The 115343-nt window shown below is 32.5% G+C and carries 67 protein-coding genes (2 of these 67 only partly in view); 40 read left to right on the forward strand and 27 right to left on the reverse strand.

All coding sequences use genetic code 11. The annotated features are described in order from the left end of the window. The 7 genes from Q4Q40_RS04515 to Q4Q40_RS04545 form a co-directional block, all read right to left on the reverse strand. A protein-coding gene (locus tag Q4Q40_RS04515) for a glycoside hydrolase family 3 protein (protein WP_303300526.1) crosses the window boundary here: on the reverse strand, positions 1 to 683 show its 5' portion. It extends 1876 nt beyond the left edge of the window; 683 of the gene's 2559 nt are visible here — the first part of the coding sequence; its start codon is at positions 681 to 683; the stop codon falls past the left edge of the window. A gap of 4 nt (positions 684 to 687) precedes the next feature. Then, the gene (locus tag Q4Q40_RS04520) at positions 688 to 2100 is read right to left on the reverse strand and encodes an alpha-L-fucosidase (protein WP_303300527.1); all 1413 of its coding nucleotides are present in this window, start codon (positions 2098 to 2100) and stop codon (positions 688 to 690) included. Positions 2101 to 2144: 44 nt separating this feature from the next. After that, positions 2145 to 3452, reverse strand: coding sequence for an alpha-L-fucosidase (locus tag Q4Q40_RS04525; RefSeq protein WP_303300528.1), 1308 nt, complete (start codon positions 3450 to 3452; stop codon positions 2145 to 2147). A gap of 16 nt (positions 3453 to 3468) precedes the next feature. After that, positions 3469 to 5781 carry a GH92 family glycosyl hydrolase gene (locus Q4Q40_RS04530; RefSeq protein ID WP_303300529.1) on the reverse strand — a complete coding sequence of 771 codons (2313 nt, stop codon included), beginning with the start codon at positions 5779 to 5781 and terminating at the stop codon, positions 3469 to 3471. Further along, on the reverse strand, positions 5778 to 7844 hold the full coding sequence (locus tag Q4Q40_RS04535) for a glycosyl hydrolase 115 family protein (RefSeq protein ID WP_303300530.1): 2067 nt from the start codon (positions 7842 to 7844) through the stop codon (positions 5778 to 5780). The genes Q4Q40_RS04530 and Q4Q40_RS04535 overlap by 4 nt, the downstream gene beginning before the upstream one ends. Positions 7845 to 8065: 221 nt before the next feature. Further along, positions 8066 to 9697, reverse strand: a complete 1632-nt coding sequence (locus tag Q4Q40_RS04540) for a RagB/SusD family nutrient uptake outer membrane protein (protein WP_303300531.1) — start codon at positions 9695 to 9697, stop codon at positions 8066 to 8068. Between the two features lie 35 nt (positions 9698 to 9732). Then, complete coding sequence (locus Q4Q40_RS04545; protein ID WP_303300532.1) at positions 9733 to 12675, reverse strand: SusC/RagA family TonB-linked outer membrane protein; 2943 nt, start codon at positions 12673 to 12675, stop codon at positions 9733 to 9735. Positions 12676 to 12966: 291 nt separating this feature from the next. On the opposite strand from Q4Q40_RS04545, the gene Q4Q40_RS04550 reads away from it, so the two are divergent. From Q4Q40_RS04550 to Q4Q40_RS04565, 4 genes are all read left to right on the forward strand, one after another. Next, positions 12967 to 14346 carry a 3-keto-disaccharide hydrolase gene (locus Q4Q40_RS04550; protein WP_425555892.1) on the forward strand — a complete coding sequence of 460 codons (1380 nt, stop codon included), beginning with the start codon at positions 12967 to 12969 and terminating at the stop codon, positions 14344 to 14346. A gap of 5 nt (positions 14347 to 14351) precedes the next feature. Continuing rightward, entirely contained in the window at positions 14352 to 15701 is a 1350-nt protein-coding gene (locus tag Q4Q40_RS04555; protein WP_303300534.1) for a Gfo/Idh/MocA family oxidoreductase, read from the forward strand. Positions 15702 to 15741: 40 nt separating this feature from the next. Then, positions 15742 to 16923, forward strand: coding sequence for a Gfo/Idh/MocA family protein (locus tag Q4Q40_RS04560; protein ID WP_303300535.1), 1182 nt, complete (start codon positions 15742 to 15744; stop codon positions 16921 to 16923). A gap of 122 nt (positions 16924 to 17045) precedes the next feature. Continuing rightward, positions 17046 to 18884 carry a family 78 glycoside hydrolase catalytic domain gene (locus Q4Q40_RS04565; RefSeq protein WP_303300536.1) on the forward strand — a complete coding sequence of 613 codons (1839 nt, stop codon included), beginning with the start codon at positions 17046 to 17048 and terminating at the stop codon, positions 18882 to 18884. A gap of 17 nt (positions 18885 to 18901) precedes the next feature. Here Q4Q40_RS04565 and Q4Q40_RS04570 read toward each other — a convergent pair whose 3' ends face one another. Beyond that, entirely contained in the window at positions 18902 to 19954 is a 1053-nt protein-coding gene (locus tag Q4Q40_RS04570; RefSeq protein ID WP_303300537.1) for a substrate-binding domain-containing protein, read from the reverse strand. Between the two features lie 204 nt (positions 19955 to 20158). Between Q4Q40_RS04570 and Q4Q40_RS04575 the strand changes: the two genes are divergently transcribed. From Q4Q40_RS04575 to lacZ, 9 genes are all read left to right on the forward strand, one after another. Then, positions 20159 to 20974, forward strand: a complete 816-nt coding sequence (locus Q4Q40_RS04575) for an SDR family NAD(P)-dependent oxidoreductase (protein ID WP_303300539.1) — start codon at positions 20159 to 20161, stop codon at positions 20972 to 20974. Positions 20975 to 21036: 62 nt separating this feature from the next. After that, positions 21037 to 22212 carry a mannonate dehydratase gene (gene uxuA / locus Q4Q40_RS04580; protein WP_303300540.1) on the forward strand — a complete coding sequence of 392 codons (1176 nt, stop codon included), beginning with the start codon at positions 21037 to 21039 and terminating at the stop codon, positions 22210 to 22212. Positions 22213 to 22215: 3 nt separating this feature from the next. After that, positions 22216 to 23652: a glucuronate isomerase gene (gene uxaC / locus Q4Q40_RS04585; protein ID WP_303300541.1), complete on the forward strand. Its 1437-nt coding sequence runs from the start codon at positions 22216 to 22218 to the stop codon at positions 23650 to 23652. After that, positions 23634 to 24611 carry a TRAP transporter substrate-binding protein gene (locus Q4Q40_RS04590; protein WP_303300543.1) on the forward strand — a complete coding sequence of 326 codons (978 nt, stop codon included), beginning with the start codon at positions 23634 to 23636 and terminating at the stop codon, positions 24609 to 24611. The genes uxaC and Q4Q40_RS04590 overlap by 19 nt, the downstream gene beginning before the upstream one ends. Position 24612: 1 nt before the next feature. Continuing rightward, positions 24613 to 25104: a TRAP transporter small permease gene (locus tag Q4Q40_RS04595; RefSeq protein WP_303300544.1), complete on the forward strand. Its 492-nt coding sequence runs from the start codon at positions 24613 to 24615 to the stop codon at positions 25102 to 25104. 2 nt (positions 25105 to 25106) lie between these two features. Next, the gene (locus Q4Q40_RS04600; RefSeq protein WP_303300545.1) at positions 25107 to 26411 is read left to right on the forward strand and encodes a TRAP transporter large permease; all 1305 of its coding nucleotides are present in this window, start codon (positions 25107 to 25109) and stop codon (positions 26409 to 26411) included. A 187-nt stretch (positions 26412 to 26598) separates the two neighbouring features. After that, entirely contained in the window at positions 26599 to 27603 is a 1005-nt protein-coding gene (locus tag Q4Q40_RS04605) for a sugar kinase (protein WP_303300546.1), read from the forward strand. A 269-nt stretch (positions 27604 to 27872) separates the two neighbouring features. After that, positions 27873 to 28496, forward strand: a complete 624-nt coding sequence (locus Q4Q40_RS04610) for a hypothetical protein (RefSeq protein WP_303300547.1) — start codon at positions 27873 to 27875, stop codon at positions 28494 to 28496. Positions 28497 to 28996: 500 nt separating this feature from the next. Next, a complete protein-coding gene (lacZ, locus tag Q4Q40_RS04615) occupies positions 28997 to 32197 on the forward strand; it encodes a beta-galactosidase, LacZ type (RefSeq protein ID WP_303300548.1) in 3201 nt (1066 codons plus the stop codon). A gap of 469 nt (positions 32198 to 32666) precedes the next feature. On the opposite strand, the gene Q4Q40_RS04620 is transcribed toward lacZ, so the two are convergent. The 7 genes from Q4Q40_RS04620 to Q4Q40_RS04650 all read right to left on the reverse strand — a co-directional run bounded on the left by Q4Q40_RS04620 (position 32667) and on the right by Q4Q40_RS04650 (position 47987). Next, the gene (locus tag Q4Q40_RS04620; protein WP_303300549.1) at positions 32667 to 34808 is read right to left on the reverse strand and encodes a glycosyl hydrolase; all 2142 of its coding nucleotides are present in this window, start codon (positions 34806 to 34808) and stop codon (positions 32667 to 32669) included. A 13-nt stretch (positions 34809 to 34821) separates the two neighbouring features. Beyond that, positions 34822 to 36999 carry a glycosyl hydrolase gene (locus Q4Q40_RS04625; protein WP_303300551.1) on the reverse strand — a complete coding sequence of 726 codons (2178 nt, stop codon included), beginning with the start codon at positions 36997 to 36999 and terminating at the stop codon, positions 34822 to 34824. Between the two features lie 471 nt (positions 37000 to 37470). Next, positions 37471 to 39555, reverse strand: coding sequence for a ricin-type beta-trefoil lectin domain protein (locus Q4Q40_RS04630; RefSeq protein ID WP_303300553.1), 2085 nt, complete (start codon positions 39553 to 39555; stop codon positions 37471 to 37473). Positions 39556 to 40101: 546 nt separating this feature from the next. Beyond that, on the reverse strand, positions 40102 to 42747 hold the full coding sequence (locus Q4Q40_RS04635) for a glycosyl hydrolase (RefSeq protein WP_303300554.1): 2646 nt from the start codon (positions 42745 to 42747) through the stop codon (positions 40102 to 40104). 576 nt (positions 42748 to 43323) lie between these two features. Continuing rightward, the gene (locus Q4Q40_RS04640) at positions 43324 to 45468 is read right to left on the reverse strand and encodes an alpha/beta hydrolase fold domain-containing protein (RefSeq protein WP_303300555.1); all 2145 of its coding nucleotides are present in this window, start codon (positions 45466 to 45468) and stop codon (positions 43324 to 43326) included. A gap of 33 nt (positions 45469 to 45501) precedes the next feature. Beyond that, positions 45502 to 47031 (reverse strand): sulfatase family protein, encoded by a 1530-nt coding sequence (locus Q4Q40_RS04645; protein ID WP_303300556.1) that lies wholly within the window; start codon positions 47029 to 47031, stop codon positions 45502 to 45504. A gap of 74 nt (positions 47032 to 47105) precedes the next feature. Beyond that, complete coding sequence (locus tag Q4Q40_RS04650) at positions 47106 to 47987, reverse strand: hypothetical protein (RefSeq protein ID WP_303300557.1); 882 nt, start codon at positions 47985 to 47987, stop codon at positions 47106 to 47108. 734 nt (positions 47988 to 48721) lie between these two features. Between Q4Q40_RS04650 and Q4Q40_RS04655 the strand changes: the two genes are divergently transcribed. The 19 genes from Q4Q40_RS04655 (at position 48722) to Q4Q40_RS04745 (ending at position 86794) form a co-directional block, all read left to right on the forward strand. Continuing rightward, positions 48722 to 51793 carry a glycoside hydrolase family 2 TIM barrel-domain containing protein gene (locus tag Q4Q40_RS04655; RefSeq protein WP_303300558.1) on the forward strand — a complete coding sequence of 1024 codons (3072 nt, stop codon included), beginning with the start codon at positions 48722 to 48724 and terminating at the stop codon, positions 51791 to 51793. Positions 51794 to 52941: 1148 nt separating this feature from the next. Continuing rightward, positions 52942 to 56034, forward strand: a complete 3093-nt coding sequence (locus Q4Q40_RS04660) for a SusC/RagA family TonB-linked outer membrane protein (RefSeq protein ID WP_303300559.1) — start codon at positions 52942 to 52944, stop codon at positions 56032 to 56034. An 11-nt stretch (positions 56035 to 56045) separates the two neighbouring features. Next, positions 56046 to 57962: a RagB/SusD family nutrient uptake outer membrane protein gene (locus Q4Q40_RS04665; protein WP_303300560.1), complete on the forward strand. Its 1917-nt coding sequence runs from the start codon at positions 56046 to 56048 to the stop codon at positions 57960 to 57962. A gap of 52 nt (positions 57963 to 58014) precedes the next feature. Continuing rightward, positions 58015 to 60828: a SusC/RagA family TonB-linked outer membrane protein gene (locus Q4Q40_RS04670; protein WP_303300561.1), complete on the forward strand. Its 2814-nt coding sequence runs from the start codon at positions 58015 to 58017 to the stop codon at positions 60826 to 60828. Between the two features lie 26 nt (positions 60829 to 60854). Further along, the gene (locus Q4Q40_RS04675; RefSeq protein ID WP_303300562.1) at positions 60855 to 62588 is read left to right on the forward strand and encodes a RagB/SusD family nutrient uptake outer membrane protein; all 1734 of its coding nucleotides are present in this window, start codon (positions 60855 to 60857) and stop codon (positions 62586 to 62588) included. Between the two features lie 20 nt (positions 62589 to 62608). Beyond that, positions 62609 to 63511: a BT_3987 domain-containing protein gene (locus Q4Q40_RS04680; protein WP_303300563.1), complete on the forward strand. Its 903-nt coding sequence runs from the start codon at positions 62609 to 62611 to the stop codon at positions 63509 to 63511. Between the two features lie 621 nt (positions 63512 to 64132). Further along, positions 64133 to 65755, forward strand: coding sequence for a T9SS type A sorting domain-containing protein (locus Q4Q40_RS04685; protein ID WP_303300564.1), 1623 nt, complete (start codon positions 64133 to 64135; stop codon positions 65753 to 65755). Between the two features lie 165 nt (positions 65756 to 65920). Then, entirely contained in the window at positions 65921 to 66049 is a 129-nt protein-coding gene (locus tag Q4Q40_RS04690; protein ID WP_303300565.1) for a hypothetical protein, read from the forward strand. Positions 66050 to 66119: 70 nt separating this feature from the next. Then, positions 66120 to 68723: a fibronectin type III domain-containing protein gene (locus Q4Q40_RS04695; RefSeq protein ID WP_303300566.1), complete on the forward strand. Its 2604-nt coding sequence runs from the start codon at positions 66120 to 66122 to the stop codon at positions 68721 to 68723. 135 nt (positions 68724 to 68858) lie between these two features. Next, complete coding sequence (locus Q4Q40_RS04700; protein WP_303300568.1) at positions 68859 to 70370, forward strand: sulfatase family protein; 1512 nt, start codon at positions 68859 to 68861, stop codon at positions 70368 to 70370. A 386-nt stretch (positions 70371 to 70756) separates the two neighbouring features. Next, positions 70757 to 72685 (forward strand): glycoside hydrolase family 97 protein, encoded by a 1929-nt coding sequence (locus tag Q4Q40_RS04705; protein WP_303300570.1) that lies wholly within the window; start codon positions 70757 to 70759, stop codon positions 72683 to 72685. Between the two features lie 10 nt (positions 72686 to 72695). Then, positions 72696 to 74303, forward strand: a complete 1608-nt coding sequence (locus tag Q4Q40_RS04710; protein ID WP_303300571.1) for a sulfatase — start codon at positions 72696 to 72698, stop codon at positions 74301 to 74303. A gap of 23 nt (positions 74304 to 74326) precedes the next feature. Beyond that, positions 74327 to 75697, forward strand: coding sequence for an alpha-L-fucosidase (locus Q4Q40_RS04715; RefSeq protein WP_303300572.1), 1371 nt, complete (start codon positions 74327 to 74329; stop codon positions 75695 to 75697). Positions 75698 to 76216: 519 nt separating this feature from the next. Beyond that, positions 76217 to 77323 (forward strand): glycoside hydrolase family protein, encoded by a 1107-nt coding sequence (locus Q4Q40_RS04720; RefSeq protein WP_303300573.1) that lies wholly within the window; start codon positions 76217 to 76219, stop codon positions 77321 to 77323. A 107-nt stretch (positions 77324 to 77430) separates the two neighbouring features. After that, positions 77431 to 78888, forward strand: a complete 1458-nt coding sequence (locus tag Q4Q40_RS04725; RefSeq protein WP_303300574.1) for an alpha-L-arabinofuranosidase family protein — start codon at positions 77431 to 77433, stop codon at positions 78886 to 78888. 300 nt (positions 78889 to 79188) lie between these two features. Next, positions 79189 to 80655 (forward strand): GDSL-type esterase/lipase family protein, encoded by a 1467-nt coding sequence (locus Q4Q40_RS04730; RefSeq protein ID WP_303300575.1) that lies wholly within the window; start codon positions 79189 to 79191, stop codon positions 80653 to 80655. 64 nt (positions 80656 to 80719) lie between these two features. Next, positions 80720 to 83110, forward strand: coding sequence for a glycoside hydrolase family 95 protein (locus Q4Q40_RS04735; protein ID WP_303300576.1), 2391 nt, complete (start codon positions 80720 to 80722; stop codon positions 83108 to 83110). Positions 83111 to 83784: 674 nt separating this feature from the next. Beyond that, a complete protein-coding gene (locus Q4Q40_RS04740; RefSeq protein WP_303300577.1) occupies positions 83785 to 85431 on the forward strand; it encodes a hypothetical protein in 1647 nt (548 codons plus the stop codon). Positions 85432 to 85666: 235 nt separating this feature from the next. After that, positions 85667 to 86794 (forward strand): glycoside hydrolase family protein, encoded by a 1128-nt coding sequence (locus Q4Q40_RS04745; RefSeq protein ID WP_303300579.1) that lies wholly within the window; start codon positions 85667 to 85669, stop codon positions 86792 to 86794. 648 nt (positions 86795 to 87442) lie between these two features. Here Q4Q40_RS04745 and Q4Q40_RS04750 read toward each other — a convergent pair. From Q4Q40_RS04750 to Q4Q40_RS04760, 3 genes are all read right to left on the reverse strand, one after another. Then, complete coding sequence (locus Q4Q40_RS04750) at positions 87443 to 88627, reverse strand: leucine-rich repeat domain-containing protein (RefSeq protein ID WP_303300580.1); 1185 nt, start codon at positions 88625 to 88627, stop codon at positions 87443 to 87445. Between the two features lie 193 nt (positions 88628 to 88820). Beyond that, complete coding sequence (locus Q4Q40_RS04755; protein ID WP_303300581.1) at positions 88821 to 90263, reverse strand: sulfatase; 1443 nt, start codon at positions 90261 to 90263, stop codon at positions 88821 to 88823. 15 nt (positions 90264 to 90278) lie between these two features. After that, positions 90279 to 94388 carry a hybrid sensor histidine kinase/response regulator gene (locus Q4Q40_RS04760; protein WP_303300582.1) on the reverse strand — a complete coding sequence of 1370 codons (4110 nt, stop codon included), beginning with the start codon at positions 94386 to 94388 and terminating at the stop codon, positions 90279 to 90281. Between the two features lie 282 nt (positions 94389 to 94670). On the opposite strand from Q4Q40_RS04760, the gene Q4Q40_RS04765 reads away from it, so the two are divergent. Both Q4Q40_RS04765 and Q4Q40_RS04770 read left to right on the forward strand, forming a co-directional pair. Continuing rightward, complete coding sequence (locus tag Q4Q40_RS04765) at positions 94671 to 95012, forward strand: hypothetical protein (protein ID WP_303300583.1); 342 nt, start codon at positions 94671 to 94673, stop codon at positions 95010 to 95012. Positions 95013 to 95095: 83 nt separating this feature from the next. After that, positions 95096 to 96589 carry an arylsulfatase gene (locus tag Q4Q40_RS04770; RefSeq protein ID WP_303300584.1) on the forward strand — a complete coding sequence of 498 codons (1494 nt, stop codon included), beginning with the start codon at positions 95096 to 95098 and terminating at the stop codon, positions 96587 to 96589. A gap of 425 nt (positions 96590 to 97014) precedes the next feature. Here the strand turns inward: Q4Q40_RS04770 and Q4Q40_RS04775 are convergent, their stop codons facing one another. Beyond that, the gene (locus Q4Q40_RS04775; RefSeq protein ID WP_303300585.1) at positions 97015 to 98922 is read right to left on the reverse strand and encodes a histidine kinase; all 1908 of its coding nucleotides are present in this window, start codon (positions 98920 to 98922) and stop codon (positions 97015 to 97017) included. 41 nt (positions 98923 to 98963) lie between these two features. On the opposite strand from Q4Q40_RS04775, the gene Q4Q40_RS04780 reads away from it, so the two are divergent. The 6 genes from Q4Q40_RS04780 to Q4Q40_RS04805 all read left to right on the forward strand — a co-directional run bounded on the left by Q4Q40_RS04780 (position 98964) and on the right by Q4Q40_RS04805 (position 106226). Beyond that, positions 98964 to 99710, forward strand: coding sequence for a LytR/AlgR family response regulator transcription factor (locus Q4Q40_RS04780; protein WP_303300586.1), 747 nt, complete (start codon positions 98964 to 98966; stop codon positions 99708 to 99710). Between the two features lie 169 nt (positions 99711 to 99879). After that, positions 99880 to 101502: a vitamin K epoxide reductase family protein gene (locus Q4Q40_RS04785; RefSeq protein WP_303300587.1), complete on the forward strand. Its 1623-nt coding sequence runs from the start codon at positions 99880 to 99882 to the stop codon at positions 101500 to 101502. Between the two features lie 154 nt (positions 101503 to 101656). After that, positions 101657 to 101800, forward strand: a complete 144-nt coding sequence (locus Q4Q40_RS04790) for a hypothetical protein (RefSeq protein WP_303300588.1) — start codon at positions 101657 to 101659, stop codon at positions 101798 to 101800. 62 nt (positions 101801 to 101862) lie between these two features. Beyond that, positions 101863 to 104052 carry a peptidase domain-containing ABC transporter gene (locus Q4Q40_RS04795; protein WP_303300589.1) on the forward strand — a complete coding sequence of 730 codons (2190 nt, stop codon included), beginning with the start codon at positions 101863 to 101865 and terminating at the stop codon, positions 104050 to 104052. Next, positions 104053 to 105348, forward strand: a complete 1296-nt coding sequence (locus tag Q4Q40_RS04800) for an HlyD family secretion protein (protein WP_303300590.1) — start codon at positions 104053 to 104055, stop codon at positions 105346 to 105348. It begins immediately after the preceding gene. Between the two features lie 638 nt (positions 105349 to 105986). After that, positions 105987 to 106226 (forward strand): RNA-dependent RNA polymerase family protein, encoded by a 240-nt coding sequence (locus Q4Q40_RS04805; RefSeq protein ID WP_303300591.1) that lies wholly within the window; start codon positions 105987 to 105989, stop codon positions 106224 to 106226. A gap of 34 nt (positions 106227 to 106260) precedes the next feature. Here Q4Q40_RS04805 and Q4Q40_RS04810 read toward each other — a convergent pair whose 3' ends face one another. From Q4Q40_RS04810 to Q4Q40_RS04845, 8 genes are all read right to left on the reverse strand, one after another. Continuing rightward, positions 106261 to 107220, reverse strand: coding sequence for a hypothetical protein (locus Q4Q40_RS04810; RefSeq protein ID WP_303300592.1), 960 nt, complete (start codon positions 107218 to 107220; stop codon positions 106261 to 106263). A 136-nt stretch (positions 107221 to 107356) separates the two neighbouring features. After that, a complete protein-coding gene (locus Q4Q40_RS04815) occupies positions 107357 to 108370 on the reverse strand; it encodes a hypothetical protein (protein WP_303300593.1) in 1014 nt (337 codons plus the stop codon). A gap of 194 nt (positions 108371 to 108564) precedes the next feature. Then, positions 108565 to 109365 (reverse strand): DUF3050 domain-containing protein, encoded by an 801-nt coding sequence (locus Q4Q40_RS04820; protein WP_303300594.1) that lies wholly within the window; start codon positions 109363 to 109365, stop codon positions 108565 to 108567. A gap of 770 nt (positions 109366 to 110135) precedes the next feature. After that, on the reverse strand, positions 110136 to 111020 hold the full coding sequence (locus Q4Q40_RS04825; RefSeq protein ID WP_303300595.1) for a hypothetical protein: 885 nt from the start codon (positions 111018 to 111020) through the stop codon (positions 110136 to 110138). A gap of 323 nt (positions 111021 to 111343) precedes the next feature. After that, positions 111344 to 112570: an ankyrin repeat domain-containing protein gene (locus Q4Q40_RS04830; protein ID WP_303300596.1), complete on the reverse strand. Its 1227-nt coding sequence runs from the start codon at positions 112568 to 112570 to the stop codon at positions 111344 to 111346. 74 nt (positions 112571 to 112644) lie between these two features. Continuing rightward, the gene (locus Q4Q40_RS04835) at positions 112645 to 113682 is read right to left on the reverse strand and encodes an outer membrane protein assembly factor BamB family protein (RefSeq protein WP_303300597.1); all 1038 of its coding nucleotides are present in this window, start codon (positions 113680 to 113682) and stop codon (positions 112645 to 112647) included. A 71-nt stretch (positions 113683 to 113753) separates the two neighbouring features. Beyond that, entirely contained in the window at positions 113754 to 114101 is a 348-nt protein-coding gene (locus tag Q4Q40_RS04840; RefSeq protein WP_303300598.1) for a hypothetical protein, read from the reverse strand. Between the two features lie 95 nt (positions 114102 to 114196). Then, positions 114197 to 115343 carry the 3' portion of an ankyrin repeat domain-containing protein gene (locus tag Q4Q40_RS04845; RefSeq protein ID WP_303300599.1) on the reverse strand. It continues 311 nt past the right edge of the window, so only the last 1147 of its 1458 coding nucleotides appear in the window; its start codon lies beyond the right edge, outside the window — the gene reads right to left on this strand; it ends in the stop codon at positions 114197 to 114199.

Below are 115343 nucleotides of genomic sequence, written 5' to 3' on the forward strand. Positions count from 1 at the left end.
TTTGCTTCTTGAATAGCGGCTTTGTAGGCAGGAAAGTAATATTCACGAAGTGCTTTTTCAGAAATGGTTGCGTTATACCCAAATCTATTGTCCTCTTGATTATTAGCTACAAAATGTTTGGGTGTAGAAACTACTTTTAAATACTTTTTATCGTTTCCTTGTAAACCTTTTACGAAGGAAACACCAATTCTACTCGTTAAATATGGATCTTCACCGTAGGTTTCTGGAGTTCTTCCCCATCTGGGATCTCTGGCCATATTAATGGTTGGCGACCAAAATGTGAGCATATCGCTAAATCCATTTTTTTGGTCTTTACCTTGGTTGTAAAAATTCCATTTTGCCCGTGCTTCATCTGAAATGGCAGAAGCGACATCGTAAATTAAATCTGGATTCCAAGTTGCCGAAAGGGCAATGGCTTGAGGGAAAACGGTAAATCTGCCACCTTTTACAACACCATGCAAGGCTTCGTTACCATGGTAATATTTATCTACATCCAACCTGGGAATGGCTTCTGCGCTTGCTATTAGTAGCGATACTTTTTCTTCAATAGTTAATCTGTCTAGTAAATCGTTTACTCTGGTTTCTGTGGGTAGGTTTGAATTTTGAAAAGGAAAGTTGTTTTGTGCTGATACAAAAACAGTGTATAAACTGATTAAATATATAATAGCCCTTTTTATCATCATTTTTTTATTTTGTTATAATTTTAAAACCAGATATTGGTATGTCATTTTTACTATAAGTAGGCATCTCTATTTTTAGACCTTCGTTATTTTGTACCCATTTTACATTTTCATTACTACCTAATAATTTAACCTCTTTTACAATAGTGCTATTGTTTTTTGAAAACGATTTTATTACAACCTGTTTTTCTAAAAAGCTACTAACATAAGCATATATACTATCGGCCTTTGAAGTAAAGCGGACTTCTGGAAAAATAGTTTTTGAGGTACCGTCATATAAGTTATCTTTCATGGTGTTTTCTTCCACAGAAGCATGCTTTTTTTTCTTATTTTTTGGAACTTCAGCAAGACGTTCGTTTTGCACTATCCATGGTTTAGACCCATAGATGCCTTCTGAATTTTGTTTTATCCAGGCACCCATTTGTGCCAATCGTTCTTGCGCTAAATCTGTGATTTCACCTTTTGCCGTGGGACCATTATTTAATAATAAATTTCCACCTTTACTTACTATTTCAAGTAATTGACGCGTCATTAATTCTGAAGATTTATAAATGGTATCATACTCAATGTATCCCCAGTTTTTTCCCATGGTAATGCAAGCTTCCCAAGGTTTAACTTCTAAACCGTCTACAATTTTCTGCTCGGTTACTTTATAATCACCAAACCCATGTTTAATACGACTATTAATAATACAATGGGGTTGTATCTCTAATATAAGTTCTCGTAATTCTTTACTTTCTTCTGGACTTATTAATTCTGGGGTATCAAACCAAATAACATCAATTTTTCCGTATTGTGTGAGTAACTCTTTTATTTGCGGTTTTACTTTTCTTTTAAAATATCTACTGAATACTTTTATGTCTTCATCAGGGTAATCTACCAAATTACTTCGCCCTCCTTTATGTGGCCAATTGGTTGCTACATCTGGATCTTCCCAATCGCGTCCTAAAGAATAATAAAACCCAAATTTCATATCGTGCTTATGGCAAGCATCCACCAATTCTTTCATAGGGTCTTTGCCATAAGGCGTGCGCGTTTTTATGTTATAGTCGTTTGAAGGAGAATCGAACATGGCGAATCCATCATGGTGCTTTGAAGTAATAATAATGTACTTCATTCCTGCATTTTTTGCCGTAAGTACCCATTTTTCGGCATCGTAATTAACAGGGTTAAAATCATCTGCTATTGTTCCATATTCTTTTAAAGAGATTTTTTCATGAATCATAAAATGCTCATTCCCTTTTGCTATATGACCATTCCAATATCCTGCTGTTTTTGAGTATAATCCCCAATGCATGAACATACCAAATTTGGCATCTTTCCACCAGTCCATTTTATCGGGTGTTTGCGCCTTTATACTTCCAGAAAGCATCAAAAAAAATAGTGAACAAAAAACGATTATATTAAAATTATTTTTCATGCTAATGTTATGTTCTATTACGGGGTTTAAATAAATGTATCTATTTATTTCTTTATAAATTCTACATTAGTTAGTTTAACTACAATAGGATTAGGCCAGGCTTTATTGTTATAAAGACGTTGTGCCCGACTTATAGAGATTTCCAATAATGTCTCATGTTGAATAAATCTAGATGTTGGCGTGTTTTCGGGCCAATATTCTACAACTAAATCATTTTGACCTAACACTGAAATAGCTGTACTAGATGTTGCTTTTATATTCTTCAAAAGAAAATTTCTTCTGAATCCTTTAAACCAATTTTTTTGTTTTGTTATAAAGACATATGCGGTATTTTCATCTTTATTTTTAGTAAACCACATATCTCCATCTTTAATTATGGTAGGTAATGGTCTAACATCTTTTATGGCTTCATTATTTACAAACATCCATAATGCGATTTCTCGTAAACGTTCTTCTTGTTCTATTGGAATGTCACCGTTAGGTTTGGGGCCTACATTCATAAGAAAATTACCTCCTTTTGCTCTAATTTCTATTAATTTTTCAATTAAGTCTGTACCGTCTTTATAAATTTCGTTGGTTGGTTTATACTGCCATTGCGTTCCCATAGTCATACAGGTTTCCCATGGACCAGGCATGGCACTATCTGGAATTTTCTGCTCGGGAGTTTTCATCTCGCCTCTAGTTACCACAATATTCGAGTCTAACGAATGCACATATTGAACTAAAGGTCCCGTTTTAAAAGCATCAAAGAATAGCACATCTATAGACCCGTAATTTGTAATTAGCTCTTTAACCTGTGCTTTATCATACGCTAATAATTCAGCATTATCGGTAATTTGACTTTTCTCACGTTTACGAGAAATTAACGTTCCTTGTTTGTTTAAAAAATAAAAATCTTCGGGTGAAAAATAGACGCCAACTTTTAAGCCTTGTTTTCGTAACGCTTTAAAAAGCATGCCTGTAATATCCTTTCCATAAGGGGTGTTCATAATATTGAATGTGGTCGTTTTAGTATCCCACATACAAAATCCGTTATGGTGTTTGGTTGTAAAAACGACATATTCGGCACCTGAGATTTTAAATAACCGTGCCCATTCGTCGGCATCAAATTTATCTGGATAAAATGTTTTAGGAAGCGCATTGATATACTTCTCAACATAGGCCTCTGAGGCTCCAACTAACGAGTGACTTATAACGCTCCCTAATTGCGAATCTAAACTCCAATGTACAAATATGCCAAACCCCATATCCATGAAGTCTTCTTCTAAAACAGGTTTGTTTTTAAGTTGCGCAAAAGTAGAAAAACACATGAGCATTAAAATACTTACTTTATAGCTATGTGGTAAATTCATACTTTTATAAGGTAAACTAATTTCTATTAGACTTATTGGACATTTCTAAGACTAATTCTCCTCCTTTTACAATATCGCTTTGTGAAAGGTTATACGTTTCAACAGGTTGGTTATTTAACGTTATTTTATTTACATAAACGTTTTCTACATTATTATTTATTGCTTTAATAATAAAGTTGCTATCTGCATAATAATCTGGGTTTAACTTTATGGTTATTTTGTTAAATAGGGGGCTTCCTATTTGATATTCTGGGTTCTCTTCTGTACCGCCATTCATTTGAAATAAACCTATTTTCATGAGTACGTTTAAACTTCCCATAAGACCTTGGTCTTCATCACCACTATATCCTGTGTTTGGTGCTAAGCCACTAAATGTTTTGTTAATTACATTTCGTGACCAATACTGCGTCAGGTCTGGTCTTCCTAGTTTATTAAAAATAAAGGATGTCTGAATAGATGGTTGGTTTCCAAAATTAACTGGTATTCTACTATATTCTGGATGACCTTCAACGGCATGTGATGTGCCTGCTGTGAAATTTAATTTTTCGGCAGTTTTAAATTGCGCATTCAATTTTTTAATTGCTTTTTCATGTCCTCCAATTAACGTTGCCAACCCACTTAAATCGTGTGGTACAAACCAAGTAGATTGCGCACCATTAGATTCTATAAAACCGTGTTCTACTTGATAAGGGTCAAAATGGGTGTTCCATATACCGTCTACATTCTTAGGTCGCATCCAATTTACGCTTGTATCAAATACATTTTTATAGTTTTTAGACCTGTTTAAAAAATAGTTATAATCATCTTCAAGTTCCAATTTTTTGGCTAATTGTGCTAATGCCCAATCTTGGTAAGCATATTCCATCGTGAGGCTTGCTCCATCTTGATGTCCTCCAAAATTCCCTTCTGGAATGGGGTATGGTACAAAACCATTTTTTATATAATATTTTAAACCACCCCCTAAGTCTGTAGTATGTTCGTATCCTGCTTTTGCCATGATGCCATTTGGCATATGATTTTTCTTTAAAGCTTGATAAATGCCTTCTAAATCATCTTTTATAATGCCTTTTTGAATGGCACTCACAATAAATGGGGTAGAGGATGCACCTGTCATAACATAGGTGTAATTTCCTCCTGATGGTCCTCTAGGAATTATACCGCCATCTTTATAATATTGCATTAAGGAATGCACAAATTCTTCCATGATTTCTGGATAAACCAATCCCCAAAGTGTGTTGATAGTCCATTGTGCGCCCCAAAAAGAATCGGAGTTATAATGATTAAATTTTGGTTTACCATTTTCGTCAAGGGGCAATTTGCCTATTCTAAATTGTTCTCCTGTATTATCTGGGTAGGCACCATTCACATCACTTATAATTCGTCGTCCTTGTAATGCATGCCATAAATCTGTATAAAAACGTCTTTGGTTTACTTCTTTACTGCCTTCAACTTCAATTCTACCTAACAAATCATTCCATTCCGTTTTTGATTGAGTGACTATGTTATCAAAATGCCACTCGGGTAGTTCTTCGTTAATATTATTATTAGCATTTTCAATAGATGTATATGAAATCCCAACTTTCATCAGGACTTTTTCTTTTGGTTCGTTCAAGTGAACCAAATAATTTCTTGTTATGCTATCTTGTTCTATAGATTTAATAGCATTATTTAGTTTAATTTTAAAATATATTGTTAATGGTTTAGGGCGTCTGTGTGTTGGTTGCATAACGACTTTACCTGAAAGTTCGTTCTTATTATTTTTTTCTAATATCCCATCTGTATTTTCACAGGGACCTAATATGGTATTTAAATTGAAAAGGATAGATGCTTGCTCATTATTGGGAAAGGTATATTGATGGAAACCTACCCGTTTTGTACTAGTTAATGCAGATTTTATTTGATACCTATCTAATTCTAGATAATGGTAGCCTGGTGCTATTTTTTCGGTTTGATGACTGAATTTAGAGTGAAAATCTTTAAAAATAGTATGTTTATTAGATTCTGATATTGTAACTGGCATTACAGATACCCCCGACATTTGCCATGCGTGGATATGGCTAAACCCTTTTATGGTATCTGTTTTATAACGATAACCGCTTCCCCAGGCGCCTCCTATTTCTGTATCTGGACTTAGGTTTACCATACCAAAAGGACGACTCGCTGAAGAGAAGAAAAACCATCTTGAATTTTCTGTATCTAATAAGGGATACACCTTATCAACAAATTGTTCTTTTTCTTCTGGTATTATTTGTTGTGCATCTTTACATGATGCTAAAAAAATAATACTTGTTACAATAATTATCCTCCTAAAAACTAATTTTAATTTCATTTATTTTCTATATTATGTAATGCTAACAACTCGTTTAAATTAGCATCAATAGCTTCAATCATTTTCATTGTTGGAAAGCCATTATTCTGTCTTCTGTTTTTGATAGCATACCAGTTAGCCCATTTTTTGTTTAAATCACCATCAGCTCTATGCTTATATACAATGTCAAGTTTTTTTATAGTCTCGGGTAACAAGGTTATTGCATCTTCTAAAAATTTAGGGTTATTTGTGTTTTCAAAAAGTCTTTTTAGAATAGTTATGTGATGCAATGTTGTTTCAAAAGCGATTAAATCTGAATATAAAAGCGTTGGTAAATAAATATAAGCGTGATAAAAATTATTTTCAGAGTTTACTTTTTTTAAGCCTTTTTCGGCTTCTCCAAGTGCTTTTTTTAAATTAATTTCGACTAGTTTGGTGTTTTCTAAATCGTTTTCTACACGTTCGTAACTATAGGGTATTGGTGTTTTTCCAGGACGGTTAATAGGGGTATTAGACAAGTATGCTACAGCTTCCCTAATTTCCCATAAATGCTCTACATAACCCTTTCTGCCTTCTTGCGCTTTATGCAGGAATTCCATGGAGGCAACAGCATGCTTGGCGGACTCTTTATTAAAATAACGTTGGGTCCAAGTTTTATAAAAAGTATCTCCATTAAACGCTTCTGGATTATTACAAACGGCACTATATGCTTCCAGGTTTAATAAAAAGGGTCTGAAATTTTGCCCGTTTATTAAACAGTATTTATCTGCTCCATAATTTTGGAACATGCTTTTCATAACGGTCTCTACTTTATTTGGGTATGGATTATGTACTGTATGGTTTAACCAGTAACCTGCATGCATGTAAGTTCCAAATTGGTATCCTTTTGTGTCGTTAGGAAGGTGCTTAAAATCTCCAAAGCCATGGTCAGACCAAGCTATAATCCAATCTTTTGGAGGGTTAAAACCTTCATTAAACATTTCCATACCATCGGAGTAACAAACGGTTACTTTGGTAGCTTCTGGTTTATAATCGTCTACAAGCTTTCCAAATGCTTCGTATACTTCGTTAAAAACAGCTATTTTACTTTCTCCACAAGAACTTTTATATTCCCAATCCCAAACCTGATTTCTTGGTCTTAAAACAAAAATATCAGTCTTTTTTAGAGGTGTTTCTTCTAAGTAATATTTCCATGCGGCTATCCAGTCTTCTTTATAAGTAGACCAGCATTCTGCTTTATCTTCATCCATTGGGTGTATTTGATACCCCAGCTCAAAATCTATTTGAATTTTCATGCCTTTACTATGGGCATAATCAATCATTTTATCTAAATATGCAATGTCTATTTTGTAATCTGGTTTAAGTGTTTTATACTCAGGTCTAATAAAAAATTCTGGTCGCCCTAACATGTCAAAAAACTGAATGGCATTGTAACGCAATCTAACCAGAGAATTAATCATTTCGGTATAACTTTCCCAATCGTATTCTAGTAAGTTTCCTCTGTAATTAGCCAATTCATCTACATCATTTTCAAAATAAGCTAGAATTGGAACTTTAGGAGGTGCAATTGTTTTTGCTTCAAAATTGAAGAGGTCTTTTGAAGTCTTTTTATTTGGTAATTTGTTAGTCCAATATTCTAAGGGATCAATACCTAAAACCTGTTGGGCATAATCATAAACAGCATATTGAAACCCTTGTATATCAGAGCCTCCTATTACAATAGCATTTTGTCCGTTTGAAAGTGTAGTTTTAGACCAAATACCACCTCTAGACCCAGGTATTTCACTTGAAAGGTTTATTTTTTTCTGCTCGGCTAGTTCTTTAATCAATGGGTTTGTTTCTGTGGTTCCTGTCACAAAAAGTATGCCGTTTTCTGGAAATTTATCAGTTTCAGAAATAATATAAATAGGGGCATCAACGACTTTAGATAAATCGTTTTTTAAATCATTTATAGTGTTTAATTCAATGTTATTTGCATGACTTCCAGTAACCAAATAATATGCTTTAACGTTATTGTTAGCACATGTATTAAGTAGTAAAATACTAAAAAACAGGAAATATAAATAAGTGTATTTTTTTGTCATTTTATATTTTTTATTCTATGAGTATCACAATGAAAAGAGTATGCTTAAAAAGCCAATGACTTAATTTGTAATATAGTAGAATACTAAAGGTGAAAGGGAGTGTTTGTCTCTAACTAAGAGTTCTTTTAAATAAGCCACTAAAAGATATAGGCAGGCAAAAAATCTCACCTGCCTATAAATTAAACTAACTCACTCAAAATAATACTCTTATTTGCTATTAATCAATTATATCCAGGGTTTTGTTCTAAACCTGGTGTTTCTGCCACTGGCCCAGGAGGTATTGGGAATATTCTCATATTCGTGTCTGTATCCGTTTTATCTGTCCAAGTGTCTTCCCAAGTCCCAAATCGAATTTGGTCGGTTCTTCTATGGTACTCCCAATAGAATTCAAAACCTCGTTCATCGTACACATCTTCCAAAGTAGCACTTCCTATGGCAAAACCACTACCACCACGTGCAACTCTAACGGCATTTACATCGGCTAAGGCATCACCAGATCCTAATCTTAATTTAGCTTCTGCCCGCATTAAATATAAATCGGCTAACCTAAATATCACGATGTCAACACCAGTATCATCTCTATTTGCTCCTAAACCTTCTATACTCCATTTAGAAACTCGTACTCCTACAGATTGGTTTGCTGCAATCAAACTCACATCTCTAGTATGGTTTGCGAAACTAAGGTCTCTGCTAAAAAGCTGTACTGGAACAATATCAATAGTCGTCTGGTCATCATTGATAACTGCTGCTCCGTCTTCAGTCTTAATACCAAATAATTGCCCTTCAAGAAATCCTCTGTTAATTTCATATTGAGCCAATGGTATGGTGCCTGCTTCATTAGGGTAGTTTTCCTTATAATATCTAGGGTCATTGGCTGAATCAAATTTGTCTAAAAATTCAGGTAATGTACATCCAGCATCAGAACCTTCTTCCCATCCACCATCGACCTTATAAAGAAGCCCTCTAGATAGTCCATTGGTAGTATTTCTTGAAACGCTTCTACCACTAATTCGTACAGACGTTTTCTCGTTCTTTGCTGACCATATAATCTCAGGATGGTTTTCATTGTCTGGATCAAACATGCTAAAATAATCATCGGTTTCCAAATCATGTGTTCCACTACTAATTACATCTGTGGTAAGATCAATGACCTTCTGCATATCTTCGTTTGAGAAAGAAAAGTTCGAAGCATATCGATCTTCATAAACGGCTTTGTTCAAATATACCCTTGCCATAAGCGATTTTGCGGCATCTTGAGTAAAACGTACCGTGTTTTTTCCAGTAGGAAGGCTCGACATAACTGATTCCAAGTTGGCAATAATCGTGCTTACAGCCTCAGCCCCTTTAAGGATTTGAGGGTCATCACTAAAATTAATGTCGGTAATGCCTCGATATGGTACCTGACCATACGCATCCAAAGCCACCCACATAAAATGAGATAATAAACCTACAGCCTCTGCATGCTCTTGTGTACCTTCTTCTAAGGAACCAATTGCCTGTGTTGCGGTAGCCAATCCTGCTGTAATATGCCCAAATGTCTCTGTAGTATAACGATGAGTAGATCCCCAATCGTGTCTATGTAATTCCTGAAAAACACCTCCGTCGAACCAATCTGATCCTCTAGTGGGTAATATACCTTCATCTGCTGAAAAGGTCTGTAAGGCAAAAAACCATCGGTGTCCATAAACCCTTCTCATATTATTATATGCTGGAGCCAAAAGAGTTAAAGGTTCTGCGTTAGTCAACAAGTCTTCCCCGCTAGCCTCGTCAATAATTTTCTCATCTATATCACATGATTGAAATCCGAAGAAGACAGCCAATATGATGCTAAAAATAATAGATTGTTTTTTCATAATTTATATTGTATATTAATTACTGCTATTTTAAATTAAAAAGAAAGATCAAGACCTAAAATAATGGTTCTAGGACGAGGATACCCTCCAAAGTCAACGCCATAAACATTGCCGCCTCCTGTATTGATCTCAGGATCATATCCTGAATAGTCTGTTATCACAAAAAGGTTTTGACCTGTAAGATATATTCTTAAACTGTCAAGAAAAGTGTCGTTTTTAACATTCCAACCCAATGTGGCATTGTTCAATCTTAAGAATGAACCGTCTTCAATATACCTAGATGAAGAAATTTGTGCAGACGATGGGTTTTCATTAAGATCAAGGTATTCTCTAAAAATGTTATTCCCGTTTTGCGCCAAAGACGCAGCACTTGAATAAGCCCTTGCCGTATTATTAAAAATGTCCACGCCACTTACACCATTAAAACCTAATGCTAAATCAAAGTTTTTGTATGATGCGTTAATATTAAATCCATAAATTGTATTAGGTAATGCGTCTCCTACTATTTCAGCATCTGATAGTATTTCTTCGCCATTGCTATCGAATCCTTCAAATTTACGTAAAAAGAACGATCCTGCAGATTCTCCATTGGTAAAAATGCTACTTGTTTCCCCTGATGTACTAGGACCAAAAATTTCTCCAACAAACACATCTGTAGCAAGTCCTTTAATGTTATTATCCAAAAGTGATATGTTACCTGAAAAATCAAGAGAAAAATTATCCGTTCTAATAGCATTTACATTTAATGCAAATTCAAAACCTTGATTAATAATTTCAGCATCTGAGTTTGTGTAAGTCTCTTCAGTTAAAGCAGGAACTGATGCAGAAACTTCCAAGAAGAGATCGGTAGTGTTTTTATGGAAATAGTCAAATGTACCGCTAATTTTACCATTCAATATCCCCCAATCTATTCCTACATTATACTGTTCTGTAACTTCCCATTTTAAATCTGGGTTAGCTGTTCGTGTTGTATTCACACCATTAACAACCGTTGTCCCATTAAATGTAAAACTATTATCAAAGTCAGTATCTAAAGAGGGCTGCGCAGCTCCTACTGGGATGTTTTGGTTACCTGTTTGCCCCCAGCCTAGTCTTAATTTTAAATTGGAAAATACATCAGAATTTTCAAGAAATGCTTCTTCATTTATTTTCCACCCTAATCCAACTGCAGGGAAATAACCATATTTATTGTTATCACCAAATACTGAAGACCCATCTGCTCTAAGTGATGCCGTTATCAAGTATTTATCTAAGAAATTAGCATTAAACCTTCCAAAGAACGATTGTAATTTTCTTTCACTATTACCTGATTCGATAGTAGTAGCACCCTGAGCAACTCCTAAATTAAAAATAGGATCTATATCTCTGATTCCACCAAAATCAGCTCGTTCAATCCTTAAACTTTTATTATTGAAAGTCTGATATGAATGACCCGCAAGAACATCAAAATTCCATTTATCATAACTCTTTGTATATGTTAGGAAATTTTCTATTAACAGATTAGAATCTTCTCTTGAATCCTGAACAATCTGATCTTCGGTTTGGTCTCCTCCATCATCAGAATTATTGAACAGTCTGAAAAAACGATCTGTATCTGAATTCTCGTAACCAAAGTTAATCTTATAATCTAAGCCATCAATAATAGTATACGTCGTAGTAAAGTTAGCCAAAACTCTTTTGCTTTCGGCTCTGTCACGATATAAATCAAAAAATGACACAGGATTGTCTGTAGCACCCGTTCTTGTAGTTACCTCACCATCATCATCAAAAACTGCAGAGGTTGGGTTGGCTCTAAGCGCTCCAATAATGACACTTCCTAAAGCCTGGCTTTCGTCTGTAAGATTAGCTGCCGTAAGGTTAGCACGGAATTTTAATCGGTCATCCAATAGTGAAGTACCTACATTTAATCTTCCAGTAACACTTTCATGCCCTGTAGTTTTCACTACACCTTCTTGATCTAGATAACTCAATGATACATTATATGTTGTTGTACCAGCTCCGCCAGAAAACCCTAAATTGTAATTATTTACTTGGGCTGTTTGATAAATCTCATCTTGCCAGTCGGTATTAGCATTTGCTGCATCAATATAAGATTCGGGAGTTCTAGGAGTATCTAACAAAGGACCCAAACGCGAAGTTTGCTCTCTATATTCGCTAGCACTTAGTAGATCAATATCTCTAGCTACTGTAGAAAACCCTGTTGATGTACTGAAGGTAACCTTTGTTTTACCTACTTTTCCTTTTTTGGTTTTTATTAGCACAACTCCATTGGATGCTCTCGTACCATAAATTGCTGTAGCAGAAGCATCTTTTAAAACAGTAATGCTCTCTATATCTTTTGGATTCAAAAAATTTAAAGGACTTTTTGATCTTGTAGTTCCTCCAATACCATCAAGACCATTTGAACCAGAAGATCCTCCATCTAAAGGAACACCATCAACCACAAACAGTGGGTTACTAGAAGTCGTTATTGAACTCACGCCACGAATATTGATATCTACAGCACTTCCTGGTTCTCCAGAACCTGTAGTTACATTAACACCAGCCATTTTACCTTGTAATAATTGACCAGGTGAATTCGAAATACCTTTGTTGAAATCTTTGGTGCCAATCACTTTAACAGAACCCGTTAAATCTTTTGATTTTACACCTCCATAACCAACTAAGACGATTTCCTCAAGTTGTGCAGTGTCTTCTTGTAGTTTTACATTTAATGATGATTGTCTAGTGTAAGTAACTTCCATAGTTAGATAGCCTAGATAAGAAAACACTAAGATGTCTCCGTTACTAGCATTAATACTATACTTGCCATCAAAATCTGTGGCAGTTCCTGTAACAGTCCCCTTAATAAGGACATTAACCCCTGCTATAGGGATGTTCTGTTCGTCGGTTACCTTTCCAGTCACCTTACTTTGTGCCCATGAAGTAAATGAAAAGCCTACAAGGCAGACCATTATTAAAAGTTTCAGTTTTTTCATATTCTATAATGTTTAGTTATTTTTGAATAGCTAATTTAATTTTAAAGATTTGATGGTAAATGGATATATCATTCCAAAACATGGATATATTGTTTAATCTTGAGGTAGTTATTAACATATTTTATTGGTTTTGGAAAGGAATATTTTAATTGTTAGCTTTGAGAACTTAACAAAGCCTGTTTTTTAATATGACCAATTTGTACATGCTAATGGGTAAAATGTCCATCTAGAAGCCGTGCATATAAACTAAATTTAAAATTCTTTAAACTAATATTTTTAATAATGAAAAAAATGCTCTTTCACAGTAAAATGGTTGCCCTTTTTACAATACTTATCTCACTTAGTTGCTCTCAAAAACCTAAAGATGATACGCCATGGATAGATTTATTTGACGGTCAAACTTTAAACGGTTGGACACAAAAAGGCGGTAATGCGACATATGAAGTTCGCAATGGAACGATTGTTGGCACAACAGTACACAATACGCCAAATACTTTTCTAACTACAGAAAAATTATACGGGGATTTTATTTTAGAATTGGAATATAAGGTAGATTCTACCATGAATTCTGGTATACAAATACGCAGTAATAGCTTTCCGCATTATAGAGATGGACGTGTGCATGGCTATCAAGTTGAAATAGATCCTTCCGAACGTGCTTGGAGCGGTGGTATTTATGATGAGTCTAGACGTGGTTGGCTTAATACTTTAGAAAATAACCCCGAAGCTCAAAAAGCTTTTAAACAAAATGATTGGAATCATTATCGTATTGAAGCTATTGGAGATACCTTAAAAACTTGGGTTAATGGTGTTGCTGCATCCTATTTAATTGATGAAAAAACAGCTAGCGGATTTATTTGTTTGCAAGTGCATAGTATTAAAGCAGACAAGCAAGCGGGAACAGAAATTATATGGAAAAATATCAAAATAGTAACTGATAGTGTTTCTAAATATTCAACAAAATCAGCACTTCAACCAATTGTCACAAAAAACAAGTTAACTATAGATGAGACCAAAAAAGGTTGGAAATTGCTATGGGATGGTGAAACAACAAATGGATGGCGAGGAGCTAAACTAGAAGGTTTTCCTGAAAGTGGATGGAAAATCGAAAATGGTGAATTAATAGTATTAGCTTCTGGTGGTGCTGAATCCACAGCTGGGGGTGATATTGTTACTGAAGCTTTGTATGGCGATTTTGAATTATCAGTAGACTTTAAGTTAACCCCTGGTGCTAACAGTGGGATAAAGTATTATGTTGATACCAATATTAATAAAGGTAAAGGTTCTTCTATTGGTTTAGAATACCAAATTTTAGATGACGATTTACATCCAGACGCAAAACTTGGAAATCATGAAGGAAGTAGAACGGTTAGTTCGCTTTACGACTTGATTCAAGCCGATATAAATAAGCCGATAAAGCCCATTGGAGAATGGAATACCGCTTACATTATTTCTAAAAATAATCATGTAGAACACTGGTTAAATGGTACGAAAGTTCTGGAATACGAAAGAAAAAGTGACGATTATCGTAAACTAGTATCTGAAAGTAAATACGTAAAATGGCCAAATTTTGGTGAGCTAGATAAAGGTCAGATTCTACTTCAGGATCATGGTGACTTAGTAGCTTTCAAAAATGTAAAAATTCACCCTATAAACAATATTAAAGAATAACGATTATGAGTACAAACAGAAGAGATTTTATTAAAAAAGCAGCCATTGGAGCTGTGGGGGTTACACTAGGTTCTACTAGTGCTAATGCTATGACAGCAAAAAGTTATTCAAAAATTATTGGAGCGAATGATAGATTACATGTTGCTATACAAGGATTAGGAAGACGGTACAATGCCTATTTAGGAGCCATTGCAGCTAAAAAAAGTAATGTAGAATTACTTTATTTATGTGATGTTATGAAAAGTCAGAGAGATAAAGCAGGAGAAGCCGTATCAAAAGTGTTATCTAATAAACCTGTTTTAGAAAATGATATCAGAAAAATAATTAATGATAAAAAAGTAGATGCTATTTTTATGGCAACTCCAGACCATTGGCATGCGCCAGGAGCTTGTATGGCAATGCAAGCTGGTAAACATGTGTATTTAGAAAAGCCTTGCAGCCATAACCCTGAAGAAGGCGAATTGTTAGTGGCATATCAAAAAAAGTACAATAAGGTTGTGCAGATGGGTAATCAACAACGCTCATCATTGCAATCTCAAGAAATCATAAAAGAAATTCATAATGGTGTTATTGGAGATGTGTATAATGCCGTAGCTTTTTATACAAGTAAAAGAGGACGTGTACCAAATCAAGAAAAAGCAAATCCACCCGAAGGTTTAGATTGGGATCTGTTTCAAGGGCCTGCTCCAAGAAGAGCATATACCCATGATACTTGGAATTACAATTGGCATTGGTATGGCTGGGACTATGGAACTGCTGAAATGGGAAATAATGCCACCCACGAATTAGATATTGCTCGTTGGGCTTTAGATGTGAAACACCCTGAACACGTAGAAGTGAAATCTGGCAAACATCATTATAAAGATGATGGTTGGGAAATGTACGACACTATGGAAGCGACATTTAAATTTGCAGGTAACAGAACCATTCAATGGGACGGACGAAGTAGAAATGGCTATGATAAATATGGTGGAGGTAGAGGAACTATCATTTATGGTTCTAATGGCTCTGTTTTTATAGATCGGGATGGATATAAACTATATGATTTGAAAGGTGAACTCATTAAAGAAAACGTAGTACCTGGAATTGAATCTGGAAATTCACTTGGTGGAGGTGGTAAACTTTCAACATTTCATACTTTAAACTTTTTTGATGCTATTAGGGGTAAAGCTGAATTAACGTCTCCTATAGATCAAGGAGCAACAAGCCAATTATTAACACATTATGCAAATATTGCTTCTCGTATTGATGATTCTTTTGACGTTGATGAGAAAACAGGACGTATTTTTAATAGAGAAGCTATGAAACTGTGGTCTAGAACTTACGAACCTGGATGGGAGATTAAAGCGGTATAATTTTTGTATCAATATACTCCAAATCAGTAAAAACAAGTAAATGAAAAGAAGAGAGTTCGTAATTAAAAGCACTTTAGCTTCGGCTGCAGTAGCAACAACAGCTGTAGCCATGGGAAGTGCTTTTAATTTCAAAAATGCCAATGAAACTTTAAATATTGGAATTATTGGTACTGGAGATAGAGGGAAAGGCCTTATTCCAAATATTAATGGAATTAATAATTTTAATGTTATTGCTTGTTGCGATGTGCTTCCATTTCGTTTGCAAGAAGGCTTAAAAAAAGTCAATGGCAAAGCAAAAGGATATAGTGATTATCGTAAATTATTAGATAATAAAGACATTGATGCTATATTGGTTTCTACGCCGTTCAATACACATTCTCAAATTGCCATAGATGCCTTAGATGCTGGCAAACATGTGTATTGTGAAAAAACAATGGCAAAAGGATACGATGGTATTCAGAATTTGATTAAAAAAGTAGAAGACTCTAAAACTATTTTTCAAACAGGGCATCAATACCATAGTTCTAGATTATACACCCATGTGGTAGATTTGATTAAAAAAGGAAAAATAGGAAAAGTAGTTGCTTTTGAATGCCAATGGAACCGTCATGGAGATTGGAGGCGTCCTGTTCCGCAGGCAGATCTAGAAAAAATTATCAACTGGCGTATGTATCGTGAATACTCTGGTGGATTACTAGCTGAGCTTTGTTCGCATCAGATAGATTTTGCAAATTGGGTTTTAGATGAAACGCCTAGCCAGGTTATGGGAACTGGTGGGGTAGATTATTGGAAAGATGGTAGAGAAACTTATGATAATATTCATCTTATTTATAATTACCCAAGCGGTGTTAAAGCAACGTTTACATGCTTAACGAGTAATGCTAAAGATGGGTATAAAATAAAAGTAATGGGGGATAAAGGCACTATTATTTTAGATTATGCCAAAGCTTGGTTTTTCCCAGAAGGACTAGGAAAAAAGGAGTTAGGCGAATTAGATGGTGTTTCTGGAGCAACAGTGAAATGGGATAAAGACTTAGGTATTCCTATAAATATTGAACATAAAGAACCTAGTGAGCAAGCATTGATCGATTTTAAAGATAACATTCTTTTAAACAAAGAACCGATATCAAATATTACTACTGGTGCTAATGCGGCTATTTGTATTCAAATGGGATTAGATGCTATGTATGGTAATAAAATTATTACAAGACCAGTGTTGTAATAATTGAATTCGTGTGAATTTGTGTAAAAAGTTTTTAGAAGCTGAAAACGAAATGCACTAAAGTACATAGTTTTAACTACATTTGAGACCAATAAAATAAGTAAAATAATAAACGGATTTATATGAAAAAGCAATTGTATTTATTGTTTCTATTAGCATGTGTATTAAACATAAATGCTCAAAATAATATAGAACAAGTAGCATTAAAAACGTCTTTAGTAAAACCTCAAAAGATTACAAAAATAAAAGAGGGGCATTATCTCATAGACTTTGGTAGAGCTTTTTTTGGCACGGTGCAGATAAAAGCAAAAAACACACAAAATGATCCTATTAGTTTTCATTTAGGAGAGAAATTAGAAAATCCTAATAAGATAGATAGAAATCCAGGTGGAACCATTAGGTACCGAAATGCTACTGTAGACACTTTAACTGAAGGGCAATTAACCACTGTAAAACTTGTTCCTTATAAAAGAAACACTACAGGAGCAGCTATATTGATGCCAGATAATATAGGTGCGATTATTCCTTTTAGATATTGCGAAATTGAAAACCTGAAAATTCCTATTGACGCTATTGAAATTTGGCAAAAAGCAATTCATTATAAATTTAATGACGATGCGAGTTATTTTTCATCTTCAAATGCCATATTAGATTCTATTTGGAATTTATGTAAGCACACTATAAAAGCAACTAGTTTTACTGGTTATTATGTAGATGGGGATAGAGAGCGTATACCTTATGAGGCAGATGCTTATATTAATCAGTTAAGTCATTATAGTGTAGATAATGAGTACACCATGGCTAGAAGAACTAATGACTATTTTATGAATAACCCTACTTGGCCAACAGAATGGTTATTACATACTGTACTAATGTTTCATCTAGATTATATGTACACAGGCGATTTAGAACCGCTTAAAAAACATTACGAAAATCTTAAGTTAAAAACACTTATGGAATTAGAGCGTGCCGATGGTTTAATAAGTTCTAAATCTCCTAAATTAAACAAAGCATTCATTTCAAAACTAGGGTTTAAAAACCCGAATACTAAGATTAAGGATATTATAGATTGGCCACCAGCACAAAAAGATACTGGATGGAAATTGGCAACCGAAGAAGGAGAAAGAGATGGATACGAAATAGTTGATACAAATACAGCTGTTAATGCATTTTATTACTATAATTTAAAGTTGATGGCGGAAATTGCAGGTTTCCTTGATAAAAAAGAAGATGCTACTCTCTTTCAAAATAAAGCTGCGATTACAAAGAAAACGATCAACGAAAAATTTCTTGATAAATCAAAAGGTTTTTATATTGATGGTGAAGGCTCTAGCAATTCATCATTACATGGCAACATGCTTCCTTTAGCTTTTGATTTGGTTCCAGAAAAATATGTAAAAACAGTTACAAGCTTTATAAAATCCAGAGGCATGGCTTGCAGCGTTTATGGCTCGCAATACTTGTTAGAAGGCTTATTCAAAAATAACGAAGCGTTATATGGCTCAGAATTGATAACCAATACTAAAGGAGACCGTAATTGGTGGAATATGATAAAAATAGGATCGACTATGGCCTTGGAAGCTTGGGATATGAAATATAAACCAAATGCCGATTGGAACCATGCTTGGGGAACAGCACCGTTAAATATTGTTACACGATATATGTGGGGTATTAAACCTAAAACGCCTGGTTTTAAGATTGCGGAAATAAAACCACAGTTAGGAGAGCTAACCTTTTCAAAAATAAAAGTTCCAACCTTAAACGGGATGATATATGCCGAATATGAAACAGGAAAAAAGAAAGAAGCTATCTATAAAATAGAACTTCCTAATACTATGGAAGCAGAATTTATTTTACCTGATGCAACCTGTAAAGTTATGCTTAATGATAAGAAAATTAAAAGTAATAAAACAAGTTTCACCCTTAAAGGCGGTAAGAATATTATAAAATTGAAATATTAAATAATAATTTGTATAATCTATTTTAACTCCATACTAAATTTTACATTTTCTTTAGTAAGGATTTCGATAGGAGAATATATTTTTGATACTGGCTGCTTTTTCTCAATAAGGTAGTCAGTTATTAATTTAATAGATTCATAACCCTGCTTAAAAGGCTTTTGAGATATTAAAAAAGACACTTTTCCTGCTTCTAAGTATTTTATGTTTTGTTCCGTCCCGTCAAAACCAATTAACGATAGGTCTTTTATTTTTAAATCGTCAATACAATTTGCAAAATTAAAAACCCTACTACTTGGCACAAATATGCCTTTAATTGTAGGGGTTGTGTTAAGCATATCGTTAAATTTTTCTTTTAACTCGGTAGTATCATCCAAATTAAAAATAGTCACCTTCGTACGTTTTGTTGAAATATTATTATCAATAAAATAGTCATTGAAACCACTTATTCTATTATAAATAGCATGGTTATTATCAACATTAATTCTTGTTTGCATAATGGCTATAGAACAATCATCTTTTAAAGAAAGGTGCATTAATTTTCCCGATAAAACGCCACTCATATACGAATCCTGACCTATAAATGAGATATTATTAAACCCTTCCAGGTTTACATTTAAAAATATATAAGGAATATTTTTAGCGTCTAATTCTTTAGCAAGTAATTTTGTTTCTGCTCCAAATAATGGTGTAAATATTACGGCATCTGGTTTTGAGGCTATTACTTTTTTAAATTGACTGATATATGAAGACGCTTTAAACTGATTGAATGTATAGCTATTTACTTTGATGCCAAATTTTTTGACATCTTCTTTGGCTTTAGAAATCCCCATCATGGACGATTTCCAAAAGGTGTTTTTTGTATCGAATTCTGGGATTAAGGTAGCTACCTCAAACTTTTTATTTAAAGCTAAAGAACTTGCAATGACATTAATTTTAAAATCATGCTTTTTTATAATGGCTTCTATTTTAGCTTCTGTTTTCTTAGAAACACCGCCTCTGTTGTGAATAACTCTATCAACTGTGCCTATAGAAACGCCAGCCTCTTTTGCAATATCATGGATAGTAACCATTTAGTATATTATAATTATATATGTTAAAAAAAATCGTGTACGCACACAAAAGTCTGTAAATATAGGGAAATATAAATTTTTATTTTTACATTTGCGTGTACGCACACGAGAATATGATTTTTAATAAAAGATATTTAGAGAATAGGATCTCATAAGTGCTAAAAAAGAGTTCGTAATAATTAAAAAATATAAAATTGTTGAAACATGAATTTATTTGATATTAATAATAAAGTAGTACTTATAACTGGCGGTGGCGGTGTTTTGGGTGGTCAAATGGCTAGCTATTTATTAGCTAATGGCGCAACGGTTGTTATTTTAGATTACAAAGATGACATCGTAGATGCTGCTATTGTAAATCTCAAAAAAATAAGTGACAACGTTTCTGGGTTTGTATGTAATGCTTTAGAGGAAACAAGCTTAAAAGAAGTCTCAGATAAGATTATTGAAAAACACCAGACCATAGATGTCCTTATAAATGCAGCTGGAGGTAATATGCCAGGAGCAACAATAGGAGTAGACCAAACAATTTTTGATGTTAATATTGATCATTTTAAAAAAGTAGTTGATTTAAACTTATTTGGATCTATTTTACCAGCTTTGGTTTTTGGAAAAGAAATGGTGAAAAACAAAAAAGGAGTTATCATTAATATTTCTTCTATGACGGCCCAAAGTGCTATCACCAGAGTTGTAGGTTATTCGGCTTCTAAAGCAGCTATTGATAATTTCACAAAATGGTTGTCGGTAGAATTGGCTTTAAAATTTGGAGAAGGCTTACGTGTTAATGCTATAGCTCCAGGGTTTTTTATAGGAAATCAAAATAGAGATTTGTTAATTGATAAAGAGACTGGAGCCTATACAGATCGAGGCGACACGATTATAAGAAACACACCTATGAAACGATTTGGAGAAGCAGAAGAATTAAACGGAACCATACATTATTTATGTTGTGAAGCATCAAAATTTGTTACAGGTGTTGTAGTACCTATCGATGGCGGATTTAGTGCTTTTAGTGGTGTGTAATTCAAATTATTTATAGCTCATTTTAAATAATAATAGGTGTAATTGATTTTAAAAAAAGAAGAATGGAACAAACATGGCGTTGGTACGGACCAAATGATCCCGTAAAATTATCAGATATAAAACAAGCAGGAGCTACAGGAATTGTTTCTGCATTACATCAAATCCCTAACGGTCAAGTATGGGAAATAGATGCTATAAAAGAACGTAAAACCATTATAGAAAATGCAGGTTTAACATGGAGTGTGGTAGAAAGTATTCCAGTGCATGAGACTATTAAAACACGTTCAGGCAATTTTCAAACCTACATTGAAAACTATAAGAAAAGCATTGAAAACTTAGCAGCCTGTGGTATACATATTGTTTGTTATAATTTCATGCCTGTTTTAGATTGGACAAGAACATCTCTTGATTATGAAGTTGAAGATGGTTCTAAAGCATTACGATTTGATGTTGTTGCTTTTGCTGCTTTTGAACTGTATTTATTAAAAAGACCAGGAGCAGAGAATAGTTATTCTGAAGAACAAAAAATGGAAGCAATGGCTTATATTGAAAATCTTTCAGAAGCAGAAAAACAACAACTTGTCAATAATATTATTGCTGGATTACCTGGTGCCGAAGAAGGCTACACATTAGAGCAGTTTCAAGAAGTGCTAAATACATACAATGCTATAGATGCTACTAAATTACGAGAAAACCTAGTAGCGTTCTTAAAAGAAATCATACCTGTAGCAGCACAAGAAAATGTACTTATGTGTATCCATCCAGATGATCCCCCATTCCCTATATTGGGCTTACCTAGAGTTGTAAGTACAGAAGCAGACTATGCTTATTTATTTGAGCAAGTTCCAAATATATCTAATGGTATTACTTATTGCACGGGATCTTTAGGAGTACGTGCCGATAATGATTTGGTGCAAATATTTAAGCGTTTTGCAGATAGAGTCCACTTTTTACATTTAAGAAGCACGAAGCGGGATGCTAAAGGGAATTTCTATGAAGCGAATCATTTAGATGGAGATGTAGATATGTATAGCGTGGTAAAAGAGGTTCTTATAGAACAAAAAAGACGCGCTGCTGTAGGAAGAAAAGATGCCTTAATTCCTGTAAGACCAGATCACGGACATCAAATGCTTGATGATTTACATAAAAAAACAAACCCAGGGTATTCTGGAATAGGAAGGCTACGTGGTTTAGCAGAATTAAGAGGACTAGAATTAGGAATTTCTAAAAGTTTATAATGTATGAGTCAAATAACTTCTAAAAATTTCATAACAGATAATTTCCTGCTAAACTCTGAAGCAGCTGTAACATTGTATCATGAGTTTGCTAAAGACATGCCTATTATTGATTATCATAATCATTTGTCACCCAAGCAAATTGCAGAAAATAAGCCTATAGAAAATATTACTAAGGCGTGGTTAGATGGCGATCATTACAAATGGCGGGCTATGAGAGCTAATGGTATAGACGAAAGTTTTATTACCGGCAATACGTCTTTAGAAGATAAGTTTACCAAATGGGCAGAAACAGTACCTTATACTTTAAGAAATCCATTGTTTCATTGGACGCACTTAGAGTTGAAGCGCTATTTTGATGTAGATGCTATTTTGCAACCAAGTTCGGCAAAAGAGATTTTCAATAAAGCCAATGCCATTTTAGCTAATAAAACACCTGCTCAATTATTAAAACAAATGAATGTAGAGGTTATTTGTACAACAGATGACCCTACAGATAGTCTTGAATATCATCAACAAATATCTAAACAAGGTTTTTTCACGAAAGTATACCCTACGTTTAGACCAGATGAATTATTTTTAATTAATAAAAAATCGTTCAAAGATTATTTAAAAAAGTTAGAAACTTGTGTCGGTTTTTCCATAGAAAATTTAACAGATCTTTTAAAGGCTATTAAGAGTAGAATAGATTTTTTTAATGATCATGGGTGTCGTTTATCAGATTTTGGGTTAGAACAGATTTATGCTTATGATTTTACAGATGATGAAGTCGATTTAGTATTAAAGAAACGTATTTCTGGAAAAGCCCTTTCAGATTCAGATATTAAGAGCTATGGGGCTTGTATTCAATATCATTTAAGTAAAATGTACCACGATAAAAATTGGGTGCAACAATTTCATTTAGGAGCTGTTAGGAACAATAATCTACGTTTATTAGAGGAATTAGGAGCAGATTCTGGTTGTGATTCTATGGGAGATTTAACGCATGCCAAGGCTATGTCTAAATTTTTTGGTAGATTAGATAATGAAAATATTTTAGCTAAAACGATTAGTTATAATTTAAATCCGTCGCAAAACGAAGTGTTTGCTACCATGATGGGTAATTATAATACGGGGGAATTTCCAGGGAAAATGCAATGGGGCTCTGGATGGTGGTTTTTAGACCAAAAAGATGGTATGGAAAAACAGATGAACGCCCTTTCTAATATGGGATTATTAAGTAGATTTGTTGGTATGTTAACAGACAGTCGCAGTTTTTTATCATTTCCAAGACATGAATACTTTAGACGTATTTTATGTGATTTAATTGCAGAAGATATGAATAAAGGCCTGGTACCGAACGATATTAATTTCCTTGGAAATATGATTCAAGATATTTGTTATAATAATGCAGTTAATTATTTTAAATTCAATACCCCCTCTATATGCACAACAAACCCATAACATTACTATTAATAGTATTGACATTTTTCCTATCCTGTAAGAAAGAATCAGGAGAAAAGGTACTGTATTTGGCTCACACCTTACCCCAGACTCATCCAGTACACAAAGGGATCTTAAAATTCCAGGAAGTATTAGCAAAAAAGTCAGGTAACACCTTAAAAATAAAAATTTTCCCCGATGGTCAGTTAGGTTCAGAGCGCGAAGTATTAGAACTGTTACAAATAGGAAGTGTAGCGATAACGAAAGTAAGTGCAGCAACCCTATCCAATTTTGTACCCGAATACCATGTACTTGGAATTCCCTATTTATTTAAAAACAAGCAACATCAATTTGATGTGTTGGAAGGTCCGGTAGGGAAATCCATATTAGAAAAAGGGAGCAAGTTTTGGTTGCGTGGACTATGCTATTACGATGCAGGAAGCAGAAGTTTTTATACCAGTTCCAAAGCGATCCGTAAGCCCGAAGACCTAAAAGGACTTAAAATAAGGGTGATGAATAACCAAATGGCAATCAACATGGTTAATGCTATGGGAGGGTCTGCCACACCAATGGCCTATGGCGAATTGTACACGGCCATCCAACAAGGTGTTGTTGATGGGGCAGAGAATAATCCGCCATCGTTCGTATCCTCTAACCATTACGAAGTAAGTAAGTATTATACCATAGATGAACATTCTGCAGTTCCCGATGTTTTACTAATTAGTACCAAATACTGGGAAAAACTATCAGAACAAGAACGTAAATGGGTTGAAGCTGCTGCTGCCGAATCTTCTCAAGCCCAAAAAGAATACTGGCGAGCTTCTGTAGAAGCCTCTATGAAAACAGCAAAAGCGGCAGGGGTAGAAGTTATTATCCCAGAAAAGGCGCTCTTTGCAGAAAAGTCCAAATCTGTATTAGAAGACTTCAAGAAAGACTATCCAGAAATGGTTCCCCTAATCAATCAAATAAAAGCTGAATAAGATGAAGTACGCAGATGTAATATTTAACAAAGTATGCCGGTTGATGGAGGTGTTTTTAGTCGTGATTTTTGCCCTTTTGGTATTAGACGTATTATGGCAAGTATTTTCAAGATACATATTAAACACTTCTTTTTCCTGGACCGAAGAGCTGGCGCGTTTCTCCTTGATATGGTTATCCATACTGGGAGCTGCCTATTTAAGTGCTAAACGCGAACACCTATCTATGGATTTTCTATATAGAAAATTTAATCCCACAACCAAAAAAAGAGTATCTATACTAATCGAAGTATGTGTCTTTTTATTTGCACTAGTAGTGATGGTAATCGGCGGTTTAAACCTAGTCTATACCACCCTGCATTTAGAGCAGTTATCTGGAACCCTACGTATCCCCTTGGGCTATATTTATGCGATCCTGCCCCTTAGTGGAATATTAATGATGAGTTTTTCAATATACCACAGTATAAAAATAATAACCAACAAAATAGCCGATTAGTTATGAGTATAGAAATTATCAGCATCATCGTATTATTCGTAAGCTTTTTTACATTGCTCATGCTAAAAGTACCCGTAGCATATAGCATAGGAATTTCGACAACAATCAGTCTATTACTAAATATAGATAGACTCCCAGGTATTACCACCATAGCACAGCGTATGATAACAGGTATCGATAGTTTTGCCTTACTAGCCATACCGTTTTTTGTATTAGCTGGTGAGATTATGAAACGAGGGGGCATTGCCAACCGACTCATTAACTTTGCAAAATCATTAGTAGCGAGTCTTCCTGGAGGTTTAGCCTACGTAAACGTATTAGCCTCTATGCTTTTTGGAGCCATATCAGGTTCTGCCATAGCAGCAACCTCTGCGATAGGAAGTATCATGACCGATAGAATGGAAGAAGAAGGCTACCCGAGAGAATTTAGTGCTTCAGTAAACATCACTTCATCCACTACAGGATTGTTAATCCCCCCAAGTAATATATTAATAGTATATGCTCTGGCAAGTGGCGGAACCGCCTCTGTAGCGGCCTTATTTATAGCAGGTTATTTGCCTGGAGTATTATTAGGGATGGCTCTAATGGGATATGTGGCTTTTGTAGCGATAAAAAGAAAATTTTCAAAAGAAAAAAGAGCCACACTAAAAGAGATTTGGAAGCATTTTAGAAAAGCGTTCTTTAGTTTACTACTATTAGTTATTGTAGTAGGAGGGATCGTAGCTGGAATATTCACCGCGACCGAAGCTTCTGTAATAGCCGTATTGTATGCTGCCATACTCGCGTTGATCTATGGAGACATCAAACCCAAAGATTTTCCAGAAGTATTACTAACCAGCGGCAAGACTACAGCAGTCGTGATGTTTTTAATATGTACTTCTATGGCGATGTCATGGTTGTTTTCCTTTGAAAGCATTCCAGAACTAATGAGCAGTTTCTTATTAGAACAGTTTAGTAACAAGTTCGTGATATTTTTAGTGATCAACGTCATATTATTAATCATCGGAACCTTTATGGATATTACACCAGCGGTATTAATATTTACCCCGATATTCCTACCTGTAGTGGTAGCTTTAGGCATGGATCCTGTACATTTTGGAATCGTGATGGTACTAAACCTATGTATAGGCTTATGTACGCCACCAGTAGGCACCATACTCTTTGTAGGAAGTGGCGTCGCAAAGATATCTGTATCGCAGGTTATAAAACCGTTATTACCATTTTTGGCCATTATGATTATCGTATTGTTATTAGTACTTTACATCCCACAGATATCTATGTTTTTACCTAAACTATTTGGATTGTAAAGCATTTAAAAATGATTGTAGTATCAAGGAATATATTTACTATAATTTTTTTCAAGCTTAAGTAGTTTATTTTAGGGTACTTACAAATAAACCCCGTAAATTGGTTAACCAATTTACGGGGTTTATAGTTCTTATCTTTTTAGACATTAGTATATTGCATTAAATTTAAGAATTAATACACGTTCTAATGGGTCAAGTAGTAACATTTGGTGAGGTCTTAATGCGCATTTCACCACGGGGAAATAAAAAATTCATTCAATCTAATGTCATAGAGTTCTTTTTTGGAGGTACCGAATTAAACGTTGGTATTTCTATTGCAAATTTTGGTGGAAATGTAAAGCATATTAGTGCGGTTTCTAGTGATTTTATTGGAGGAGCTGCCATTTCTTATATCAATAAATTTGGAGTAGATACAACTTCTATTGTACGGTCAAATAGACCTTTAGGCGTTTATTTTTTAGAAGTTGGTGCAGTTATGAGATCTAGTACGATTTCTTACAATAGGGCGTATTCTTCATTTTCTGAAATTCAACCCGCAATGGTTAATTGGGAAGCGGCTTTAGTCGATGGTGATTGGTTACATTGGACGGGTATTACGCCAGCATTATCTCAAGGGGCTTTCGATGTTTTAAAGGAGGGTTTAACCTTAGCTAGACAAAAAGGAATATCGGTTTCTGCCGATCCTACGTATAGAAAAGACCTTTGGAAATACGGTAAAGATCCCAAAGAGGCTTTAATTGAATTGCTCCATCTTTCTTCTATTTTTATTGGTGGTATAAACGAGATTAATGAAGTACTTGGTACTAATTATTCGTATTCTAATGATGATTTTATTGAGGCTTCCAAGTTGTTAATGGAAAAATTCCCATCCATAGAAAAGGTGTTTGATAAAATAAGAACTTCGTTAAATTCCTCTTGGCACAAAATACGAGCAAGAATGTGGAACGGTAAAGCATTTAAAGAAACAGAAGATTTAGATATCACTCATATTGTAGACCGAATAGGAACTGGTGATGCTTTTGCAGCAGGGCTAATTTATGGTTTACAACGTTATGATGATTATAAAGCTATGCACTTTGCATGTGCAGCTTGTGCCATGAAACATACCTATGAAGGTGATGTTAATTTAGCCACAGTAAAAGAAGTTACAGAAATTATTGAGGGCAATACATCGGGGCGTCTTAATAGGTAAGTGGGAATAAGGATTTGTTAACTAAACCCTTGGGTCGATTCCTGTTATTGAGGGTAGAGCTTGTCCTTAAGCTTAATGCCTTTTGTTTTTTGTTCGAGAAACTATTTTAAAAACAAAAATGGTTTCAGTAAAATTTTTCCAAAATCTTATTCAATCTTAGGCAGGTTGTATCCTTTTGTAATATTTTAATAAATTAACTAGATATAGTTGACATAAGGCTGTCACTTCCTCTATTTATTTTTGTTTCAAGTTAACTTAAAATAGATAAAATGAAACAATTATTAATGCTACTAGCAATTTTATTACTAATGAATTGTCGTGGCCAAAAAAAAGTAAAAATGAGTGAAAAAACAGAAATTAATTCAGAACAAAAAACAATTTTAACCTACCCAGATGCTAGTCAATTTGTAACAAGTCCTTTAAGAAATAGAATTAAATTACAACTCAACGCTCCTATTCCAGAAATTTGGGCTTTGGTAGGTAAATTAGACCGTATGCCTGAATACAGTTCAGGTCTTAAAAAGGTGGATGCTACCTACGATGCTGATAATAAATGTACAAACTATACCTGTCATTTTTTTCCAATGGAAGAAGGTGGAGATGTAACCACGCATAGTGAGACTATTAAATGGTATGAACCTAACATCGGGTTTGCTTCTAAGGCTCATGAACCCAATTTACTAGGATTGCAAGAGGCTCTCAGTATTATTACATTTAAAGATAAAGGGGAACATACCGTTTTACAATGGGAAACCTACTTTACTGCCGAAAATGAGGAAATGATTCAGATGAATATAATGGGTTTTGAACAAGCTTTAAACATTGATATTGCTCAAAATTTAATAAAAAAATTCGGAGGCAAGGTATTAGAAAGTTACATTAACAAACCATAATTTATACTTTCTATATCAAAAAAATAGCCAGTCTCATTTGAACTTCAAGTGAGGCTGGCTTAATACAATTTAATACAATATGACATTTATTGCAACGGAATTAGTTTCTTTACTCTTGTTTTCCTAAGGACATGACAAAAAAAAGTAAAAGCTAACGAAAGCTACTGTTTAATAGGTGTTTATACCGCATCTCTCTAGGCGTAATCGAGAGGTTTTTAATTAAAATTATCAATAAAAATAAGATCTCGACTGCACCCGACCAGACATATAAAAAGTATTTGATAATTTTTGACAAGTACTAAACTTATTTTTATATAAGAAAATAGAAGTATTTATAAGCTAATATTATTATAATTTTATAAATAACAACATTTGCACAGTTGCAACATTTTTACCCCTTATGTGATAAAAAAAAACCTTCCGTTTAATGTAACTTTGAAGTAGGTTGAAAATTTTATTTTCAACTATTAAAATCAATTTCAAAAAACAAACAACATTAAATGAATAAGTATTTTTATCTCCTAGTAATTTGTCTTGTAACTCTGTCTTGTAATAACTCGAACGAAAAGCCTATATATTTTGCTGAAAAATGGGAGCATCCAGAATGGGAAAACCCTGAAGTTTTTCAAATTAATAGAGAAGAGCCGACGGCTTCTTTTTACAGATATTCGACAGTAGATGATGCCTTGAAAAATGAAAGTTGGAATAATTCTACATTGTATCATTCTTTAAACGGTCAATGGAATTTTCATTATGCAGATAGTGTTTCTGTACGTCCAACAGATTTTTATAAAACCGATTTCAATACAAAAAATTGGGATACCATTAATGTGCCTTCAAACTGGGAAATGCAAGGTTTTGGTATACCAGTTTATATCAATAGGATTTATATATTTCCTGCAAATCCGCCATTTATACCACATAATATTAATAATGTAGGGAGCTATAAAAGAGATTTTGAAATTTCGGAAGATTGGGATGGTAAAGATATTTATCTTCATTTTGCTGGTGTTAGTGGTGCCATGTATGTGTGGGTGAACGGACAAAAAGTGGGGTACAATGAAGGTAGTAAAACACCTGCTGAATTTAATATTACCGATGTTGTGAAAGCTGGAAAAAACAGCGTGTCGGTTCAAGTATTGCGTTGGTCTGATGCTAGTTATATGGAAGATCAAGATTTTTGGAGGTTAAGTGGTATTGACCGCGATGTGTATGTATATGCATCAAATAAAATTACTGTTAGAGATTTTAGAGTCATTGCCGATTTAGAAAATAACTATACCGACGGTGCATTTAAGACCAGTTTAAAAGTAGATAATAATACCAAAAACGAGATTGAAAATACTATTGAAATTAAATTAATGGATGGGGCAGAAGTTGTTTATACAGAATCGAAAGCCGTTAATTTAAAAGAAGGCAGAAATACGGTTGATTTTACACATACTATAAATAATGTTAAAACTTGGAATGCAGAAAAACCAAATTTGTACACGTTACTTATTCATTTAAAAGATAAAAAGAATCAAACATTAGAAGCAACGTCAATTAAAGTCGGTTTTAGAAATATTAAAATTGAAAATAATCAGTTTTTAGTAAATGGTAAGCCTGTGCTTTTAAAAGGGGCTAATCTTCACGACCATAGCGATACGGAAGGGCATGCCATATCTGAAGCGCTTACTTTAAAAGATTTAGAGGTTATGAAACAAAATAACCTAAATGCCATACGTTGTAGCCATTATCCAAAAGATCCTCATTTTTACAGAATGTGCGATACATATGGTTTTTATGTTGTTGATGAGGCTAATATTGAAACCCACGGTATGGGAACAACCAACCAAGGTTTAGATAAAAACAAAAAAGCGCAAGCCGTACATCCTGCTTATTTACCACAGTGGAAAGCCATGCATATGGATAGAACGATTAGAATGTTTGAACGTGATAAAAATTTTCCATGTATTGTAACATGGTCACTTGGGAATGAGGCTGGAAATGGCGAAAACTTTTTTGCAACCTATAAATGGTTAAAAGAAAATGATACTACAAGACCAACACAATATGAAGGAGCAACAAATTATGCGAATACAGATATTCAGGCACCCATGTATTGGACCATTGAAAAAATGATTGAATATGCCGAAAATGAGCCTACTAGGCCTTTAATTCAATGTGAATATGCACATGCCATGGGAAATAGTACTGGTAATTTTCAAAAGTATTGGGATGTTATTGAAAAATACGATATTATGCAAGGCGGTTTTATTTGGGATTGGGTAGACCAAGGTCTATTAACTAAAAATGAAGCAGGCGAGCCTTTTTGGGCTTATGGTGGTGATTTAGGGGGTGACGTTTTTCGAAATGATGTAAACTTCTGTTTAAACGGTATTGTAAACCCAGACAGAACAGCGCACCCTGCATTATATGAGGTTAAAAAAGTATATCAATACGTAAAATTTAAAGCTTCAAATTTAAAGGCTGGTGAAATTGAAATAAAAAATGGTTACGATTTTACTAATTTAAAGGACTATGATTTTAAATGGACGTTGTTAGAAGATGGTATAGAAAAAGTAAGAGGTACATTGGCACAACAAGATATTGCACCGTCTCAAACCAAAAAAGTAAAAATAAATTTACCGTATTTAGAAAAACCAAAAGCAGAATATCATTTAAATATCTATGCTTTAAATAAAAATGAAACAGATTTGTTACCATTAAATCATGTTGTAGCTTTTGAGCAATTTCAATTAAGCGAAACACATTTTAATAGCAAGCTATCAAAATCTAATGAAGCTATTTTAGTAGAAAAATACGGAGATCTTACTAAAATTTATAATGCTAATTTTGAATTGAAATTAAATGCTAAAACAGGTAAAATAACGTCTTTAGATTATGGTAGTGGAAATATTTTAGTTGAAAGTATAGCACCTAATTTTTGGAGAGCTGTGACCGATAATGATTTTGGAGCTAAATCTCCAGAAAAGTTAAACGTTTGGCAAAAAGCGACTAAAAAACAATCCATAAAAACTGTTAAGTTATATAATAGTTTAAAAGAAATACCGGTTTCAGAAAATTCAAAAGTAACGGGAGACCTTCGTATTCAAACTATTTTTGATTTAATAACTTCGGTTAAAGGACAACTAGATATTGAATATATTATAAGTCCTTCTGGTGAGATTATGGTGAAGAATACATTAAACAATCTGAATCCTAAATTACCACACTTACCAAGGTTTGGAAATAATGTCATTATAAAAAAGGAATACCAAAATATAGAATGGTTTGGTAGAGGCCCTCACGAAAATTATAACGATAGGAATACAGCTGCATTGGTTGGTATTTATAAATCGTCTGTTGCAGATTTGTATTACCCTTATATTCGTCCACAAGAAAATGGTTATAAAACAGATGTGCGTTGGTTAACATGTACAAATAGCGAAGGTAAAGGCATTAAAATCGAAGGAACTCAATTATTAGGTTTTAGTGCACACCATCAATACAATGATGATTTTGATGCAGGTAAAACAAAGCAACAACGCCATACAACAGACGTTCCTCAAAGAGATTTTGTAAACATTAATATCGATTACAAACAAACAGGAGTTGGAGGCGATAATAGTTGGAGTAAAAAAGCTTTGGCACATGAAGAGTTTAGAATACTGCCAGAAGATTTAGAATATTCATATAGAATAATTCCTTTGAAATAATAAAATAATAAATGATGTATGTGGTTTAAACTTTTTTGATTGAAGCGAAAAATAGTATTTTGTTGTCAATTGAAAAAAGTTTAAATCATTTCAATAAGATGAGAATTTTATACTTTATAGATCTCGAGATTTCAAGAGGATAACAATTTAAAAGGAAATTTTACCTTTGCTTATTGTGGTAAGAACCGAAGCAAGATCTCAAGAGATTCTTTTCGGTTAAAAATTGAATTATAAGAAACTGTTTAAATTTATAATTTTATCCTTTAGTTTATTTGTCTTCTTAAGTCCCCATTCTGCACAAAATGTCTTTAAATAGCGATGCTATTCGCCTTTATTTGCCTTGACTGAGAACGTAATCCACCAAAACTAATTCCAAAAACAAAACTTAAACAGTTTCTAAAAGTTAATCTTTAAGAACTTGGGGGCTTCTAAAGATTTAACCTATACAATTTCAGTAATACATTTATGTTTATTGAATAATAATTTTTTCAGTAAAAATCCCCAAATCAGATTTTATTTTAACAATATATAAACCACCAGACAGTTTGTTTACATCTATTTTAGAGTTGTTTAAGCTTGACTCTCTCATGACTAGCTGCCCAGCGGTATTATAAATGGTTAATAATTCTATATTGCTATTTTTAATAGTATCTGAATATCTCAAATTAAAAAACCCATCAGTAATTACTGTTGGAGACACTAAAACTTGAGATGAGATTGAATTGTCATTTGTAGATAGGGGTTCTCCCTGCTCGTAAATTTCTTGTGTATAGGCTACTGGTGATTCGTGGTCACGATACATAATTCCAGAACTACTTAACGTTATAGGATTACGAACAGACATTAAAGAGTAAATAGGTTTGTCTGGTTGCCAGGTAAATACAGAATAGCGCTCTATAAAACTGGTATCGTCCAACATATTCATATAAGCTAGCAATCCATCTCTTGCTGCTTCATTTGAGGCAGGTTGAGCAGTCCAGGTTGCTCCATAATTAAATTCCTTAACCCATATTGGGCGTTTCCATTTATCATGGATTGCTTTTAGCCAATTATAAAAACTTTGTGGAGTAGTTTTCTTATAATAATGGACTACGATATAATCTACTCGATACCCTTTTGCTTCAGCTTTTGTCATAAATTCATCACGCCATACACCTCCTTTAGCATTATCCTTATTTGCTGGAGAACCCAGGCGTAGACCAGATGCCAACATATACTCATATTTTTCAATAGCTAGATCGACAGACATATTAGCCTGCTTTTCTCCATCGGGTTCATTAAAAGCCATATAATGGGAGATATCCATTCTTTCTCCTAAACTTACAGCTTTAGCAACAGAACCACCGCTCCATTGATTTGGAACAAATTCAGCATCTCCAACGGCTGCACCAGAAGTACCCCAATTGTAATGCCAAGAATTATTAAGTGCTGCTACGACATCTGTGCCTTTAGCACTCATTCCTTTTTTATGCACATCATTCCATGGGGAAACACGAATAAAAGAGGCTTTCTTTTGTAAATCTTGAGTTAAGTTAATACTTAAATCATCGTCTGAAGCTATATATACTTTACTTGCTCCAGTCCCATTTATATTCTCTGCAAAAGTTGCCATATATCCTTTTTCTAGCGTAAATGAAACTGCCCAATCATCATACGTGCCTAAAGTGCCATTATAGTAGCCACAATATATTTCATGTTCTTCACCTGAAAAATCGTAACCAGAATATATTTTAAGCACTGGATCATTAACTCTTGATGATAAAAATACTTCTTGAGCCAATTCAAGGTTTGAAATTGAACTATCTATTGTAGCAGAAGTTGATTCACAATCTGCTATTACAGCAATTGCATCATCAATTACCAATTGAAAAGCATCAACAGCCGATTGTGGGTATTGATTATAAGCAGTACCTATAGTTACTGATTCTAATAAACTTTCTGCTGCATTTATATTGTTTGTTAAAAGCAAACGATTTTCTTCTCCACTTAATAAAGAGATATTATCAAAGTAAAATTGACCATTATTGGCATACATATAAATCAACTGAATATCAATTTTAGCAATATCTTCAGCATCTTCTAAAAAAGGAATGTCGGTTGCCATTAATTCTCCATTACTATAGAAATTAACTTTTTTTGAATCAAAATCAACTTGAGTAGAAATCGTAAAAACAGTATTGGTAGGAAAACTTACTGCTGGTGTGCCTGATACAAAACTGCCTGGAATACCACTCTCCATTGCGGTTGCATATTTTATAGTAGCTGTACCAATACCAATAGCAACACTAGACAAATGCTTACCCGTTGATGAAACTAAATGTATCCGACAATTTACAGAATTTCGAGTAGCAGACACATCAAAAGAAAAAGTAGAATTATTAGATGTAGGACTAAAAGTATGATACACAGAAGGCATATTTGTATTGTGATCAAATTTCAACTTACCCGCTTCAACAGTAACTCGACCAGAAGTGTTGTACTCTGTCCAACCTTCTGGCAGATCTCGAGGGGTACTAAATGTATTATTTACTGTTATACCACAGGTATTTGTCTGTGCAAAATTATTAATAGTAAAAAGAAAAATTAATACATATAAAAATCTAGTTTTCATATACTTAAGTTTGTTATTTATTAATAATAATTTTTTTAGTCACATCAACATCTTCAGAGGTTACTTTAACCAAGTAAAAACCATTACTTAAATTAGAAACATCTATTTGATGAGGTGAGCCAACCTTTGTCATCACTTCTTGTCCATAGGCATTAAATAACTTAACAACTGCATCGTTTGAAACCGATAACTCCACATAATTAATAGTTAGTATTGGCGTGGTTACTGGATTAGGGTACAATAATAAATCATGCTTATTTTTTTTTAAATTGCTTGTACTTAACACGCCTTGTTCATATACTTCTTGAATATATGAGGGGTTTTGTGAATCAAGGTCTCGATAGAATTGTCCAGTAATGTTCAGTTCTCCATTGTTCATGCCACCTATACCTGTAGCTGGTCCAAAGAAATAATACCAATTATAGCGCTCGATAAAATCAGCTCCTTCAAGAACTTCAGTCAAGCCTTTTATATTAGCATAACCTTGGTCTACTGTAAGATTTGCAGATCCAAAATTGGGGTTACCATAGTTATACTCTGTTACCCATATTGGAAGGTCATATCGGTCATGAAGACCTTTGAAACGCTCTAAAAATGCAGACTTTGAACGACGTACATAGTCATGTGCTGGAATAAAATCAACACGGTAACCACGTTCTATACACGCGTCCATAAATTCTTTAATCCAAGCACCATCGTTAAACGAATCATTCGTTGTACTATATTGTACATTCTCAACACCTGGAGCTCCTAATCTAAGACCAGAAGCTAGTAGTTTAGGATAAGCCTCTAAAGCCTCTTCTACCGTTAAGTTTGATTGATTTATGTTATCAGGTTCATTAAAAGCCAAGAGATGATTGAAAGACATATTCTGTCCAATTGCTTCCATATTTTCAAGCGATGTCCAATTATCACCCTTACTCCACGACATTGGGACAAATTCAACTCCACTTGATTGCTGGTCATTTAAGCCCCAGCTATAGTGCCATGTAGTATTATAGTTATCAGCAGTACTCCATTTTATATCTCCTCCTAAACTTCCTTTTTTACCTACAGGAAACCAAGGACTCACACGTATGAATGAAATAGAACGCTGCAAATCGGCAGGCAAGTTAATTTCTAGAGCATCATCTTGAGCAATATATACTTTACTAAAACCTAATCCGTTGATGTCTTGCGCAAAAGTAGCCATATATCCTTTTTCTAATGTAAAAGACACCGCCCAATCTTCATAAGCTCCTAAACCACCATTGTAATAACCACAATAAACTTCGTGTTCTTCTCCTGAAAAATTATAACCATCATAGAGTTTAAGTACAGGGTCGTTTACTCTAGAATCTTCAAAAATGTCTTGTGCAGTTTGAAGTTCTGAAATTGAATTGTCTATTACATTAGATGCTGAATCACAATTAGCAAGTACATTATTAGCACTATCAATTGCTAACTGAAAAGCATCGGCAGCAGATTGCGGATATTGATTATAAATAGTACCTATAGATGCAGAAGTGAGTATGTTTTCTGCTGCATTTACATTAGTTTTTAATAATAAACGATTTTCAGCTCCACTTAACAAAGAGATATTATCAAAATAGACTTGACCATTATTATTGTACATGTAAAGCAATTGAATATCAATTTTAGCTATGTCTTCGGCTTCTTCTAAAAAAGGAATATCTGTAGTCATTAATTCTCCATTTACATAAATCTCAACTTTTTTAGTAGTAAAGTCTACCCGAGTAGAAATTGTAAAAGGCGTGTTTGCTGGAAAGCTTATTGCTGGTACTCCTTCTGTAAAACTGCTCGGAACCCCATTTGCCATAGTTGCGGCATACTTTATTTTTGCAGTTCCAAGACCTAAACCAATACTAGATAAATAGTCTCCTGTAGATGAAATTAGGTGTATTTGACAATTTAAAGCAGCACGAGAAGCTAATACATCAAAAGAAAAAGTAGAATTCTCAGATGTTGGTGAAAAAGTATGATAAACAGAAGGCATGTATGTATTGTGGTTAAATTTCAATTTACCAGCTTCAGTAATTACTCTTCCAGAAGTATTGTATTCTGTCCAATCTGATGGTAAAGCTCCTGCTTCATCAAATGTGTTGTCTACTGTTATTCCACAAGTATTCGTTTGAGAGAAACTTTCAACAACAAAAAAAAGAGCTATTACATATAGTAATTTTAGTTTCATATATCTTTAAATTTTAGTTTAACACTTAAAAACAAGTTTTTATCTACCTCTAAAACAAAGTAAGTGTTTACAAGGGAATTAAAATTCTCAATTAAGGTGTCTATTTGTTGCTAAAATTTTAAAGAATTACCTTTCATCAAAAAAACATTTACATTAATCGATCGTTAGTTAATTATCAATTCTGGTTGATAAATTTTATCAATATTCACTATTTTTAATATCAAATTATTGAAAACAGTATTTTACTTTATAATCTGTTAGTTCTAAAAACTAAAGTCATTAAAATATCTATTTAGAGCTTTATGAAAAAAAATGTAACTTAGGTCTTAGAAAATTTGTCCTACTTTTTGTTGCAAGTCTACAAACAGAATAAACTCAAAAGAATATAAAAACAAAAAAGGTAGCAATCTAAAATCACTACCTTATTATTTATTAATTCTGTAACACTATTTTAGAATGTTACATGACATACTACTGAACAACAATTTTCCCTCTTTCTATAGATTTAATATTTTGATCGTTTATATAAGTGGCTTGAAAAATAAAAATCCCTTTTTGTTTTCCTGATGGGATCCATGCTTCCTCCATATTGGATGTTGTGAATATAAGTTTCCCATCTAAACCATAAATATTCAAAGTATAATTAGACCTGTTTTCTAATAATGTTAGTGGTTCAAAATTAAGGTTTGATGAATTAATTAGACTTGGAAATGTAAGTTTCGATGTTGCTTGAACCTCAATTTCTTTTGAGTTAGAACTTTTTGATTGGCTACCAAATCCTAGGCTATTTTCATCAACGGCTGTTAATTTCCACTGTACAAATGGACCATTCCAACTACTTTGACCTACTGAAACTTCTTGAGAGTTATTTATATTTAATCTTGTGTTAAGTTGTTTATTCTGAATGAACCAGTTATCTCCTATAGGTATCATTTCCCATTGTACCAAATTACCAGTAAACGAAGAATTTATGATTCTAACAGAAGCCTCATCATTTAAAGTAGTAGACATTGCTTGTAACTTTTTTCCATTAGCAACATTTTGTACATAATAATAACCATTACCTGCATCTACAATATCCCAAAATCCTTTCCATCCAGTTTCATTTGTTCCTGAAGTTATTACATCTGTAGCAGCATCATTAGTTCTTAATCTTACATTTGTAGCAACATGATCGATATAGACCCTATTAGGTTTAGGCTCATTTATCTTAAATGAAACATGGGTAAATGAACCTGTTGGTATGTCTAGTAAAAATTGATTCTGATTCTCTTCTACGGATTCTATAATAAAAGATTCTCCTGCAGGCTGATCATCATCATCCCATCGTGTTACACTTATATCACCATCAATTGTAAAACCTTCTAGAATTTCTACAGGGTATTCTTCGTAAAAAGGTGGTGTGAAACTTGTATTACATGGGCTTACAGCATTGATAAAAAACACATTTACTTCATTATCTCTTATATATGCTCTACTATGAAGTTTCAACCTACTTATTACTTCTTCTCCATCATGATCTAACATTCTTATAGGTTGTGAACCAATCAATGATTCAGTATAAGCTCTCATTATATAATGTCTTGGTGAATTACCTCCAGATAAAGGATAATCCCACCAGCTTACTAGATCTAATCCAAGATCAGTCCAATCAAACATACATCCAATAGCATATTCGGAAGTCCAGATATCTGATTCTTTTTCATAGTCTAAACTACACCTAATTTTATCCCAATGCGCTTCAGTAGCCCATGCTTCACGATATTTATCACTTTGAGCTAGTTCATATTCGTATTTTAAATCTGGATGATTGGTTGCATTATGGTGATTTAGGTAATAGTGATTCCCAAATACATCAAATCTATCTTCTCCATTAATGTCGTATAATTCATCTAAAGGCCCATTTTCTCCTAATGGCTTATATAATTCTGGAGCCACAATTCTAGGTACAACATAACCAAGACTTGCTGTTCTTGCTCTTAGTTCATCAACAGCTATCTTAAAATCTTCAACATCCATTCTAGCAGCTTCTTTATCAAAAGCAAAAGCATCAATTGTATGTCCTTTTCCATGCATAAACTCAATAAAATCAACAACTAATTGTGCATATTTTACAGGATTAGCTACAGTTGGTTCTTCTGTTGTTACCCAATCAGGAAAATATTCTGTTTTATCAGAAGTATTTACTTTAAGACCTGCAAAAATCATAAAAGGTTCAGTACCATTATAAGATGCTTTAGCATTCTCTATAGATTCTAAAACAGTTGTGTAAACACTTTCTACTACCACACCTTCTTCTGGATGTCCACCATAATAATCGCCACAATATAATGGAACTCTAAGGCTGTTCATTTTAGCTTCACCAAAAGCTGTTTCTGCATTACCGATATTATTTAAAGATCCAGGGTTATGATTCATATCTAACATATGGTATTTTGTAACCCTACCGAATTTTTCGAGCGGATTTATAGTCGCTTTATTAACAGTTTGTCCATAATTGTTGTTAATGGTAAAAAAAAGAACAATTAAATAAAGTAATTTTAGTTTAATTTTCATGTTGGGTAAATTTTAAGTTAGTTTATAATTATACTTTGTATTATATTGATAATAAATACAAATACTCTTTAAAGTAAATATTTTTAAACGAAGTAAAAATCTCAATTTATGGGTAGAATTGTTGTTAAGAAAAAAGTAAGATAATTCCTATTATTGGTTTAAAACAATATATGATATATGTTTTCCTAAATCAAAAGATCAATTTGTAGCTAAAGGTTTTAAATCTCTCTTTCTACCAAAAACATGGAGATTAGCTGCTAATTATTTTTTAATTCTTATAAATAAATCTTATGAGACCCCACCGTTTTTAATATCAAATTATTGAAAACAACATTTTACCTTAAGAGCTTTTAATTCTAAAAAAAAAGATGTTAAAATGTTAATTTACAATCTTATAAAGTCAAAAATGTTACATGGATTTATAAAACACGTACACTTTTGTTGCAAGTCTGTAAACAGAATAAAACAAAAAAGGTAGCAATCTAAAAATCACTACCTTATTATTTATTAATTCTGTAACACTATTTTAGAATGTCACATGACATACTATTGAACAACAATTTTCCCTCTTTCTATAGATTTAATATTTTGATCGTTCATATAAGTGGCTTGAAAAATAAAAATACCTTTTTGTTTTCTTGACGGGATCCATGCTTCCTCCATATTGGATGTTGTGAATATAAGTTTCCCATCTAAACCATAAATATTCAAAGTATAATTAGACCTATTTTCTAATAATGTTAGTGGTTCAAAATTAAGGTTTGATGAATTAATTAGACTTGGAAATGTAAGTTTCGATGTTGTTTGAACCTCAATTTCTTTTGAGTTAGAACTTTTTGATTGGCTACTACCATCTACTTCTGTAAAAGTAAAAGACACCCAACCTCCTGCACTAGCACTAGTTACCATTTTTACAAGACCACCACTGGTAACTTGTAATCTTCTTCTTTGTGAATCTGCAAGATCTGGAAGTGTTAAATGATAAGTACCAGTAGAAAAACCTGGTGTAAATTCAAAATAAGTCCAAGATCCACTTGATCCTGTACTTTGCATATCTGCAAATTCTGTAAGATCAGTTCTTAGTCTTGGTTTAGATCCTCCTGCCGCACGTTGTATATGGTAATAGCCATTTCCTTTTTCAACAAGTTTCCATTCTACATCATCTCCAGTAGTATTTGTAGATGTTGTATAAGCATCTTCACTCTCACCTGTAGATGCTAGTCTTTTATTAACATCAGGACAGTCAATGTAATATGCTTTATCTGTACTAAACTGCTGCTGCCCTTCATATTCTTCTTGAATATATGAAGGATTTTGTGATTCAAAATCTCGATAGAATTGTCCAATAATATTCAGTTCGCCATTGGTCATGCCACCTATTCCTGAAGATGCCCCAAAGAAATAATACCAATTATAACGTTCGATAAAATCAGCCTCTTCAAGAACTTCTGTCAAGCCCTTTATATTGGTATAACCTTGTTCTACTGTAAGGTTTGCAGATCCCATATTTGGATTACCATAGTTGTATTCTGTCACCCATACTGGAAGGTTATATCTATCATGAAGGCCTTTGAAACGTTCTATGAAGGCAGATTTTGAACGACGTATATAGTCATGTGCTGGAATAAAATCAACACGGTAGCCACGTACTACACATGAGTCCATAAATTCTTTAATCCAAGCATCATCATGAAACGAATCATCTGTTGTACTGTATTGTATATTCTCAACACCAGGAGCACCTATTCTAAGACCAGAAGCCAATAGTTTTGGATAAGCTTCCAAAGCCTCTGCTACCGTCAAGTTCGATTGTCCCGAATTATCAGGTTCATTAAACGCCAAGAGATTATTATAATTCATATTCTCTCCTATTGATTCCATATTCTCTACAGATGTATAATTATCTCCTTTACTCCATGCCATTGGAACAAATTGCACTTCTGGAGTGTTTTCAAGACTCAAACCCAAGCCCCAGTTATAATGCCACGTCGTATTATAATTATCTGAAGTCGTCCATTTTACATCCCCTAAACTTCCTTTTTTAGCTACAGAATACCAAGGACTGACACGTATGAATGAAATAGAACCTTGTAAATCATTAGGCAGGTTAATTTGTAGAGCATTATCTTGAGCAATGTATATCTTGCTAACACCTAAGCCATTGATGTCTTGTGCAAAAGTAGCCATATATCCTTTTTCTAAAGTAAATGATACAGCCCAATCTTCATAGGTTCCTAAACCACCATTATAATAACCACAATAAACTTCATATTCTTCACCTGTAAAATTAGATCCACTATACATTTTTAATACAGGGTCATTAACTCTAGTAGCTTCAAATGTGTCTTTCGCTGTTTGTAATTGAGTAATTGTGCTATCTATTAAAGAAGAAGAAGCATTACAATTAGAAAGCACTGTATTTGCTGTGTCAATTACCGGTTGAAAAGTATCTGCTGCAGATTGTGGATACTGATTATATATCGTTCCTATAGATGCGTTATTTATTAGGTCTTCTGCCAATGCTACAGCACTTGTTAGTTGTAATCGATTTTCCTCTGCATTAAACAAAGACATATTATCAAAATAAAACTGACCATTATTATTATACATATAAATTAACTGAATATCAATTTTAGCAGCATCTCCAGCATCTTCTAGGAATGGAGTATCAACCATAACAAGAACTCCATCAATATAAAAATTAACTGTATTAGAAGTAAAATCTATTTGAGTAGAAATAGTAAAGTTTGTGTTTGCAGGAAAACTTACAACAGGATCTCCTTCTATAAAACCACTGGGGGCATCCCCATCCATAGTAGTCGCAAATTTTATAGTTGCGTCTCCTTTACCCAATGCAACACTAGATATATATTTCCCTGTTGAAGACAATAAATGTACTTGACAATTTACAGCTGCACGTGTAGCCGATACATCAAAAGAAAAGGCAGAATTTTCAGATGTTGGTGTAAAAGTAGTGTAAACAGAAGGCATTGTTGAATTATGATCAAACTTTAACCTGTCTGAGTCTAATGTAACTCGACCAGACGTGTTGTATTCTATCCAATTTGATGGTAATGCTCCAGTACCATCAAATGTTTCGTTTATAATTGTTCCACAATTATTATTTTGTGCAAAATTGTTAATGGTAAAAAAAATGACCATTAAATAAAGTAATTTTAGTTTAATTTTCATGTTGGTTAAATTTTAAGTTTAGTTTGTATTATATTGATACTCAAAATAAATTTTGAATATTCTTTAAAGTAAATATTTTTAATGAAGTAAAATTCTCAATTTAGGGGTGAATTTGTTACTACATGATTGTAGCGTACTTTATATTTTCTGTTTGAATATTTGCAAAAAATGATAAATATTTTCCTGTAGATGACATTAAATGTATTTAACAGTTTACAGAAGTATGCGTTAACAAACCATGGATTTGAAATCCATAGTTTTAAACAAAAGAATGAAATTCTTTTCTGAGAATAGCTTGTCATTCCTAATGCTACAGAAAGTAAAATGTATTTTACTTGAATGTATATAGCGTAGCTAACGAAGAGGAATCTCATTATTATAAGATGTCTCAAAAGTTTATAGAAACTAAAGTAACTGAAATAAAATTACAGGGTTTTATTACAATATAACCCATTTTCTTTCATTATTTACAAATGAGTAAATAATTTCAACATTTCTGTTTAACTGCTCTATTCAAGTTCATACTCTTAATCTATTTAGTTCTAAATCAAAAAACGAAACAATATCTATTTTTGATTATTTAATAATAAATTTTAGCGAATTTGAAGTTTGATTTACAGATATTTTTAAAATATAAATGCCACTTTTAAATGCCTTAGTTTCAATACTAATTATATTATCTTCAATAGTGTAAACTCTCTTACTCAATATGATCTGTCCTAGTTGATTCATTATTTGAACGTCTACTTTTTCAGAATTAAAATTTGATTTTAATTGAAGATTATCGCCTTTTTTAACAGGATTAGGGTACGCTTTTATTTTATCGCTACTGTTAATATCTATAACACTTAGACTTTGTTCGCTAAGTTTTCTGTTTATAAAGTTTACCATTTCAATTAAAACATCTTCATATGCTGGTTTTCCTGGGTTAAAAAACGCATGAACTTCTCCTGGATAAATTACAGCTTCTGCATCTCCACCTTTGGCTTTTATTGCATCTGCAAATAATGTACTTTGTGTGTGGGATATTGTTGTGTCTGCATCACCATGCATCATAATTGCAGCAGGAGGTGTATTGCTCAATTGAAAAATAGGAGAGTTGGCTGTTTCGCTAGGTACATTTTGTTTATACCAATTACCTACACCAAAATCACCTGCATCATTTACAAAATCATAAATACCATTGAATCCAATATAACCTAAAACGCCCTCATATCGTTGTGCTATCAATGCTGCTAATGGCGTACCCGCAGAACCGCCGCTAAAAAAGACTCTTGTCATATCAAAGTTGTATTGTTCGGCATTTTCTAAAGCCCATTGGTAGGCTGTATCTACATCATCTAAAGCTAAAGAGAAAGTTCCACTAGAACCTGAACATCTGTAAGATACTCCTAAAGAGGCAACGCCCAAGTTTTCTGCTAAATACTCTCCTTGAGGAGAATAAGATGCATCGGAAGCTTCTGGAGAACCTCCAGCCCAACCACCACCGTGTACCCAAATGTGTACAGGAAATTTTTTGGTTGTATTTTCATTGATGACAGGAGTTGTTAACCTTAAAGGTAGTTTATGACCTACAATAGGAAAGTCTACAGTAGCTATTGGTTCATCTAATTGATAACTTACATATTCAAAAGTTTTTTCAGCCTCTACAATAAAATTATAGGTATCTCCTTTAGCCAAAGCAATTGAAAGATCGTTAGTAGATTTAAGACCTTCTTGTATTTGTACCGATACCAACCCATTAGCTGGCCAATTCTCAGTTGGGGTAAAAGTAAGAATATTAGAAGGAGATAAAACCCAATTACCAGAAGCTTCAGTATCACTCTTATTCACATAAATTTTTGGGTAATCAGAGTTTTCATCTATAGATTGATCAAATGTAATTACAATAGGACTATCAGCAGGTAAGCCTGTTTTATCTTCTGGAGAAACTTCCCTAACGGAAAATTCTGGAACAACTAAATCATTATAATCAGTTGCTAAACGATTATATTCATTTTGAAAGTCAACATCATTAAGTGTACCGTCATATAATGAAAACTCTACCATTTCTGTATGAGAATAAGTTTTTGCATCTCCTTTGATTGCAAAAAGATTGAATCTAAGGTCTTCGTTGCTAGGAATCATGGTATCATTAATTTTCCCTACAGTAATGATAGGAGATGTATTGTCAAAATATTTATAGTTTCCATTTGCATCTATCTTAAATCCAAAAAAGAAAAATCCATCTATAGGCACAGTACCTAAAGTTAAACGTCTATAGTTTCCAGTTTTAGAATAATCTAAACAAACTCTACCATCAGAAGTTCTTATTAATCTAATTCCTGTAACAGTACTCCAAGTAGGGATACTATAATTACTAACTAAAGAAGCTTCTTTATCTCCACTATTTTGATCAAGTACACTACCCACATAAAAAATACTATAAGCTTTGTCTGAAACATAGCCTCCGCTTCCTTCTATTTTAAGAAAAGAACCATCTTTATTAAAACGAACAGTAGTTTTTCCTGGGTAAGTTTCATGAGATTGTTCAGCTCCAAGATTAGTGTCGCTTTGCGTGGCATCTGGGTAGCCATCAATTTGATTTTCCCAAAGTGTAACAGATCCTAAATTATCTGGAACTATTCCTTTAGCATTCTCTAATAAGACTACTTGTGTTTGACTGAACCCAGTTAAACTAGATAATATAATGACAATAATAAGAGTGTTTAAAATTTTCATATTTTTTTTATGTTTATAAAAAAGAGACTGTTTTTATAGTTTCAAACCTTCAAAAATTTGAATCATTTCTTTTAATTTTTGAGGGTTTTCTTTTGCTAAGTTGTTTTGTTGACCAATATCTTTTTTAAGATTGTATAGTTTGTATTCTAAAGAATTTCCTGTTTCAGTTCCTACTTTTTTATTGATAGTTTTTCCTTTATATGGTGGAATCATAATCCAATCGCCACTACGCAAAGCAGTATGAGATTTAGCTTCAATTATTAAATGATCACGACCTTTTTGAGATTCTCCTAATAAGGTATTGAGTAAGTTTTTACTATCTGTTGTGCTTTCATCTATATCTACAAGATTCCCTAAGGAAGCCAATAAATCCATTTGGCATACAATAGCATCAGACACATTAGGTTTGATATGATTTTTCCAGTAAGTAATAAAGGGCACACGAGTACCTGCCTCAAAAAGACTGTATTTACCACCACGCAAACCGCCTTTAGGATCATGATTTCCTAATTTCTCTACGGCTTCATCGTAATAACCATCATTTAAAACAGGACCATTATCGCTAGAAAATACAATTAATGTATTTTCTAAAACGCCTTCTTCTTCGAGTGTTTTTATAAATTCACCAATACACCAATCAGCTTCTAAAATAACATCGCCTCTTGGTCCCATACCAGATTTTCCAACAAATCGAGGATGCGGTGTTCTAGGTACATGAGGTTGTTGCATGGCATAGTAAAGAAAAAATGGGTTGTCTTTATGTGTCTTTATATAGTTTTTTGCTTTTCCTAAAAAATGATCGGCCATATCTATATCACTCCATTTTGCGGCTTCTCCACCTTTCATATATCCAATTCTTGGAATGCCATTTACAATACTATTATTATGTCCATGATGCCATGCCATAGTTAGCATTTCTGGATTTGATTTTGCTGTAGGTTCCCCTTTAAAATTCTTTTTATAATCAACTTCAATAGGATCGTTTTTGTCTAGGTTTACAACATGACCATTTTCAATATATACAGTAGGCACACGGTCTTGTGTAGCTGCTAGAATATAAGACGCATCAAAACCAACTTCATTAGGACCTGGTTTAATCGTTTCGTTCCAGTTTACATATCCAGAACCTAAACCTAAATGCCATTTTCCTATAATAGCTGTTTGATACCCTGCTTTTGATAGCATTTTAGGTAACGTTTGTTGTTTTGTATCTATTAATAATGGTGCATTACCTGCTAATATTCTTGCATTTTTATTTCGCCAAGGATACATGCCTGTTAGCAGCGCATAACGACTTGGGGTACAAGTAGCAGAAGAGGCATATCCATTAGTGAATTTCACACCTCCAGTTGCTAAGGCATCTATATTTGGTGTTTTAATTGCTGTTGCTCCATAACAGCTTAAATCACCATAACCTAAATCATCTAAATAGATAATGACAATGTTTGGTTTGTTATTTTTAGTATCAACAGCGATTTGTGATTCCTTTGTTTCGTTTTTACAACTAAAACTCACAAATGCGATAGCTACTGTTAAAAATAATCTGTAAAATTTATGTCTCATTTTTTTATTTTAAACCAATTGTCATTGTAAAGTGATTTACGTTTCCTTCTGGGCTGGTGTAAGAAGCTACATAGCTATTCTTTTAAATAAATAGCCATCATTACCTTTCCTTTATTATTTATAGAACCATTAGTTAGATTTATTGTATTCCAAATATTATACATAACTAATCCATCAACTTTAGCCGCCACAGCCTTTTCAAGCCGTGTTTCTCTACTATTAGATTCCGAAATGTTATGATTTACTTCCGAGTCCCAGACAGGAAAATTATTTGCTTTTGCTAAAGCAATAAAGTCTGACCATAGTTTATGATGATAGCCTAAATTGTGCGTAGATGCAACGGTTATGTTCTTCTTTATAGAGGTTTCATTCATTACACGAATACTTGCTGGAATACCCCATACGCATGGACCAATAAGTTCGGCTCCATTTACATTGTCTTTAAGGGTATCGTAAATAGTATTCATTTGAGCCAAGCTCCATGTCGCCCCTGGAGCACCATCTTCGTTAAAAGGGTTAATCCATTTACATGCATACTCATTAGCAAAACTTTTAATCCTATTGATTAAAATGGCTGTTTTTGAAGGGTCATCTTTTACTTTGCAAAGCTTGCCTTTTAGCATTTCACATGCTATTCGATGTCCTCCTTCACCTTGTGCTGGATTCGCAAAAATCGGAAACCCTTCTGCAACCGCAAGATTATAAAAATAATCAAACATGGTTTTATTAGGTGTAAGTCCTTCAGCAAAAATAGGAAGGCGTATACCATTTACACCTAAATTCTTCAACCCTTTAATCAAGTATTGAGCTTGCGTTTTTGTTGTAATTCTATTTTGAATAAAGGCTTGTTTTACATCACCAATAACATAATCCATATCATTAGTATAGATCGTTGTTTGGGCACTTACAGCCATAGAAATCATTAGCACAAAAAAGGTTAGAGTAGTTTTTTTCATTTTTGATTTAATTTATGCTTTTAGGTCTCAAAAAATAAGTATTACCTTAAGTACTATATATTAATTCCTTTATAACTCATTGATTATATTGAGCATAAAATAGTCTGTCTTACAAAGTTAGGAGGTTTGGTTCTCTTTAATTTCTCAATTAAGGGGCGTAAATGTTACGTGTAAATGCTTTTTCTAATAAAAAAATAAAAACAAATTTTGAAACTTTTAGTGTGTTTCGATGCGTTTTTAATGCAAGTATTTTTACGACTATCTTAACGAAATTTCATCTTACACAGTTAGTGAATTTTTGATGAAAAAGAACCTCTAGTTTTATTTTAGAAACAAAAATCTACTTGGTAAAATGCAGAAATATGTTGACGATTAGAAGTAATTAGTAAGATTAAGTAATAATTAAAAACCCTTAAAAGTTTATATTAATAATCACTCAAAATATTCAAAAACAAAAGATTACTAATGTTGCATATTGTGACAGTGTGCTTTTTTTGCATATTTTGCAACATATGTGGGTGGTTTTTGACACGCAAAGAAATATGTAAGTTGATATATTTCGAATATATTTTTAATCATTAAAAACATGCATATATCATGTTGGTTTTACATGAGATTAAAATTTACAATAAACTAAAGGATTTACAATAAAAACTAAAGGATAAAATTTAAACAGTTTCTTAAATTTACTTTTATTTTTTTTGACAAAACTAATTACATAAAAACAAAAAACAATGTGTATTAAGAACTTCGTTCTACTTTTTGCTCTTAGTTTAACACTATCGGGGTTTAACAGTAACAATAACCCCAAAAACAGTATAACAGATAGAATTAGTTTTGATGCGAATTGGAAATTTATTCAACAAGATGTATCTGGAGCAGAACAAATTGACTTTAATGATGCTTCTTGGAGAACTTTAAATTTACCTCACGATTGGAGTATTGAAGGCACGTATGATGCAAACAATCCTATGGGAGCCCAATGTGGTTATTTGCCAGCAGGTTTTGGATGGTATAGAAAAACCATTCCTGTTCCTCAAGACTGGAAAGGAAAGCATATTGAAATTGCTTTTGATGGCGTTTTTATGAATAGTACCGTTTGGGCAAATGGACAAGAATTAGGAACTAGACCTTATGGGTGGATTTCTTTTGCTTATGATATTAGTGACATTGTAAAAAAATCTGATACCATCACTTTTGCTGTTCGTGTAGATAATGACAAACAACCCTCAGCGCGTTGGTACACAGGAAGTGGTATTTATGCACACACCTGGATAGACATAAAAAATAATACACACATTGATAGAGATGGTATATTTATAAAAACTGAAGGAGAAAATATATTTATAGAAACAGATGTGTTTAATAAAGCTGAGAAATGCAAAAATGTAAAACTAATTACTTCTATTATTGATGCGGATGGAACAACGGTTGTCTCTACTAAAGACAAAATAAAATTAGAGAAAGATTTACTAGTTAAAACAAAACTACATATTGAAAACCCGAAACGTTGGTCAACCGAAACTCCATATTTATATACATTAAAAACAGAGTTACTTAAAGGGAAGGACATTGTAGATGTTGTTGAAACAAAATTTGGTGTTCGAGATATTGAGTGGAAAACAGAAACAGGCATGTGGCTAAATGGTAAAAACGTAAAGCTGCAAGGTGTTTGTAATCATCAAGATGCTGGAGCTTTAGGAGCAGCTGTGCCCTATAAAATTTTACGTTTCAGAATACAACAATTAAAAGACATGGGGGTAAATGCTATTAGGACAGCCCATAATCCGCAAACGCCAGATTTTTATGATATATGTGACGAATTAGGCATGCTAGTAATGGATGAGATTTTTGATGGTTGGATGAAAAAAGCCAAAAATGATTACGGAGCACATCATTTTGATTCATGGTGGAAACAAGATTTGACCGATTGGATTAAAAGAGATAGAAACCATCCATCAATAGTTATTTATAGTGTTGGTAATGAAACACGAGGCGCTATAGGTAAAGATTTAGTTGCTACCTGTAATCTTTTAGACCCTACGCGCCCAGTAACATCAGGTCACTCTGGTTCAGAATATATGAATGTTTTAGGAGTAAACGGAAGTAGTGAAAAGAAAGGGTATTTAGAAAATTTGAAAACCAAACAAAAAGGAAAAGTTTTTATAGGTACAGAAAATACACATACGTGGCAAGTAAGAGGTTATTACAGAACAAAAACATGGTTTAGAGATGGTTTTCCTAACAAAAACCAAAGACCTTATGCCATTGCAGACTTAACAGAAGAAGAAGTTTTTACACACGATTGGACCGAAGAAGCTGATAGAAAAAACAGAAAACAAATTTTTAATTCAAGCTATGATAATGCTACAGTACGTGTGTCTTCTCGTTTAAATATAGCCCAACTTCGTGATATTCCAGCTTATGCAGGTTCTTTTCGTTGGACAGGTCATGATTATATCGGGGAAGCAGGTTATGTACATGGAGGTTGGCCATTTAGAGCCTTTATGGGAGGTGCTATAGATTTAGCAAATTTCGAAAAAGACTTATTCTATTTATATCAAAGTCAGTGGACAACTAAACCAATGGTACATGTTTTGCCACATTGGACACATCCAAAAGTTGCTTTAGGAACAGAAATTCCTGTTTGGGTGTATTCTAATTGTGATGAAGTGGCATTGTTCTTTAATGATACATTATTAGGAAAACAAAAGCCAGGAAAAAACTGGGAAGATATGCAATGCCAATGGATGGTGAAATGGCAACCAGGAACTTTAAAAGCTGTAGGCTATAAAAATGGAAAAATTGTTTCGGAAGAAATAGTAAAAACAGCTCATGCACCTTCTAATATTAAATTATCCATAGACGGAGAATCTCTTGGAAATAAAGTGGATGATATTGTACAGATTCGGGTTACTACGACAGACAAGGAAGGCACGTTTTATCCATACGGAGAAAATAGAACTTATTTTAATATCCTGGGTGCTGGTAAAATAAAAGCTTTAGATAATGGAAGCCCTGTAGATATAGAGCAGCATGAGGGACCAAATCACAGAAAAGCATTTTACGGACTAACTCGTGCTTATGTAGAGCCTACAAATGCATCGGGAAGTATCAATTTATTAGCTAGTTGTATATTGGGAGAGAAGAAATTAATAACATCTAACAAAGTAAGTATTGATACAGAAATCATTAATTTGAGAGGTGATAAAATAGCTCCTAAAATAGATATTTATTACACTACAAATGGAGACGTTCCAACACAACATTCCCCTATTTATAAAGGTAGTTTTAAAATTGATTTAGAAACCACTGTAAAAGCATTAATAGTTATTGATGGAAAAGCGATCCAAATTTTAGAAGAAACCTTTGGGCAAAACGAAGGGTTTACTTGGAATAAAACATTAGCAGGTCATGGACAAATAGGAGAGCAAGCCGAAGAAGCAACTATCAATAAAGCTAAAATTTTAACAAAAGGAGCAAACTTTAAGGGTAAAGGATATGTTGGTATGAATGAAAAAGGTGCGTCTATATCTTGGTATCAAGAAAATGATGGAGCAACAGGTAATGCCGATTTAAGCATCCGTTATAGTTTTAAAACAGACAACACTTCTGGAACTTATATTAAAGTTACTGTTAATGGTAAGGTTATAAGTAACAAACTGTTTTTAAAAAATACAGATAATAAAGGAAGCTCTTGGAGCAGTGTAAAAATTCCTATTCTAATAGATCGTGGTGCCAATACCATAAAATTAGAAACGCTAGATAATAAAGAACTGTTTATTGATGAGATTACAATCAACTAAACAATAGCACCAATCTATATCAAAAAAACATTCTCCGATTTTATATTGTAAAAGAAAAAACGAAATCACTCCTATGGGTTTCTTGCTCATAGGTTTGCTTTGGTGGATTGGTAGACTGAAAGTCTGTTTCGTTGAATATTGCAAAACTGAATTCCTTTGAATCTAAAAATTCTCCGACCCTTGAGGCGATTCCTATTATTAACGTCAGTTTCGATATACTACAATTTGATAATCAGTATTTTAATGAATAACCCTTGTTATTTCGAATGAGGTAGGAGGAGAAATCTCATCCTTCTGAGATGTCTCGTCGCCCATGCTTCGCTCTGTTGATGTAGCAAATGATTGTTTTTTAAGTAATTAACCTGGTTTTTTGAATATGATTTACATCGAACAGACGCTATTAGGTTCAAGGTGTTAGCCCTTAGGTTTAATACCTTTTATTACTAACTATCACCCGAAACAACCATATAATTTGTTTAGTTCGCTAGCTCTTGTTTAAAAATAAGAATTCATGAATCTTCGATTTAAATAATGATTGGTGTAAATCCAATTTGATAATGACATTCTTTAAATACCTTTCCCGTAAAAATTCGTTGTCAAACAATAAATCGCAGATTGGAAATTCATAGGTTTGTTTTGATAGATTGAAAGTCTGCTTCGTGACATATCTAGGTGTAAAATAATAAATATTGTAAAACTGAATTCCTTCGAATTTATAAAATTTGTGTCAAAAATTTTTAGAAACTGAAAGAGATATGTGTTAAAAAAAACAGCCTTTTAACTGCATTTAAAACTAATAAACTCATAATCTAATTTTAATTAAAAATAAAAGTCTTTTTTGAATTATGAAAAATTAAGGATATTCAAAAAAACAACTATAAAATGAGATATTTCTTAGAATGCTAAGGTTTTTATTACAAATTCACTACCTGCTTATCGCAAATTTACATTTTGGTAACATTTGAACCCCCTAATTGAGAAAATCAAAGCCCTAAAACCTTCTAGTTTTGTAGGTAAAGGGATCCTATGATTTCGATAAAACTAAAAACACTTAAAACTAAAAACACTTAAAAAAAACTTTTAAATCAAACGCTTTAAAAAAATCAAACTTACAACAACTTAAAAAGTTACAACTAAAACTAAAATTTATGAAATTAAAGATAATTACACTTCTCTTATGTTTTTTTAGTCTTGCGCCTCTCTGGTCGCAAAACTATATTCCAGGGATGGTGAAAGATGAATCAGAACTACCATTAGCAGGTGTTAATATTGTAGTTAAAGGCACTTCAAATGGTGCTGTTACAGATTTTGATGGCCGTTTTAAAATTAATGTTAAATCAGGGGAAACTATAACTTTTTCTTATTTAGGTTTCGAGGATCAAGAGATTGTTTATAGTTCTCAAAAGGTTATAAATGTTACAATGAAAGAAAATGCAGCAGCATTGGATGAAATTATAATAGTTGGTTATGGTAAACAAAAGAAAGAAAGTGTTTTAGGGGCTATTAACCAAGTAAAAGGTGGAGAAATAGTAGAGTCGGGAGCAACAAATGTAATTAATGCTTTAAGTGACCTTTCACCAGGTGTGAATATTATTCAAACTACAGGGCAGCCTGGAGCAGATGCTGGAGAAATTTATATTCGTGGTAAAACAGATGTTTTAGTATTAATAGATGGTGTTGAAACTGTAGGAGGTTTTGCTTACTTAAATCCAGATGACATTGAAAATGTTAGTATCTTAAAAGATGGTGCTGCTACTGCCGTTTATGGTATTAGAGGTGCTAACGGTGTTATTATTGTAACCACAAAACGAGGTAAAATAGGAAAGCCTAAAATAAGTATTACCAGTGAAGTATCTGCACAAATATTTGACAGCAAATACAATTCCTTAGATGCCTATACCGCAGAGGGACTTAGAAATGTAGCGGCTAACAATGATGCCGTATATAACATTGGTTACTCTACAGAAGAAGATTTGGCTCATTATAGAGACCAGGATTTACCGTACCTTTATCCAAATACAAATTGGATAGATTATACGTTTGACGATTATGCAACAAATTATAATCAATCATTATCAGTAAGAGGTGGAACTGAATTTGTAAAATACTATGCTTCCGCTGCTTATTATCAACAAAACGATATTACGCAGTCTAGACAATTCTTTGATTATGATCCTGAGCATAGGCTAAAAAGGTATTCATTCCGTGGAAATTTAGATTTTACATTATCTAAAACAACAAGATTAAAAACCAGTATAAGTAATAGGTTAGAGAATGTTAATACAGCAGGACGAAATACAACGGCTGGGTCATATTTAGGTTTGTATACATTACCACCTGGTGGTGGAGTGCCATTTTATCCTGCAGAAGTTTTGGAGCAGTATCCAGATCCATTCTATCCAGGTTTGTCAGAAATTAGATTTCCATTTAGTCAACAAGTTGGTAATGCTTTAGATGGAGTTACAAATCGTAATAAAGCAGTTTTTAATATAGATTTTGAATTAGAACAAGATTTAGATTTTATTACTCCTGGTTTAATGTTTAATGGAAAATACAACTTTGTTAGTAGTAACACTTCTCAAAGACAAACTAGATTTGACACATCTGTAGCTGTTAGGTTAGATAGATATGATTTAGAAAGAGATGGCACCTGGACTTCTGCTGAAGGAGAAAACTATGAACGTCCTCTTGATTTTGTCGAAGGAAATGAAAGTTTATCGACTACCGAAGAGATTGAATACATAAAAGCACAATTTGATTATGCCCGTTCATTTGGAAAGCATGACGTAACAGGTTTAGCAGTAGTTAGTCGTAATAGAAAAATATCTAACGTAGATTTTCCTTTTTATGAAGAAGTTTGGGTTACTAGAGGTACATATAATTACGACAAGCGTTATTTCTTTGAGGTGAGTGGATCATACAATGGAGATGAAAGTTTTGGTAAAGGAAATCGTTTTGAATTGTTTCCTTCTTTTTCTTTAGGAGTTAATTTGGCAAAAGAAAATTTTATCAAAAAACATATTCCTGCAATTAATAATTTTAAAATTAGATATTCTTATGGTGAAACTGGAACAAAATCAGGTTTAAAAATAGCGAATACAAATCCTATAAGATTCAATCGTTGGCAATACTTAGGAGAATACAATACTATAACCCCAAGATCAAATAGAAGGTTTATTTTTGGTGAAGATGGTTCTGCTATTGAAAGCGTTATCACAGAAACTCAAATTGCTAATCCAAATTTATCATGGGCGATAGTTACAAAACAAAACTTAGGTCTTGAATTCGGGTTTTTCGAGAATAAAATATCAGGAGAACTAGAGTTTTTCAAAGACAAAAGAGTGGGGCAAATAGCAAGACTTACATCAGCTAATGTCCCTCTTTATTTCGGATCTACAGCGTCATTACCTTTTGCAAATATAGAAGCTTCGGAAAGCCATGGTATGGAATTAACGTTAACATATAAAAATGATACAAAAGGCGGATTCAGATATTCTATTACAGGTATATATGGATTCAATGAAAATCGTGTTTTACAGAGTGCTACAGATGGAGAAGGTACGCCTGAGTATGCAAGAAAAACTGGTAAGCCTGCTGGTGCTACAGCAGTATTACAAACCGATGGATATTTCCAAAATATAGACGAAGTAGTAAATTACCCTACTTATTCTTCGGGTGTTGGTTTGGGAGATTTAAGATATATAGATTATAATGCAAATGGTACTGTGATAGGGTCTGAACTTGAAGATCAAATTAGATTTGATTTACCAAAATCGCCTCAACATAGTTTTAGCTTAAAATTAAATGGTGCTTATAAACAATGGTCATTAGGTGCTGTAATCAGTGGTATTACAGGGCATAAAGGATTGGTTAATGAAAGTTTAATATATGCATTGCCTGGAGGGGTTGCTGCAGGAAGGACAGATCAATTAGATTACTGGACACCTACAAATACAGATGCTAAATATCCTGCATTACACATAGTTGATAACAATCCTAACCTAGCTGCAGCCACTACAGATAGAATTGTGAATTTAGATTATATAAAATTGAGAAGTGTGAATCTTGGATATAATTTTGACATGACAAATAGTAATAGTATAAGTAATTTAAAACTTTATTTAAATGGGAATAATCTCTTAACTATTTCTGATTTAGGTTATGCTAATCCAGAAGGAAATAATCCAGGTGTTTTTCCAATATTAGCAAGGTTAACTTTAGGTCTTAATGTGACTTTTTAAAAAGAAAAAAAATGAAAACAAAAAAATATACACTATTATTAATCTTAGCTAGTCTTTTTGTAGGCTGTGAAGATTATCTAGATAAAATTGACAATATTGAAGCCTTAACGGAATTAGATATTTTTACAGATGTTAATTTAGCAGAAGATTATTTAGATGCAGGTTATACTTATCTAATAACAGAAACAACAGCAAAATCTAATCAGCCCGATATATTATCTGGCTTGGTCATGTCTGATGAAGGATACCCTGGACGTTATAATAATAGTGTGCAAGAAAGATATCAATCCTATGCAAATGGAGATTATTTATTTCTAATGGATCTTAATTTAGGTGTACAACAAAGAGATACACCAAACTTAGCAGTTAGATATAGTGAGTCATGGAAAGGAATTAGAGTAGTAAACACTTTTTTGGAAAATGTAGACCTTATAGAAAATGCAGATGAGGAAACCATAAATGGTCTGGTAGGGCAAGCCTATTTCTTAAGAGCATTTTATTATCATTTGCTAACAAAAAGACATGGTGGTGTTATATATCTTACAGAAAATTTAGATCTAAATTCAGATTTAGCAAGAGTTAGAGAAAGTTACGAAAGTAATTTAGAGAATATACTAATAGACTTAGAACAAGCCATAGATTTATTACCAGTAAATTGGACAGCAGGTAATATAGGAAGGCCAACAAAGGGGGCGGCTATGGCGTTAAAATCTAGAGTTACATTGTTTGCTGCAAGCCCTCTTGCAAATACCAATAATGATCCGCAAAAATGGGTAGATGCAGCAACTGCAGCATCAGATCTTATTAATTATGCAAGTCAAAATGGACTGTATCAATTGATAGACGCAAGTGATGCCATTAACTTGGATGTAGGGCATGGTGGTGCAGATTTATTTGTTTCAGAACCAGAAAAATTAAACAATTACAGAAAAGTTTTTGTAGGACCAGGAAAATCTAAAGTATTACCTCAAGAAGCTATTTTTATGGAGGTAAATGATAATACTATAGGAAATGGAGGATTAGTTCCGCTTCCTAGAACTTACTTAACTTCAGGATATGATATTGTAAAAGGAAATTTTAATCCAATGAACATTGGAGCAACAGCCAATTTTGTAGAAAAATTTGAAACAAAAAATGGTCTTGCTATTGAAGATGATCCTTCGTATAACGACCAAGAACCTTTTATCAATAGAGATCCTAGGTTTTACAACGCTATATTATACGATGGAGTTCCTTGGATTGTAACAGACTCTGCCCCATTAAACACTAGCGGTGTTGCAGATTTAGCAGTTATAAATGAGAATGGGGTTTTAGGTGTAGATTTACATGACCCAACAAGCCCTGCAAATCAATTATGGCGAGTAAGAAATTCGACAGGTTACCGTATAAGAAAATGGGTGCCAAATGGATTCTTTTTAAGAAATTGTTGTAATGCAGAAGAAGATTTCTATGTCAATAATATGATTTTTAGAATGTCTGAAATCTATTTAAATTATGCAGAAGCAGCAAACGAAGCCTATGGGCCAGCAGGTAAAGCTCCTGGGCAAAGTTTATCATCATTAGATGCTGTAAATGTAATTAGAAATAGAGTAGGTATGCCTAATGTAAATGGTATGTATACAGGGTCTACATCAACTTTAAGAGAAAGGATTAGAAATGAACGTGCTATAGAATTTTGTTTTGAGGCAATGAGATATGATGATATAAGACGATGGAAAATAGCGCATTTAGAAGAAAATAAAAAAGTAGAGTTTTTAGAAATGCGCTGGCAAGGTGGGGTGAGTGCTATTTATCCTACAGGTTTTAGTTTTGAAAACGTAGAACAAGTTAATTTGAAGAAAACGTTTATTGAAAAAAATTATTGGTGGCCAATCCCTAGTTCAGAACTAGAAGCGGTACCCGATTTTGGACAAACAGATAATTGGTAATACGATTTTTAATATTACAAATAGCATATTTTAAAACTATAAAACAAAACAAATGAAAATAAACATAAAAGAATATAAGCTTTTTATTTTCTTCGTATTTACTATTCTTGCTGTCAATATTGGTGTCTCTCAAAAAGCACCATTAAATAGTAGTTTAGAAACAAAAGATTCGCTTCAAATAAAAGCTAATGAGAATGAACTTTTAAAAACACCATTTGGAGTTTTTAATTTAACAAATACAACAGGTAGTGTATTTAGAATTTCTGGAGATGAACTAAGAAAAACCGCAGGCGATAACTTAATTAACTCTTTAAGAGGTAGAGTGCCTGGGTTAAGGATTGTTAGAACAAATAACTCTCCTGATAGAGGTGGCTATTCTTATAGCTTAAATGGTAGAACTCCAAATATTTTAGTAGACGGACAACCAAGAGGACTACAAGTAGATTTAAGAGAAGTAGAAGAAGTTATTGTGCTTGGAGATGCTGTTTTTAATTCTCTATTAGGGAACTTGGGAGATAATGGTCTTATTTATGTTGTTACTAAAGGAGGAAGAAATGTTAAACCAACGGTAGAAGTTAGTTATCAAAGTATTATAAGTACCCCTACACACCTACCAAAACATTTATCTGCTGCAGAATATGCAAGTGTAGTAAATAGAGCATCTAACAATGATGGATTAGGAGATGTGTATAATGCTGAGGCAATTCAGGCTTATCAAAACGGTTCAGATCCTATTAATTTTCCAAATGTAAATCACCAAGATACTTTTCTTGAAGACTTAACAACATCTAATGTAGCATCTTTAAATGTTTATGGAGGTGGTGAAGATGTTAAATATAGTGCATTTATTGGTTACTCAGATTGGAAAGGCTTAGAGGCTGTTGGTCAAAGAACTGATGGTAGAGGTATTACTTTTAGAACCAAAATTAACACTAAATTAAATAAATTAATTACAGCACATGCAAGTGTTTATGGTAAGTTTGTAAGAAATGATCGTGCAGTTATAAATGGTGATGCTATCTTTTCTAGAATAAACAGTGTACCAGCAAATGCCTATCCATTAAAAGTGGCTGATACTGCTTATATTGTTAGTAATCAATTCACGGATAATCTTTTAGCAGAATTAGAAGAAGGAGGTGTAAGAACAGACTACCAGTCTAATCTTATTTTTGATTTAGGTTTAGATTTTGATTTTAACCACTATGTAAAAGGTCTTACATATAGTACTTATGTTATGTCAAGAACAAATAATCAGCATAATCTTGTTGCTAATGCCACACCAAAACTATACACCATAGAAAACTTACAAGACGTTAATCAACAAGATTCTTTAGCATTAAAATTATATCAAAGTGGAAATTCAGATCCAAACACCAATAGAAATGCTGTATCTCTTATACGTTACTATAGTTATGGAGGTAACTTTGCTTATGTTAACGAAACAGAAAGTGGAATACTGAATTTAAATTTGAGTCACCTTTTGTTTTACCAACCCAATAATACGGCTACCGCAAGTGATCAACGTAATTTAACATTTAACCTTAACTCTTCTTATGCGTATAAAAATAAATATATCGCTTATGCTAATTTAAACTCTAGTAGCAATGCTAAGTTTATAGGAAAAAACAGAACTAAATTTTTTCCAACGTTTGGAGCTGGGTGGGTAGTTTCTAAAGAAAACTTTTTAAAAGATAGCAATATCATTGATCATCTTAAATTTAGAGCTTCTTATGGAATTATTGGTACAGAATTCGATAATGGCATACCTTTCTTTTTAGACAGGTGGACAGGAACAAAAGGAGTTCCTAATAATGGTACTGGCTCAATATATTATGGTGTAAACAGTGCAAATCAAAATGAGTTTGTTTATCGTCGGACGATTACAGGTAATGATGATATTGACTGGATTACATCTAAACAACTTTCTGCAGGATTTGAATTAAAATTGTTAAATAAATTGTCATTAGATGTGAATTATTTTAACAATGCTATTGAAGGTTTAATAACTAATACAAATGCGTTTTACTCTGATGCATTAGGAGACGCATCTAGATATTTACCATATATAAATTATTCCGATCTTAAAAACGAAGGCTTTAACTCTAACATTGTTTTTAGAAATAATGATAAATCATTTAATTACTATATAGGTGCCAATTTGGGTTATAATAAGATTACTAATGAAAAAATAGCAGAAGTTCAGCATGTTGAAGAATATAGACTACAACAAGGTAATGATATTTCTAGCATAACAGGATATGTATCTGATGGTTTATTTACCGCGGATAATATAGACAGTGCTTTACCTCAATTTGGAGACGTAAAAATAGGAGATGTTAAATATGTTGATCAAAATAATGATAACGTAATCGATGAAAGAGATCAAAGAGTTATAGGTAATAGTGTTCCAAGAATTAATTATGGAATTAATGTAGGGTTTGAATTTAAAGGAATAAGTTTAGACATTGTAGGTGCAGGTGTTGCAGATTACGACTTAAACCTTACTTCATCGTATTATAGACACAATGGTTTAGATAATTATTACGCCAGTGTGAATAATAACTTACCTAATGGAAATGCAAACCCAAGATTAAGTACTTATACAAGTATAAATAATTATAAAAATTCAGATTATTGGTTGGTTGACGGAAGCTTCTTTAGAATTGCAAACATAGAATTAGGTTTTTCATTGCCTGATTACTTAGTGTCTAAAGGACCTTTTTCACAAGTAAAGTTATTTTTAAGAGGAAACAATTTGGCTGTATTCAGTAAGATAAAGGATTTAGATCCTGAAGATTTAAATGCTGGAATTGGAGAATATCCTATGATGAGAAGTTTAGTTTTAGGAGCTTCTTTTAATTTTTAATAAGATAAATGACAAAAAATAGAAATATGAAATTAATAAATAACATATTAGCAATTGCATTATCAGCATTTAGTCTTGTAGGGTGTGATAGTTTTTTGGAAGATGAAATTGAATTCACAAGTGAGGAAGAGGTAGTAACGTCTGAATCTAGGTCTAGAGGTATTATTAATGATATTTACACTGACTATTCGTTTGATGAATTTACAAGAGATTTTAATGCAGATTATTTAACAGATAATGCCGTTAGAAGATCAGGAGAGACAAATAATACGAACTTAAATTGGAGACCTACATCAAGTCATCCCTATGATAATATTTGGGCAAAATCATATGACAATATAAGACGTGTATATGAATACATTGATTTGGTACACGCTACTGGATTACCATATTTTCCATCTGAAGCGATGTCTGATGAAAGTGATAATATTGTTCGTAGATATTATGGAGAAGCTTTCTTTTTAAAAGCTTGGGCAGAATGGGAGTTATTAAAAATATATGGTGGGCCAGATGCAGATGGAAATATGTTAGGTTTTCCTATTGTAAATGGTATTCTGGAAGATGAAGACTATAATTCATTAAGTAGAAATACCTACGATGAATGTGTGGATCAAATCTTAGAGGATTTACAAGTTGCCATAGATAATTTACCTCTTGATTATACCTCTACAGATATTGGTTTTAGTAGTACAGAAACAGGAAGAGCAAGTGGTTTAGCTGCTTATGCCTTAAAAGCAAAAGTAGCATTGTTTGCTGCAAGTCCAGCTTTTAATCCAGACAACGATATCACTAAATGGGAGTTAGCTGCAGAATATGCACATGATATGATTGAGATCAATGGTGGTTTAAAAACATTACAAGCTATTAATAATAGTAGAGAAAATAACCCAGATCATCTTTGGAGATTACGTGACTTTAGAACTGATAATTCTTTAGAAAAATCGTTATATCCTCCAACTTTGTATGGTCAAGGCAATATAAATCCATCACAGAATTTAGTCGATGTATTTCCAGATTCAAGAGGGTATCCTATTTCAGATGCAGCTAGTTCTTTTGATGCATTAACACCATACGCATCTAGAGATATTAGGTTTTATAAATCAATCTTTTATAATGCAGATCAGTGTTATAATCAGGAAACATGTGATAATTACGGTTCTTTAGAAATTTTCACAGGAGGTGAAGATAACTTTGGTGGATTTATAGGAGATATTGGTACAAGAACAGGGTATTATTTGAAGAAGTTCTTAAATGATTTAGATTTTGACCCATCTGCAACAGATAATCCATTAACTACTAATTTTAGAGTTTATGTTCAATTAGGACTTACAGAAGTATATCTAGGCTATGCTGAGGCCGTTATTGAAGCTTATGGACAGGCTGAAACAGCTCCAGCGGGGTTAAATTATTCTGCCAGAGATGCTTTAGCAAGAGTTAGATTAAGAGCAGGTTTATTTTCAGACCCATATTTAACATCTATTCAAAGTGATGTGAATTTATTTAAAGAATTATTAAAAAATGAAAGACGTATCGAATTGTGTTTTACAGGAGAAAGATTTCATGATTTAAGAAGATGGAAAGAAATAAATAATATCGAAAATATAAAAGGTACTAAAATAACTAAAGAAGAAGATGGTTCTTTTACTTATGAAGAAATTGATGTAGAAGAAAGAGCCTATGAAGAGAAAAACTATTATTTACCTTTACCTTACTCAGAATTGTTATTGAACACTAATTTGAAACAAAACCAAGGATGGTAAAAAAATTAAACCTAAAAATTATGAAAAATAATAAATTAAGATCTATATCCAAATTATTAATGTTGGCTATAGTTGCATTGAGCGCTGTTTCATGCTATGACGATTTTGTTGAAAATGAGTTTGACTATACTTCAGTTTATTTACCACAACCAACAATTGACCGTACTTTTATAATGGGAGAAGGCATGCAAATTGGTGTTGGTGTTGTATTGGGAGGAAGATTAAGTAATACAGAAAATGTAGAAGTTACTTTTTCATTAGATGATGCTATTGTAACCGATGCAGGTCGTTCCATATTACCATCAGATTATTATGAGCTTGTAGATAATAACGGTAACCCAGCAAATAATAAAATAGTTATTCCTGCAGGAAAAACTCAAGGGTTTGTTTATGTAAAAGCAGATTCTATTAATTTTCTTGCAGATCCAGTTTCTTTAGGAAACAATTATGCATTAGGGTTTCAATTAGATAATGTTGTTAAGGCAGATTCTATTTTGTCAGATTTAAGCTCATCAATGATTACGTTTTCTTATATCAATCAATTATATGGTAATTATGTTCAAAAAGGACAAGTTGAAAAAACTGGAACCACAAACGGAACATTTGTTTACCCAGGTGGTATTACTGATATTTTAGAATTAACAATGGAATCTCCAAATACACTAGTATATAGTGGTATTGCTGACTTAAGAGGAGCTGATAAAAAATTGAATGTTATTGTTGCTGATGATAACACAATAACTATTGAAACTGCTACAGGTGGTGTTACTGTTGTAGATGATGGAGGTTCGTTTTACGATCCATTAACAAGAGAAGTTACTCTTAATTACTCTTTTGACTTTAATGGTGTTAGCTATAAGGCTACTGATATTTTAGAATTTAGAAATAGAGTTGTTGATGGTGTAAATCAATTTGATTTGTAGTATAATGTATTAGTATTTGTTTTAGTCTTAATTAAAAAAAGTCTCTCATCCTCTTATAAAGTTTTTTAGCTCTAACTTTTATGAGAGGCTTTTTTTATCTAATAATTAATGAAAACTTAATTATATATAGAATGTCATCTTCTGGTTTTAGTAGTCCAGTAACTTTTTAACCAAATTTAACGAACTTCAATTAAGTCACTTCCATGTAATTAATTTACTGAAGGTATGAAACTAACTAAAGACTTCTATGGTTCTGTTTTGAATTCTACTGACAAAGGTTGAGATAATTGGTTTCAAGGAATTCTTTTTCTCGTGTTTAGTTAGATTAAAAGAGGCTTTTACAAGAAATTCTTTTTTTACCCTTCCTCAAGTTTATGTGTTTATTATTAGCAACTTAAGTTCTTAATGACAGAAAATTGTGTCATAAAAATACAGTACAATCGCGTTTTAGCAACAAATAGGCACCTTAATTGAGAATTATAAAAGACCCAAAAAGGTTTTTTTTGTCTCATTAAATTGTGTATTAGCTGTTTATATGGTGAAATACTGAATAAATCAATACGTGTTTTTTGAGCATAAATAATTTGTTAATGAACACAAACTTAACCAAAACTAGAAAAAATGAAAAAAATTACCCAAAGAACAAGTCTTAAAATAATGCTTTTTATTTTAACACTAACCTACTGTACTATTACTGCTTTTAGCCAAACCATTTACACCAACGACATGGATTACGTGTTAGGGGATTGTAAACAAGCTTTTATTACGAATGCAATAAAAACAGAAGCACAGGCAGATAACCTATTAAAAGGTTTTATTGAGATGCAAGTAAATGGTATTCGTATCCCTCTTTTTGGGAGAGATGTTAATGGAGTTGATCTTAACCCCAATAAACCAATTTTTGACTATTTTTATTCACAAGTTGTAGCTCAAGGACTACCAATTTTTGCTAATCCAGCTCAAGGTGGTGGTGGTGCTCGAGTAGCGAATAATATGCTTAATGGAACTGCTCCTTCTGTTAACGGTGTACAGGCTGCTACCGATGAATTAGTAGCTCGAGTGTTAGAGTTTTCTGCTGAATACCCAGAATGTAAATGGTTGAATCCATTTAATGAAGATGGAAGGGCTACTAGTAGTACTTGGAGTATAAGTCAAATCAATGAAATATATCAAAGACTTTATAATAATGGTTTAAACGGAGCAGAATTAATAGGACCATGTACCTGGGGACTTCCTGCTGGTATTGATATGCTTCAAAATACAGATATAACAGATTATATTACTGTTGCAGCAACACATAATTTAGGTTTTAATCATGGGCAATGGCCTACCTTCATTGATTTAGCTAATACAGAAAACTTACCTGTTTGGGATTCTGAAGTTAACCATAATGATGCAAATGGTAATGGTACGCGTCTAGAAAAAGCAATAGAAAATGAAGTAGATGGTTTGGTTTTATACAATGTATGGAATACAATAAGTTTAACCGATGGTTCAATAACTAGAGCTGCACAGGATATGATGCTTTTATATTTAAAAGATTATACAATCCCTGTTTTTGTTAACCATGCCTTGACTGGTACAGCTAGCCAATCGGCATTAGGGTTTAATGGAGCTACTGCAGATAAAGCAAACGATGGTAATACTAGTGGTCTTTGGGCAAATGGATCTATATCAATTCCAGGACCTGTAACTAGTACAGATTATGCTTGGTGGGAGGTCGATCTTGGTTCAGAGAAAACTATAGGTGATATTAAAGTATATAATAGAACTAATAGTTGTTGTACAGAGAATTTAACCAATTTCACAATAATAGTATTAGACAACAGTAGAGATGAGGTTTATTCTAAAGAATATACCATTAAGCCTCAGCCTTCGGTTACAGCTGAAACAGGAGGTATAACAGGGAGATTTGTTAGAATTCAATCAAATATTGTTGGTACAAATATGAATATAGCCGAAGTAGAAGTTAAAGCTTTACCTCAATTATCAACAGAAGATAATGAGAATATAAAAGTAGCAACGTATCCTAATCCTGTTGTTGATAAGCTAATGGTAGTTACTCCAAATGCTGAGTTTAATCAGTATACTATATATAACATTAATGGACAGGAAATATTAAGTGATAAAATAAATAATGTACGTGAGATTGAGGTTAACGTAAGTAAATTTTCAAAAGGTATTTATTTATTAAAACTAAATGGCGATAAACATTCAAAAACTTATAAGATAGTTAAGGACTAAATTAAAATATAAAAGTAGTTATAGTGGGCAGCATCTTGTTTTTATAGATGTTGCCTTTTTTGTTTAGGAAAATTTCAAACAATTTTATTTAATCGAAAAGAAAAACTCGAGGCTTTGTTTCGACATTTCTATTGAAATTTATATCCCCATGACAACGAGATATTTATGAATTATTTTTCAGGTATTGTGCAACATTTAGAGGCCTCAAATGAGAATTATACTATCACCGAAGTTAATACTTTTGAAATAGATATAGATGGTAGATATCACGTCTATTATTATGTTAAAAATTAAAAAAATTTAAAGAGAATTAAACATATATCGGTTGTATTTGTCTTTAGTTAAAATTGATGAGCCTAAATAAATGAATATAAAAAAACTGATTCTACTACTGCTTATAAGTGCTCTATTTCAGTTGTCGAATTCGCAAGAAACCCCAGGTATAATAAATATAGACACAAAAAACGGACATGCTATTAAAATAGGCTCTAGCGGATTTAATGTTAGAATAGCAGATAAAAGTTGGAGCTATTTACATCCAGATTTCAGAAAAGCTGTACATCAATTAAAACCTGGTTGGCTTCGCTATTTTTCAGGGACTATGGGTGATGCTTTTAGTAGTGCTACTGGACAGTATGATATGGATTATGCCATGATGTTTGATCACTCAAAACAATACCTTAAAGGCTATCGGTTTACAGAAGTTAAAGGACCACACCGTATTATCGATTTATATGATTTACTAAGCGAAATAAATGGGAAGTTAATAGTAACTATTAACGGGTTTTCTGAAACACCCGAAATGACACTCGAATTAGCGAGATTTTGCAAGAACAATAATATTGAAGTAGCAACATGGCAATTTTGTAACGAACCTTATTTTTATGTGCCACATAGAGAACGTTATTGGTGGAATAATGGGTACGATTATGCCGTTAAAATGAAACCGCATGCAGATGCTATTAAAACCGTTTTTCCTGATGCATTTCTTACTTTAAATAGTACTTGGGATGGTATTTGGGGGTTCATGAAAGAAATTAATGATTATCAAAAAAAACATGGCGCTTATTGGAATGTGTTTTCTAAACACTCTTATGCACCACATGCAGGAAAAAAAGAGACTATAGATAATGCTTATAAAAGAGCAAATACAAAACTTATAGAGGCAACTTCTGCAGCAGCAATGCAAGAGATTGAAGATTATAATTGGAAGGATGTACCCATGGTTATCACCGAATTTGGAGTGTGGAACAGGCCTTTAAATGGAATATATTCTAGTATTTATAATATTGAATATGTGATGCGTCAATTGCAGCATACGAATACTTGGTATGTAGGTGCTCATGAAGTTAGTAGTAAGTATGCGCCAGAAAAAAATATCAATGAACAAATAGAGGCTGCTTATAAAAATGATGTTAAACTTAAAACCGATAGTATTTTAACAGGTATTGATAAAACACTAGAAGGAAAAGCTTATACCATTTATCATGATGTAACCAATCATTCAGATTTTATTTTCAACTCAAATGTTACAAATGGTTTTGTAGCATCTGGTATGAAAAATACAGTTGAAACGGGTTTCTTTACACAAGCATATCGAGGCATTAATGGCTACGATTATTTAGTATTTACTAATAGAACAGAACAGTCTAAAGATTTTAATATAAAAATAGACGGTGTTTCTTTGAATAAAGAAATTGAGGTAAATTATATAACAGCAGACTCACTAAAAGTTGAAAATACAGATATAAAGACAACAGCTTTTAATAACGGAAAAATTAATATTCCACCGTTTAGCGTATCGGTCGCTAAATGGACATCAAAGCTTGTAACCAAACCTGCTAATCCAACTATTTATAAAGGAGAAGTACTGCCCAAAAGTATTTATATTACTTGGGGAGCTATCGAAAATGTGGAAAATTATACCATTTATTATGGCGAAGATCCTAATAATTTAAAAGAACAAATTAAAGTAGAAGGGGCTCTGGTAAATTCAATCGAGATTAAAAACTTAAAAACCGATGCTACTTATTATTTTAAGATGCATGCTAAAAATAAGCAAGGTATAAGTGACTTTTCAAATCAAATTGTTCTAAAAAATAGTGTTCCAGAAACCCCAGAAATATTTAAAACGTCTAAAAGAAATACCACAGCCACTATTTTCTGGAAAAGCGTATCAAACTCATCTGGATATAAACTTAAATATATCAATACTAACACAAATAAAGAAACCTTAATAGAAGCGAATAATGTTTTTGGGTATAGAGTAGAAGGTTTAGAATATCATGTCCCTTATAAATTTTCGATAGCAGCCTATAATGGTTTAGGAGTTGGTGTGTTTTCGAAACCTGTAACACTTATTCTGTCAGAAAAAGTGCCGTTAAGTCCTAGAAATGTATCTGCAATTAGAGGTATAGATGGTAGCGTGTCTGTAAAATGGATCGCACAGGATTCCATACTTCCAGAAACCACTTATAATGTCTATAGAGGGAAAGAGCTTCATAACTATAAAAAAATAGCTAGTGGAATTAAAACGACTTCTTTTAAAGATACCTCTACTAAAAAAAATAGCGTTTATTTCTATACTGTAAAAGCAGAAACTGAAGCAGGTGAAAGTAACTTTTATCCAAATACGGCAACACTATTTGGTTCCGATGAAAAATACGCGATTAAAATAACAGATATTGAAAAACAAAAAGATGGATTTTTGTTAAAAGTGATGTTTAAAAATGTTTTATTAGATGGTGACTATTCATATGGTATTAAAATAGAAAATATCTCTTACCTAACAGTTGAAGAACAGTTAATACAAGGAAGAGGTATATCGCATAACATGAAAGTTTTTGAAGTGTTTATACCTAATTCTGAATTGGAAAAAAAATCAAAGTATACCATTAAAGCATTTATAAATACCAATGGAAAAAGTATTTTTAGTAAGTTGCCACATAAAAGTATTCAAACAGATTAAATTTATTATAAATGGATATTTTTTGTATTAGTAATTAATGGTACCAGTTAAAACGATATGTTTTATTGAGCTTACTTTACGAGAATAAAAATTTGAATGTTTCTCCTTTATAAATTAAAAAAAAAGACCATAGTAATGAATAGATTATTTTTTTTCACATTATTAATCTCGATAACTTCTTGTATAAACAATAAAGATGCTAAAAAAGAAAATATAGCTGTTAAAAGTAAAGTACCTAATATTGTATACATTCTGGCAGATGATATGGGTTATGGTGATTTATCATCTTTAAATCCAAAATCTGGTATCCAAACACCACACATGGATAAAATTGTAAAAGAAGGTATTCATTTTACAGATGCGCATACAAATTCTTCCGTGTGTACACCAACCAGATATGGCATTCTAACAGGGCGTTATGCATGGAGAAGCCGTTTAAAGAAAGGTGTTTTATATGGCTATGATGCGCCTTTAATTGAGGACGATAGACCAACTGTTGCTTCTTATCTTAAGAACAATGGTTATAAAACAGCATGTATAGGTAAATGGCATTTAGGTTTAGGACTTCAAGCAGACGATATAAATAAACCTATAGGTAATAGAGAAGGTGTTAATACAAATGTAGATTTTAGTAAAAAAATAAAAGGCCCTAATGCCTTGGGGTTTGATTATTCATATATTATTCCTGCGTCGTTAGATATGCCTCCCTATGTGTATATTGAAAACGGAAAAACCCTAGAATTACCTTCTGCATACACTAAAGGTAAAAATCAAAATAAAGATGGGCGGGGTATTATTTGGAGAGCAGGAGAAAAAGCACCAAATTTTGTGTTTGAAAACGTATTAGATAATATTACAAAAAAATCAGTGTCTTTTATCAGCAATCAAAAAGAGTCTAATGCACCGTTCTTTCTGTATTTTCCGTTAACAGCACCACATACACCATGGTTGCCAACTGGAGACGCTAACGGGAAATCTAAAGCAGGACGTTATGGCGATTTTGTTACTATGGTAGATGATGCTGTAGGCGCAGTTGTTGAAGCCCTAGAAAAAGCAGGTAAAATGGATAATACATTAATTATTGTGACTTCTGATAATGGTTCGCATTGGACTCCAAATGATAAACAAGACTATGCACATCGTGCTAATTACATTTACAAAGGTCAAAAAGCCGATATTTATGATGGTGGACACCGAGTTCCATATATAGCACAATGGACAGGTACTATACCTGCTGGACTTCAATCCAATCAAACTATGTGTACTACAGATTTGTTTGCTACTGTATCGGGGTTATTAAATAAATCAACTATTGACAATGGCGCAGAAGATAGTTATAATCTTTGGCCAGCATATATCTCGAATGTTAAGGAACCTATAAGAGAGGCTATTGTTCACCATTCTTTAAGAGGGATGTTTGCTATTAGAAAAGGAAAGTGGAAATACACATTAAATCTGGGGTCGGGTGGTTTTTCAAATCCTAAATCAATAAAACCAAAAGATGGAGAAGCATCTGGTACATTATACGATATGATAAGCGACCCAGAAGAAAAAAACAATCTTTATAACGAACATCCAGAAGTTGTAGCAGAATTAAACACGCTCTTAGAACAATATAAAAAAGAAGGACGTAGTAGAGATCTGTAAATGTTAGTTTTATTAATGATACTCAATTTTGGGAAGTCTGCAAGACGCATTCAAAATTGTAAGTTAAATTAACCCCACTTTCTGTTCTGAACTTGCTTCAGTATTTAGTGGGGATCAAGGTTTAATCGAAAAGAATTTCCCTGGGTTCTGTCAAGAACCTGCCTGTCGGCCAGACAGGAACGGGAATCTAAATACAGAATTTTGGTTTTTTAACCTTTTTAGGTCAAAACCAAAACCTTGTGGGCAACTTGATTGGGCACGAAACCAAAGAAACAGTCTATGGCTTGCCTCAGGTCAGCCTGCTAACAAAGGCAGAGATAGTCAGTTTTAAGACCTTTTTATTTTTAAAACTAAAGATTATTAAGTCATATTAAAATTTTTAATAAATGAAATTAAGTATATTTTTTAATCCATTTCAAAAAATAAACTACAATCTCATCCTATGTATTTTAATTATTGCAGTAAGTGCATGTGAAAAAAAGGACTCTAATTTTCCAGTAAATTCTCCAGATGGAAAAATATCAGTCGAAATAAATAATGAGAATGGCAGTATTACTTATGCACTCTTTAAGAATGGGGAAGCACTCATAAATACATCAAAAATTTCCATATTACCAGAAGTACATGCACAAATTAATAGTGCATCTTTAAATTCTAAAAATGAAATATGGCAACCCGTTTGGGGACAATTTAGTGAGATTAATAATCATTATAATGAGCTTGTTTTAGATGTAAAACTAGAAGAAGCAAATGCTAAACTTTATGTACGTGTATTTAATAAAGGTATTGGATTTAGATATAAAATAGAAGGGTATAAAGAAGGCACAGAAGCCAATTTTTATTGTGAATACAATTTAGATAGTACAGATGCATTGTATGCTCCAGCAGGGGAAAAAGAACCATTAGGACCTATGCTTATTAATGAGTTGGTTACAATTAAAAAACAGCCTAAATTAAGGATGCCTATCGTTGTTGAGAAATCTGAAAAATCACATTTATCACTATTAGAATCCGATTTATACACAGCTCCAGAATTTGGAGTCATAAAATTTAATTTCGATCAAGATAAAAAAAGGCTTGTATCTACAAACAAAAGGAAGCTTACTGGGAAAAAAATAACAACACCATGGCGTGTTATTTTAGTTGATGAAAACATCGGAGGTTTGGTCACCAATACAGTGCCTCTTAACTTGGCAACACCTTGTGAAATAGAAGCTGTTTCTTGGATTAAACCAGGTAAGACGCTTTGGGACTGGCGAGTACATGGCTATAAAACAGCCGATGGATTTACATACGGTATCAATACTGGGAGTTATATCAGGTTTATTGACTTTGCTGCAGAAAAAAACATCGAATATTTCTTAATTGATGCAAATTGGTTTACTAAAGTTATAAAAGGACACTTTGAGATAACTGATGCATTAGATCTTGAAAAAGTTTCTAATTACGCAAAAGAAAACGGTGTTAAACTTATACTTTATTATGACAGGCATAAAGGCGACTATGGTGATGAAGACTTGTTTTCTTACTTCAAATCATTAGGAATGAGTGGTATTAAATATGGATTTATGGGTAACAATGTGTCTTTTACTAGTAATGCCATACAGGAAAGTGCAAAAAATAATTTGTTGGTAGATTTTCATGATTCCCCAGTACCTTTTACAGGTATAGAACGCACATTTCCTAATGCAATAACCAGAGAATATTGTCATGCACAACAAGATTCTAGAAGAGCATTTACTCCAGAATCTTTTATAAAAATGGCACTAATTAATGCGATTCAAGGACCTCTGGATATGAATAATGGAAATTTTGATTTAATAGGTATTAATAGAGGCGATAGACAAAAAGGCCCCAAGAAACCAAATTCTTATTTTTCTACAGTTGTTTCAGAAACAGCAAGAACACTCATTATTTTTAGTGGACTCGTTTGTCTTCCCGATGCTCCAGAAGCGTACAATAAAAAATCAGATTTGTTCGAATTTATTCAAAAAATGCCTGTTGGGAAATGGGATGAGAGCATGGTGTTAAATAGTAAAATGGGCGCGTATATTTCTACAGCTAGAAGATATAAAGAAGAGTGGTTTATAGGTTCTGTTACCAATAAGGAAGGAAGAACATTAGATATAGATTTAGATTTTCTAAAAGAAGATAAAACTTATGTTGTAACCTATTATGAGGATACAGCAAAGACTCATGGGATGAAAAAACCAGAAGCGTATAAAACAAGAACAGGAAAAGTTAAAAAAGGAGATATCATAAAAGCAGTAATGGCTCCAGGCGGAGGACATTGTATGTGGATTAAGCCTGAATAAAATCAAGTATATGAAAAAAACAATATCAATAATTACAATATTATTTTTGTTATTATCTTGTAAACAAGACAATAACAAAGTAGAAACTTCGAAAAAGCCTAATATTTTATTTATTTTGGTTGATGATTTAGGATATGCAGATTTAAGTGTGATGGGAAGTAAATATTATGAAACACCAAATATCGATAAAATTGCAAATTCTGGAACTGTTTTTACAAATGGATATGCAGCTTGTACGGTTTGTAGCCCATCAAGAGCAAGTTTAATGACTGGGCAATATCCTGCAAGACATGGGATTACCCAATTTGAAGGAAAAAGAAATAGTGGTCAATCTTGGAAAGAACGCAAACGCTATACCAAATTATTACCGCCAGAATATAGACATCATTTAGACTCTGGTGCTGTAACATTGCCAGAAGCTTTTAAAGAAAACGGTTATGCTACTTTCTTTGCAGGCAAATGGCACTTAGGTAGTGCAGCACAAAGATCATTACCAACAGATCATGGGTTTGATGTTAATATAGGAGGAAACCATGCAGGAGGGCCAAATGGGGGGTATTTTTCTCCGTTTAAAAATCCAAACTTGCCAAATTTGCCAGAAGAAAAAGGACTGAATTTATCTATGAAATTGGCAAAAGAGACTAGTAAGTTTATAGAAAAAAATAAAGACAATCAGTTTTTTGCATACCTTTCTTTTTATGCTGTACATGGTGGTATACAAACAACTAAAGAAAAATGGACAAAGTACCGTAACAAAGCAGAAAAAATGGGAATCCATGAAAAAGGATTTGAAATGGAACGTGTTTTACCAGCAAGAAAATATCAAGACAATCCCGTATATGCAGGTTTAATTGAACATGTAGATGACGCTATTGGAACTGTAATGAAAACATTAAAAGATTTGAATTTAGATAAAAACACCATCGTTGTTTTTACTTCAGATAATGGAGGCGTTACGTCTGGAGATAACTTTTCTACCAATCAACTTAGTTTAAGAGGAGGAAAAGGATACCAATGGGAAGGAGGAACTAGAGTTCCATATTTTATTCATGTACCATGGGTAAAACAAAATGGAGCAAGTATTAATACCCCGGTGTCTGGTACAGATTTATATCCAACATTATTAGATTTATCAGGGTTACCACTTAAGCCAAAAGCACATATGGATGGTGTTAGTTTAAAACCACTTTTATTAGGAGAAAATATTGACGAAAGGCCGCTTTATTGGCATTATCCTCACTATGGAAATCAAGGAGGCGAACCAAGTTCAATTATTAGAAAAGGAAAATGGAAGCTTATTTATTATTGGGAAGATCTTCACGCCGAATTGTACAATTTAGAAACCGATTTAGGTGAACGTAATAACGTTGCAGAAACCAACCCTGAAACTGCTAAACAAATGGAGACACAACTTTTAAATTGGTTAGAATCCATGAATACGCATTACGCAGAAGTAGATCCTTTATGGGATAAAGCTGCTCGTAAAAAATGGTTGGAAAACCAAAAAAATAAGTCTTTACCAAATCAAGAAAAACATCGTAAAAAGATGCTTTCTCCAAATTGGCAACCTAATAAAGATTGGTGGGGAAGTGAAGTAAACAATCAGTCCAAAGAATAACATTTTATAATATCAAAAAGAACATGAAAAAAAATCATCTTATTTTACTATTGACTTTAGCAATAGGGTTTTCAAGTTTTTCTCAAAAGAAAATATGGAACGAAACTGAAAAAGAAAAAACCGAACGTATGGCTTGGTGGACAGAAGCTAGGTTTGGAATGTTTATTCACTGGGGCTTGTATGCACAACCTGCACGTCACGAATGGGTGAAAAAGCGTGAACGTATTTCAGATAAAGATTATCAAAAGTATTTTGATGTATTTAACCCAGATCTATTTAACCCTAGAGAATGGGCAAAAAAGGCAAAAGCAGCTGGGATGAAATACGCTGTTATTACCACAAAGCATCATGAAGGATTTAGTATGTTCAATTCTGATTATTCAGATTATAACATTACAAAGACACCTTATGGTAAAGATATTCTTAAAGAATGGGTAGAAGCTTTTCGTGCAGAAGGTCTGGGTATTGGGTTTTATTATTCGTTAATTGATTGGCATCATCCAGATTTTACCATCGATAGTAGACATTCTATAAAAGCAAATAATAAAGAAGAGTACGAGAAGTTGAACAAAAATCGCGATATGGCCGTATATCGAAAATACCTTAAAAATCAAGTGAAAGAATTGCTTTCTAATTATGGAAAAGTAGACCTATTATGGTTAGATTTTTCTTATCCAGGAGAGTTTGGAAAAGGTAGAGACGATTGGGGGTCTGTTGAATTGCTAAAAATGGTTCGTAAACTTCAGCCCAAAATTTTGGTTAACGACCGATTGGATTTAAAAGAGTATGCTGGTGGATGGGATTTCACAACTCCAGAACAATTTAAAGTAGAAAAATGGCCAGAAGTAGATGGAAAAAAAGTTCCTTGGGAAACATGTCAAACCTTTTCTGGTTCATGGGGATATTACCGAGATGAACACACCTGGAAAGACAACAAACAATTATTAACCCTATTAATTGAGTCTGTAAGTAAAGGAGGGAATGTTTTATTAAACGTGGGACCAACAGCAAGAGGAACATTTGATTATCGTGCCGATGAAGCCTTAGAAGGTATGGGGAATTGGATGAAATACAATTCTGGGTCCATTTATAGTTGCACACAAGCGCCAGATGAGTTTGTTACTCCAGATAATTCATTGTTAACCTATAACCCCAAAACAAATCGTTTGTACGTGCATTTATTGGATTACCCAATTCAGAATTTTTTAATGAAAGGGATGAAAGGGAAAATAAAATATGCACAATTTTTACACGATGCCTCAGAAATAAAAACAGGTAAAACTCATGGTGCCTGGGGTAAGGAAAAAATGAAAAAAGAAGATGTAAACTTAAAATTACCTGTTAACAAACCAAATGTTGAGATCCCTGTAATTGAAATATTTTTAAACGATTAAGAAACTGTTTAAGTTTAGTTTTTTGGAATTAACTTGAGTGAATTACGTTCTCAGTCAAGGCAAAATAAAAGAGAATAGCGTTGCTATTTAAAGACATTTTGCTGTAGAATGAGGGCTTAAGAAAACAAAATAAACTAAAGGATAAAATTTAAACAGTTTCAAAGTATAATTGCTAGATTTTCTTAGAACTTAAACCTATCAAGGTTCTCTCGCTTAAATAGACATAATTCACCCAAATTATAGTCAAAATGACCCTGCTTTTTGAGATAACATTAATTAGTTTTATGTTTTGTTTTTTTTAGAAAAAAATATTTGATAAAGTAATATTTCGGAAATGGATTATTTCTACAAAATATTGAGGCGCTGCTATGATTATTTATGAAGATATTTTTAGAAGCTACCTAAATAAAAAATATGTATTTAAAAAAAGATTGATGATAATAACTTAATATGAAATATATCTAGCTTTTGAAATTAACACAAAGAATCATTATTGAAAATACCAGAATGAAGAATAAAATGAAATCACAAAAAATATTATTATTAATACTCATACTTGGGTGTTTATCTTGTAATAACAGAACTAAGAAAACAAAAACGGAAGATGTTAATGATAAACAAGTAACAAAAATTACTACTGGTAAAATGAAATTTGAGTATATAGGGCGCGCTGCTGAAAATGAAGGTATGCATGTCTGGGGATCATCACCTATACAAGATAAGGATGGAAAAACACATTTATATGCTGCTCAATGGTCTACTAAAACGCAACCTGAAAATTTTAGTGGTTGGTTTAAAGATTGTGAAATTGGACATTATGTAAGTGATAGCCCAGAAGGTCCTTTTAAGTATGTAGGCGTAGCTGTTCAAGATAAAGATGGTATGTTCAATTCGCCGCACAATCCAACCATTAGTAATATAGACGGGCAATATCAACTTTGTTTTATTGTAAATGAAAACAACAATTTAAAAACACAGCGTATTGTTATGTATGTGGCAGATGATCTTAATGATAACTGGAGACCAGCTAAAGGAGCAGAAGCTGATGGTACGATCTTACGACAAACAAAAGATTCAACAGTTTGGAATTATACAGCAAGATTGGGGGTTTCAAATCCCTCATTAATAAAGTACAAGGGTAAATATCTTTTATATCATAAATCTGTGGTAAGAAAAGAACCAAAAGGATATGTTTATTCCTATGGTGTTGTAGTTGCCGATGCTGTTGAAGGACCATATGTGCATAAGCCTACAAGAGTAACCGAAGAAAAAATGCCACTTGAAGATGCTTACGCATTTACAATGAAGGATTCAGTATATCTAATGAGTCGAGATTTTAGAGGATCTTTAGGAAATAGAGGAGGAGGTTTGTTATGGAAGTCTGGAAATGGTTTTTCTTTTCCTACTGATAAAACAGAACGTTCTTATGAAGATTTGCTTCATTATGTTGGGGAAGCGCATTTAAAAGATGCTGTTTCATATAGAGGAAAAAAAGATGGTCATTTAGAACGAGCACAATTGCTTTTTAAAGATGGTATACCTATTTACTTATATCTAGCTACAGGCGTTCAGGTTAAACCTGGATATGGCAGTAGTTCGCATGTATTTAAGATTAGTTTCGAGTGATTTGAAAATATGCAACGGGTTTAGGAAAACATTGATTGATACACATTCTTAACCTAAACTATTTATGAAAAGAAGAAAACAAGAAAGAAAATAAACAGATTTTTTCAATGAAGAGACACTTACTATTCGGCTTAATATTACTGTTGTCAGTAAAGTGTGCGCGTGTTGATAAAAGTCAAGATGAGGAAAAACCTGAACAAAATGTAGAAATAATTACAATTGATACATCAATAAGAACAGGGCAGGTTTCCAAAAATCCAGCTGGTGTTGTTTCTTGTTGGTTATTAGATTCAGATATTGAACGTCCCAGAAAAACCTCTTTTACCAGTGCTATGAAAGAGATGGGAGTAAAATACATGCGCTTTCCTTACGGTCATTTGGCTGATAATTATTTGTGGGATGCAGATGATGATTGGGGAAATACACTTACACCTAAAATTGCTACCTTTTCGCAAGCCCCAGCCACATGGGATTGGGCGGTAAATCAATCAAGTGGTGAATTTATAAAGGATATGGATTTTGACGAATACATTTCTATTTGTAATAATGTAGAGGCAGAACCGATGGTGGTGGTAAATATTCTTTCATACAAATACAATAATGGCCCTACCTACGAACAATTGAAAGAAACGGCAGTAGAATGGGTTCGATATGCTAACATAACCAAAGGTTATAATGTAAAACGTTGGGCTTTAGGAAACGAAGTCGATCATCATTCCAATTTAATTTCGCAAGAGGAATACAAAGCTGTTTATACCGATTTTGCGACAGCAATGAAAAAGGTTGACCCTGATATTTGGATCGGACCTGGGTTACTTGGTAACTGGCATGCAGCAATGCTAGCACATGATCCTGATAATATCGACTTTATCTGTGTTCATAATTATTTATATAAATATGATTGGCGAAACCTAGGTTACGAAGGATGGAAAAATACAAGTGATATTTTAGTGAGTAATGTGGAGACATGCCAAAAGGCTGTAAATAACTCATCCATTCCCAATATAGAAATTCATGTTACTGAAATGAACTCACGCCCCTGGAAAGACAATTCAGATAGCGATGATTTATTTCGAGCATTGGCCTATGGCGAAATGGTGTTAAATGCATGCAACTTTGAAGATGTAAGAGCCACCTATGTTTGGAACACTCATGGACCGTGGGATGGTCCAGAAAAGAATGCCTCTTATAATATTCTCGACCTTGATAATAATCGCGAACCACGAGGAGACATCATTAAAATAATTAACGAAAATCTCTTAGATTATTTTGTACAGGTTCCCCGTGTAAAAGGTTTTATACGAACGTATGCCTGCGTAGATGAATTAAATGAGCATTTGAATGTTTTTCTAATTAATAAAAATGATACAGCAGAAACTGTAAATATTGAAACTTCAGAGTTTAAATTACAATCAAATTATACAATAAAAACTTTCTCAGGAAAAGGTCCAGAGGATAAATCACCAGTATGTTCAGAAATAGCGTATAATGAGATAAATGATGAAATTCTGAAGGTCGAATTAGCACCTTTATCATTAAATGTAATCTATATGAAACTGAAATAGCAATTAATAATAATATGAAACTGATGAAATACCCCTATGGTTTGCCTAGGGGCTAGTCGGTTTTAAGAATTTTTTATTTTATGATAGAAATACCGCAAGTAACCCCTATAGCAAGAAGAACAGAACCATTCAAAATTTTATAAGAATTGATGGTTACGAAGGAAAACCTAAAAAGAATTTAAGTACGCTTTGAGAAGAAAACGGTATAAAAGGAATTTGTTATACCTCCAATGGATAACGCAAAATGAATATTTTGAATTATATAATCAAAAGTAGTCACATCAAATTTATAGTAACGAAATGACATCAAAAAAAATAGTAGTCACATTTTTAATACTAGTATCTACGATTCTTAATCTTAGAGCCCAAAATATAACTCCTGATGAAAAAATAGTATACAAAAAGATAAATGGAGATAGTTTATATCTTCATGTTTTTAAACCACAATTATCTAAAAAACCAACTTCTGTTATTGTATTCTTTTTTGGTGGAGGCTGGGTATCTGGTACTCCAAAACAATTTTATCAACAAAGTGAATATTTCGCATCTAGGGGTATGTTAGCAATATCTGCAGAATATAGAGTGAAGAATAAACATGGTGCGTCTCCTTTTGATTGCGTTGAAGATGCCAAATCTGCTATTCGTTGGATTCGTGAACATGCTAAAGAATTACATATTGATCCTACCAAAATTGTTGCAAGTGGAGGTTCTGCGGGAGGTCATATTGCAATATCTACGGCATTAATAAAAGGTTTTGAAAACCCTAACGAAAATGTATCTGTTAGTTCTGTTCCTAATGCTGTAGTTGCATACAACCCCGTTTTAGACACGACTGAAGAGGGGTATGGCTATAAAAAAGTTATTGGTCGTGAAACAGAAATATCGCCATGTCACCAGGTAAAAAAAGAGATGCCTCCTATGTTGATATTTCATGGGAAAAAAGATAAAATAGTGCCTTTTGAAAACGCAAAACGTTTTACCGATCTCATGAAAGAAGCAGGAAATGAATGCGAATTAGTCGCAATTGATAATGTTGGACATGGGTTTTTTAATGGCGATTTTTTTAGAAAAGGATCTGGAAATAAATACTACAACCTAACTGCATACCAAACGGATGTGTTTTTAGAAACAATGTGTTACCTTAAAAAGAAACCAACGCTTTCTCAAAATATAAAACATGTATCCTGTGTTGGAGATAGTAATACTGAAGCTAAATATCCTAAGTTTTTACAAGAAAAAATTGGTGCAAAATATCAAGTGAAAAATTTCGGAAAAGGAGGCGCAACATTACTTGATGGAACAATGCAACCATATTTTAAATCAGGCAAATACAAAAACTCATTAAAATTCACTCCAGATATTGTTTTAATAATGTTTGGAACAAACGATGCAAATGTTAAGTGGTGTTTAGATAAAACAAGAAAAACTGAATTTGCAGGAACCCCTCAAGAAGAATTTAAAAGTCAATATATTAAATTGATAAATACTTATAAGCGCAAGAATGAAAAAGCACAGATATATATATTAACGCCGCTACCTATTTACGAGCATAAAAAAAGTAGAGACCCAAAAATAAAACAACGTATTGAGCAATTAAACCAATGGGTAATCCCTGTAATTAGAGAGATTGCAGAGGAAGAAAATATCAAACTTATAGACGTAAATAAATTAATGCAAAAAGGATTTAAATATACGATTGATGGTGTACACCTTGATCAAGAAGGCTATAAAGTTTTAGCGAATAAGATAGCTAAAGAAATAATATAGTATACTTTTTATTTAAAATTTAAATGATTTTTTTAAGAAAATCAATTTTTTAAATATTCATAAAATGAAATTAAAATTAAGAATATCAATAATAATTAAAAACAATAAAAGAATAGATATGTCAAGAAATTGGAATTTTTCAAAAACGAAAGGAATAATGAAGTTTATAGTTTCCTTTTTTTTATTGGGTTCCTTTATTAGTTGTCAGCAAACTAATGAAGATTTAACAGAAACACCTTTAAAAATATGGTTTAAACAACCCACAGCAAAATGGAATCAAGGACTTCCTATAGGAAACGGTAGTTTAGGAGCCATGATTTACGGAAAACCTAATAAAGAAATTATTTGCTTAAATGAAGAAACCATTTGGACAGGTGGTAAAGATTATAATCGAGATAAGAAAGATGCAGGAAAATATATTGATACCATACAGAAATTACTGTTTGCAGAGGCTTATATGGATGCCGAAGCATTGGTTCAGGATAAAATTCTGACTAATCGTTTGTCAAAAGGCAAAAACACATATCAAATGTTAGGTAATTTATTTGTAGAGTCAGAAGGGTTAGATTCCATTGTAAATTACACACGTGAATTAGATATAAACAAATCGGTTGCAACAACTAAATTTGAAAATGAAGGAGTTACTTATACACGAAACTATTTTTCTAGTTTTCCAGATAAAGCAATGGTGTATAAATACACTGCCAACAAAGAAGGAAAAATAAATATTGCTTCATGGGTAAAACGCAATGAGCAGACTAAAATATCAGTTACTGAAGATCGGATTGAGTTTTCTGAGCATGTCGGGAATGGCCATGGAGTTAAATTTCATGCAATTGTTCATTTTGAAACCAAAGGAGGTACATCGAAAGTTGAGAATGGTAAATTGGTTATTAGCCATGCAGATGAAGTCCTAATTAAAGTGGTAGCTTCTAGTAATTATCGTGGTCTAGATCCTGAAAACGATACTAAAAATACATTAAACAGAATAGCAGAAGTGTCTTATAAAGATCTTCTTAATAAACATGTCTCTGATTACCAATCTTTATTCAACAGACTTTCTTTTAAAATATCTGACAGTACTGGAGATGAGTTTCCAACAGATGTACGCTTAAAAAAAGTAAAAAAAGGAGCCACAGATAATTATTTAACACAGCTACAATATCACTTTGGACGCTATTTATTAATTAGTAGTTCAAGACCAGGAAACTTACCTGCTAATTTACAAGGCATTTGGGCGAATGGATTTACACCGCCTTGGAATTCAGACTATCATATCAACATCAATGTTCAAATGAATTATTGGATGGCAGAAATGACAAATTTAACAGAATGCCATGAACCTTTCTTGGATTATATAGACAACTTACGTGAAATGGGGCGTCTTACAGCACAAAGAACATATAACGCTAGAGGTTTTGTAGCACATCACACGAGTGATGCTTGGTATACTACCGCTGCTTTTGGAAAAGCAAGGTATGGTATGTGGCCTATGGGGGCTGCTTGGTGTTGCCAGCATTTGTTTACGCATTATGAATACACTGAAGATAAAGAATACCTAAAAAACAAAGCTTATCCTATTATGAAAGAAGCGGCATTGTTTTTTGTTGATTTTATGGTTAAAGACCCAAAAACTGGACTTTTAGTTACAGGACCATCTGTGTCTCCAGAAAATAATTTTTTAACTAAAGATGGTAAAAAAGGGACGTTAAATATGGGGCCTACTATGGATCGTGAAATTGTTTTTGAATTGTTTAACAATTGCATAAAAGCAGCAGATATTCTAAATATTGATAGAGATTTTAGTGCTATTCTAAAACGTAAGATAAAACAAATGCCTCCTCTTAAAATTGGTAGCGATGGTAGGTTGTTAGAATGGGTAGAGGAATTAGAAGAAGCCGAGCCAGGACACAGACATATTTCACATTTATATGCCTTACATCCATCAAATCAAATTTCAAAATCAAAAACCCCAGAACTTTTTGAAGCTGCTAAAAAAACAATAGCAGGACGCTTGTCTAAAGGTGGTGGACATACAGGTTGGAGCCGTGCTTGGATTATTAATTTTTATGCGCGTTTGTTAGAGGGAGATAAAGCATATGAAAACATTTTAGCCTTGCAAAGAAAATCAACATTACCAAACCTTTTAGATGTGCATCCACCTTTTCAGATTGATGGTAATTTTGGTGTCGTATCTGGAATTACAGAAATGTTACTACAAAGCCACAATGATGAGGTTCACATATTACCTGCATTACCATCGGCATGGGTATCAGGAAGTATACAAGGTATTGTTGCAAAAAAAGGATTTGAGATAGATATGAAGTGGGAGGAAAACAAGTTAAAAACTTTAGTTGTTATATCTAAGTTAGGTAATACACTAAACCTTCGTTATAATAATGAAGTAAAAAAAATAGAGACTAAAAAAGGAGACGTTTTAGAGTTTAATTATTAAAAAAACTCTGCTATAAAGAAGTATTTAATCTAAAAATTCTCCGACTCTTGGGTCGGGGTTTCTAATTAACCTCTTCTTTGGAGAGGTCAGAACTGCAAAAAAAAGGCAGTTCTGGGTGAGGCAAAATAAAAAAAATCGATTTTTGCCTCTATAAAGGCAAAATGAAACTGGCGAAATACCCCTATGGCTTGCCTCGGGGATAGTCAGTTTCAAGAATTTTTTTATTGCTTATAACCTGAGTTCGATGTAAGGATCATAGATGAAAGTCAATAAATATGCTAGATTCAACTTAATAATAATTTAAGGAAGAAGATGGTATGTTTATTGATTTTTTGCTTGAAACTAATAGATTTGAATATGTTTCAGATATCTAAAATTCACTTTGTCGGTATAAGTTACTTATAAATAGTATTTTACAAAAAACAACCTCATTTTCCTTACGTCGAACTCAGGTTTATAGTAATTTCTATACTATAGATAACAAAAAGACAGCCAGATTTATAGGAATTAAAACGTTATATTTTTTCTTCAAAATTATAATAATACCTGATTACGTACTGTAATATTCAAAAAGTATGACAAATTGTAACATTTTTACTCAATGATTGTTACAATATTGCTCATTTATTGTTTTGGTTTTAAATAATTTGCATTAAACATTAAAATATTTATTTATGAATAAAATTTATTTACTAGTTGTATCTATATTCCTACTTGTAGGTTGCAGTAAAGATACTAAAGATGACGAGGTTATTGAAGTAGAGTTGAAATTCACTCAATTCGATGTAACATTATCAACAGGAGAAAAGTCCATAGGAATCATTGATGAAGATAACAAGCGTATATTATTAAATGGTATAGAAGAACCTTTAGATATTGTTTCTGTTGATTATAAATATTCAGAAGATGTGTTGTTAATAACGCCAGATCCATCAACAATAATAGGTAAATGGAGTGTTCTAGAAAAGTTTAGAATTCATTCTAGTGAAGTCTATGAAGAATATACCATTGAAATTCCTGATTATGTAGAACCTACGTATGAAAATAAAGCAACCATAGCTCCACTTGAAAAATTTGGAAGGGTTACAAAATACCATATGTTTGACATGAATCATAATGCTGGAGCTTTAAATAACATCAGTAATGCAGAGAGAGCTTTTGGTGAAGCTAAAATGAATGGTATTAGAATTCCATTGTATTGTGGAGATGCTTTTGGAGGACATCCTACAGAAGGTGAGGTGGTAGAAAGTGTTTACACAACTGTTTTAAAATCTATAGAGAATGCTAAAGCAGCTTATAGTGGTACTGAACCTTTTATGATTTTTGCAGGATTAAAAGTGTTAACATCAGATAAAGCAGAGTATTTTCCTGATTGGGTAACAACAGAAGAACCAACTGTAGCTAATCCTATAAAATATGCACAATTGGTTGTTGACTATATTGAGTTTATGCATGGAAAAGGACATACAATAGATTATTTTGCTTTTGATAAAGAAGCTGCTAGAATGGATGTTACAGATTTTACGATAGCTGTTGATGAACTAAGAGCAAGGACTGCAAGCCTTGGTTATGTGGTACCTAAAATTGTGGCTCCAGAATTCTATAAACCATTAGGTGAATCTGGATCTTTTAACGATTTATACAAAATTAATGGACAAGATAGATTTGACGTGTTTGGGAATCACTATTACTTAAATCACCATAATGTAACTAATCATCCAGATCTAAAATTCGAATATGAATTAGCTCAAAGTGATAAATATCGTGAAGCATGGGCTACTGAAGCGCATTGGGATAAAATTAGGTGTAGTTCAGATTATGAAAAAGAATCAGATATCTGGAGTTCTGAATATGCTATTGGATGTATGTTTGATTGGACTGATCTTGGATTAGATCTAGTAAGCTGGTGGGACTATTCTTTATCTGGAGGTAATTCACCAAGAAATTATATAATGAGAGCTTATACTGAATCATTGATTGGTTCGCAACCTATAAGAATGTTAGATCATGATGGAGAAGAAGTACTAAGTAGGTTGAAACTTCATAGTAGAGCATATATAAGAGATAATGAAGTAAATGTGTTTTTTATTAATACTGTGAGTCCATGTAATACAACTTTCACACCTCCTTTTTACGAAGATTACCCTGTTGGAATTCTAGATGGTTTTAAAATTGATGGTAATATAAGTGTAACACGATGGGATGATGATGATCAACCTTCAGGAGAATCTTTTGTTATTAAACCTGTAACAGAAAATCAATTTCTTATAGACATAACAACAGGTTCATTTACACATGTTTCATTTAAGATAACACAATAAGACTGGATATTTTAATCTAAAAATTCTCCGACCCTTGGGTCGGGGTTTCCAATTAACCTCTCCTTTGCCTCACCCAGAACTGCCTTTTTTTGCAGTTCTGGGTGAGGCAAAATAAAAAAATTCGATTTTTGCCTCTATAAAGGCAAAATGAAACTGACGAAATACCCCTATGGCTTGCCTCGGGGATAGTCAGTTTCATTATTTAAATAATCTAAAGTTTTTAATTAAACCACTAATGAAAAAAATAATATTAAGCACCATAATACTTTCAATGTTTGTTATTTCTTGTCAAAACAAAGAAAGTAAGAACTCAGAAACTAAAAAAAATGAGACTTCTCAAAAAGAAAAACAAATTCCAACTGCCTTGTCAGATTACTGGAAATTTATTGGAGAAGCAGTAAACGAACCTGGGTATGATGTATGGGGAAGTTCGCCAATAAGAGACGACCATGGAAATGTTCATCTCTTTAGTGCAAGATGGTCTTCTGATATCCCTTTTAAAAAAGCATGGCGTTACAATAGTGAAATTGCTCATTATGTAGCTCAAAAACCAGAAGGACCTTTTAAATATGTTGAAACAGTTAGAAAAGGAAAGAACGATGGAAAATGGAACGCAGCAGGTTTTCATAACCCTAGCGTAAAAAAAATTGATAATAAATATGTGTTAATTTTTATTGCCAATGATGGTTCAGACAAACATGGTCCTAGTCAAAGAATAGGTATGCTTATTAGCGATGCTATTAATGGACCTTGGGTAGAGGTTCCAAATAAAACCAAACCTTTATTAAGCCCTCCAGATGATGATAAAATTTGGTGTTATAATAGTGGTTTAGGTGTAAATAACCCTGGACTTATTAAGCATCCTAATGGGAAATATTATTTGTATTTTAAAGCTATGGCTGGTCCTAAAGGTACAGGTGCAAAAGTTAGTATGGGAGTAGCGGTTTCTGAGAAATTAGAGGGGCCATATAAAATTCAACCAGAACCCATCACAACAAATAAAACTAGAATTGAAGATGGCTATGCTTTCATGTGGAAAAACAAAGTATGTTTGTTGACTACTGATAATCATGGTATTATAGAAAAAGGTGGAGGTTTACTTTGGGTATCTGAAGATGGACTTAAATTCAATTCTGAACCTTTATCTGGATTTCATAATTATCAAGATTTTTACCTTAAAGGTAGTTTTCCAAAAGAAGCTAATATACGCTATGGTGGTAAAAAAGTTAAATTCGAACGACCTCAGTTGTTAATGAATGCTAATAATGAACCAGAGTATCTTTATTGTCCTAGTGGTGTTGCATTAGATGGTAGTGATGGTACAAATTCCTATGTGCTAAAATATGATGTAGAAATTAAATAATAGTAACCTGAGTTCGACAGGATCGTAGATAAAAGTCAATAAATATGCTAGATTCAACTTATAATAATTTAAGGAAGAAGATGGTATGTTTATTGACTTTTTGCTTTAAACTAATAGATTTGAATATGTTTCAGATATCTAAAATTTACTTTATAAATATAAATAACTCATAAGTAGTGTTTTACAAAAACAGCCTCATTTAACTTACGTCGAACTCAGGTTAGTATTAAAATAATATAATGAAACTTAAATTCTTCCTTCTATCCATTCTTTTTTATCAATAATACGTACTACAAAACAAATAAAATTTGAAAGGTTTGTTTGTAAAAATATTACGAAAACCCCAAACTCTATAGATCTAAGTTTGACATAAAGTTGATTGTATTTTATTGTATACAGTAATTTATTTTATTCTTATGTTGAACTCACGTTAATAGTAAGTAAGGGTGTTATTGATATTGTTTAAAATTACTAGGATGTATTATCGTCCTTTTTCTGTAGTAAAAGTTTCTGGTAACAGAATGGAATACAAAAAAGTCCGATTCATATGAAATCGGACTTTTCTAACTATTAATCTCTAGAAGTTATATTAATATTAATATTTGACTTCTATTTTAAATTAGGGTTAAAGTTAAAGTTTATTTTTAATTATTGTTTTACAATGCGTTTTACAAATGCGCCAGTATCAGTTGTAACGTTAAATAGATAGATGCCTGAATGTAAGTTAGAAATGTTAACTTCAGATTCAACACTATTAATAGTCTTACTTAATAAAGCTCTTCCGTTTAAATCATAAACAGTAATAGCAGCATTTACCAATTTGCTATTTTTTATAGAAACAACATCAGTTGTAGGATTTGGATAAAAGCTCCAACCTAATTCTTGTTCTTTAGAATCTACACTTAATGATGATGCTTCGGTAATAGTAGAAAAGTTTTTCCATACGTCTGCAGCAAAATAAGCAGCTCCAGCACCTTCAGGAACAGTTAAAGTGACATTATTAAATAGTTCAGGTTCAAATATTGTATTTACGCCGTCAGCACTATCATATGTAAGAACTAAAGGTGTTTCGCCTAACAACGTTAAAGATGTCAAGCTTGTTATGTTTTTAAACATGTTATAATTTGTTTCATCGATCGTAACTAATGAAGCAGGAAGCGTTAGAGAAGTAATTCCTGTGGTATTAAACGCTCCTGTTTTAATTGTTTCTACAACAGGTATATTTATTTGTGTAAGGTTTGCACATAGATAGAATGCCAAATTATCAATAAAAGTTGCTGCAGGTGCATCTATACTTGTTAATGATATACAATTATGAAACATGTTGTTACCAATAACAGTCGCATTAGTAAGGTCTACACTTTCTAGAGCAGTACAACCTTTAAACATATTAGTGCCAGCATTTGTTAAATTGCTAACGTTTGCAGTTTTTAGTGCGGTACAGTTTATGAATGCACTGTTACCAACTTTAGCTGTAGCAATAGCAGAAATATCAACAGTTGTAAGACTAGTAAGTGCTCTAAATGCTTGAAATTTAATTTCAGTATCGCCTTCAACAACTATAGATGTTATACCTGCTTCATCATTAAATGGAGCACTTTCAATAAGGCTAATAGAATAGTTGAATGCTCCATCACTAATAGTAGCTGGTATTACTACTGCACCAGATATTACTGTTTCGGGAGTAACCTTACTTAAAAGTGTCACTGTTGTGCCATCTCCAGTTACCCTGTATATAAAATCTCCAACGGTGAATTCAGTACCAACTGCTTGTTGTGCATTAGTTAATGTTATTGTGAATAACGTAACAAATAATAGTAATATTTTTTTCATTTTAATTTAGTTTAAATTGTTAATATTTAGCTTAATATGTAGCTAATTTATTTAAACTTTCAGTGATTTATGGGTGAGAATTGTAGCAATAAAGGGGTGCTAATGTTGTAATTTATATCATATTGAAAGAATTACCATCTATATGATCTAAAATAAGTTTTAGTTACTTGGAATATAGAATTTTAAAGTCTTTTTATTGATGTTTTTTTTGTTGTTTTTCAAATTCTGAGGAATAATCAGGATTCTTTTCTGTTGGTAATGGAGCTTTCGTTTTTAATCTCCAAGCTTCTAATTTTTTGTAAAGTTTGTCCGCTTTTTTTGGATGTAAATCTGCAATATTCTGTTTTTCGCTAATATCATCTTGTAAATTATAAAGTTCCAAGGCATTATCTTCAAAATAGTGGTGTAGTTTCCAATGTCCAGAAATAATAACTGACCCTGGTCTGGTTCTAAACAATGAGTCTCTACTTCCATCATGTCCTTTACTATAACTTTGCAAATACACTGGGAAATGAAAAACTAAATCTCTGCTTTTTATTTTCTCTCCTTTGAGTATAGGATTTAAATCTAAACCATCTAAAAGTGTTGCTCTTTTTTCTGGTTGCACTATATTTTGAAGTGTTGGATAAAAATCTAAATTAGATACATTTTGATTTGTAATTGTATTAGCTGTAATATTATTTGGCCATTTTATAATTAATGGAACTCGAATGCCGCCTTCGTAATAAGAACCTTTTCCTGCTTTTAATGGGTCTTGATGGGATATGGCTCGTATACCTCCGTTGTCTGATGTGAAAATAACCAGCGTTTTTTCTTCTAGTCCATTATTTTTTAGCGCAGCTAATAGTTTACCTACATTTTTATCCATTGATGCTATCATGGCAGCATATTTTGGGTTGTTTTGTCCGTCAATTCCTTTTTTATTTTTAAACTTTTCTATTAAGTGTTCTTTACCCATAATAGGTGTATGAACTGTATAATATGGTAAGTAAATAAAAAAGGTGGTGTCTTTATGTTTTTTAACAAACGATATCGTTTCTTTAGTTAATCGATCTGTTAAATACTCACCTTTAGGACCATCTTTAATATAATCGATATTATATGGAGAGAAATAGCCATTTTTACCTGGGTTTCCTCTGCTACTGCCACCAATATTGATGTCAAAACCTTGTTTTAAAGGATTGTCTCCCACATGCCATTTACCAAAATTAGCAGTTATATAACCTGCTGATTTTAGCATTTCAGGAAGTGTATAAATGGTGTCGTTAAGGTGTTTTGTGTTTTTTATAGGAATGAGTTTTCTTGTTTTGGTATGACCTCTATCAGATGGGCTTACCGTAAAAACACCATGTCTGGGTGTATTTAACCCAGAAATTAAGCAAGCTCTACTTGGTGCACAATTTGCTGCGCCAGCATAGGCGTTTGTAAAAACAAGCCCTTCTTTTGCTAATGCATCAATATTGGGTGTTTCATAATAAGAACTCCCCATAAAACCAAGGTCTTTCCAACCAAGGTCGTCAACATTAATAAGTATAATGTTTGGTTTTTTTATTACATTTTCTTTTGAGTCAGTTTTACAACTTATAAAAATTAGTATAATAAAGCTAAGTAAAATTTTTATAGCTTTTAATAGCACAATATTACTTTTGTTTTAGGTTGTATGTTTTTTTATATACTCGGTTGGACTCATGCCATATTCTTTCAGAAAACATTTTCCAAAATATTTTTGATTGTTAAAACCAGTCATATAAGCTATTTCAGAAAGATACAATTCATTCTTTTTAAGAAGTTGTTCTGCACGTTTTAATCTGATTTTTTTAATGAAGTTTACAGGTGTATCATTTAAAATAGCTTGAAGTTTTCTGTACAAATTAGCTCTGCTCATTCCAACTTCTGAAGCCAAATACTCTACGCTTAATAAATTATCATTCATAGAGTTTTCTATAATAGTTACCAATTTCCTAATAAATTTATCATCATTTGAATCGATATCAATTTCAGATGGTTCTACAGTAATTACCTTACTGTATTGTTCCTTAAGTTGTTTTCTGGTTATTAATACATTCTTTACTTTCCATTTTACAAATTCTAAACTAAATGGTTTTTCTATGTAATCATCTGCACCTAAACTCAAACATTCAATTTTGGTCTCTTCAGAGTTTTTTGCAGTAAGCATAAATATAGGAATGTTGTTTATTTCTGGGTTGTCCTTAATCTTTTTAAGCATAGATATACCATCCTCTATGGGCATTAATATATCACTAATTATAAGTTGTGGTTTTTCTTTTAAAACAGTTTCGTATCCTTCCTTTCCGTTTGAAGCTTCTTTAATATTAAAATCATTTTTTAACTCTTCTTTAACCATATGCCTTAAATCTTTATTGTCTTCTACAATTAAGACTTTTGGTTTATTAGATTTTTGTTTGGTTTTGGCATCATGAGCTAAGGAAACCTCCTCTATAACTTGAAACTCTGAATTTTTAATAAAGTTCTTTTTTAATGGCTCGGCCATCTCTAAACGTTCTTCTTTAGTATACCTTTTTTTGTTAATAGGAAGGTGAAAAGTAAATTTAGTATATGTATTTTTCTTGCTTTCAACTGTTATAGTCCCATGATGTCTCTCTATTAGTTTTTCAACTAATTCCATTCCTATTCCAGTTCCTGGAATATTATTACTATGTGTTTTGGTTGCCTGATAGTATCTATTAAAAATAAATGGTAAATCTTCTTCTGGTATACCAATACCATTATCTCGTACAGAACATTTTATATAGGTGCCTTTTTCAAGATTAGTAATGTTTGAGTTTTTAACATTGACAGATATCAATTCTAAATTAACATTTATTTCTCCTTGTTCTGGTGTGTATTTAAATGCATTTGACAGAAGGTTAAAGAGTATTTTTTCTAGTATATCGACATCATACCAACCTTTAATTTCTTTTTCTTTTGAAATAAATTCGTATTTAATATTATATATTTTCGCAAAATCATTAAATGCATTTTTTATAATGCTAATATCTTTAACGATGTCATTTTTAGATATGCTTAATTTGAATTTACCGCCTTCAAATTTTCTGATGTCCATTATCTGATTTATTAACCTACGCATTCTAAGGGTATTATTATATATACGTTGAGAAGTTAACGGGCTTAGTGTAAAATTCTTTTCTTTTATAACCTTTTCTATAGTTCCAAAAATTAAAGAAAGCGGGGTTCGTAACTCATGAGAAATGTCGGTAAAAAAGACCATTTTCATTCTGTTATGTTCGTTATCTTTTTCTCTGCTTATAGTTTCTTTAACTAAATTCTTTTTTAGATTATACCACCTTCTAATAAGCAGAATACTTACAAAAAATATAATTATTGTTAATACACAATATATAAAAATGGCCCAATTACTTCTCCAAATTGGTGCTTTAATAGAAAATTTCAACACAGTAGGAGTTTCATTCCATACGCCATCACTATTAGAACTTTTTACTTTAAAAGTATATGAGCCTGGAGATAGGTCGTTATAATTCGCATTTCTATTAGATGCATTAGTGTAAACCCAATAATTATTTAAACCTTCTAATTTATATGCATACTCATTTTTGATTGGATTTGTAAGATCTAATGAGGAAAAATAAACAACAATATTATTTTGATTATAAGGTAAAACTATAGGCGTTTTAGAATCAATTTTAACAACGGTTGATGCGTTTGATTTTGAATTTGTTTGATCTGCTTTTGTGGCTCCTAGAGTAGTAAAACTGGTTATTACTGTTGACGGAATCTTGTTGTTTTGAGAAAATTTATTTGTAAAAACAGTATAAAAACCTTCAGAAGACCCAAAATGTATATTGTCACCTATTTTGTTTGACGAACTAGAATTATATATAAACTGACTTTCTTTGATGCCATCCTCAAAGCCAAAATGTCTGGTCTTTTTATTTTTTAAATCAAAGCGTATCAAGCCGTCGTCTGTACTCAACCATAAGTTTTTCTTTTGGTCTTGCTCGATAGCAGAGATTATATTAGACGTTAACCCGTTTGATTTGCCATAGTGTTTAAAGTTATTAGAGTTTTTAAGATATAAGTTTAATCCACCACCTCTGGTTCCTATCCAAATATTTTCATTTAGATCTTCATGTAAACTTAAAATAGCGTTCGATGTTAAACCATTTTCTATAGATGGTAAATATTCTTCAATGGATTCATTATTAAAATCAATTTTAAAGAGCCCTTCACCTCGTGTACCAATCCATAATTCATTGTTTTTTGTAAAAAGCAAAACCGAAGTATGACTATTAGCAAGTTTAACTTTTATATCTTTTTTAAATTTTGATATTTGATTTTCTGAATTTATAATGTCTATACCACCATTCCAAAGACCAAGCCAAATTTCATTTTTACTAATAATTGCTATGTCTGTTATTGTATTTTTAAATTTCTTGATTTCAGTTAATTGTAAATCTTTTTTGTAAGATTTATAAGTGTCTGTTGTATAAAGACTATTACCATTAGCTAGTATAAGCTTGTCTTTTTCGAAATTTTGAGCAATAAGACTAATATTATTAAGCCCAGTTTCAATTTTATAGTAATTATTTAATTCTGTATTATAACGATACAAACCATCATTCATTCCAACTAGAATTGTATTTGGTGAATAGGATAAAATACTTCTAGCAATTGAATTACCAATATGATTGCTTGTTTCTATTTTATTAAAATTAAAAATGGATGTTCTTCCTAAATATTTGTTGATGCCTTTTAAAGAGCTAATCCATAAATTTCCAAAAGAATCAAATGTTGTACTAATAATATGATTGCTTTTTAAGCTGCCTTTTGATGGGTCTTGTGGAAAATAGATAAAATTATAGCTATTATTTTTTCGTACAGCTTTAAATAAACCTCCTGTGGTTCCTATCCATATATCATCGCTGTTTGGACTAAGTGTCAATGAAGTTGCAGATGCGTTAGAAGAAAACGGTTGCATGAAATCTGAATACTGTTCTAAAATTTCTACTTTAAAATCAGTTTTATTATAACCAAGAACAAAAAGCCCTTTTGCCGTAAGTGCTACTATTTTATTGTTTTCATATAGCTTTATAGACTTGATATTTTTATTGAAGTTTGTTTTAATGTATTCATTTTTGTCATTTAATATGAAGATTCCTTTTGGTGTGCCCAGCCAATATCGTCCAAAACGATCCTCAACAAAAGAGTTGATTTGTCCTTGAAACCTTAATAAATTTGATTTATTTGTATAGTTAAATTGTGTGTCAAAATCAGCTTTTTCAAAATCTTCACTTGGTTTAATTTTAACCAAGCCTGTATATCTCAAATTAGCCCATATTTCTCCATTTGGCGATTTGTGCAATACAGTAGAAGTTATGTTTTTGTAAAAGCCTTTAAACTTATTTTTCCTTCTATTGTAATGAATTAAATAGCTTTCACTTCCAATCCATAAGTTATTGTTGTCATCTTCTATGATAGAATTAATTCCATTATTAGGAATAGAGTATGGATCAAAGGCGTCTAATTGGTATGAGACCAAATTATTCCCATCATAGCGATATAATCCTGTGTCACTCCCAATCCATAAATATCCAAAACTGTCTACAAATAGCGTGTTAACCTTTTTGTTAAAAGGGATGCCTTGTATTTCCAATTCATGAAAATAAGTTTTATTGGATTGCGAATAGCTATATGTAATGCTAATTATAAAAAGGCAAATTGATGTATATATTAATATGCTAATTTTATTCCTAAAAAACATGTGTCTGTTATTTAATTAACAAGCCTAAAACGTTTTAAGCTAAATGTGTAAATCGATTGTATGTATGCTAATTACAGTGTAATATCTTATTTTTTTTGATAATACAGATATTTTTCAAGGTTAAATATGTTGCAAGTAAAGAGTGATAATGTTGCAATATAATAAAATAGAGTTTTTATGATACTTGCAACATATGTAGGTAGTAAAAGAGAATCTTATCGCTATTGATGTTTGTAATTTTGATTGTGTTGTAAACAAAGAGATAAAACCATTAACTTTATTATGAAGAATATCAAGAATCTGATTGCTTTTTTGTTATCGTGTAGCAATTTTAATTCAATTGCTTCCTCAGTAGTTATTACTACAATAGCAGAAAAATCAAATCAGTTGTTACCAAGAGTCAATATGATTATTGAAGGTGCAAAAAGGAGGAAGGCAACAGATTTTAATGTATCTTCGAAAAAAGTGTTGCAATTTTCTTACATTGAATTTGCAGTTCAGACTGTAGAACATTTCGTTTTTAACAAACCAGATGCAAATATTCGATCTCAGTATATACATACTATCATTAATTCACCAGAAGCGGGTAGGATTAAATACTTGTTTTTTGGAAGTAGACTCTAACTAAATAAGTGGACACCGTTAAATTATAAACAACTTACCAGGAATTAGGTTTTTAATTCCTGTTTTTAAATCAATTCAATTCAATGATTAAATTTTCTTTAAATACATTAGTTTTAGCTACTATTTTACTTTTAGTATCGTGTAACATTTCTAGTAAAAAAACAAAGGATAGCTCTATTGATGAACAGCCGAATATAGTTAAAGAAAAGCAGCCGAATATTATATATATTCTTGCTGATGATCTTGGGTATGGGGATTTAGGCTGTTATGGGCAAGAAAAATTCCAAACCCCAAATATAGACAAACTCGCATCTCAAGGTATGTTGTTTTCTCAGCATTATTCTGGTAGTACTGTTTGTGCGCCTTCAAGATCTGCCTTACTTACAGGTATGCATACGGGGCATACGGTAGTTAGAGGGAATAAAGAAATTGAGCCAGAAGGACAGTACCCTATTCCAGATGATACTTATACATTAGCTGAGGTTATGAAAAAAGCGGGGTATAAAACAGGTGCTTTTGGTAAATGGGGACTTGGTTTTCCTGGTTCTGAAGGGGACCCGATAAGTCAAGGGTTTGATGTGTTTTATGGATATAATTGTCAACGTTTAGGACATCACTATTATCCCAATCATTTATGGTCTAATAGAGATTCCATTGTTTTAAAAGAAAATTTAGGCTTATCAAAAAAAATGTATGCTCCAGATTTAATTCATGAAAGAACAATAGAATTTATTGAGCAAAATAAATCGAAACCATTTTTCTTATATGTAGCTTCAATTATTCCACATGCAGAACTTGCAGCTCCAGAAGCATTCATTAAAAAATATAGAAATAAGTTTTTACCAGAAAAAGTTTTTAATGGTGTTGACAGCGGTCCTGAATACCGAAAGGGTTCGTATGGGTCTCAAAGTGAATCTCATGCCGCTTTTGTAGCAATGATTGATTTGCTGGATCAGCAAGTAGGAGAAATCATGGATAAAGTTGAAGAACTTGGAATTGCAGATAATACTATTATTATTTTCACTTCAGACAACGGGCCTCATAAAGAAGGGGGTGCAGATCCTGAATATTTTAATAGCAATGGTGCTTTTAAAGGAACCAAAAGAGATTTATATGAAGGAGGTATTCGGGTTCCTATGATTGCAAAATGGCCAGGGAAAATAGAACAAGGTAGTAAAACAGATCATATTTCTGCCTTTTGGGATGTTTTTCCAACTTTTGCTAATATTACAGGGGTTGAAGTTCCAAAAGATATAGATGGAATTTCATTTTTACCAGAACTTTTAGGAAATAAAAAAGAACAAAAAAAGCATGCCTATTTATATTGGGAGTTTCACGAAAAAGGAGGGCGACAAGCTATTAGAATGAAAAATTGGAAAGCTGTAAAATATAATGTGTTAAAAACACCAAATGAACCATTGGAACTTTATAATCTTACTTATGATCTAGGAGAAGAAAACAATGTTGCTACACAGTTTCCTGAAATTGTTAAACAAATGGAAGCTCTTTTTCTTGAAGCAAGAACACCCTCGGATGTTTTTACATTTAGCCAGGAAACGTTTTTAAATGTAGATTAAGATTAACAAGTGAAAATAATTTAAAAAAGCTCAATCACATTTTGTGTTTGAGCTTTTTTTTTATTTCCTGAGAAATAAAGAGGGATTAATTAATTGAAATATAAAAGTTTAATTCGATTTTTATAAGATGATTTTTTAAAATTCTACTTAAATTTAGTTCCGATTAGTTTTTTCAGATGGATATACGTTACAAATAATACTTATAGATCTTTGAGAATTAGGAAATAATTTTATACTGAAATAAAAACCTTAGAAAAGTAGTATTGTTACTGGTTTTTAAACTAATAGTAGCATTTTTTTTATTAATAAATTATTATAGTTTATTAGTTGTTACGATGCTAGACCTACATATAAGATAGCATCGCTTTCCCATCTTTATGTCTGAACAAACAAAAGTGGCACTCCAAATGTACACAGGTTTGAATTTATGATATCTGTTCTATAAGGTAGGGCAAATACAATTTTATTGTAGTTCCTTTATTTTTATTTTCCTCAACGCTAACCCTGGAATTTACCTTAAACTTTTTCTTAAAAATTCTTAATCTTTCACCAATTATATTTACTGATAACGATTTGTGACTTTTGTTAGGCTTTATATTTAAGGCCTTTTCGTAACCAATTCCATTATCATCTATTCTGCAAGTCAATAGCTTATTTTTGTATTGCAAATCAATCTTAATATTTATATAACCTCTTATATCTGTATTGGTTATACCGTGTAAAATTGCATTTTCTATAAATGGTTGAATAAGCATTGGTGGTATAAAGACTTCCTCTTTGTCAATTACATCTTCAACAACAATATCAAAATCAAAATCATGAGAAAAGTTAGATTGTATTTCTAAATAATTACTTAAAGCAATAATTTCATCATTTAAACTTACAAACTCTTCTCTTGAATTTTCTAATGTTAGGCGAAATAGAGTTGCCAGTTTATTTATGTAAGGAATTGTTTTGTCTGAGCCTTTTTGAACTAGTCCACAAATTGAATTAAGTGCATTAGAGACAAAATGTGGATTCATTTGAGATCTTAGCAAACGTTGCTCAAGATTTTCTTTTTCATATTGTGCTTTTAGCTTGCGTTGTTTCCAAAAAAAATAACCTAATAAAAGAAATAACAAAAGGAAACCTGCCAAACTATAGCTTATAATTCTTTGTTGCTTTAGAATAATATCTTGCCGTTTTTGGGAAGTTTCTAATTGGGCTATCGAAACATCTTTTTCTTTTGTTTGATATTGAATTTCTAACTTTTCAAGATTTTCATCTAACTGCATTTTGTGAAATTTATCTAAATAATTTACACCTTCATTGAGCAGATTTGAATATTCTTTGGAATCTCCCTTCTTTTGATAAGCTATAGAAAGGGTTTGTAAAATTCTAACCATAAAATCTTTATCATATTGATTGATCTTATCTTGGCTCATTTTTTTTGTGTCCTTAATTAATCTACGCAAATTTTGTATCCCTTTTTCTAGTGGTCCTTCAAATACATTAACAAAACTCTTATAAAACAAATTATTTTCTTTAGCACCCTTAAAGGTTCCAATTCCATATAACTCACTAGCATTAATGGCTTTTTTGTAATAAAACAATGTTGAATCTATATCGTTCTCTTTAAAATTTATACTTCCCAAACTACCATATATCGAAGGTATATTTCTTTTAAATTCCCCATACAATTCATGTTTCATATGCGAAGCTTTTAATGCTTTTTTGTAATAATATTTGGCTGTTATTTGATCATTTTTCGCTTCATGATATGAAGCTATGCTCATGTAAGTAGCTACAGCAGCCCTGGGAACAGCCATAAAAACTGTGTCTTTTGAGGCTTTAATATTATATTTTAAAGCCAAACTATCATTGCCTATTGCAGAAAGATTTCTTGCTATTCCTTTTATTAAATATGATTTCCATTTAAAGTGATACTTTTTTGTTAAATCATATCCTTTTTGATAGTTAATAATTGATTCCTTATAATTTTTAAGCTCGTTTAAGGCATGCCCCTTATTCAAATAAGTTCTAATTAAAGGCCTACCATCTATTTCTCTTTTATTTTCAGATTTGTGGTATGATTCTATACTTTTGTTGCAATAAAAAACTACAGAATCGTATTGACCATTTTTAAGAGAATTAGTTGAAAGCAATCTATAGTAATAGGGCCACCCATGTAAGTTGTTATCGGATTCCAACAGTCTTTTAAAACTTGGAATGTCGATATTTGCTACTGAGCCCACAATTAATGAATCTATAAATTTTTGACTATATTGTTCTCTATTTGAATCAAAATTTATCATCTTTCTCTCTTGTGAAAAAGATGATATATTTAGCCCCATAATAAATAAAATTAAAATCCTCATACTTTCCTGCAAAATAGGTGAAAAACAAAATTAGAACAATAATCATTGAAGATGATATAAACGCTCAAGAATATTTAGCCTCTATTCTTAATGAAAGTTTTAGTGATATTGAGATTGTTGCCTTCATTAATACTGTAGAAGGAGCTATCCATTTAATTAGAGACAAGAAACCAGAGTTGGTTTTTATGGATATTGAGTTAAAAGATGGTATTGCCTTTAATATTTTTAACAAGATTAACATACCAAATTTCGAGGTAATTTTTGTTACTGGTCATGAAAATTATATTAAAAAGGCAATTGAACATTATGCGTTCAGTTATATTATGAAACCAATAGATTCTGAAAAATTAATTAAGGTAGTTAACCGCTACATTAATTTAAAACAGCGATTGTTTTCAATTAGTAAGTATGAAATGCTGTCAGATTTTTTAAATCAAAAGAACTCGAACCTTCTTCTTCATGTAGGCAGCGAATATATTTTAATAGATATAAAAGATGTTGTTAAATGTATAGCCGAAAAGAATTACACTTCTTTCTACATGCAAAACAAAGTCGTTTATTTAGCCTCTAAACCACTAAAATATTACCAGGAATTATTTTCTGTTAAAGGTTTCTTTAGGGCAAATCGTTCGGTTTTAATCAATATTGATTTTATTAAATCCATTTATAGAAAAGAAACAATTATACTAAAGAATAGAGATAAGATCAATGTTTCAGTAAGAAATAGATCTAATTTAACAAATCTTATAAATTCACTTTCCTGACGATCTTATTTGCACAAATTTTATTGACAAATAACAACACTTATCCTTCATATCTATACGCTAATTAGACATAATATAGCGCTAATACTTTTTAACATATTCTTAAAAGTAAATATAAATATTTTTACACAAGCCTTCAATGAAAACTTTCTAACCTATATAGTTTTTTATGAGTATTAACCTATTTTTTATTTTAAAAAAAACATTAATTAACTTAGGTATTCGCATTAATAATAACGAATTAAAATTTCAATTATTAAGCAATCCTACTTATCCTAGTTTACATGCTATTACATCTGCTTTAGATTATTTTAACATACAGTATTCCGCATTAGAGCTTCCAAAAAAAATAGAAATTATAGATCAATTGCCTGAAATTTTTATGGCAACATCTACTAATCGATATGGTAATGACTTTTTTATGGCTAAAAAAATTGGTGCAAATATCAAACTTATTTATTCTAACAATAAAAAAGAAATAGTCTATCCTGAAAATTTTTTAACCATTTGGAGTGGGGTAATAGTTGCTATTGATAAAGATGATACTAAATTTAAACTAAAAAAAACGAGACAAAAAACGATACTTAATTTAATAAACATTGCAGCTGTTGTTTCTGTAATAGGTATGTTTTTTTTAATAAAAGTCTCCCTTCTTCAATCGTGCTATTTTTTTCTATCAATAGTTGGTATTTATATTTCCTTACTAATTTTCAAACACGAGGGAGAATTCCAATCAAATGTTTTGGATAAATTTTGTTCAGCTCATAAATCAATGAGTTGTGATGCTGTTTTAAACTCAAGAGGAGCAACAATTTTCAATTATTTTAAACTTAGTGATATTAGCTTTATATATTTTGTAGCATCAAGTCTAACATGCCTTTTTTTTAACCTATTGTTTATAGATTATACTTTAATAAAACTGTTATCCTTAACAAGTATTCCAATTACAATTTACTCCATTTTTCACCAATATAAAATAGTCAAAAAGTGGTGTCCATTATGTTTAGGTATAGTCACTGTTTTATGGTTACAGTGTGGTGTTTTATTTTTTGAAAATGGCTTCCTGCAAAGCAGTGAATTTAGTCCACTGGGAAGCTTTACACTTCTTTTTTGCTTTATGATTACAGCTTCATTATGGATATATATTAAGCCTCTCATAAAAAAAACGCAAGCCTTTGAACAGTTAAAAATTGAGCATTATAAGCTTAAAAAGAATTTCCAGATATTTAGTTCCATATATGATAAAGGAAAAACAATTAGCTTTCCTCTATTTCAAGGGATTGTTTTAGGTAATCATTCAGCGAAACTAAACATATTGATAATCACTAACCCTTTATGTCTTTATTGTAAAGAAACCCATGAGGATATTGAAAAGCTTTTAAATAAATTTTCGGAAGAGGTTAAAGTAACTATTTGTTTTAATGTAAGTAGTGAAGATAAAAATAGTATTATTTATAAGGTCGTTAATAGATTACTTAAAATACATGATTCTGAACCGGAAAGGATCACAAGAAAAGCACTAAATGAAGTATATGAAAAAAATGCCGATTTAGATAAGTGGCTTTTAAAATGGGGTAAAATTGATGCTGAATATAATGACTATAACACCACTATAGAACTACAGCATCAATGGTATAAAAAAAACAATATAGATTATACACCAGCTATCTATCTTAACGATAAACCATTTCCAAAACACTACAGAGTAAATGAAATTTCTTTTTTTATTGAGGATTTAATTAGTCAAATAAAATTAGAAAAGACATCAGATGATTTTGTTCCATGTAATTAACAACACAAAAACGATTTAACATAACTATCCTAATCTGATTAATTTTTACAAAAGGCAAAAAATCAGATAAAACAATATTTTCTCGAGAGATAGACATAAACTTTGAGTGTCTTTAAATGTTCAAAGTATAAAATAACTTATAAATAATTTAATTATGAAAAATTTTTTGAGCTTAGGAAGAGCCTTAAACAAAACAGAACAAAGAATGATTAATGGTGGGACTGGCAATTGCACACCACAGACACCTGAATTTTGTTCACCTGACTTAGCAGATCCTGATGATAAAACGAAAGAATAGGGATTAGCTAATAATAGCATGTCCTAAGTTTAGGATATGCTATTCTTTAAAATATTTTGTATTTGAAGAAATTTCCACATTACAGACAATATGACTACAAAGATTGTGGTCCAACCTGCATAAAAATAATCGCAAAGCATTACAAGAAAACCATTGCCATACAACAACTTCGCACAATAAGTGAAACTACAAGAGAAGGAAGTAGTTTATTGGGTTTAAGTGAGGCTTCAGAAAAAATTGGGTTACGAAGTTTAGGTGTAAAGATTGCTTTTAAATCTTTATTTGAAGCTACACTGCCATGCATTCTTCATTGGAACATGAATCATTATGCTGTTTTGTATAAAATCCATAATGATACATTTTATATTTCAGACCCAGCACATGGGCTATTAAAATACACCAAAAATGAATTTCTTAAGTATTGGATAGGAAACAATGCTATTGAAGAAACTGCAGAGGGTATTGCCTTATTACTGGAACCAACAGCAAAATTTTATGATTCCGATTTTGACAAGGATAAATCCCATATTGGGTTTGGTTTTTTATCACGCTACCTTTTTAAGTATAAAGCCTTTTTGTGGCAACTAGTCATTGGATTAATAGCTGCAAGTCTACTACAGCTCATATTTCCATTTTTAACACAAAGTATTGTTGATATTGGGATTAAAAATCAAGACATACACTTTATTTTCCTTATTCTATTTGCGCAATTAGCTTTGTTTATTGGTAAAACGGCAATAGAAGTTGTTCGTAGTTGGATATTGTTACACTTAAGTGCACGTATCAACATATCTTTAGTGTCAGACTTTTTTATAAAGCTAATGAATTTGCCTATTGCTTTTTTTGATACCAGAATGACTGGCGATATACTGCAACGAATTAACGACCATAAACGCTTAGAGCGTATTCTAACCACATCGTCATTAAATGTGCTATTTTCTATGGTCAATTTATTTATATTTAGTTTGGTACTAGTATATTACAATCTGATGCTTTTCAGTATTTTTATTTTAGGCAGCTTGTTTTATTTTTTTTGGATAATTATCTTTTTAAAAAAACGCCGCGATTTAGATTACAAACGTTTTTCGGAATTCAGTCAAGAGCAAAGTAAAGTTATTGAACTTATAAATGGGATGCAAGAAATCAAACTTCACAATGCCGAAAAACAAAAACGTTGGTCTTGGGAATTTGTTCAAGTCCGTTTGTTTAAGGTTTCTATTGAAGGACTAGCTTTAGAACAGTATCAAAGTGTTGGCTCTGGGTTTATCAACGAACTCAAAAATATTCTCATTACTGTATTATCTGCAAAACTCGTAATTGACGGCGAGATTACTTTAGGCATGATGCTGGCAATAAGCTATATTGTTGGACAACTCAATTCCCCTATAACACAGCTAATTAGTTTTGTTAGAGAAGTTCAGGATGCAAAAATTTCATTAGAACGCCTTTCCGAAATTCATAACAAAGATGATGAAGAGCAGCAAGACACTGAAAAAATCACAGAAATTTCTTTAGACTCAGATATTGAATTGTCAAAAACATCATTCAAATATATTGGTTCAGACCAAATAGTCCTAAAAGATCTGGATTTAACAATTCCCGCAAATAAAGTCACAGCTATTGTTGGTACTAGCGGTAGTGGCAAAACAACCTTGATGAAATTACTTTTAAAGTTCTATGAACCAAATAGCGGACAAATACAATTAGGACACTACAATTTACAAAAGGTTTCACAGAAAACATGGCGACAACAATGTGGCGTAGTAATGCAGGAAGGCTATATTTTTAGTGATACAATAGCCAACAACATTGCTGTTGGTGAGGATTATATCGATAAAAAGAAATTAGCATATGCCATTGATGTTGCAAACATTAAAGAGTTTATAGAATCTTTACCCCTGTCTTATAACACCATAATTGGCATGGAAGGTGTTGGTATAAGTACTGGGCAAAAACAACGATTACTTATTGCCAGAGCCATTTATAAAAATCCAAATTTCTTATTCTTTGATGAAGCCACTTCGGCTTTAGACGCCAATAATGAAAAAGTAATTATGGAAAAATTAAATACGTTTTTCGAGAATAAAACTGTAGTCGTTATTGCACATAGATTAAGTACGGTTAAGAATGCACATCAAATTGTGGTATTGGATAAAGGAAAGATTGTTGAAACAGGTAACCACCAAGAATTGGTAAGTAAAAAAGGAAATTATTACAACTTAGTTAAAAATCAATTAGAATTAGGGAAATAAATGCCAGATAATAGTTTAGAAGATATAGAGTTACGAAGTGAAGAAGTGCAAGAAATACTAACCATAGTACCTCATTGGATGATTCGTTGGGGAAATGTTCTTTTTTTAGCTTTAACTATTATGCTATTACTCATTTCTTGGTTTGTCAAATATCCCGATATTATTACTTCGGAAGCCACAATCACAACCCAAATACCACCTCAAAAAGAATATGCAGCAATAACAGGTAACATAGACGTTCTTTTTGTTAAAGACAAACAACAGGTTATAAGCAATGAACCTTTAGCCATATTAGAGAATACAGCTAACTATAAAGATGTTTATAAGCTTAAATCTATAATTGATACTTTATTTATAAATAGTAAATCTTTTAGCTTTCCTATTGACAGCCTACCTATTTTATTTCTAGGCGATATTGAGTCACAATTTGCATTATTTGAAAATAGTTACATTCAATACAAAGCTAATAAGGATTTACAACCTTTTTCCAGTAAAGCATCAGTAAATCAATTTACCCTTTTAGAACTGAACCACCGTTTAAAGAGTTTAAAATCACAACGTAGCATTAATAAAGTTGAATTAGAATTTACCAAAAAAGACTTAAATCGACAAAAGTCCTTATTCGATAAAGGTATAATTTCTACACAGGAATACGAAAATAAGCAGTTACAATATGCACAAGCAGAACGTAATTACAAAAACTTCGAAATAATTATTTCCCAAACAAAAGAAGCTATAAACAATGAGCATGGAAGATCAAAAGACACAAATGTTAATCGAATTAAAGAAGAAATGATACTACTAAAAACAGTTTCCCAATCATTAAACCAATTAAAAAAAGGCATTAAAGATTGGGAACGTTTATATGTACTTAAGTCTGATATTGAAGGCAAAGTTTCTTTTTTAAACTACTGGAATACTAAACAAGCAGTTAATCAAGGTGATCTGGTTTTTACCATTATCCCAAGTAAAAATTCATCTTTTATTGCCAAACTTAAAGTGCCTGCTCAAAATTTCGGTAAAATAAGGGTCGGGCAAAAGGTAATTATTAAGTTAGAAAACTACCCAGACACAGAATTTGGTGTATTAAATGGTACGGTAAAAAACATTTCTTTAATGCCAGATGAAGATGGTATTTATTTTGTAGATGTTAAACTTCCAAAGAAACTTATCACATCTTACAATAAGGAAATTGACTTTAAACAAGAAATGAAAGGTAAAGCCGAAATTATTACCGAAGATTTAAGATTAATAGAGCGTTTCTTCTATCAGTTTAAAGAAGTTGTAAAAAGATAATATTATAACCAAAGCTTTAAAAGTCTCGTTAAAAGAGTTGGTCTTTTAAGTCGTTACCCGTCTACTCGATGTGTGCTGTGAGTTGTCAATAGGACAACGTAACTAAAGTAAAGATGGAAGTAGGTCTTCCGATTAGGGATGTTTAGGATAACTAATCAAACCACTATTATGATATGCCAGCGGTAACAACGGTGTATGAAGCGATAGTAGAAAAGGCTGTACGAAACAGTCAGGTGAAAATAAGAGAGATGAGCGAAAACGAACCTACCGATGAAGTGACGAAAAGACAAGTTGTTGTCAAAACCTAGGACATATCGAGGTTTTAGGGAAAAGTATAGCGGCGACCTAATTAACAGGCTATGCGGCAACCGCCATTAAGGAGGCATGACTCTTATTTAGGCTTTATTTTGGAACGCAGGAAGTCTAAAATTACGCAAACAGGGAAAACTCAAGCAGGCAATACCTGTAAGACGATTACCAATGTAAATTTAGATAGCGGATGAATTCGTAGTAGTGAAGAACCTTCTGTAATGGGAGAGGAGCAAAGAGATTCAATTATGCAGTTTAAGAACTAAAAAACAACTTGAGAAAGGATGATTTTTAAAGAAGAAACAAGGTCAATACCCATCACAAAAGCGATGGTGTGGGAAGCTTATAAATTGGTAAAGAAGAACAAAGGAAGCGCGGGAATAGACAAGCAAACTTTGGAAGAATTTGAAAAAATTCGCTCAAAGGCATTGTATAAAATCTGGAACCGATTAGCTTCAGGAAGTTATTTAGCCAATAGAATTAAACGCGTTGAAATACCTAAAGGAGGCGGAAAAGTACGTCTATTAGGAATTCCAACAGTAAGCGATCGTATCGCACAACAGGTGTGAGAAGTTAGGGGTGAAATTCCTTTGGCTTACTCGACTAACACCTTTTCATTTTTAGAATTTGCAATTTGTCTTCTCCCTTAATTGAATAAGCAGGGTATTTGCCTTGACTATCATTTGATAATAAAACCGTTCCCTCAAATACATCTAGTATTCTGAATTGAGTCGCTCCTCTTGGGAATTTCAAGTATTCAGGTTCAAAGGTTAGTGTGTTTCTCAAGAACATTTTCCCTTTGCTTTCACCTTTTTTATACAAGGGTTTAATTATGATTGTATTCTTATCAGAACTGAAATATCCAAAGCAACTTTCTGTACTCACATTTTGCTTAATAGATTTCTCACTTTGGTCTATTTCTGTTAAGATTGAGTAATCCATGTCATACTTTCCATATGCTGTATGAAATCCAGTTGTGTAGCATAATCTCTTACCATTTAACAAGCACAAATCACTTATGTCAGGAGCATCATATCCACTATTCGTAAAATGTTGGATTTTTCTTGGATAATCCTTGGCTATGAGGTGATTAGCGTGTTTGTTTTTCCATTCAAAATCCATTGAATCGGATACGAACAACTCGGCATATAAAGTTGAGTCACCTAATACTTGTGAAGCAAGCAGAATCCAAATTGAATTGTTGTCCGTGTTTACAGAAGCTTTAAATGGGCGAAGGGATGTATTAGGATGATTTGGTGATCTTTCAAGAGTATTTTGAATGCTATACTCATTGAATGTATAGTCTTTTAAATCCCAACAATAACATTTGTTAACCCCAATGAGAAATGCTCGATCTCTGAGAATGCAAAATGCATAATCACCACCCCAGAAAGAGTCAATAATATTTCCATAATCATTAATCTCAATTTCTTTGAGAAGCTGATCATCTTTAAAATGCAAGATTTTGCGAGTTGTTCTGACTACCCATTCAGAATCCGAAAGCATAACGCATTCAAATATTCTTTCTCTAAAACCAAATATGTATGAGTTTTCTAATTCCATCTAATTGGTGCTAACGGCCAGCTAAACGCTGTAAGCTGAATCATTTTTAATTATTATCATAATCTATCGGATTACATAGGCTTTTACAAACAACTAAGATAGCTTATGGCGTTTTAGCATTTGTTATGTTTATTTTTCAGTGTTCAAAAAATTCAATAGTCAGGGTTTTCTTTTTGACTAGATCATACCATTTACCAACACCCCTGATCTTCTTATTGTCATCATAAAATGCCAATTCTATTTTAGCTCTTGGCATTAAATCTTCATCTATTTCTGTTAGTAGATACTTTTTTTCCTCAGTTTTCCCCTTCCAGTTTATTGGTGTTTTGTTGCTTTCATACCAGTAAGTAATTTTAATTGGATCATTCAACCCTCTTATCAAAGCTGATATCTTATATTTTCCAGCAATGTATCCATAGAATAACTTGTTTTCGGTGGTTTTTTTAGGAGTAATAATAAGTTTCTTACCATAATCGTTTAGTAAAGGTTCAAGTTCTTGGTATGAACAATCCAAAACAATATAGGGAAGATCGTGTCTTCCAATTCCCCAAGCATATTCCCAATTTTTCTTGATTTTGATCCTATCATTTTCAAGGACTAAATCGTATCCCTCACCAATATTGTTCAGACTAATATTATCATTTAAAGTATACTCTACTATCTCAATTAGCTTCTCATAGTCCTCTTGTTCTTTGCTAATTGTAGTTTTGAATTCGCTTACAAAGTTGTTTTTGCGTTCATTTACTATTTTAAGAAAACTCTTTTTCCCACTTTCTGTAAAGAATTTATCGATTACAAGTTTTTCACCTGAACGCAAGTCGAAAAAATGTAAATCAGTAAACGACATTATTCCAGGTGCCGTATTAAATTCATGTTCATATGTAATACTGACTCCACAAATATTTGCAGTTGGGGTTAATCCCTCATATTCAAAAAATGAGTCTCGATACGCTTCTTCATGATTCAAGTATGTATCTTGTAGATACGTATTAATCTTCTTTTCAATATTGCTAGCTCCATCTATGTAGGCTAATGGAAAAATATTCTCGTTCTCATTTGGCAAATTATTCCACTGAATTGAACGAACTTGTCCAAAAACAGATTTTAGACTCAGTAAGACAATCAGAAAGTTGATTAATATGTTTTTCATTTTCCGTTTTGAAGATCAAATTAACTACAAACGTTTAGTATATGGTAAGTAGGGCAGTAGAAAGCAATAAGCTTTCAAGCTTACAATAAGCCAAAGCGTTGTATTTTGTTTTTATATTATTCATTTTAAAAGCCAAATCAACGATTTGGCGGTGTTCGTGAATAGCACTGAACTTTCGTTAATTACCGAACGCTCTATTTGCTATATACAATGTTATTATATGCTGCTTTTTCTTTTTGTATTAATTCACTAATCGCATCCCAAAGAGAAATTCTCTTCTGTAAAGATTGTTTTGCGATTGTTAAAGTTTCGTTCCACTTTTGATCGTCATTACCACAAAGTTCTGAAATCATTTTAAGAGATATCGGACCGTGCTCATCCCCATCTAATTCTATATGTCTTTCAAGATAATAAGTCAACTTGCTATATGATTCGTTTTCAGAATCAGCATTTTTAAGTATTTCAATAAACATATCAGGAATTACATCTTCTCGTCCAAATGTAAATGCGGAAGCAACAAGATGTGTTTTATTCGTTTCAATGATTGAAAATGAAAATGTAACAAAATCAGCTACTCTTTTATCGATACTGATTTGATTAAGTGAATATCGAATTGAATTTCCAGATTCAATTAATCTTATAAAATTATCAATTTCGGAGGTATTTACTTTGGCCTGAATCATTGCATCCAAATACATTTCAAAATGACTTTTAGGTTCCCCTAATTCATTTATGTCGCTTTCTTCTCCGTGTACGATTTCATTAATGAATCTCGAAAGAGTCGGATTTTTAGATGGCACCCAAGGTGTTTGAACATTTGTCAGCTTTATTTGAAGGAATTTTAAAAGTGACATAAAGTCCCAAACAGCAAATATGTGGTTCTCCATAAAAGTTTTAATGTCATCAACATTCTTAAGACTTTCATAAAGTTTATGATGCTGCAATTTATTTCTTAGCTCAGAAATCTCATTTTCTATATGTTGTATTCTATTCATTCTGTTTTTATTGCTTGCATATAAACGGTCTAGTATAACCGTCAGTTACGGGTTAATATGCGTTAATTTTCGGTTTGACACTGACCTTAGCAATTTCGAATGGATTCGGACGTAGTCGAATCCGCCGTAATTGCGGTTATACCTTGTGTGTGCCCAGCATGGGCATCTTTTAACTGCCGAAAGGTAAATAATTAATCTAGAGGGTGCAAGTCCCTTATGCGTAGGAGTAACGTTTTGAAGCATTAGTAAGTCGCAAGGGTGAAAATCGTGAGATTTTATCTGAAGGAAGCGATACTACAAAGCTCGGTACTGAGGAACACGAACCGTATACAGAGGCATAATTACTCGGGTAAGCAAGCAAGCACATCATTGTAACACCCAAAAGAGTATCAAACGGGCAGATATGTAGATACGGCAGTGATTGAGTGAAAGAAGATGTCATTACCTGGGGAGGTCTCCATAATCACGAGTTAGTATAATGGAGAAGTCAGCAGAAGTCATATTACCTAAGGGAAACGAGTTAGGGCAATACTCTTGAAGTCTCACAAGTAGGGAAGGACTGAACGTAATTCTCTTCAAAATTCGGATAGGAGCACTAGTGGTAGCCTATGCCTAAACTAGAAGATAGTGCCAAGGGTGAAAAGAGCTTTGGTGTGATGATTTACGAACCGCCGCATACGAGACCCGTACGTACGGTGGTGTGAGAGGCGTAGTGGCGACCGTTAGGTCGTCACCCGTCTACTCGATTATAAACTTTCATTTATCATTTATTACCATTGTTTCATTATATCTGGCACTGAAATTTCTACAGGTTCTTGCGGGTTTAAATCGTACAGGAACTCTAAGTTATCTAATTGCACAGAACCATCATCAAAAACTTTGGAAGCTAACAAGGTTCCGTTTCTTGTTGCAATAATTCGTCCATTATAATCAATCTCAGCCCATTCGATTTCTTTAAGTTCTTTTACTTCTTGTCTTCTTTTAAAGAAAAACTTATTTAGCCTTTTGATTTTTTTTGGATGCATATATGATAGGCGATATAATGAAGCATTCTTTGTAATAGGTTTTGACCATAAATCTGGTGATGACTGAAATTGATTTTCTAGGTTGATGTCATTCCAGAACGTTGATGGTTCTCGTTGTTTTTTCAATTGAAGATTAATAAACTCTTTGGAATCCAACAAATGCCACCCGTCTCTTTCTAAACGAGTGGTTTCTATATTAAATGATTCACCCTTACATATCATTTTAAGTTGAGGAGGTGCAGGAAATAGTTCGTCCGCCTCAAGCATATAATGCCAATTCAATGTTATCTCATTTTCGGATTTGAAAATTCCACCACCAATACCAAATAAAGGATTATAGTGTTTCCATTTTGTTATTGCAGTCCAAAAAGGTGGTTTACTTACAACGGTAGCACTGTCACCATTTTCAAATTGGTCGTCTAAATAAATTAAATATTTCCCTGATGGTGATATATCACATCTCCATTTTTGAAATTTTACTTTGCTCCATTGTCCATACTCTAACTCATCTGAATTCAAATCCCAAACGATCATTTGAGTCCATTTTGTTGGACCTCTCCTAAAAACTATTGCTTTATTCACCTCTCTTGCAAGAAGAAAAAAGATTCTGGCTGGATGATTTGTTGGCATTAGTTTTCTTAGTCTTTATTGTTTATAACGTTCGATGTATGGGAAGTGCAGTTTTGTGAGCTATGATTTTCCGCAGGAAAATCAGAAGCAATCAAATAAGGACTTACTATTAGATTAAGCACTAAAATAAGCATTTTCTATACATATTGTGGCTGTTGCACAACTACTTTTTTTGATTGAATTAGGTTGTTTCTGGGAACTTTAAAAATAATAAATATTGACAATCAGTAACTTAATAATTATTTAAAAATTAAAAACACATGATTTCCTAAAAATTTTGAGTTGTGCAACAGTCACTATTGTTATCTTGAAGTTTTATTTAATTATTTCAAAAAATCACCCATTTCTGAATCATTCCAATGAAAAGCAACTTGGGATGCAGTAATTTTTCTTTTTGGAAATCCGTTATCACAATCTTCAAAACTTTTAATGCTTTTATCCGCTCCATTTTCTATTAAAATTTCCGCCATTCTGATGTGTCCGCCTAAGTCTGCCAAATAGTGCAATGGTGTCCATCCTGAGGCATCAGGTGCATTTATATCATTTGAATTGTGTAATTGAAAATATGTTTCGATACCATCTATTCTACCACTTGCAGCCACTCTATGCAGACATGTAGAATTAGTAGATCTACCGATTTTTTGCTTTGCATCGAAGCTGGCACCGGCTTCAAACAACTCCTTAATAAGAATGCTTTCACCGCATTCACAAGCCCACCACATTGGTGATTGGCCATGATCATTGATTAAATTTACTTCACTACCAGCCTTAATAAGGATAATCGCAGCATCGAGCGCATTTAAATACTTAAGGTGCTGTTTAGGACCCCAATCTAGTGTTAAACAATGTTCTTGATCGGTGATGGAAAGAATAGAACCTATTTGATAAGGGTCTTTAGGGTTGTTCTTACCATTGTAGTATCTAAATGCTCCTTTCTCTAGGGTATACTTGACCCGTCTGCCATCATTTTCACCTTCACTTATCCAGCCACTTTCTTTTGTTTGACTAAGTTTCCAGATGGCCTTGAATAGTGCTGTTTCTTGGAATTTGTCTTGAATAGTTATATCAGCACCTGCAGAAACCAATGATTCTACACAACTGTTTTCTCCTTGAAGAGCTGCAGAAATTAGAGGGGTGCTGTTGTTGTCGGTATCCACGGCATTAACATTGGCGCCTTCGTTAATTAATAGGTCAACAACTTTATGATAACCAGAGGCAGCAGCAACATGTAGGGCAGTTCCTCCTTTGTCCGTTGTGGTCTCGATTTCTGCTTCAGCTTTAAGTAATGCCAAGCAGATTGAAGAATGTCCTTTTGAGGCGGCTAGGTGAAGCGGACAAAAAGACTGCTTGTCGGCAATGTTAGGATTCGCAGATGCATTAAGTAGTTCTTCAACTATTTCTTTGTGTCCATTAAAAGCTGCAACATGAAGTGCTCCAGAATTTGGACCCATGGAATTCGGGTTTGCTCCATTTTTTAATGCATCCTTTACTTTTTCAATTTGTCCTTTTTCTGCTGATAAGATTAGTTCTTTTGTAAGATCAATTTCCATTTTTTTAGTTTTTTTAATTCAAGCTAACGTTTAATGTAAAATGGGTTTCAATGCATTTTTGCATAGTATTGGCATTAGTTTTCTTCTTTCAGTTTGTATACATATCCTTTTCCAACAGATAGAAATATGTCTTCATCATCTGTTATAATACTTGATATTCCTGCTTCACCTTTGGTATTGAAACTCCATTTGCTTTCACCGCTTCTCATATCTAGGCAAATCAATTTATTGTCGTCATTAATAAACATGATGGATTCTCCAACAATTTTAGGTAGGCTTTCAATACTTCCTTTAGACTCGAATCTCCACAATTCTTTAGATTGAATACTTTTTTTACCAAGTAAGTTTTTCTTTTCGTTAATCTCATAGGCATAAAAAACACCTGAACTATCCCCAAAATAAAGATTGTTGTTTTCGGCTATAATTGCTCTTATCGATTCTCTAATGCCTGTTTCTATTTGATGAAGTAGTTTTCCCTTTACGCTATCATAAATATTTACCAAACCATGACCACCAACAACAATTAACTCTTCAAGTGATATTGGATTAAAGATATAGGTGCTTTCTTCTGTCACCTCCCAAATTAGCTTACCAGAATCTAATTCTATACATCTAATCTTTTTTTCAGTGCATTGATATACCTTTTCATTACTTATCAATGGAATATAAGAGTGTCCACCATTGTCAAAAGACCATCTAATTGATTGAGTTTCTAAATCAAGACAGTTAGTTTTTTTAGTTCCCTGAACACCTCCTATTATAATACTACTTCCATTGATGGCAGAGGATTGTCCACACCTATCCATTTCTAATTCAAGCGTTTTTATCTGCTCGCCATTTTTTGAATCAAGTTCATTTAGTTTACCGTCCATACAGCAAACCAGAATATTCCCATCTGTAGATTCTAAAATGTTATTAATAACAAAAGGATAATCATATTCCCAATTGACTTCAAAGTCATTTTTATTCAAACAAATAATCTTGCTTGCTACAAAACCTTTTTTGTCGAAAATGAATGGGACATAAATCTGTTCACCAATTATTAGCGATTTCCTTGATGAAATATTTCTTTCTCCTTTTAGTTTGAATTCAAGAAGCTTTTTTGCTTTCATTCAGTTTGATTAATTAATGCCTAACGATTTGCCTAAACTGCGTTTTAATGCAGTTTAGGCTTTGTGAACTGTTATTTTTTCAATAAGGCGATTGATTTTATATCTAAGAGATTTTGGAAAGTAGATGTATCTTTACCTCCCCAATCATTTGAGCAAGTAAGAGAAAAAGATATAGTTTCTATGTGTACCTCCGTCCAATCATCAGGGTTGCTAAAATCAAGGTCCGTTTTCCCATTCAAATCATCTATTGTAAATAATCCAATTTTAGTGTTGCCAAAAAAATTATCTGTCATTTTAACAATTTTATTGTGCATCTGCCCAAGACTATAGAAGGCCAAGACTTCCTCATTTTTTAATTCAAATTCAATTTGAGGGTTTTCTGATTTAATTAGTTCTAATTGTTCCTGTGTAAATTCCATATTTAGTGTTTTAATTGTTTACACGTTTAATGTAAAATGCGTTTTAATGCATTTTACATAGTAGTGTTATCTGTATTATTGCTTAATAATAGTTATCAAACTAGCCTTGTTTCGAATCCTAGTTTAAGAAGTTTTTCTTGTGTTTTCTTTGCCAATTCAAGAGTTGGCAAATCAATTAAATCAATAGCATTACCGTACTCCAAGAAAACTTCAACTCCACTATCTAAATACCTTAAAGCCTTTTCATTGTAAGGTTCATATGTCTTGGTTTCTATGATATTTTCAATTAATTCGATTAAATGATTTTTTTCTGTATTCTTACCACTATATGTGGTAATCTCGATTAGCCACGAAACAGGCTCTCCTTTTATTGCTTCTTGACTAATTAGATAGTTTTTGATTTCCTGAAATTCCATTATCCTTGTAAAATCAAGAGCTGTTATTCCAGGTGGAAACGTAACAGGATGCTGGGTAAATCTAATAGCAAGTCGTTTGTTTATATCACATCCTTTAGTCAACCAATATTTAACTTTTTCTAAGTTATTATCATAAACAGCTTTCATTAAAGGTGTTAGATAATATAAATTGTTGCTAGCTTCCACTTCGGGCTTTGCCCCGTTTTTTAGTAAAGTTTCGATTATAGAATCGTCTGTTGTAAAAGTGATAGGTAACCTACCTTGATGAGTGCCTGGTCTATTTAAATCAACCTTATACCTAATTGCGATATCAAGACATTTCTTGAAAGCTTTTTTCTTCTCAATATTTTTTTCTCTCCCTAGACTATAAATCAGTTTGTAGGCTAATGGCTTTTTAGTGTGGTTTATATTCCATTCATTTTCTAATAAAGCTTCAAAGATTTTTGGTTCTGGAGGGAATGTGGCTTCTTCTAAAATTCGTTGGTTATTTTCTAATAATGGATTAGAGTTCGATTTAATCAAGAGAAGAACTGCTTTTTTAACTTTGGCAGATGGAGCAAAATCTCTTCGATATTCATACCAAGCTAATGCCAAGGGAGAGTAATTATATTCGTCCAAAATATTGGGGTCAGCACCTGCATCAAGCAATTTCTTAATCCACGTGTAATCTGCTATGGCTCCGGCATCCAATAGTTCTTGATTAGCCTCAGGAAGAGGAGGTAGCATAGCAAGTGTTTCTTCAATCTTAGTGTTATTTATATTGTGACTTAAATAGGATACACACTTGTCATAAATATCATTTGCACTATGACTATTCCATTCCAAA

Origin of the sequence: Flavivirga jejuensis (assembly GCF_030540765.1) — a bacterium.
In the GTDB taxonomy this organism is placed as follows: Bacteria; Bacteroidota; Bacteroidia; order Flavobacteriales; family Flavobacteriaceae; genus Flavivirga; species Flavivirga jejuensis.

What these genes read in the sequence shown, in the direction of transcription:
- Q4Q40_RS04520 (WP_303300527.1), bottom strand. Translation starts at nt 2,100, where the DNA reads ATGAAAAATAATTTTAATATAATCGTTTTTTGTTCACTATTTTTTTTG.
- Q4Q40_RS04525 (WP_303300528.1), bottom strand. Translation starts at nt 3,452, where the DNA reads ATGAATTTACCACATAGCTATAAAGTAAGTATTTTAATGCTCATGTGT.
- Q4Q40_RS04530 (WP_303300529.1), bottom strand. Translation starts at nt 5,781, where the DNA reads ATGAAATTAAAATTAGTTTTTAGGAGGATAATTATTGTAACAAGTATT.
- Q4Q40_RS04535 (WP_303300530.1), bottom strand. Translation starts at nt 7,844, where the DNA reads ATGACAAAAAAATACACTTATTTATATTTCCTGTTTTTTAGTATTTTA.
- Q4Q40_RS04540 (WP_303300531.1), bottom strand. Translation starts at nt 9,697, where the DNA reads ATGAAAAAACAATCTATTATTTTTAGCATCATATTGGCTGTCTTCTTC.
- Q4Q40_RS04545 (WP_303300532.1), bottom strand. Translation starts at nt 12,675, where the DNA reads ATGAAAAAACTGAAACTTTTAATAATGGTCTGCCTTGTAGGCTTTTCA.
- Q4Q40_RS04550 (WP_425555892.1), top strand. Translation starts at nt 12,967, where the DNA reads ATGCTCTTTCACAGTAAAATGGTTGCCCTTTTTACAATACTTATCTCA.
- Q4Q40_RS04555 (WP_303300534.1), top strand. Translation starts at nt 14,352, where the DNA reads ATGAGTACAAACAGAAGAGATTTTATTAAAAAAGCAGCCATTGGAGCT.
- Q4Q40_RS04560 (WP_303300535.1), top strand. Translation starts at nt 15,742, where the DNA reads ATGAAAAGAAGAGAGTTCGTAATTAAAAGCACTTTAGCTTCGGCTGCA.
- Q4Q40_RS04565 (WP_303300536.1), top strand. Translation starts at nt 17,046, where the DNA reads ATGAAAAAGCAATTGTATTTATTGTTTCTATTAGCATGTGTATTAAAC.
- Q4Q40_RS04570 (WP_303300537.1), bottom strand. Translation starts at nt 19,954, where the DNA reads ATGGTTACTATCCATGATATTGCAAAAGAGGCTGGCGTTTCTATAGGC.
- Q4Q40_RS04575 (WP_303300539.1), top strand. Translation starts at nt 20,159, where the DNA reads ATGAATTTATTTGATATTAATAATAAAGTAGTACTTATAACTGGCGGT.
- uxuA (WP_303300540.1), top strand. Translation starts at nt 21,037, where the DNA reads ATGGAACAAACATGGCGTTGGTACGGACCAAATGATCCCGTAAAATTA.
- uxaC (WP_303300541.1), top strand. Translation starts at nt 22,216, where the DNA reads ATGAGTCAAATAACTTCTAAAAATTTCATAACAGATAATTTCCTGCTA.
- Q4Q40_RS04590 (WP_303300543.1), top strand. Translation starts at nt 23,634, where the DNA reads ATGCACAACAAACCCATAACATTACTATTAATAGTATTGACATTTTTC.
- Q4Q40_RS04595 (WP_303300544.1), top strand. Translation starts at nt 24,613, where the DNA reads ATGAAGTACGCAGATGTAATATTTAACAAAGTATGCCGGTTGATGGAG.
- Q4Q40_RS04600 (WP_303300545.1), top strand. Translation starts at nt 25,107, where the DNA reads ATGAGTATAGAAATTATCAGCATCATCGTATTATTCGTAAGCTTTTTT.
- Q4Q40_RS04605 (WP_303300546.1), top strand. Translation starts at nt 26,599, where the DNA reads ATGGGTCAAGTAGTAACATTTGGTGAGGTCTTAATGCGCATTTCACCA.
- Q4Q40_RS04610 (WP_303300547.1), top strand. Translation starts at nt 27,873, where the DNA reads ATGAAACAATTATTAATGCTACTAGCAATTTTATTACTAATGAATTGT.
- lacZ (WP_303300548.1), top strand. Translation starts at nt 28,997, where the DNA reads ATGAATAAGTATTTTTATCTCCTAGTAATTTGTCTTGTAACTCTGTCT.
- Q4Q40_RS04620 (WP_303300549.1), bottom strand. Translation starts at nt 34,808, where the DNA reads ATGAAAACTAGATTTTTATATGTATTAATTTTTCTTTTTACTATTAAT.
- Q4Q40_RS04625 (WP_303300551.1), bottom strand. Translation starts at nt 36,999, where the DNA reads ATGAAACTAAAATTACTATATGTAATAGCTCTTTTTTTTGTTGTTGAA.
- Q4Q40_RS04630 (WP_303300553.1), bottom strand. Translation starts at nt 39,555, where the DNA reads ATGAAAATTAAACTAAAATTACTTTATTTAATTGTTCTTTTTTTTACC.
- Q4Q40_RS04635 (WP_303300554.1), bottom strand. Translation starts at nt 42,747, where the DNA reads ATGAAAATTAAACTAAAATTACTTTATTTAATGGTCATTTTTTTTACC.
- Q4Q40_RS04640 (WP_303300555.1), bottom strand. Translation starts at nt 45,468, where the DNA reads ATGAAAATTTTAAACACTCTTATTATTGTCATTATATTATCTAGTTTA.
- Q4Q40_RS04645 (WP_303300556.1), bottom strand. Translation starts at nt 47,031, where the DNA reads ATGAGACATAAATTTTACAGATTATTTTTAACAGTAGCTATCGCATTT.
- Q4Q40_RS04650 (WP_303300557.1), bottom strand. Translation starts at nt 47,987, where the DNA reads ATGAAAAAAACTACTCTAACCTTTTTTGTGCTAATGATTTCTATGGCT.
- Q4Q40_RS04655 (WP_303300558.1), top strand. Translation starts at nt 48,722, where the DNA reads ATGTGTATTAAGAACTTCGTTCTACTTTTTGCTCTTAGTTTAACACTA.
- Q4Q40_RS04660 (WP_303300559.1), top strand. Translation starts at nt 52,942, where the DNA reads ATGAAATTAAAGATAATTACACTTCTCTTATGTTTTTTTAGTCTTGCG.
- Q4Q40_RS04665 (WP_303300560.1), top strand. Translation starts at nt 56,046, where the DNA reads ATGAAAACAAAAAAATATACACTATTATTAATCTTAGCTAGTCTTTTT.
- Q4Q40_RS04670 (WP_303300561.1), top strand. Translation starts at nt 58,015, where the DNA reads ATGAAAATAAACATAAAAGAATATAAGCTTTTTATTTTCTTCGTATTT.
- Q4Q40_RS04675 (WP_303300562.1), top strand. Translation starts at nt 60,855, where the DNA reads ATGAAATTAATAAATAACATATTAGCAATTGCATTATCAGCATTTAGT.
- Q4Q40_RS04680 (WP_303300563.1), top strand. Translation starts at nt 62,609, where the DNA reads ATGAAAAATAATAAATTAAGATCTATATCCAAATTATTAATGTTGGCT.
- Q4Q40_RS04685 (WP_303300564.1), top strand. Translation starts at nt 64,133, where the DNA reads ATGAAAAAAATTACCCAAAGAACAAGTCTTAAAATAATGCTTTTTATT.
- Q4Q40_RS04690 (WP_303300565.1), top strand. Translation starts at nt 65,921, where the DNA reads ATGAATTATTTTTCAGGTATTGTGCAACATTTAGAGGCCTCAAATGAG.
- Q4Q40_RS04695 (WP_303300566.1), top strand. Translation starts at nt 66,120, where the DNA reads ATGAATATAAAAAAACTGATTCTACTACTGCTTATAAGTGCTCTATTT.
- Q4Q40_RS04700 (WP_303300568.1), top strand. Translation starts at nt 68,859, where the DNA reads ATGAATAGATTATTTTTTTTCACATTATTAATCTCGATAACTTCTTGT.
- Q4Q40_RS04705 (WP_303300570.1), top strand. Translation starts at nt 70,757, where the DNA reads ATGAAATTAAGTATATTTTTTAATCCATTTCAAAAAATAAACTACAAT.
- Q4Q40_RS04710 (WP_303300571.1), top strand. Translation starts at nt 72,696, where the DNA reads ATGAAAAAAACAATATCAATAATTACAATATTATTTTTGTTATTATCT.
- Q4Q40_RS04715 (WP_303300572.1), top strand. Translation starts at nt 74,327, where the DNA reads ATGAAAAAAAATCATCTTATTTTACTATTGACTTTAGCAATAGGGTTT.
- Q4Q40_RS04720 (WP_303300573.1), top strand. Translation starts at nt 76,217, where the DNA reads ATGAAATCACAAAAAATATTATTATTAATACTCATACTTGGGTGTTTA.
- Q4Q40_RS04725 (WP_303300574.1), top strand. Translation starts at nt 77,431, where the DNA reads ATGAAGAGACACTTACTATTCGGCTTAATATTACTGTTGTCAGTAAAG.
- Q4Q40_RS04730 (WP_303300575.1), top strand. Translation starts at nt 79,189, where the DNA reads ATGACATCAAAAAAAATAGTAGTCACATTTTTAATACTAGTATCTACG.
- Q4Q40_RS04735 (WP_303300576.1), top strand. Translation starts at nt 80,720, where the DNA reads ATGAAATTAAAATTAAGAATATCAATAATAATTAAAAACAATAAAAGA.
- Q4Q40_RS04740 (WP_303300577.1), top strand. Translation starts at nt 83,785, where the DNA reads ATGAATAAAATTTATTTACTAGTTGTATCTATATTCCTACTTGTAGGT.
- Q4Q40_RS04745 (WP_303300579.1), top strand. Translation starts at nt 85,667, where the DNA reads ATGAAAAAAATAATATTAAGCACCATAATACTTTCAATGTTTGTTATT.
- Q4Q40_RS04750 (WP_303300580.1), bottom strand. Translation starts at nt 88,627, where the DNA reads ATGAAAAAAATATTACTATTATTTGTTACGTTATTCACAATAACATTA.
- Q4Q40_RS04760 (WP_303300582.1), bottom strand. Translation starts at nt 94,388, where the DNA reads ATGTTTTTTAGGAATAAAATTAGCATATTAATATATACATCAATTTGC.
- Q4Q40_RS04765 (WP_303300583.1), top strand. Translation starts at nt 94,671, where the DNA reads ATGAAGAATATCAAGAATCTGATTGCTTTTTTGTTATCGTGTAGCAAT.
- Q4Q40_RS04770 (WP_303300584.1), top strand. Translation starts at nt 95,096, where the DNA reads ATGATTAAATTTTCTTTAAATACATTAGTTTTAGCTACTATTTTACTT.
- Q4Q40_RS04775 (WP_303300585.1), bottom strand. Translation starts at nt 98,922, where the DNA reads ATGGGGCTAAATATATCATCTTTTTCACAAGAGAGAAAGATGATAAAT.
- Q4Q40_RS04785 (WP_303300587.1), top strand. Translation starts at nt 99,880, where the DNA reads ATGAGTATTAACCTATTTTTTATTTTAAAAAAAACATTAATTAACTTA.
- Q4Q40_RS04790 (WP_303300588.1), top strand. Translation starts at nt 101,657, where the DNA reads ATGAAAAATTTTTTGAGCTTAGGAAGAGCCTTAAACAAAACAGAACAA.
- Q4Q40_RS04800 (WP_303300590.1), top strand. Translation starts at nt 104,053, where the DNA reads ATGCCAGATAATAGTTTAGAAGATATAGAGTTACGAAGTGAAGAAGTG.
- Q4Q40_RS04805 (WP_303300591.1), top strand. Translation starts at nt 105,987, where the DNA reads ATGGTGTGGGAAGCTTATAAATTGGTAAAGAAGAACAAAGGAAGCGCG.
- Q4Q40_RS04810 (WP_303300592.1), bottom strand. Translation starts at nt 107,220, where the DNA reads ATGGAATTAGAAAACTCATACATATTTGGTTTTAGAGAAAGAATATTT.
- Q4Q40_RS04815 (WP_303300593.1), bottom strand. Translation starts at nt 108,370, where the DNA reads ATGAAAAACATATTAATCAACTTTCTGATTGTCTTACTGAGTCTAAAA.
- Q4Q40_RS04820 (WP_303300594.1), bottom strand. Translation starts at nt 109,365, where the DNA reads ATGAATAGAATACAACATATAGAAAATGAGATTTCTGAGCTAAGAAAT.
- Q4Q40_RS04825 (WP_303300595.1), bottom strand. Translation starts at nt 111,020, where the DNA reads ATGCCAACAAATCATCCAGCCAGAATCTTTTTTCTTCTTGCAAGAGAG.
- Q4Q40_RS04830 (WP_303300596.1), bottom strand. Translation starts at nt 112,570, where the DNA reads ATGGAAATTGATCTTACAAAAGAACTAATCTTATCAGCAGAAAAAGGA.
- Q4Q40_RS04835 (WP_303300597.1), bottom strand. Translation starts at nt 113,682, where the DNA reads ATGAAAGCAAAAAAGCTTCTTGAATTCAAACTAAAAGGAGAAAGAAAT.
- Q4Q40_RS04840 (WP_303300598.1), bottom strand. Translation starts at nt 114,101, where the DNA reads ATGGAATTTACACAGGAACAATTAGAACTAATTAAATCAGAAAACCCT.